Annotated in this window: 124 protein-coding genes, 4 tRNA genes, 1 other RNA gene, 1 riboswitch and 1 other annotated feature (1 of these 131 running past the window's edge); of the genes, 113 read left to right on the plus strand and 16 right to left on the minus strand. The window is 44.8% G+C overall.

Annotation, left to right across the window (positions count from 1 at the left end; all coding sequences use genetic code 11):
- The 10 genes from MCG46_RS04665 to MCG46_RS04710 all read left to right on the plus strand — a co-directional run.
- On the plus strand, positions 1-1586 hold the 3' portion of the coding sequence (locus MCG46_RS04665; RefSeq protein WP_154237541.1) for a Na/Pi cotransporter family protein. It extends 73 nt beyond the left edge of the window; 1586 of the gene's 1659 nt are visible here — the last part of the coding sequence; the start codon falls outside the window, past its left edge; its stop codon occupies positions 1584-1586.
- A 175-nt stretch (positions 1587-1761) separates the two neighbouring features.
- Complete coding sequence (locus MCG46_RS04670; RefSeq protein WP_020224741.1) at positions 1762-2739, plus strand: D-2-hydroxyacid dehydrogenase; 978 nt, start codon at positions 1762-1764, stop codon at positions 2737-2739.
- Positions 2740-2786: 47 nt separating this feature from the next.
- Positions 2787-3163, plus strand: a transfer-messenger RNA (tmRNA) gene (gene ssrA, locus MCG46_RS04675).
- A 178-nt stretch (positions 3164-3341) separates the two neighbouring features.
- On the plus strand, positions 3342-3854 hold the full coding sequence (locus MCG46_RS04680; RefSeq protein WP_240278095.1) for a GntR family transcriptional regulator: 513 nt from the start codon (positions 3342-3344) through the stop codon (positions 3852-3854).
- The gene (locus MCG46_RS04685; RefSeq protein WP_020224739.1) at positions 3851-4573 is read left to right on the plus strand and encodes a GntR family transcriptional regulator; all 723 of its coding nucleotides are present in this window, start codon (positions 3851-3853) and stop codon (positions 4571-4573) included. Before MCG46_RS04680 ends, MCG46_RS04685 begins: the two co-directional genes overlap by 4 nt.
- A gap of 131 nt (positions 4574-4704) precedes the next feature.
- A complete protein-coding gene (locus tag MCG46_RS04690) occupies positions 4705-5475 on the plus strand; it encodes a PTS mannose/fructose/sorbose/N-acetylgalactosamine transporter subunit IIC (protein WP_240278097.1) in 771 nt (256 codons plus the stop codon).
- Positions 5476-6312, plus strand: coding sequence for a PTS system mannose/fructose/sorbose family transporter subunit IID (locus MCG46_RS04695; protein ID WP_240278099.1), 837 nt, complete (start codon positions 5476-5478; stop codon positions 6310-6312).
- Between the two features lie 12 nt (positions 6313-6324).
- Positions 6325-6807 carry a PTS system mannose/fructose/N-acetylgalactosamine-transporter subunit IIB gene (locus tag MCG46_RS04700; protein WP_240278101.1) on the plus strand — a complete coding sequence of 161 codons (483 nt, stop codon included), beginning with the start codon at positions 6325-6327 and terminating at the stop codon, positions 6805-6807.
- A 20-nt stretch (positions 6808-6827) separates the two neighbouring features.
- On the plus strand, positions 6828-7916 hold the full coding sequence (locus tag MCG46_RS04705; RefSeq protein WP_240278103.1) for an SIS domain-containing protein: 1089 nt from the start codon (positions 6828-6830) through the stop codon (positions 7914-7916).
- A gap of 11 nt (positions 7917-7927) precedes the next feature.
- The gene (locus tag MCG46_RS04710) at positions 7928-8362 is read left to right on the plus strand and encodes a PTS sugar transporter subunit IIA (protein ID WP_240278105.1); all 435 of its coding nucleotides are present in this window, start codon (positions 7928-7930) and stop codon (positions 8360-8362) included.
- A 161-nt stretch (positions 8363-8523) separates the two neighbouring features.
- Here MCG46_RS04710 and MCG46_RS04715 read toward each other — a convergent pair whose 3' ends face one another.
- Positions 8524-9387, minus strand: coding sequence for an FRG domain-containing protein (locus MCG46_RS04715; protein WP_240278107.1), 864 nt, complete (start codon positions 9385-9387; stop codon positions 8524-8526).
- A 336-nt stretch (positions 9388-9723) separates the two neighbouring features.
- Here MCG46_RS04715 and MCG46_RS04720 point away from each other — a divergent pair.
- The 8 genes from MCG46_RS04720 (at position 9724) to MCG46_RS04755 (ending at position 15154) form a co-directional block, all read left to right on the plus strand.
- Positions 9724-9800 (plus strand) — tRNA-Arg (locus MCG46_RS04720).
- 189 nt (positions 9801-9989) lie between these two features.
- Complete coding sequence (locus tag MCG46_RS04725; protein WP_240278109.1) at positions 9990-11198, plus strand: class I SAM-dependent rRNA methyltransferase; 1209 nt, start codon at positions 9990-9992, stop codon at positions 11196-11198.
- Positions 11199-11275: 77 nt separating this feature from the next.
- Positions 11276-11533: a DUF3781 domain-containing protein gene (locus MCG46_RS04730; RefSeq protein ID WP_040451885.1), complete on the plus strand. Its 258-nt coding sequence runs from the start codon at positions 11276-11278 to the stop codon at positions 11531-11533.
- Between the two features lie 308 nt (positions 11534-11841).
- Entirely contained in the window at positions 11842-12438 is a 597-nt protein-coding gene (locus MCG46_RS04735) for a DUF6434 domain-containing protein (protein WP_240278111.1), read from the plus strand.
- Entirely contained in the window at positions 12428-12895 is a 468-nt protein-coding gene (locus tag MCG46_RS04740) for a hypothetical protein (protein ID WP_240278113.1), read from the plus strand. The genes MCG46_RS04735 and MCG46_RS04740 overlap by 11 nt, the downstream gene beginning before the upstream one ends.
- 216 nt (positions 12896-13111) lie before the next feature.
- Positions 13112-13942: an HAD family hydrolase gene (locus MCG46_RS04745; RefSeq protein WP_240278115.1), complete on the plus strand. Its 831-nt coding sequence runs from the start codon at positions 13112-13114 to the stop codon at positions 13940-13942.
- Positions 13943-14244: 302 nt separating this feature from the next.
- A tRNA-Ala gene (locus tag MCG46_RS04750) sits at positions 14245-14320 on the plus strand.
- Positions 14321-14557: 237 nt separating this feature from the next.
- Positions 14558-15154, plus strand: coding sequence for an O-methyltransferase (locus tag MCG46_RS04755; RefSeq protein ID WP_240278117.1), 597 nt, complete (start codon positions 14558-14560; stop codon positions 15152-15154).
- A gap of 262 nt (positions 15155-15416) precedes the next feature.
- Here MCG46_RS04755 and MCG46_RS04760 read toward each other — a convergent pair whose 3' ends face one another.
- From MCG46_RS04760 to MCG46_RS04785, 6 genes are all read right to left on the minus strand, one after another.
- Positions 15417-16184, minus strand: a complete 768-nt coding sequence (locus MCG46_RS04760) for a Cof-type HAD-IIB family hydrolase (protein ID WP_240278119.1) — start codon at positions 16182-16184, stop codon at positions 15417-15419.
- Between the two features lie 168 nt (positions 16185-16352).
- The gene (locus MCG46_RS04765) at positions 16353-17987 is read right to left on the minus strand and encodes a peptide ABC transporter substrate-binding protein (RefSeq protein ID WP_240278121.1); all 1635 of its coding nucleotides are present in this window, start codon (positions 17985-17987) and stop codon (positions 16353-16355) included.
- 76 nt (positions 17988-18063) lie between these two features.
- A riboswitch (Lysine riboswitch) is annotated at positions 18064-18234 on the minus strand.
- Positions 18235-18347: 113 nt separating this feature from the next.
- Positions 18348-18650 (minus strand): hypothetical protein, encoded by a 303-nt coding sequence (locus tag MCG46_RS04770; protein ID WP_240278123.1) that lies wholly within the window; start codon positions 18648-18650, stop codon positions 18348-18350.
- Positions 18651-18721: 71 nt separating this feature from the next.
- Positions 18722-19786 carry a site-specific integrase gene (locus tag MCG46_RS04775; protein WP_240278125.1) on the minus strand — a complete coding sequence of 355 codons (1065 nt, stop codon included), beginning with the start codon at positions 19784-19786 and terminating at the stop codon, positions 18722-18724.
- A gap of 132 nt (positions 19787-19918) precedes the next feature.
- Positions 19919-20692, minus strand: a complete 774-nt coding sequence (locus MCG46_RS04780) for a hypothetical protein (protein WP_240278127.1) — start codon at positions 20690-20692, stop codon at positions 19919-19921.
- Entirely contained in the window at positions 20689-21405 is a 717-nt protein-coding gene (locus tag MCG46_RS04785; RefSeq protein WP_240278128.1) for an XRE family transcriptional regulator, read from the minus strand. The genes MCG46_RS04780 and MCG46_RS04785 overlap by 4 nt, the downstream gene beginning before the upstream one ends.
- Positions 21406-21553: 148 nt before the next feature.
- On the opposite strand from MCG46_RS04785, the gene MCG46_RS04790 reads away from it, so the two are divergent.
- Positions 21554-21787, plus strand: coding sequence for a helix-turn-helix domain-containing protein (locus MCG46_RS04790; RefSeq protein ID WP_240278130.1), 234 nt, complete (start codon positions 21554-21556; stop codon positions 21785-21787).
- A gap of 166 nt (positions 21788-21953) precedes the next feature.
- Here the strand turns inward: MCG46_RS04790 and MCG46_RS04795 are convergent, their stop codons facing one another.
- Positions 21954-22295, minus strand: coding sequence for a hypothetical protein (locus tag MCG46_RS04795; RefSeq protein ID WP_240278132.1), 342 nt, complete (start codon positions 22293-22295; stop codon positions 21954-21956).
- Between the two features lie 118 nt (positions 22296-22413).
- Here MCG46_RS04795 and MCG46_RS04800 point away from each other — a divergent pair, with 118 nt between their 5' ends.
- From MCG46_RS04800 to MCG46_RS05050, 52 genes are all read left to right on the plus strand, one after another.
- Positions 22414-22917, plus strand: coding sequence for a hypothetical protein (locus MCG46_RS04800; protein ID WP_240278134.1), 504 nt, complete (start codon positions 22414-22416; stop codon positions 22915-22917).
- Between the two features lie 18 nt (positions 22918-22935).
- Positions 22936-23208 (plus strand): hypothetical protein, encoded by a 273-nt coding sequence (locus MCG46_RS04805; RefSeq protein WP_240278135.1) that lies wholly within the window; start codon positions 22936-22938, stop codon positions 23206-23208.
- Positions 23209-23274: 66 nt separating this feature from the next.
- Positions 23275-23559: a hypothetical protein gene (locus MCG46_RS04810; protein WP_240278136.1), complete on the plus strand. Its 285-nt coding sequence runs from the start codon at positions 23275-23277 to the stop codon at positions 23557-23559.
- Between the two features lie 94 nt (positions 23560-23653).
- Positions 23654-24073 carry a glucosaminidase domain-containing protein gene (locus MCG46_RS04815; protein ID WP_240278137.1) on the plus strand — a complete coding sequence of 140 codons (420 nt, stop codon included), beginning with the start codon at positions 23654-23656 and terminating at the stop codon, positions 24071-24073.
- 3 nt (positions 24074-24076) lie between these two features.
- Entirely contained in the window at positions 24077-24322 is a 246-nt protein-coding gene (locus MCG46_RS04820; protein WP_240278138.1) for a hypothetical protein, read from the plus strand.
- Complete coding sequence (locus MCG46_RS04825; protein ID WP_240278146.1) at positions 24315-24509, plus strand: hypothetical protein; 195 nt, start codon at positions 24315-24317, stop codon at positions 24507-24509. The genes MCG46_RS04820 and MCG46_RS04825 overlap by 8 nt, the downstream gene beginning before the upstream one ends.
- The gene (locus MCG46_RS04830; RefSeq protein WP_240278148.1) at positions 24506-24742 is read left to right on the plus strand and encodes a hypothetical protein; all 237 of its coding nucleotides are present in this window, start codon (positions 24506-24508) and stop codon (positions 24740-24742) included. Before MCG46_RS04825 ends, MCG46_RS04830 begins: the two co-directional genes overlap by 4 nt.
- A 12-nt stretch (positions 24743-24754) precedes the next feature.
- Positions 24755-25147, plus strand: a complete 393-nt coding sequence (locus MCG46_RS04835) for a hypothetical protein (RefSeq protein ID WP_240278150.1) — start codon at positions 24755-24757, stop codon at positions 25145-25147.
- A complete protein-coding gene (locus MCG46_RS04840) occupies positions 25147-26301 on the plus strand; it encodes a DUF2800 domain-containing protein (RefSeq protein WP_240278152.1) in 1155 nt (384 codons plus the stop codon). Before MCG46_RS04835 ends, MCG46_RS04840 begins: the two co-directional genes overlap by 1 nt.
- Positions 26302-26305: 4 nt before the next feature.
- Complete coding sequence (locus MCG46_RS04845) at positions 26306-26872, plus strand: DUF2815 family protein (RefSeq protein WP_240278154.1); 567 nt, start codon at positions 26306-26308, stop codon at positions 26870-26872.
- Positions 26873-26883: 11 nt separating this feature from the next.
- Positions 26884-28815, plus strand: coding sequence for a DNA polymerase (locus MCG46_RS04850; RefSeq protein ID WP_240278156.1), 1932 nt, complete (start codon positions 26884-26886; stop codon positions 28813-28815).
- Between the two features lie 13 nt (positions 28816-28828).
- Positions 28829-29407, plus strand: a complete 579-nt coding sequence (locus MCG46_RS04855) for a hypothetical protein (protein ID WP_240278158.1) — start codon at positions 28829-28831, stop codon at positions 29405-29407.
- Positions 29401-31785, plus strand: coding sequence for a virulence-associated E family protein (locus MCG46_RS04860; protein WP_240278160.1), 2385 nt, complete (start codon positions 29401-29403; stop codon positions 31783-31785). Before MCG46_RS04855 ends, MCG46_RS04860 begins: the two co-directional genes overlap by 7 nt.
- 282 nt (positions 31786-32067) lie before the next feature.
- Entirely contained in the window at positions 32068-32409 is a 342-nt protein-coding gene (locus MCG46_RS04865; RefSeq protein WP_240278162.1) for a VRR-NUC domain-containing protein, read from the plus strand.
- Positions 32399-33775, plus strand: coding sequence for a DEAD/DEAH box helicase (locus tag MCG46_RS04870; protein WP_240278164.1), 1377 nt, complete (start codon positions 32399-32401; stop codon positions 33773-33775). The genes MCG46_RS04865 and MCG46_RS04870 overlap by 11 nt, the downstream gene beginning before the upstream one ends.
- Positions 33776-33777: 2 nt before the next feature.
- Positions 33778-34005 (plus strand): hypothetical protein, encoded by a 228-nt coding sequence (locus MCG46_RS04875; RefSeq protein WP_240278165.1) that lies wholly within the window; start codon positions 33778-33780, stop codon positions 34003-34005.
- A gap of 70 nt (positions 34006-34075) precedes the next feature.
- Positions 34076-34279: a hypothetical protein gene (locus MCG46_RS04880; RefSeq protein WP_240278166.1), complete on the plus strand. Its 204-nt coding sequence runs from the start codon at positions 34076-34078 to the stop codon at positions 34277-34279.
- Positions 34280-34297: 18 nt separating this feature from the next.
- A complete protein-coding gene (locus MCG46_RS04885) occupies positions 34298-34726 on the plus strand; it encodes a sigma factor-like helix-turn-helix DNA-binding protein (protein WP_240278167.1) in 429 nt (142 codons plus the stop codon).
- Positions 34727-35189: 463 nt separating this feature from the next.
- On the plus strand, positions 35190-35900 hold the full coding sequence (gene terS, locus MCG46_RS04890; protein ID WP_240278168.1) for a phage terminase small subunit: 711 nt from the start codon (positions 35190-35192) through the stop codon (positions 35898-35900).
- The gene (locus MCG46_RS04895; RefSeq protein WP_240278169.1) at positions 35857-37209 is read left to right on the plus strand and encodes a PBSX family phage terminase large subunit; all 1353 of its coding nucleotides are present in this window, start codon (positions 35857-35859) and stop codon (positions 37207-37209) included. The genes terS and MCG46_RS04895 overlap by 44 nt, the downstream gene beginning before the upstream one ends.
- Before the next feature lie 4 nt (positions 37210-37213).
- Positions 37214-38593 (plus strand): phage portal protein, encoded by a 1380-nt coding sequence (locus tag MCG46_RS04900; protein WP_240278170.1) that lies wholly within the window; start codon positions 37214-37216, stop codon positions 38591-38593.
- A 3-nt stretch (positions 38594-38596) separates the two neighbouring features.
- A complete protein-coding gene (locus MCG46_RS04905) occupies positions 38597-39727 on the plus strand; it encodes a phage minor capsid protein (protein WP_240278172.1) in 1131 nt (376 codons plus the stop codon).
- Positions 39724-40443, plus strand: coding sequence for a hypothetical protein (locus MCG46_RS04910; protein WP_240278174.1), 720 nt, complete (start codon positions 39724-39726; stop codon positions 40441-40443). The genes MCG46_RS04905 and MCG46_RS04910 overlap by 4 nt, the downstream gene beginning before the upstream one ends.
- A 216-nt stretch (positions 40444-40659) precedes the next feature.
- The gene (locus MCG46_RS04915; RefSeq protein ID WP_240278175.1) at positions 40660-41082 is read left to right on the plus strand and encodes an HD domain-containing protein; all 423 of its coding nucleotides are present in this window, start codon (positions 40660-40662) and stop codon (positions 41080-41082) included.
- 283 nt (positions 41083-41365) lie between these two features.
- Entirely contained in the window at positions 41366-41875 is a 510-nt protein-coding gene (locus MCG46_RS04920) for a phage scaffolding protein (RefSeq protein WP_240278178.1), read from the plus strand.
- 15 nt (positions 41876-41890) lie between these two features.
- A complete protein-coding gene (locus MCG46_RS04925) occupies positions 41891-42988 on the plus strand; it encodes a P22 phage major capsid protein family protein (RefSeq protein WP_240278180.1) in 1098 nt (365 codons plus the stop codon).
- A gap of 4 nt (positions 42989-42992) precedes the next feature.
- Positions 42993-43391, plus strand: coding sequence for a hypothetical protein (locus MCG46_RS04930; RefSeq protein ID WP_240278182.1), 399 nt, complete (start codon positions 42993-42995; stop codon positions 43389-43391).
- Complete coding sequence (locus MCG46_RS19430) at positions 43388-43510, plus strand: hypothetical protein (RefSeq protein ID WP_275890952.1); 123 nt, start codon at positions 43388-43390, stop codon at positions 43508-43510. Before MCG46_RS04930 ends, MCG46_RS19430 begins: the two co-directional genes overlap by 4 nt.
- An 11-nt stretch (positions 43511-43521) precedes the next feature.
- Entirely contained in the window at positions 43522-43842 is a 321-nt protein-coding gene (locus tag MCG46_RS04935; RefSeq protein ID WP_240278184.1) for a DUF6751 family protein, read from the plus strand.
- 3 nt (positions 43843-43845) lie between these two features.
- Complete coding sequence (locus MCG46_RS04940; RefSeq protein ID WP_240278189.1) at positions 43846-44307, plus strand: minor capsid protein; 462 nt, start codon at positions 43846-43848, stop codon at positions 44305-44307.
- Positions 44304-44732, plus strand: a complete 429-nt coding sequence (locus tag MCG46_RS04945; protein WP_240278190.1) for a hypothetical protein — start codon at positions 44304-44306, stop codon at positions 44730-44732. Before MCG46_RS04940 ends, MCG46_RS04945 begins: the two co-directional genes overlap by 4 nt.
- Positions 44733-44740: 8 nt before the next feature.
- On the plus strand, positions 44741-45217 hold the full coding sequence (locus tag MCG46_RS04950; protein WP_240278193.1) for a phage tail tube protein: 477 nt from the start codon (positions 44741-44743) through the stop codon (positions 45215-45217).
- A 370-nt stretch (positions 45218-45587) separates the two neighbouring features.
- Positions 45588-45821, plus strand: a complete 234-nt coding sequence (locus MCG46_RS04955) for a hypothetical protein (protein ID WP_240278195.1) — start codon at positions 45588-45590, stop codon at positions 45819-45821.
- A gap of 61 nt (positions 45822-45882) precedes the next feature.
- The gene (locus tag MCG46_RS04960; RefSeq protein WP_240278197.1) at positions 45883-46350 is read left to right on the plus strand and encodes a hypothetical protein; all 468 of its coding nucleotides are present in this window, start codon (positions 45883-45885) and stop codon (positions 46348-46350) included.
- Positions 46350-46943, plus strand: coding sequence for a Gp15 family bacteriophage protein (locus MCG46_RS04965; RefSeq protein WP_240278199.1), 594 nt, complete (start codon positions 46350-46352; stop codon positions 46941-46943). Before MCG46_RS04960 ends, MCG46_RS04965 begins: the two co-directional genes overlap by 1 nt.
- Positions 46944-49310 (plus strand): phage tail protein, encoded by a 2367-nt coding sequence (locus tag MCG46_RS04970; RefSeq protein ID WP_240278200.1) that lies wholly within the window; start codon positions 46944-46946, stop codon positions 49308-49310.
- 3 nt (positions 49311-49313) lie between these two features.
- Positions 49314-49706 (plus strand): hypothetical protein, encoded by a 393-nt coding sequence (locus MCG46_RS04975; protein ID WP_240278203.1) that lies wholly within the window; start codon positions 49314-49316, stop codon positions 49704-49706.
- Positions 49703-51454 (plus strand): hypothetical protein, encoded by a 1752-nt coding sequence (locus MCG46_RS04980; RefSeq protein WP_240278204.1) that lies wholly within the window; start codon positions 49703-49705, stop codon positions 51452-51454. Before MCG46_RS04975 ends, MCG46_RS04980 begins: the two co-directional genes overlap by 4 nt.
- On the plus strand, positions 51454-51849 hold the full coding sequence (locus MCG46_RS04985; protein WP_240278206.1) for a hypothetical protein: 396 nt from the start codon (positions 51454-51456) through the stop codon (positions 51847-51849). Before MCG46_RS04980 ends, MCG46_RS04985 begins: the two co-directional genes overlap by 1 nt.
- Positions 51849-52370: a hypothetical protein gene (locus MCG46_RS04990; RefSeq protein WP_240278208.1), complete on the plus strand. Its 522-nt coding sequence runs from the start codon at positions 51849-51851 to the stop codon at positions 52368-52370. The genes MCG46_RS04985 and MCG46_RS04990 overlap by 1 nt, the downstream gene beginning before the upstream one ends.
- The gene (locus tag MCG46_RS04995) at positions 52367-52672 is read left to right on the plus strand and encodes a hypothetical protein (protein ID WP_240278210.1); all 306 of its coding nucleotides are present in this window, start codon (positions 52367-52369) and stop codon (positions 52670-52672) included. The genes MCG46_RS04990 and MCG46_RS04995 overlap by 4 nt, the downstream gene beginning before the upstream one ends.
- The gene (locus tag MCG46_RS05000) at positions 52672-52884 is read left to right on the plus strand and encodes a hypothetical protein (RefSeq protein ID WP_240278211.1); all 213 of its coding nucleotides are present in this window, start codon (positions 52672-52674) and stop codon (positions 52882-52884) included. The genes MCG46_RS04995 and MCG46_RS05000 overlap by 1 nt, the downstream gene beginning before the upstream one ends.
- Entirely contained in the window at positions 52885-53457 is a 573-nt protein-coding gene (locus MCG46_RS05005) for a hypothetical protein (RefSeq protein ID WP_240278215.1), read from the plus strand.
- A gap of 665 nt (positions 53458-54122) precedes the next feature.
- Positions 54123-54728 carry a hypothetical protein gene (locus tag MCG46_RS05010; RefSeq protein ID WP_240278216.1) on the plus strand — a complete coding sequence of 202 codons (606 nt, stop codon included), beginning with the start codon at positions 54123-54125 and terminating at the stop codon, positions 54726-54728.
- A gap of 5 nt (positions 54729-54733) precedes the next feature.
- Positions 54734-55153 (plus strand): hypothetical protein, encoded by a 420-nt coding sequence (locus MCG46_RS05015; protein WP_240278218.1) that lies wholly within the window; start codon positions 54734-54736, stop codon positions 55151-55153.
- Between the two features lie 61 nt (positions 55154-55214).
- Positions 55215-55622 carry a hypothetical protein gene (locus tag MCG46_RS05020; protein WP_240278221.1) on the plus strand — a complete coding sequence of 136 codons (408 nt, stop codon included), beginning with the start codon at positions 55215-55217 and terminating at the stop codon, positions 55620-55622.
- Between the two features lies 1 nt (position 55623).
- Positions 55624-55995, plus strand: a complete 372-nt coding sequence (locus MCG46_RS05025) for a hypothetical protein (protein ID WP_240278223.1) — start codon at positions 55624-55626, stop codon at positions 55993-55995.
- A 63-nt stretch (positions 55996-56058) separates the two neighbouring features.
- A complete protein-coding gene (locus MCG46_RS05030) occupies positions 56059-56442 on the plus strand; it encodes a hypothetical protein (RefSeq protein WP_240278225.1) in 384 nt (127 codons plus the stop codon).
- 14 nt (positions 56443-56456) lie between these two features.
- On the plus strand, positions 56457-57881 hold the full coding sequence (locus MCG46_RS05035) for a C40 family peptidase (protein ID WP_240278227.1): 1425 nt from the start codon (positions 56457-56459) through the stop codon (positions 57879-57881).
- A 12-nt stretch (positions 57882-57893) separates the two neighbouring features.
- Entirely contained in the window at positions 57894-58190 is a 297-nt protein-coding gene (locus tag MCG46_RS05040; protein WP_240278229.1) for a hypothetical protein, read from the plus strand.
- 14 nt (positions 58191-58204) lie between these two features.
- Positions 58205-58462 (plus strand): phage holin family protein, encoded by a 258-nt coding sequence (locus MCG46_RS05045; RefSeq protein ID WP_240278232.1) that lies wholly within the window; start codon positions 58205-58207, stop codon positions 58460-58462.
- Between the two features lie 6 nt (positions 58463-58468).
- Positions 58469-58786, plus strand: coding sequence for a hypothetical protein (locus MCG46_RS05050; RefSeq protein WP_240278234.1), 318 nt, complete (start codon positions 58469-58471; stop codon positions 58784-58786).
- Positions 58787-58917: 131 nt separating this feature from the next.
- On the opposite strand, the gene MCG46_RS05055 is transcribed toward MCG46_RS05050, so the two are convergent.
- Both MCG46_RS05055 and MCG46_RS05060 read right to left on the minus strand, forming a co-directional pair.
- A tRNA-Gly gene (locus MCG46_RS05055) sits at positions 58918-58991 on the minus strand.
- Positions 58992-58998: 7 nt separating this feature from the next.
- Positions 58999-59072 (minus strand) — tRNA-Gly (locus MCG46_RS05060).
- A 305-nt stretch (positions 59073-59377) separates the two neighbouring features.
- On the opposite strand from MCG46_RS05060, the gene MCG46_RS05065 reads away from it, so the two are divergent.
- The 8 genes from MCG46_RS05065 to MCG46_RS05100 are packed head-to-tail and all read left to right on the plus strand — an operon-like array spanning position 59378 to position 67401.
- Positions 59378-59557, plus strand: coding sequence for a hypothetical protein (locus tag MCG46_RS05065; protein WP_020224722.1), 180 nt, complete (start codon positions 59378-59380; stop codon positions 59555-59557).
- A 60-nt stretch (positions 59558-59617) separates the two neighbouring features.
- Positions 59618-60019 carry a DUF5411 family protein gene (locus tag MCG46_RS05070; protein WP_020224721.1) on the plus strand — a complete coding sequence of 134 codons (402 nt, stop codon included), beginning with the start codon at positions 59618-59620 and terminating at the stop codon, positions 60017-60019.
- Positions 60016-60816 (plus strand): RcpC/CpaB family pilus assembly protein, encoded by an 801-nt coding sequence (locus MCG46_RS05075; RefSeq protein WP_240278236.1) that lies wholly within the window; start codon positions 60016-60018, stop codon positions 60814-60816. Before MCG46_RS05070 ends, MCG46_RS05075 begins: the two co-directional genes overlap by 4 nt.
- Positions 60809-61864: a CpaF/VirB11 family protein gene (locus tag MCG46_RS05080; protein ID WP_154237554.1), complete on the plus strand. Its 1056-nt coding sequence runs from the start codon at positions 60809-60811 to the stop codon at positions 61862-61864. Before MCG46_RS05075 ends, MCG46_RS05080 begins: the two co-directional genes overlap by 8 nt.
- Complete coding sequence (locus MCG46_RS05085; protein WP_240278238.1) at positions 61852-62733, plus strand: hypothetical protein; 882 nt, start codon at positions 61852-61854, stop codon at positions 62731-62733. Before MCG46_RS05080 ends, MCG46_RS05085 begins: the two co-directional genes overlap by 13 nt.
- Positions 62734-62743: 10 nt before the next feature.
- Entirely contained in the window at positions 62744-63511 is a 768-nt protein-coding gene (locus MCG46_RS05090) for a hypothetical protein (RefSeq protein ID WP_240278241.1), read from the plus strand.
- Between the two features lie 18 nt (positions 63512-63529).
- Positions 63530-63874: a hypothetical protein gene (locus MCG46_RS05095; protein ID WP_020224716.1), complete on the plus strand. Its 345-nt coding sequence runs from the start codon at positions 63530-63532 to the stop codon at positions 63872-63874.
- On the plus strand, positions 63871-67401 hold the full coding sequence (locus MCG46_RS05100) for a hypothetical protein (protein ID WP_240278243.1): 3531 nt from the start codon (positions 63871-63873) through the stop codon (positions 67399-67401). The genes MCG46_RS05095 and MCG46_RS05100 overlap by 4 nt, the downstream gene beginning before the upstream one ends.
- A gap of 71 nt (positions 67402-67472) precedes the next feature.
- On the opposite strand, the gene MCG46_RS05105 is transcribed toward MCG46_RS05100, so the two are convergent.
- Together MCG46_RS05105 and MCG46_RS05110 are read right to left on the minus strand one after the other, a co-directional pair.
- Positions 67473-67997 (minus strand): hypothetical protein, encoded by a 525-nt coding sequence (locus MCG46_RS05105; protein ID WP_240278245.1) that lies wholly within the window; start codon positions 67995-67997, stop codon positions 67473-67475.
- Between the two features lie 89 nt (positions 67998-68086).
- Positions 68087-69145: a branched-chain amino acid aminotransferase gene (locus MCG46_RS05110; protein WP_240278247.1), complete on the minus strand. Its 1059-nt coding sequence runs from the start codon at positions 69143-69145 to the stop codon at positions 68087-68089.
- Positions 69146-69430: 285 nt separating this feature from the next.
- Positions 69431-69638: a binding site (T-box leader), on the plus strand.
- A gap of 117 nt (positions 69639-69755) precedes the next feature.
- Between MCG46_RS05110 and MCG46_RS05115 the strand changes: the two genes are divergently transcribed.
- The 11 genes from MCG46_RS05115 to MCG46_RS05165 all read left to right on the plus strand — a co-directional run bounded on the left by MCG46_RS05115 (position 69756) and on the right by MCG46_RS05165 (position 82044).
- Entirely contained in the window at positions 69756-71396 is a 1641-nt protein-coding gene (locus MCG46_RS05115) for a peptide ABC transporter substrate-binding protein (protein WP_240278248.1), read from the plus strand.
- A gap of 299 nt (positions 71397-71695) precedes the next feature.
- Positions 71696-73342, plus strand: coding sequence for a peptide ABC transporter substrate-binding protein (locus tag MCG46_RS05120; RefSeq protein WP_240278250.1), 1647 nt, complete (start codon positions 71696-71698; stop codon positions 73340-73342).
- 208 nt (positions 73343-73550) lie between these two features.
- Positions 73551-74474: an ABC transporter permease gene (locus MCG46_RS05125; protein WP_020224709.1), complete on the plus strand. Its 924-nt coding sequence runs from the start codon at positions 73551-73553 to the stop codon at positions 74472-74474.
- A 13-nt stretch (positions 74475-74487) separates the two neighbouring features.
- Positions 74488-75414 carry an ABC transporter permease gene (locus tag MCG46_RS05130; RefSeq protein ID WP_020224708.1) on the plus strand — a complete coding sequence of 309 codons (927 nt, stop codon included), beginning with the start codon at positions 74488-74490 and terminating at the stop codon, positions 75412-75414.
- A gap of 13 nt (positions 75415-75427) precedes the next feature.
- The gene (locus MCG46_RS05135; RefSeq protein ID WP_154237561.1) at positions 75428-76435 is read left to right on the plus strand and encodes an ABC transporter ATP-binding protein; all 1008 of its coding nucleotides are present in this window, start codon (positions 75428-75430) and stop codon (positions 76433-76435) included.
- Positions 76432-77421 (plus strand): ABC transporter ATP-binding protein, encoded by a 990-nt coding sequence (locus MCG46_RS05140; protein ID WP_154237562.1) that lies wholly within the window; start codon positions 76432-76434, stop codon positions 77419-77421. The genes MCG46_RS05135 and MCG46_RS05140 overlap by 4 nt, the downstream gene beginning before the upstream one ends.
- A gap of 115 nt (positions 77422-77536) precedes the next feature.
- Positions 77537-78367: a YwqG family protein gene (locus MCG46_RS05145; RefSeq protein WP_240278252.1), complete on the plus strand. Its 831-nt coding sequence runs from the start codon at positions 77537-77539 to the stop codon at positions 78365-78367.
- A gap of 197 nt (positions 78368-78564) precedes the next feature.
- Positions 78565-78885: a PTS fructose transporter subunit IIB gene (locus tag MCG46_RS05150; RefSeq protein WP_240278254.1), complete on the plus strand. Its 321-nt coding sequence runs from the start codon at positions 78565-78567 to the stop codon at positions 78883-78885.
- A 2-nt stretch (positions 78886-78887) separates the two neighbouring features.
- The gene (locus tag MCG46_RS05155) at positions 78888-79985 is read left to right on the plus strand and encodes a PTS transporter subunit EIIC (RefSeq protein ID WP_240278256.1); all 1098 of its coding nucleotides are present in this window, start codon (positions 78888-78890) and stop codon (positions 79983-79985) included.
- Position 79986: 1 nt separating this feature from the next.
- Positions 79987-80952, plus strand: coding sequence for a hypothetical protein (locus tag MCG46_RS05160; protein WP_240278258.1), 966 nt, complete (start codon positions 79987-79989; stop codon positions 80950-80952).
- A 15-nt stretch (positions 80953-80967) separates the two neighbouring features.
- Positions 80968-82044: an SIS domain-containing protein gene (locus MCG46_RS05165; protein ID WP_240278259.1), complete on the plus strand. Its 1077-nt coding sequence runs from the start codon at positions 80968-80970 to the stop codon at positions 82042-82044.
- Positions 82045-82419: 375 nt separating this feature from the next.
- On the opposite strand, the gene MCG46_RS05170 is transcribed toward MCG46_RS05165, so the two are convergent.
- Positions 82420-84318: a BglG family transcription antiterminator gene (locus tag MCG46_RS05170; RefSeq protein ID WP_240278260.1), complete on the minus strand. Its 1899-nt coding sequence runs from the start codon at positions 84316-84318 to the stop codon at positions 82420-82422.
- Between the two features lie 18 nt (positions 84319-84336).
- Positions 84337-84783, minus strand: coding sequence for a PTS sugar transporter subunit IIA (locus MCG46_RS05175; protein WP_240278261.1), 447 nt, complete (start codon positions 84781-84783; stop codon positions 84337-84339).
- Between the two features lie 268 nt (positions 84784-85051).
- Between MCG46_RS05175 and MCG46_RS05180 the strand changes: the two genes are divergently transcribed.
- The 15 genes from MCG46_RS05180 to MCG46_RS19610 all read left to right on the plus strand — a co-directional run bounded on the left by MCG46_RS05180 (position 85052) and on the right by MCG46_RS19610 (position 101965).
- Positions 85052-85690 (plus strand): hypothetical protein, encoded by a 639-nt coding sequence (locus MCG46_RS05180; protein ID WP_240278262.1) that lies wholly within the window; start codon positions 85052-85054, stop codon positions 85688-85690.
- A gap of 136 nt (positions 85691-85826) precedes the next feature.
- On the plus strand, positions 85827-86513 hold the full coding sequence (locus tag MCG46_RS05185; RefSeq protein ID WP_240278265.1) for a peptidoglycan-binding domain-containing protein: 687 nt from the start codon (positions 85827-85829) through the stop codon (positions 86511-86513).
- A 361-nt stretch (positions 86514-86874) separates the two neighbouring features.
- Positions 86875-87705 (plus strand): ABC transporter permease, encoded by an 831-nt coding sequence (locus MCG46_RS05190; RefSeq protein WP_020224696.1) that lies wholly within the window; start codon positions 86875-86877, stop codon positions 87703-87705.
- Positions 87705-88487, plus strand: coding sequence for an ABC transporter permease (locus MCG46_RS05195; RefSeq protein ID WP_240278266.1), 783 nt, complete (start codon positions 87705-87707; stop codon positions 88485-88487). The genes MCG46_RS05190 and MCG46_RS05195 overlap by 1 nt, the downstream gene beginning before the upstream one ends.
- 11 nt (positions 88488-88498) lie before the next feature.
- The gene (locus MCG46_RS05200) at positions 88499-89536 is read left to right on the plus strand and encodes an ABC transporter ATP-binding protein (RefSeq protein ID WP_020224694.1); all 1038 of its coding nucleotides are present in this window, start codon (positions 88499-88501) and stop codon (positions 89534-89536) included.
- Between the two features lie 168 nt (positions 89537-89704).
- On the plus strand, positions 89705-90763 hold the full coding sequence (locus MCG46_RS05205; protein ID WP_240278269.1) for an ABC transporter substrate-binding protein: 1059 nt from the start codon (positions 89705-89707) through the stop codon (positions 90761-90763).
- Positions 90764-90863: 100 nt separating this feature from the next.
- Complete coding sequence (locus tag MCG46_RS05210) at positions 90864-92582, plus strand: adenine deaminase C-terminal domain-containing protein (protein ID WP_240278271.1); 1719 nt, start codon at positions 90864-90866, stop codon at positions 92580-92582.
- On the plus strand, positions 92579-93892 hold the full coding sequence (locus MCG46_RS05215; RefSeq protein WP_240278273.1) for an amidohydrolase: 1314 nt from the start codon (positions 92579-92581) through the stop codon (positions 93890-93892). The genes MCG46_RS05210 and MCG46_RS05215 overlap by 4 nt, the downstream gene beginning before the upstream one ends.
- A 209-nt stretch (positions 93893-94101) precedes the next feature.
- Positions 94102-96261, plus strand: a complete 2160-nt coding sequence (cas3, locus tag MCG46_RS05220; RefSeq protein ID WP_240278275.1) for a CRISPR-associated helicase Cas3' — start codon at positions 94102-94104, stop codon at positions 96259-96261.
- A 44-nt stretch (positions 96262-96305) separates the two neighbouring features.
- Positions 96306-96965 (plus strand): type I-C CRISPR-associated protein Cas5c, encoded by a 660-nt coding sequence (gene cas5c / locus MCG46_RS05225; protein ID WP_240278277.1) that lies wholly within the window; start codon positions 96306-96308, stop codon positions 96963-96965.
- On the plus strand, positions 96962-98746 hold the full coding sequence (gene cas8c, locus MCG46_RS05230) for a type I-C CRISPR-associated protein Cas8c/Csd1 (protein WP_240278279.1): 1785 nt from the start codon (positions 96962-96964) through the stop codon (positions 98744-98746). Before cas5c ends, cas8c begins: the two co-directional genes overlap by 4 nt.
- The gene (gene cas7c, locus MCG46_RS05235) at positions 98739-99629 is read left to right on the plus strand and encodes a type I-C CRISPR-associated protein Cas7/Csd2 (RefSeq protein WP_240278281.1); all 891 of its coding nucleotides are present in this window, start codon (positions 98739-98741) and stop codon (positions 99627-99629) included. The genes cas8c and cas7c overlap by 8 nt, the downstream gene beginning before the upstream one ends.
- 356 nt (positions 99630-99985) lie before the next feature.
- The gene (locus tag MCG46_RS05240; RefSeq protein ID WP_240278283.1) at positions 99986-101308 is read left to right on the plus strand and encodes an AAA family ATPase; all 1323 of its coding nucleotides are present in this window, start codon (positions 99986-99988) and stop codon (positions 101306-101308) included.
- 4 nt (positions 101309-101312) lie between these two features.
- A complete protein-coding gene (locus tag MCG46_RS05245) occupies positions 101313-101612 on the plus strand; it encodes an RloB family protein (RefSeq protein WP_240278284.1) in 300 nt (99 codons plus the stop codon).
- A gap of 29 nt (positions 101613-101641) precedes the next feature.
- Positions 101642-101965, plus strand: a complete 324-nt coding sequence (locus MCG46_RS19610) for a hypothetical protein (protein WP_430622657.1) — start codon at positions 101642-101644, stop codon at positions 101963-101965.
- Positions 101966-102139: 174 nt separating this feature from the next.
- Here the strand turns inward: MCG46_RS19610 and MCG46_RS05250 are convergent, their stop codons facing one another.
- Entirely contained in the window at positions 102140-102967 is an 828-nt protein-coding gene (locus tag MCG46_RS05250) for a VanW family protein (protein ID WP_240278287.1), read from the minus strand.
- Positions 102968-103167: 200 nt separating this feature from the next.
- Between MCG46_RS05250 and MCG46_RS05255 the strand changes: the two genes are divergently transcribed.
- The 6 genes from MCG46_RS05255 (at position 103168) to MCG46_RS05280 (ending at position 110794) form a co-directional block, all read left to right on the plus strand.
- On the plus strand, positions 103168-104547 hold the full coding sequence (locus MCG46_RS05255) for an aminopeptidase (RefSeq protein ID WP_240278288.1): 1380 nt from the start codon (positions 103168-103170) through the stop codon (positions 104545-104547).
- Between the two features lie 283 nt (positions 104548-104830).
- On the plus strand, positions 104831-106036 hold the full coding sequence (locus MCG46_RS05260; RefSeq protein WP_240278297.1) for a WYL domain-containing protein: 1206 nt from the start codon (positions 104831-104833) through the stop codon (positions 106034-106036).
- 49 nt (positions 106037-106085) lie between these two features.
- The gene (locus MCG46_RS05265; RefSeq protein ID WP_240278299.1) at positions 106086-106934 is read left to right on the plus strand and encodes a hypothetical protein; all 849 of its coding nucleotides are present in this window, start codon (positions 106086-106088) and stop codon (positions 106932-106934) included.
- A gap of 315 nt (positions 106935-107249) precedes the next feature.
- Entirely contained in the window at positions 107250-108740 is a 1491-nt protein-coding gene (locus MCG46_RS05270; protein ID WP_240278301.1) for a DUF2828 family protein, read from the plus strand.
- 52 nt (positions 108741-108792) lie between these two features.
- Positions 108793-110034: an RtcB family protein gene (locus MCG46_RS05275; RefSeq protein ID WP_240278303.1), complete on the plus strand. Its 1242-nt coding sequence runs from the start codon at positions 108793-108795 to the stop codon at positions 110032-110034.
- Position 110035: 1 nt separating this feature from the next.
- Entirely contained in the window at positions 110036-110794 is a 759-nt protein-coding gene (locus MCG46_RS05280) for a nucleotidyltransferase domain-containing protein (protein WP_240278305.1), read from the plus strand.
- A gap of 128 nt (positions 110795-110922) precedes the next feature.
- Here MCG46_RS05280 and MCG46_RS05285 read toward each other — a convergent pair whose 3' ends face one another.
- Positions 110923-112284 carry an alanine/glycine:cation symporter family protein gene (locus MCG46_RS05285; protein ID WP_240278307.1) on the minus strand — a complete coding sequence of 454 codons (1362 nt, stop codon included), beginning with the start codon at positions 112282-112284 and terminating at the stop codon, positions 110923-110925.
- 207 nt (positions 112285-112491) lie between these two features.
- On the opposite strand from MCG46_RS05285, the gene MCG46_RS05290 reads away from it, so the two are divergent.
- On the plus strand, positions 112492-113607 hold the full coding sequence (locus tag MCG46_RS05290; RefSeq protein WP_240278309.1) for an alkaline phosphatase family protein: 1116 nt from the start codon (positions 112492-112494) through the stop codon (positions 113605-113607).
- On the plus strand, positions 113604-114398 hold the full coding sequence (locus MCG46_RS05295) for a nucleoside phosphorylase (protein WP_240278311.1): 795 nt from the start codon (positions 113604-113606) through the stop codon (positions 114396-114398). Before MCG46_RS05290 ends, MCG46_RS05295 begins: the two co-directional genes overlap by 4 nt.
- Positions 114399-114448: the final 50 nt, after the last annotated feature.

Below are 114448 nucleotides of genomic sequence, written 5' to 3' on the forward strand. Positions count from 1 at the left end.
TGGGGGATGGATTGAAAAGTCTGGCAGGGGATAAGCTGCGGGATTACATTGATAAATATACATCCAAACCGCTGATGGCGATTTTGATCGGGGCTTTAGTTACGATCATGATCCAGTCTAGTTCGGCAACGACCGCGATTACGATTGGTTTGGTCCGAGCCGGCTTAATGCGGCTGGAACAGGCGGCCGGGATCGTAATGGGGGCTAACATCGGAACGACGGTCACCGCTTTTTTAATCGGTTTGAAAGTGGAGCAGTTTGCGTTGTTCTTTGTATTTGCGGGCGGTGTGGTGATTTCTTTTGCCAAGCGGAAAAAGAGCCGGACGATCGGCGAAATTGTGATGGGCTTCGGCTTGTTGTTCTATGGACTGCGGATTATGGGTGATTCGTTATCCATGCTTAAGGATATGCCGGAATTCATTGCTTTTGCCGAGATGATGGGCCGTCAGCCAATCCTGGCCTTGTTGGCCGGTACGGTGCTGACCGCTTTGATTCAGGGTTCAGCGGCAACGATCGGCGTGGTTCAGAAGCTGGTGGAAGCGGGGGCGATGTCGCTGTCGGCAGCATTGCCGTTTGTTTTCGGCTCCAATATCGGCACGACGATTACCGGGGTGTTCGCAGCAATTGGCGGCAGCTTGGCAGCCAAACGAACGGCTGGTTTACATACGCTGTTTAATGTGATTGGGACGCTGATCGGCATGCTCCTTCTGCAGCCCTACATTCTGCTGATTACAGAATTATCAAAACTGCTGAACATTGCGCCGATGATGCAGATCGCGGTCGCGCATATCTTGTTCAATGTCGGAGCGACGATTCTGTTCTTCCCATTCTTAAAACAGATGTGCCAGCTTGTTAAAAAACTGATTCCTGGACAGGAACCGGAGCGGCTGGATATCAAAATTGATGATCTGGATGAGAATATTATTCATGAGCTGCCTGCTTCAGCACTGGAGCTTGTCCACAAATCTATATTTAAGATGGTTGATGTTGTCAGCAAGACGGTACGGGAAGCCCAGCAATACTTTATCAAAGGTACGGACGAGGAAGACCATGAGATGATTCTGCAGTCTGAGGCGCTGATCAATAGTTTTGATACCAAGATTACGCAGTATCTGATGCAGATCTCAAAGGAAAACTTGTCAGACAGGGAAGTGGCCGATCTGAATCTCAACCTGCAGGTGATTAAGAATTTGGAACGCATCGGTGACTTGACGGTGAATCTTGTCGAGTTCTTTGAGATGGTCAATGAGGATCAGTCCGCGTTTTCCGCCGGCGCAAAAGAGGAAGTCATGCAGATGTTTGATCTGTTCGATCATATGCTGGCCCAGTCGGTAAAAGTCTATGAATCGCAGGATTACACGCTGTATTCGGCCCTGCTGGAAGATGAAAACTATATGGATTTGCTAGAGTATAAAGCTCGCCAGAATCATTTTGAACGGATGAGCCGGCAGGAGTGCAGCTCGGCCGTAGCCGGTTCGGTATTCTGCGATATTCTGGGGAATCTGGAACGAATGGCGGATCATACCTGCAACATCGCCCGCTGTGCGGTGGAATCAACAGGAATGGAAACACCGGAAAAGCATTGATGGACCTGGATGTTTTTTGCCCGTGGACAAAGCGCCCAGATCGATTTGTAAAAAGGGAATCAAGCTGGCGGAACAGAGGATCAGCATACAGCCGGAAAACAACTCAATCATGAAGTCTGGTGATTGACGCATAAGGCAGGCTCAGGTACAATGAAGCCAGAAAGAAGGAATTTGCATGGAACAAATTAAAGTATGCTGGCTGATTCCGACGGAGCCTTCACTGCGCGCCTCCATACAGGCGGCGTGTCCGCAGGCGCAGATCGATTTCTGTGAACGGGCTGAGCTCAATGAACAGCGGATTGCGGAAGCGGAAGTCGTGATCGGAAATCTGCCGAAACGCTGGCTGAGCGAGGCGAAGGCGCTGCGCTGGCTGCATTTGGAAAGTGCCGGGGCTGAACAGTATGCTCAGGAAGAGAAATTAGCTCAGGATGTCCTGCTGACCAATTCGACGGGAGCTTATGGACCAGCCATCGCCGAACATATGCTGGCCGGGGTGCTGTCGGTTTATAAGAAGCTGAATCTTTATCGTGAAAATCAAAAACTGCGGGTATGGAAAAATGAGGGCAAGGTTCGTTCGCTGAAAGGTTCCTCTGTCCTGATTGTGGGCTTGGGCGATATTGGCCGGGAATTTGGCTGGCGGATGAAAGCTTTGGGATGCACGGTGACCGGTGTAAAACGAACACCGGGGGCTTGTCCTGATTTTGTCGATCGGCTGGTGCTGATGGATCAGATTGAGGAGGAACTGCCGCAGGCGGACATCGTCGCTCTGTGCTTGCCAAGTACGCCGGAAACCCGACACTTCTTTGATCAGCGCCGGCTGGCTTTAACTCGCAGGGATTGTGTGCTTGTCAATGTGGGCCGCGGGATTACGGTGGATACTTCTGCTTTGTGCGCCCTGCTGGATCAAGGACATTTCGGCGGTCTGGTTCTCGATGTCGTAGATCCGGAACCGCTGCCGATGAACAATCCTCTGTGGGGGATCGATCGGGTGATTTTGACGCCGCATGTTTCCGGCAATTACAATCAGCAGAGTACTTATGATACGGTGATTGCGATGGCTCTGGAAAACCTTCAGCGTTATCTCAAACAGAAACCGCTGAAGTATTGTGTGGATCGAAAGAGCGGCTACCGCATCTCCAATAACAAAGAATAATTTGACGCAAACCGGATTATGCTATATACTGTTATAGCATAACAACTGGGGTTGTCATGGTTTCGACAGGTCTAAGTTGGATTCAGACTGCAGTGGGGCGGCTGCCTAACAGCCAACAAAAAATAACTGGAAAATCTTTTTTAGCTAATCTGTTCGGTGGAAACCGTCAGGTTGCTTTCGCTGCTTAATTACTCAACAACGAGTTTGCAGCTGCTGTCAATGATTCTTTCTTCAGGTTGTTGAACAGTATCAGAAATGAAGGATAAGGAAATTTGGAGTCTGGACGGATTTCTCGACAATTCACAGACAAACTCAGAGTGTTTTGTCCGTTAACAACTCTGTTTTATAAGCAAACGGAATAAACTGTAGATGTCTGAATGGGGACTATTCCTGGACCGGGGTTCGATTCCCCGCAGCTCCACCAAAAGTCGAACAGCCGAGCGCTTGCGTTCGGTTTTTTTGTGGCTGTTGGGCAGGGGACAGATCCCCACCGATGAGGATCAAAGATAAAAAAATACGCGGCAATATCGCATAAACTGACAGCTTGAGCTTATTTTTCAGAAGTGGTATACTATACTAAACCACTAGAAAACGGTGAACTTATGAATGATGAAGTCTATGTAACACGTCAGCTGGACCAATTTGAATCAATCACTCAGGCTTTGGAAGCCCGAGGTTTTCATTATGCGTATCCGATTCTGAACCAGTCAGTCATGGAAGCCAATAAGCTGATCAGCGAACAGCTTCAGATTCCGATCGCCACCCGCGTTTTCAGCTATCGCAAGCTGCGAATCGTAGAGGATAAACCACGGTCAATCGAACAGGTCTATATCGAATATGAAAAAGTCCGCGGGATTGAGACTCTTTCTCTGGAAAACCAATCGCTTTACCGTGTGCTGCGCCTGCAGTTTGGCTATGATATCCGCCGCAACGAAGAGGAAATCAGAATTGTGCATGCCAGTGAAGAAGAGGCACGGCTGCTGCATGTGGAAGAGGATGCGGAAATCCTGATGAGCACGGGACTGACGTATTTGGATTCTGTCAAACCCTTTGAATATTTTCAGATCGTGGCCATTCCAAGCTTCTTTAAATTCAGGAGTGTGACGACGGTATGAGTACGGAAAAAGCGGTCTATGTGCAGCTGATGGAAAATATTTTGGAGAAGATCCGGACCGGTGAGTATCGCGTCGGTGAGAAAATTATGTCAGAACGGCAGATGGCGCAGCAATATGGCATCAATCGCCTGACTGTACGCAACGCGATCAAAAAGCTGGTCGAGGAAGGGACACTGGTGTCGATCCAAGGCAAGGGAACCTTTGTCAGCCGCCTGCCGAAAAATGAAAAAAAAGTGGTTTTCGGCGACAATGAGAATGTGAGCCTAAGTCAAAGTCTGGTTCAAAGCGGCTTTCAGTCCAGCCGAACAGTGCTTTCGTTTAAGAAAATTGAAAATCAGGGGGAAACGCGGGATTATTTTCCTGACAGTCCGCAGTTGTATGAGCTGATCCGGCTGTCGCGGATCGATGGTCAGCCGTATGCTTTACAGATCTGTTATTTCCCCGCATCCCTATTTAAGCAGCCGGAACGGTTTAATTTCGGGGAGGGCTCATTATACACATACATGGAACTGCAGGGACATATGCCGAAGACGATCATTTCCGACATGGAGGTTCAGGAGGTTCCGGCGGCTTATCGGCAGGTGATGGAAGCCGGACCGAAGAAGCTGATCTTCGCTTACGAATATTTTGGTTTTGACGAACAGCATCGCCTGGTAGAGTTTACGAAGGCTTATTACATGCCTGAATTTACATCTTTCAAATACGTAACAAAGAAATAGTGTGAATTTCACACTTTTTTTATTGCAATCTCATGCGTGAAGGTGTATAAAATAATTAAGTGGTATAGTGACTATACCAGATGAATAAACTGGTATAGTTACAACAGTCTTGTGAGAAGGAGGAAAATGATATGTCTGCATTGCAAGCTGCTTTGATCGGCGTTGTCGCAGCCTTGTCCGTCTTAGAAGGCGGATGGCTGGGAGAATGCAAACTTCGCGAACCAGTTGTGACTGGTTTTCTGGTTGGTTTGATTTTGGGGAATGTCAAGGAAGGCTTAATTATCGGTGCACAGCTGGAACTGATCTGGATGGGGACAGCTTCGATAGGCCCGACTGCAGGTTTGAGCATTGGCACCGGCGGTACGATCGGAACTGCGATTGCCTTGTCAACGGGATCGGGAATTGAAGTTGCGATGGCTTTTGGCGTACCTGTTTCAATTTTGATGCAATTTCTGCAGACGCTGGTGGATACGGCTTATTCCGGACCCATGCATACCGTCGATAAACTGATCGATGAAGGCGGTAAGGATAAGCAGATTATCTGGATTCACTGGCTTTGCGGTATTCTGACATTCCTGATCTATCTTAGTCTGACCTTTGTCGCTTTATACTTCGGAAATGAAGCGATCAACGTTATTGTCAACAACCTCCCGGCGTGGATGACCAATGGTCTGAACGCAGTGGCGAAGGTATTGCCGGCCTTGGGCTTTGCTTTGCTGATGAATTTGTTATTGGAACAGGATTTGGTTCCTTATCTGATTATTGGCTTCGCCCTGACTGCCTGGTTAGGCATGTCGATGATCGGCGTAGCGGCTGTTTCTGTCGCGCTGGCCTGGATCATCTATCTGCTTAAACGCGACCAGCTGAATACAGCTAACCCATCAGAAGAGGAGGAACTGTAAATGAGTATGCCAATCACGACGCAGGACAATGCGCGCAAGCTGTCTAAAAAAGAATTCAATCAAATCTACTGGCGTTCCTTCACACTGTTGGGTTCCTTCAATTATGAACGCATGGAAGGTCTGGGTTTTCTGTATGCGATGATGCCGAGCTTAAGGCGGATTTGGAAGGATGATCCGGAAGGCTATAAAGCCGCGCTGCACCGGCATATTGCGGCCTTCAACATGACCGTTGCTCCATCCCCGTTTGTTATGGGCATCGCAGTGGCCATGGAAGAGCTGGCCCATGACGATGAAAACTTTGATGTAGAGTCCATCAATGCTGTCAAGGTTTCCCTGATGGGACCTCTGTCGGGGATCGGGGATACCTTCTTCTGGGGAATCTTCAAAGTCATCGCCTGTTCCTTAGGCGTCAGCTTCGCCAGTCAGGGCAGTGTTCTCGGTCCGATCGTGCTGCTTTTAGCCTTTAATATTCCGAACTTCCTAACCCGGTATTACTGCCTGAAAATCGGTTATAACAATGGCAGCAAACTGTTGGAAAACTTACAGCAGTCCGGCAAGATGCAGCTGTTTACCTATTGCGCCGGAATCGTTGGGGTTGCGGCTATCGGCTGTATGATCGCCGCCTGGATCGGTTTGGAATGTCCGATTGCATTCTCGATTGCCGGCAGTGAAGTCGTCGTTCAGCAATATCTTGATGAGATCTGCCCGCAGCTGCTTTCGCTGGGCGCAACGTTATTGATCTATCGATTGTTAAAAAAGAAAATCAGCATCATGAAACTGATTCTGATCATCGTCGCTGTTTCCTTTGTCTGCGGTGTGTTCGGAATCTTGGCGTAGGAGGATAGAAGTATGGCGATTGTTGAAGTCAGAATTGATGACCGGCTGATTCATGGGCAGGTCTGCGGTTATTGGGTGCCGCATCATAGTGTGGAAAAGATCGTTGTGATCGACGATAAGATCGCAAAAGATGAAATGCGGAAAACGGCGCTGAAATTCGGCTGTCCGGCAAAGGTCAAGCTGTCGATTCTGGATGCGCTGACGGCTTCAGATAAGCTGAAGCGCAATCTGGATAAGGGCAGCCGGGTGATGCTTTTAGCGGCAGGTCCTGAACCTTTGTTAAAAATGGTGGAGGACGGTTATCAAATTGAACAGATTACCGTCGGCAACCTGTCTGGGAAGCCGGGCTATCAACATGTAAAAAAGACGTTGTATCTGTCGGACGCGGACGTTGATAACTTTAAGCGGCTGGCCGATCATGGCGTCAAGCTTAAGGTCCAGATGGTGCCGGATGATGTGCCGGAGGATCTGGCTGAAATTGTTCGCAAACTGTAGAAAGGACATCTGAAGAAATTATGGAAAAACCAACAGTATTAGGCTATATGAAAGATCAGCCGCGGGCGCTGCGGGAAACCTTCCGCCGCCGTGCGGAATTCGTTGATCCTTTCCGGAAGTTGTTTGAGCAGCTGCCGATCAAAAAAGTCCTGTTTTTTGGTTCCGGAACTTCCTATAACGCCTCGCAGATCGCGGCTTATGAATTCAAACAGCTCTGCGGACTGGAGGCTCAGGGACATTATCCAACGGTATTTGCGCACTATGAAAAGGCGGATTGGACCGGGCTGTTAAAAAAAGAAGAAATTCTGTTTGTCGGCATCAGCCAGTCAGGGACCTCGATTTCTACCATTGAAGTGATGGAAAAGGCCCGCAGTGAAGGCTATCCTACTGTGGCACTGACAGAAAATCTGGATAGTGAGATTACTCACCATGTTGATCATGTTATCCATCTGCTGTGCGGCAAGGAAGAAACACCGCCGGAAACCCGCGGGTACACGGTAACACTGCTGCAGTTGTATTTGTGGGCGCTCAGCGCGGCAGAGGTGCGCGGCAAGCTGACAGAAAAGGAAGTTGAACAGGCCCTGGCGGAAACGGAAGCTTTCCTGAATCAGTTTGATCAGGTCATTGCGGAGAGTGAAGTCTGGTATGACCGCAATGCGACAACGATTGTCAACAGTGACCGTATCTATGTGCTGGGCTATGGCATTGATTATGGATCAGCGTTGGAAGGTATGTTAAAAATCGGCGAAATGCTGAGGCTGCCGACGATCGGTTATGAAATCGAAGAGTATTCGCATGGACCGACGATGGCAATCTCCCCGAAACAGACGATTCTGATGTTGGGATCGGATGAAGCGGAATGGAACCGCTGTCTGCAGTTCCGCGATGCTTTCCGCCGGTATACGGAGCGTGTCCACCTGATTACCGCGAAAGAAGCTCCGGCCGATCATCGGGATTTGGTATTCAGTGTGAAGGCCAATAAATACTTGGCTCCGATCATGCTGACGGTTCCTTTCCAGTTTGTTGCCGCCAAAGGTGCTAAGGACACCAACATTGATACCAATGAAAATCCGTTTAAGGAAGAACTGGCGCATCTGCCGGAAGCGTAAGGCAGATTGAGATGAGTACAGGAATTCTAGTGATGGGTCATGGTCATTTCGCAAGTGGGATAACCTCGGCACTGGAGCTGATCATGGGCCGACAAACAGACTATGAAGCCGTCGATTTTCCAGCGGATTCAGATAAGGTTGAACTTAGCCTACGGATGGAGCAGGCGCTGAAACGGCTGAAGGGAAATGATCAGATCCTCATTCTTACGGATCTGTTCAGCGGTACACCGTTCAATGTTGCCATGGAAAAGGTGACGGAACAGCCTGCGCTGAAATTGTATTACGGATTAAATCTGGGCATGTTAATGGAGCTTATCTCCCGACGGATGTTTCAGGCAGACGAATCGTTAACCGAGGGCTTAGCGGAAGTTGGTCAGCAGCAGGTCGGCTTATTTGATCCCCATTCTATGGAAGCTTACACAGAAGCCGGCGAAGACGAATTATAAGTCAGTACAGGGTTGTTCTCCAGCGGTAGAATAGTTTTCCTGCAGCGTGGATCCAGCCAATAAAGAAAGCGGATATTGAAGATGAAATAAAAGGAAAAAAAACATCGCGGACCGATTCATTGGAATCAGGTTATTGCGATGTTTTTTGATAGCGCTTCTCTTTATTTAGAAACGCTCTGATCCTGCAGGGCTTGAGAAACGATTGAATCGCAGAGGTTCTGCAAATCAGGGAACAGACGCTGTTTATTGTAACCCATGTTATCCAGAAAGCCGAGTGTTTCCAACCGTTCTCTGGCAGTCAGCTCAATTTGAATGCAGCTGGCCGTACCGCGGATTTCCCGAACTGAGTCTTCCGCTTCAATCGAAGAAGGAATGGAAAACAGACCAGCCTGGGCGATCAGGCGGGAATTGCTGGAGCTGCCGTTATAGATAATTAAGCCTTTGGGATTAGGGGTGTTGGATACGATATTCAGCTTATTCAGCGCGGCATTTCGTTCCTGAACTACAGTGAGAAATCGACTTTTGTCACGAATGAGGTCAAGAAAATCGGCATAGTCTTCTACGAATTCGTTGGAAATCGGATTCCATTTGCTTTGATTGTAGCTGCGATGAATGACAATCTGTTCCTTTAGGGGGAGAACAAACAACTCATAATACCCTTCCTCCGGCTGTTTGTTTTCAGCCAGCGCAAAGTATAGTGCTGTAAAGGGGTTATAAGTCCAGTCGATCAAGCGTGTTGGGATGCCGTAATGCTGAGCGCAGGCAACGTAATCCAGAGTTTCCATCGTGCCGGATAACAGATTGGAAGCTTGCTGACGAAACTGATGAAGCAGGGCGAATTCCTGTTCTTTTAAATTGATAAGAGTTTGCGTTGAGCGGTCATATTTGCGGCAGATGGAAGGCTTCAGCTCAGCTCTGCGGCTGATACCGCGAAAAATATACTGATCACTGCGGGTAAGCCGGATCAGATCATTGATTAGGGATTTGCTGCTGGTGTATTTCTCTTTAATCTGGGATTCACTCATAAATAAACCTCCGCAATTGGAAAAGCAGGATTCTGACTCTGTCTTTATCATAAATCGAGGAGAGATGACTGACAAGGAAAAGCGTTCAGAAATATGAAAATTGAACTTGCGCAATTCTTGAGTCCTTGCGGATCATGATTTCAGAATGGTTCTTTTTAACTTAAGCGCAAACTGAAAACAGAATCTTCTCCAGAGAGCAAATTTTTTTGGGATGTTTAAGTGCGGTGCGAGCGGTGAATTGTGGAAAGGCTAAGTGCAAACCTGCGGGAAAACGCTGCCTGCGCCCCAATAAACGCTTGACGAAATGCGCTTCCCATTGTAAAATAATAACGTTACGTGCCCATGGCGCAATTGGATAGCGCATTTGATTCCGATTCAAAAGGTTGCAGGTTCGAGTCCTGTTGGGCGCACCATTTTTTTTAAATAAATTTGGATGTTGAACCTGAAGTGAGTCATACTCGCTGTAAAGGAATCAAAAAATCCAAATTTTTTTGTTTGTTTTTTTCTATGAAGAATGGAATGAAACAAAGCGGTTGAGAATAGAAGTTTCTTACAAGCAGTAAAGATCGGTTATTCTGGCAGAAAGAAGATGAGGTTAAAAGATGAAACGGAATTATGCAAAAGTGATTATTACTGAAGAGGGCGAAAAATGGCTGGATAAAGGTCAGATGTGGATGTACCGCAATAACCTGGTCCGAATTGAAGGGCAGCCTGAAAATGGCGATCCTGTGGATATTGAAACCGAAAATAAGCGGTATCTGGGAACGGGTTTTTATTCGGAGTGCAGCCATATTGTAGTACGGCTCATCACTAAAAATCCGCACATTTGTATTGATCGGGAATTTTTTAAACAACGAATTCAGTTTGCTTATGATTTCAGAAAAACGGTGGAAGCTGAGAATTTAACCAATTGTCGTTTAATTTTTGGAGAAGCAGATCAGCTGCCGGGATTAACCGTAGATCGCTACAATGAGATCCTAGTCACTCAGATCAGCACCTTTGGCATGGAAAAGCTTAAGGCGATGATTTACGAGCTGCTGTTGGAAATTCTGCGTGAAGATGGGCAAAACATTCAAGGAATTTATGAACGGAATGACATTCAGGTTCGGTTAAAGGAAGGGCTGCCGATGGAAAAAGGATTTTGGGGCGGGATTTTCCTGCCGACGACCACGGTCATTGATGAAAATGGACTGAAGCTGAATGTTGACATTGAAAATGGTCAAAAGACCGGATATTTTTTGGATCAGAAATCCAACCGTGTTCTGCTGCGTCAGATGGCGCATGGTAAACGGGTACTTGACTGTTTCAGTCATACCGGGGGCTTTGCCTTAAATGCTGCTTATGGGAATGCGCAAACCGTGGTGGCTGTCGATGTATCACAGACAGCTCTGGATCAAGGCAAAGCGAATGCTGTACTTAATCATCTGGAAGAGAGAATACAGTTCGTCCAGGCGGATGTTTTTGCTTATCTGGATCAATGTGAAGCCGGGCAGTATGATATCATCGTCCTTGATCCACCCGCCTTTACGAAATCCCGCAAGACCATTCACCAAGCGTATAACGGTTATAAACGGATTAATTATCAGGCAATGAAACTGCTGCGAAATGGCGGATATTTGATCACATGCAGCTGTTCCCGATTCATGGAGATTGATCTTTTTGAAAAGATGCTGCGAGAAGCCGCCTGTGAAGCCAATGTCGTTTTGAAACAAGTTTCCGTTACGCAGCAAAATCATGATCATCCGATTCTGTGGACGATGGAAGAAACATCTTATCTTAAGTTCTATATATTTCAAATCATTCCAGCGTAATCGAATGGGAAAAAGAACAATTGTACTAAAATGGAACGTCTTAAGGATATCAAAATAGGAGGAGAAGAATCGTGAAAATGGATGTCAATGAGCTATTGAAGAATCTGGATCGCCTGCATACTACAGAGCTTGGGAATGAACGAATTCGCCGCAATTGCCAAATTCAGGATCAGGATGTTGTAGCTTGGTGCCGGACTAATATCGAGTCGGTGCAGGCCACGATCACACGGAAAGGGAAGAACTGGTATGCGGCAGCTGCAGGCTGTTTGATCACGATTAATGCTTCCAGCTATACGATTATTACAGCCCATCGTTTGAAAGAAAAGAAGAATTGAAAAATCCAGCCGTCTTTGCTTGTAGGACTTCGTTTTATTCGTTATAATGTTAACAAAGTAAGAATAAAAGAGAAAGTGGGGATTATCGTAATATGGGCTTAACGGAGTTTTTGATATCGTTTGCAGCAGTGATCCAAATAATTTTAAAGTATGCCTTGGATATCGTTGTCATTGTTCTGTTAATTATGATTTATCGTATTTTAAAAAAGAAATTGGGATAAAACCTGCTGACAGACATCCTGGCATGGTTATCAAATCTTGGCAGGATGATTTTTTTTAGTGCCTGTATGTAAAGGGAAAGAGATGAAATGAAGATGGAAAGACCAGCTTTGACACGATCGTTAGATGTAGAAACGTTCAGAAGTTTTTATTATTTGAAAGATGAATTAGTCCAATTTTGCCGTGATCATGGCTTGCCGGCAACCGGCGGTAAACTCGAAATAACTGAAAGAATTGCTCATTTCCTGGAAGGAAAACCGCTTCCTGCTCTGACCACGAGTAAGTCCGCTGCAAAGAAAAATTTCGAAGAATTGACTGAAACTACGCTGATTGAATCGCCATTTGTCTGCTCAGAAAAGCACCGAGCATTTTTTAAATCGAAGATCGGTTCGTCATTCTCATTTAATGTTGCGTTTCAAAAATGGCTGAAAACCCATTCAGGACAGACTTATGGCGACGCCCTTCAGGCGTATGCACAGATCCTGATTGAGAAAAAAACAAAGAAGACCGCGATTGATCAACAATTTGAGTATAACACTTATATTCGAGATTTTTTTGCGGATAATTCCGGCCGAACTCTGAAGGAAGCTATTTGCTGCTGGAAATGGAAGAAGGAACAGCCTGGACTTCATCGTTATGAAAAGCAGGATCTTATAGCGTTGGAGGAAATTCAAAATGAGTTCTGAGTCAGAAAACATAAAATTGGAGGCCGCACTGAAGGAAGTAACTTCAGCTGTCCGAAGGTGTGAAAAAATTAAGCCGAAGTTTGCCGAAGGAACTTCACAGCATAGTTTATTAAAGAATCGAATTCAGGCTTTGAGGATTGCGGAGTATCTGATGGAGCGGAAGTTGTATGGGGAACCGGCCGCTTCAAGCGAAAAGGAAGCGGCTTGTAGAGATTTTCTGCAAATCAAGACATCGGACAGGCCTATCTGTGAGGAATTAGAAAAGACCTTGGCGCCTATCCGATCCATTCAGCATAAATGCCAAGCTGGACAGAAAAAGCATGAGGTCAGCACAAAGATCTATCAGCAATTACAGAAACAGATCGATGCAATGATTCTGGCTGAAGATTTGATTCTAAATGAATGTTTTGGCATGAAATCTGCGCCATCAGTGAAAGAAGAACACCGCATGGAATAAGCTGCGGATGCGGACAGTCTGAGCTTATTTGGAAAGTTGAGGATCAGATTTGTCACAGGATCCGAAATTTTATAAAAGACAAGGGTCAGTTATGTGACCTTGAATTAGAAAAAAGACAGGAATTAACATGAAAGATGTCATTCCTGTACATTTTTCATAAAATTCTGCTAGAATGTTAAAGAAGTTGTTTTTTTATGAGAGTTAGGGGGGCATTGAATGATACAGGATTTTCATCTGGTGATTTGTGACATCGACAGCACCTTGATTACTTCGAATCGAATTTTAACAGAACATGCGATGGATGTCATTCGCCGATTTCATGCCCATGGTGTTTATTTTGGAATTGCCTCGGGACGTTCCATTGATCAGCAGCTGCATAAGCAGGCGAGAGATTGGGGCTTTGATTTTGATTTTGAAGTGCTGATTGGGATGAATGGATCTGAATTGTGGGATGGGATTCATCAGAAGCGTTTTGATTATTATAAGCTGAAAAAAGAATGGATTCGGGAAATCTTGGAATTGATGGCTCCGTTTAACTTGAATCCGTTTATGTACGTAAAAGATAAAATGATGTGTCTGCGCGTGGATGAGGCTACAGAGCGTTCATCTAAGAAAAATCGCACTGATATTCTTGTTGTTGATGATCTTTCTGAGTTTTATGCAGAAGAAAATGCAAAGATTATGTTTCGGACGACTGAGGAAGAAATGGAAGGCATCGAGGATTATGTTAGGCAGCACCCTTCTCCTCATTTCAAGGCATTTAAAACTCAGACGACCATGTTGGAATTCACAGATCAGCGTGTTTCTAAAGCTGTGGCATTGAAAGCCTTCTGTGAAATGAACAAGCTGCCGTTAGAACAAGTAATTTCATTTGGCGATATGAGTAATGACAACGAAATGTTGGAATGCAGCGGCTGGGGCGTATGTATGGCCAATGGCAGTGAAGATACGAAAGCCATTGCGGATGATATAACCGAATTGACAAATGATGAAGACGGTTTTGCGGAATATATGGAAAAGCATTTTTTAAAGCCTCGCGGCTGGTGAGGAAACCCGCCAACAAGGACAGGAAAAATAGGGTGAGAGTCGAGCGTGGAAGGTATCGAGTAATAAAAATATTTGTGAACGCTTATGGTACGTCGAAGTTGAAATAAAAAAATAAAGCTTATCGGTTTTAAGACTTTAAGTTTATAAGATTAGAGCTTTGGTTTCACAGAAAAGTATTTAAACTGGAATCGGTGTTCGTGGAAAACCGCAAAAAGTGGGAGTAATAAAATTCGCTGGATCGTATTCTTTTTATGATTAGGACTTGAAATCTTTCTTTCAATTTGTTAATATTTATAAGCAATGGGGTTGTAGCTCACCTGGGAGAGCGCTACACTGGCAGTGTAGAGGTAGTCGGTTCGAGCCCGATCAGCTCCACCATTTGAAAAAATAAGGATATCCGCTGATCGGGAAACCGTGATTACGGATACTTTTTTTTATGAATAGACCAACATTACCCTTTTATAATACCGGCTGGCAGATCTATGAATTTGACGATTGTTCTAATCAGGCGTATTCTTAAAGAAAAGATAAGAATACAGGAGGCAGGTTATGCAAGCAAAATGGACCGAGAATGATTTGTTTCTTTTCCAGCATCTGATTCAGGAGGATGCCGATTTGGAAAATGCTTTAGAACAAAGTCATAAGAATCAGTTTCCGGAACATGAAGTGTCAAAAACTCAAGGAATGCTTTTATCTATTCTGATTAGAATGAGTAAGTCAAAACGAGTTTTGGAATTAGGGATGCTTGCGGGATACAGCACAATCTGGATGGCGAAGGCGATTCCTGATGATGGAGTTGTTGTCAGTTTGGAGAGCGAACTGGATAAATACGAATTAGCTTCTAAGAATATTCTCTGTGCAGGTTTGCAGGATCGTGTAGATTTGATTTGTGGGCCGGCTGTACAATCCTTGCAGAAACTAATTGATGCCGAAGCCGAGCCCTTTGATTTCATCTTTATTGATGCGGATAAGCCGAATAATCCACTTTATTTACGGTTGTGCCTGCAGTTGAGCCATCCGGGTACTGTTATTTTTGGAGATAATGTTATCCGCGACGGAGAACTTTGCAATACAGAAAACAAAGATCCGAAAGTGATGGGAGTCAGACAATACATTCAGGATTTAGGGGTGTCTGAACATTTAGATTCCACAGCTATCCAAACGGTAGGCATCAAGGGCTATGATGGATTTGCCCTGACATTCGTCAAGTAAGAAATAATATAGGAATAAGAAATTAGAAAGTTTGCAAGCAGTGTCAGATTTCTAGTGTTTTAGGATACGGTTAACCTGCAGATCGAGTGGTTCATGAAAAAACTCTTCCTTAAAATCTGATCAAAAAAGCAGATCAGTCGGGAAGAGTTTTCTTCATGTTGATTTAAGTGTTTTCGATGAATTCGGGCAGAAATAACCTTGACCAGAGAATCAGATCAAGCGAACCTTTAATTCTATTCCCCCTCGGCAGCATGGCTGGTTTTTAGTCAGAAATCAAAAGATGATTGACAATCCAATCCGCAACCCCATCTTTATCATTGGAAAGGGCAAGATCGTCGGCATAGGTTTTTAAATCATCCGAGGCATTATCCATCACAACTGCCCAGCCGGCAGCTTTAAGAATATCCAGATCGTTGTAATCATCGCCAAAAGCGATGACTTCAGATAAGGAAACGTCCAAATGGCGGCACAGGTCATGAAGTCCGGTCAGTTTGGAAACTTTATTGTTTAAAATCGCAAAATAATTCGGATCCTTGGCATTGTCAACCAGTTTGCAATGATAAGCTTCAAGGTCTAATTTTCGCATTAATTCTGGATGCTGACTGACAACTGAAATTTTGGCAATTTCAAAGGGTTCAATGGCAGCATAATCAGTATACTCATGGACATGATCACCGGTAACTAAACTACGGTTATTGGTCAGAATAACATCCGGATATGTGACGTTAACATAAGTGTCAGGCAGAGCTAATAATAGACGGATTAATCGTTCAGCGTTATCCGGATCTACACCGTATTCACTGAGAGTCTGATTGTGATATATTGTTTTCGCTCCATTTAATGAAATAATGCCATCTGCCTCAATCGCTTCCATATATTCTTGGGCCCGCGACAAAGCTCGGCCAGTTGCAATGATGACTTTGTGGTCGGTCTTTGTTTTCAGCTGGTGGAATACATCCTGCGTTGCCGTAGAAATTGTTTTGTCTGTATGAAGCAGAGTTTGATCGAGATCGATCGCCAATACTTTCATGAGTATTTCCTCCCTTTGGATTCCATGTTCATTATAACATTAAAAGTGGATAAAGAAGGCTAAGATCAATTTAAAGACGATGAAAAAAAACGCTTAAAAGAAAAACAAAGAAAAAGCTGAAAGCATTACGATGAATAACTCTTTCAGCCTTTTTTAGAATAAGCTTGTTTATGCAGTCTCTGATTGAACTGTACAGTGACCGTAGAATGGTGTTAGGCCCCACATTTCAACGCCTTGGATAGCCGTACTCTTCAGCGCCGGCGTGTTGTAATTGAACAATGGAATTAAATAAACATTTTCTTCAATCAGATAGCGTTCCGCTGCATGCAGGGCATTCATGTATTCTGCATGATCAGCAAGATAGCCGGCTTCATCGACCATCTTGTCATAAACTGGATCATCAACGGAAGCGATGATCTGCTGACCAGTTGTCCACAGATTGAGGAACTGCGAAGGGTCATCGCCGGCACTGTAGCCATAGCGTGATGTTTCAAAATCACCATTGTCAACCTGATTGTAGAAGACACCGGATTCAACAACCTGCAGTTCGCAGTCGATGCCGATACTCCCCCACATCTGCTGCAGAATTTGCGCTACATCAGCATGCAACTGGCTCTGCGAATATTTGTAAACAATTTTTAGCGGGTTGTTTTCATCATATCCAGCCTTGGCTAATAATGCCTTAGCTTCTTCAAGGTTGTATTCCAGATATTTTTCTCTTGCGTCCTGTTCCAAACGGAAGTCGTCTTCTGCCCCGGCTAAGCCCACAGGGACATAGCCATGCAATACACGATAGTACTCTTCACTGCCAACCGCGCTGACCAGGGCTTCCTTATCAATACTCAGAGCTAAAGCTCGGCGAACATCAACATTTTTCAGATAATCAGGACCAGTAGATCCAGAATTCAGGGCAATGAAGTAACTGGAAATTTGCGGAATCTGCCAGATTTCATCTGCATTTGGATAACCCTCAGCAATCGTTGCGGTAATGTTGAGCGCCATATCAATTTCCTTGTTTTTAAAGGCCAGGGACTGAGCGTCTGAATCAGACATCACTAAGAATGTAATGCGCGGCATGGTGATGCTTTCAGCATTATAGTAGTTCTCATTCTTAACCACAACGGCTTTTTCATTTTCGTTGCATTCTTCCAAAGTATATGGACCGACTGTTGGATAACCTGGCTTAAAGGCCCATAACGATTCATGTGCATCAGCAACATCCGAACGCAGCGGACGCCAGACATAGTTGGTCAGCATTTGTGGGAACCAGGCACAGGGTTTGATCAAAGTAAGAATCAGCGTCTGATCATCCGGTGTGCTGACACCTTCAATTTCAATCTGCGTCGGATCCAGATCCATATTGCTGGCAATTTCTTCAGCCCCTGCCAAATAGGTCATCGGATAGTAAATGGACCAGGAATTGTCTGCACCATAGGTTAAGTTACGCAGAATTCCATATTTGAAATCGCCAGAAGTCAGCGGCTCACCATCACTCCAGACAACACCCTCCCGTAAGGTGAAGGTATAGGTCAAGCCGTCTTCAGATACGGTGTAATCTTGACATAAATCGTAGACGATATTGTTGTCATCATCTTGATGAAACAACCCGGCTGTCAGATGCCGCAGAACATAGTCATTGACAGTTTCTTGGGTCAATCCCGGATCTAAGGTCGTGATTTGCCCCCCGATGGCGACGATCAGACCATCTTTTGGATCATGGTTTCCCTGTGCTGAGTTTTGTGTAGAACAGGCTGTGGTAAGCAGCAGCATAACGGCACACAGAAGGGTAAGAACTTTCTTCATCATTTTTTCCTCCTCAGAAATGAATCTGACAAACAAAAACCGCGTACTATTACATACGCGGTAAATTCACCGTTATCTATGCAATAGCGCCTCTTCATTGAATGAAGGAGTGCTGCGGGTATTCCCTGCAGCCCCATAATCAACTTTTGCCAAAGCTGATTATTCGGCGGTGGTTGCCTTTCGGGAAAGATTATCGCCTGCCGGCTCCTTCTCTCTACTCATCTGCACCGCTACCTCTACATGTTTTTGTTGTATGTTATAAGTCTATCTGTTATTTGAGAAATGTCAAGAGTTTTAAGAAAATTTCCATGCAACAAAAATGAAAGTTTCCATTTTCAATGAAAAACAATGCATTTCTTTTCAGAGCTGGCTTGGTTTGAGGGAAAAAGCCTGTGCGGAAACACTGAATAAGGGGGCTGATGCTGAAACATTAATTTCTGGAAATGGCTGATAAGAAGCTGATAAATAAAAAAATTCTGCAATAAGGACTTCATCAACAACGACAGAGTAAGGACAGAAATGCCGACGGATATGTTCGTCGCTTTTCGTCTTTTTTTCGTCTTTTTTAATAAGAGCAATAAAAAAGCCCTTTGTTAAGGGCTTAAATCGCAATGGAGCAGATGAGCGGAAACGTTTGATCGTGATTTTTGAGTTTTGAATCATCGGAAAGCCCTTTGTTTAAAGGCTTTTTGATACTTTCCGTAAATATAGATTTTGAAAAATCATGCCACGGATCATGCCACAGATTCTTTTAATTCTTCTAATTTATCCACTAATTCGTCGGCGTTTTTTTCTAATAGGTGAGTGTAAACTTTTAATGTCATATTGATGTCACTGTGGCCGAGTCTTTTGGATACCGCAACGATATTAACGTCATTATTGATCAGAATTGTAGCATGGCTATGGCGGAGATCGTGGATGCGGATTTTTTTGAGCGAGTGTCCATCAGCATTGGCTGCAGCAATGGCATTATCAAAGGCACGCTGTATTGTAGTAATTCCTAATGGTTCAAAATCCCCGAATAAATAGGGCCCATCTTTAGACATGAGCGGTTTCAATATCTCAAGGGTATATTTATCCAGCTTGATCTTTCGCACGCTAGACGCTGTCTTAGGAGCTCTCATACCCTGTTTGTTATGCTTAATGGTTTTGTCGATCGTTACCCATCCATTTTTGATATCTGATTTTAAGACTGCCTTACCTTCTGATCGGCGGCAGCCGGTGTAAAATAGAAAGGTGAAGTAAGCGCGAATGGTATAATTTTTGACGTAAGATGCAAAGAGATTGAATTCTTCAATTGTCCAGGTCTGCATCTCTTTTTTGTCTGCGGCAGTCGCACGGAAGGGCTCAATGATTTTTGCGAAATCTGGTGTGTCGTAATATTTATATCCGAAAGTAGACACGGAACGCACAAAGGAAATGACATTGTTTTTTGTGCGGGTGGCTAACTTTTTTTCTGCGAGCTCGTTTCTCCACTTTAAAACGTCTTTCGGCTTAATCTGGTTCAATGGCATATCCATAAAAGCAGATGCGTAAGTTTTTGATAGATGTCGCTTGCTTCGTTTTGTTTCTTCGTTGGCAGATGTTCTGCTTTTCAAATATTCCTCCATCATAATCCCAAAGGTAGCCGAGGACTGAACTTCCTGATTGTTTGCACGGATTTCTGCTTCCCATGCTTGAGCTTCTCTTTTCAGCTCGAATCCTCGCTTTTTCTTTGTGATTAGCTTGCCAGTGAGTGGATCGCGCAGCTGCACCTGTGCAAACCAAGTACCGCGCTCTTTATCTTTGTGAACGCTCATTGTTTTTGCCCTCCTATTTTGATATAATGAGCGCATAGTAAAGGGCATGACGGGCTAAGTCATTTTTACTATGCTGAGCGGTGTTACCAGCACCAGCTCTATATTTCTCGGAGTTACCAGCTCCGGGATTTTTTATTTTGGTCTAATAGATTCAACTAAAAACTCGCATTTATATGATCTATACTCTGGAGTGTCTTCTTCTATTTTAGTATTTATTATAAATGAAACAATATATGAATCATCTTGCTTATGGCCATATATACTTTCATAATGCAGAGAAAAAGTTAAATTAAAAGATTTTGGGATATCTGTCATTAAGCAAGGGGGTATATTTTCAAATGCTTGTATTTTATAGAACATATAGGATGATAAAGACGTAATAGGTATATCCAATGTTGATCTTGCAGGAATGTCAGGAATATTTAATCCCTTCTTAAAAATTGGATCAGAGAATACATTGTTCTGAAACCCAAAGTCTATACCAGATATTTGAACCTTTATAGCAGTAAAATTACTAACATTAGAAATCTTGATTTTTGCACAATAAGGAATATGTCCGATAGCGGATGACATGTAATTTCTCAATATATTAATTCTAATAGGCGACATAGAAATTGGAACTGCGTTAGGGATAATATTCTCAATCTCAAGAGTTAAGATAGGTTTGTATTCCAATTTCATTTTTATGTCACGCTCATCCTCTTGCTTTTTTATAGTCCACCAGACACCATAGATGGCTAAAAAACCACCAATTATTGATCCACCATATCCAACTATAGCAATTCCTATATTTATAGGTATGATTCCTGGAATTAAAGGACAATCCCATAAAAAGATTATAGGAACTATTAATACTAGGAATAATGCTTCTAGACAAAAAGTTTTATTTTCTTTAATAAATCTCATTTCATTACACCGATAACTTTTCCGACGCAGCGGAAGTCACTATATTCTGATGGGATGATATCTGAATATTTTTTATTGTGCGAAATCAATCGATCTTCTCCAAATTCCTTAACATAAGACTGACCGTCGATAACGAAAATCCCAATTTCACTAATATTTACACAATCTGTATGCTGTACAAGTAGTTTATCTCCGTCGGAAAATGTAGGCTCCATTGAATCACCATCAACATTTATCACGTAATCTGATTTACGGTTTTTAGGTGTGTCAGGAAGCATGATTTCTGACGCGTCCATTCCGTCAATCAGGTACTCACCGTACCCTGCCGATGCACCTTGAGAATAGTAGACTCTTGGAATATAAGCCATAGGTTCCTCGGCAATTTCAGCCTCATAGTTGCATCGCTCATATTCTATATCTAGCACAGAGCTAACTACTTTCTTTCCGTACCTATCGAGTGTACGGAGTTTTTTTATGTGTTCCTGCTCTGAGATAGACAACGAAATTTGTTTATTGCTTTCCCAGCCTAATAAATAATTGGCATCTACATCCAGCAGATCACATAATTCAAAAAGTGTATCTGCATCGGGTTTGTTATCACCGCGTTCCCAGTTTGAAACTACATTCTTACTTTTGCCAATTAAAGTAGCAAGTTCCTCTTGCTTAAATCCTTTTTTTATTCGAGCTTCTTTTAAATTGCTTGCCAGTGACACAAAATCACCTCCTAATTGGATAATATCACAAAAATAACTGGATTGAAATATTTTAATCACAAAAATTCTGTATTTTTCATTGACTGAACAGAATATCTGTGTTAATGTTTTTGTGTACAGAAAAACTGTACTAGAAAGGAAAGATATTATGAAAGTCTGTGATAGATTAAAGTTGTATATCGACAAAAGTGGGTTAAAACAAAAGGTTATTGCAGAGAAATCTGGTTTCTCAGAGAACCAAATGAGCCAAATGCTAAATGATAAAAGAAGTATAAGCGCAGATGAACTAGAAATTATCTGTAATGCTATGGGGACTTCACCTAATGAAATCTACAACATGCGTCCTGATGAATTCGCTTCAAATGAAAAGAGGCTAGCATAAAGGAGGGGGAAAATGAAAAAATGGAAAAAAAAGTTCTTTAGTGAAATTAGTTTGTTTTGGAAAAATTTTGTCTCTTTGCTTTTTACAGATTATCAGTTTCAGATAAGCTTTAGCCTTAGCTTTATTTCGTTAATCTTTTCATTGATCGTGCTAATCTTCATATTTATTAAAAAAATGTAAAATACAGCGATATTGCTGAGATAAGCATGGCAATGATCGAAATAATAACGGGGATCCAAAATTTTATCCACTCATTTCTTTTATTTGAAAAGTAATCTTTTCCAAAGCTAGTAAGGCCGTAAACTGGATTTGTTCCAACGAACTGATTTCCAATAGTCACTGCATTAGTAAATTGTTTGTAACAAAGTTTAATATCAACAAGGTAATCCAATTCGGCGTGAAGTTGATCTTCTTTAAGATTCAAAGCATCCGCAATTTCTTGAGATGACTTTGACTCATCTTTTAGTTGTTTGATAAGTTGTTTCATTAATTTTTTCTCATGATTCATAACTACACCTCTTGATTTAATTATATCAAGAAAATCTGATACAGTCGTCCTTAATGTAACACCAAATGATTTATTCAAGGCTGATTGATTTTTTGGAAGAAAGGTTGTGAAGACATAGATGGAGGAATACATACTTTATCCTAAATTTGTAAAAAGGACATCGTCTATTGATCATCTACTTGCAAATAATGAGGTAGAAGCTACGAATGAAGAACTCTGTATGAAAGAATCGCCTTATTATTACGATCTGAAAATTCCATCTGTTCGACGTGAAGATCTTTTAGAAATTCACGGAATTTTAAATAGTAGTTACTGTTCTGTCCATGACGGACTGGTGAGAATCTATTTACGAAAGCGGTTTTTTACGAAACAAACTGTTTTTGTTCATTTTTTAAAAAGTAGCAAAAGAATGACCGAGAGAAGAAAGGAGGGTGGGAAGATGGATGAACTAAAAAAACTTGCCGTACCACTGCAAGAATGGCTGGCAAGTAATTATGATCCAATGTGCTGCATTGTGGTGCAGGCTGATCGAGTTGAAGTGCTTAGAGCTGAAATGTCAATCCCAGAAGAAAATGAAGTAGAAATTTACGAACGTTGGATTAACGAGCCGTTTAGAAAGTGAGGTGAGAAAGTGACCCGCATGGAAATACTCTCCCAGTATTATGTAACGCAAACAGACATCCAGAAGCTCCTGCAGATGACTCATAAGAAAGCCAAAAAGATCTATGAGAAGGTTAGTGAAATGGAGAATCAGGAGCTGGGAGAGTTTCGAGCGCACGACAACAAGGTTGCGCTGAAAAAAGTGCTGAAATGCCTGAAGATTGACTACAACTTCCTAGTTCGGCAATGCCAGCTGGAAGAACAAAAAAAGGAACCCTCGGCGAGCTTGGCGGCAACCGAGAGTTCGAGATGATCGCATTGGTTTGAGATCATCTCTATTTTATCACAGGCCATCGAGCTTGTGAAGGAAGGAGAAATAATGCTTAAAGAAGAACTAGAATCGTTGATCGGTCAACCGGTTACTGGCGATCAGTATAATCTGATAAATCATGTTTATATGTGGCACCCTGCAGATTTAGAGAAGCAGGATGTCGCAAATCTCTGGGGAATTGGCAAGCTTGAAATATTTAAAGAGCTGGAGCCAGCTGCAGACAAAGCATGCGAGATAAAAATGAAGATTGGGGAATTAAAACGACTGATAGGAGTTGCAGAATCAGATTACGATTCCTTCAAAGCGAGGTACATGAATAATGCGCAAGATTAGACGCCCTGCTCTGGTCATCCTAACGGCTGCGGTGACAGCCGGCGTGACGCTCAATTTGCCATCAGCTGAGGCCGAGGCACCCGCACTCCAGCCGGTGACAGTGGTCGAGCTTTATCAGCCTGATGAGCCAGCTTATACATCCGATATGGACGTTAGCTGGCATGAGTGGCAGCCGATCGGTAAGGCAGCCGGGGTGGTCCCAGTCGCACTCTTGGATCTGGCAGAGGAGTACAACATCAACCCGGTCTATGCGGCTGCGGTGTTTGTGCTAGAGACAGACTGGGGCAGCTCATCGGCGTGGCTCAATAATCACAATCCAGCCGGCATCCGGTGCGGTGATCGATACTGCAAATACGGCACGGCCACGGATGGCCTGCGGCGCATGATGGAGATCATGGCTGACTACTACACAAACGGCCTGACTACGGTAGCGCAACAGCGATCGCTGTGGTCTGAGACTGAGGATACAGAGCAAATTGTCCAGCTGATGATCCAGCTGGCGGAAGGGAAATAAAAAATGAATGCAATTATGCGTCAACTGTACAGCATGTGGAGCCTGGAACATATGAATCGTGATGAAGCATATGATCAAGCTTGGGAAAAGTACGAAAAGTTATTGGATACCTATTTCAAGGATGAATCGCCAAAAACCAAGTTAAGCGATGGGACTACAGAGATAGCTGCAGTTATAGAGAAAATAGCTTTTGAAGCTGGCTTGAGAATGGGTATCAACCTGATGGCAGAAGGAGATAACAATGGATAAACTCATCATCGTCAAAACAAAGAAGAAACAAAGCAGCACGGCCTGGAAGCCAGTGCTGGTGCCACCGGAGACTTATGAGCGGATCAACAGTCTCGCTGAGGAGGTCAACATGGTCAAGGGTGATTTGGTAACCCGGATGATTGACTACGCGTTGGAACATCTCGAGATTCAGGAGGAGCAAGTATGACCAATATCTTATCGGCGCTGCATGAGACCTATCTCTATGGTGGAGGCTGCCAGATGGATAGCGAACACCTGTCCGAACTTATGGAAAAGATTGATGATCTGCAAGATACCATCGAGGATCTGTCTCTAAATAATGCAGATCTGATTGATCACAACATTAGACTGCAAAAAGAAAATGACGAGCTGAGATCGCAGATCGATCACTTACAAAAGCAGCTCGATTACGAGAAATAGGAGGAATGGAAGATGGAAGTAAAAGTAACACTCGAAGCCGGTCAGTCGCTGATTGACCTGGTCAACACACTGCTGCAGGGCTTATCTCGGCAGACAATCACGTCCGTACCAACTGAAAAGAAGACAAAAAAGCAGCCTAAGCCAGAGCCGGCTTCGGCCCCGGAACCGATAGCAGAACCAGAGCTGGAAACCACAGAGGCGCCTGCAGAACAATGGACAACCAATGAAGAGCTGGTCGAGATTGACTATACCAAACTGAGAGCCGTGATCAGATCGCTAGCGGCGCAAAAGCGTGCTGGAGGTAAAGATCCAAACACGCTGATTAGAAAATACGGTGGCGAAAAGTTGTCGGGTGTTAAGGATATCGATCTTCCTGCTCTTAAAAGAGATCTTGAGGCGTTGTAATGTCCGCGGTAATCAATCACATAGCACGGGCACACGCTGTCCTTAGCGCGTCAGCGGCAGATCGGTGGATGCACTGTCCACCCTCGGCCAGACTCGCAGAGCAGTATCCACAGACTTCCAGCAGTTACGCTGCAGAGGGTACTCGGGCGCATGAAATTGCCGAGCAGTGTCTGCGGGCGTTTAAAGACGGACAGCCAGAGCCCATTTATGAGGGCGATGACTTGCGGATCCGTGGAGAGCTGCAGGCTTATATAGACGGGATTATCGAGACCTACAACGCTGAGCTGGCGATCCACCCAGACACGACCCTGATCCTGGAATCTAAGGTAGATTTTAGCCAATATGTGCCGGATGGATTTGGTACAGCCGACGTGATCATTATGGCAGGCAGCCGGATGTACGTTATTGATCTGAAGTTTGGCCAGGGTGTTGAGGTTAACGCTCAAGGCAATCCACAGCTTCGACTATACGGCTTGGGTGCCTATCATCTCTACGAGGATCTGTACGACATCACCCATATCATGCTCGAGATTCGACAGCCACGCAAAGACCATTACAGCTGTGATTTTATGACAGTGGAGGATCTGATCCAGTGGGGCAACGAGGTCGTTAAACCGACAGCTGATATCGCGTATGAGGGCAAGGGTGAGTTTGCATGTGGCGATTGGTGTAGATTCTGCCCAGTCAAAAACTGCAAGCACCGAGCGGCAGTCAATCAAAAACTGATCGAGGATCATCCAGATCCTGCGGCGCTCAACAAAAAAGAGCTCGGCGTAATTCTGCAGCAGCTTGGCCAGGTTAAGTCTTGGATGGATACACTCACCAGCTACGCCACGGATCAAATATTGAGCGGTGAGCAGATCCCAGGCTGGAAGCTCGTTGAAGGTCGCAGCATACGCAAATATGTCGACGAGGACAAGGTGGTTAATAAATTACGGGCAGAAGACTATGCAGACGCAATTATCTTTGAAAAGAAACTGCTTGGGATTACTGCCATGGAAAAAGCACTTGGCAAGAAAGTATTTAATGAACTGATCGGCGATCTGGTCGTTAAGCCAGCCGGTGCACCAACGTTGGCTCCGGAGTCAGACAAACGTAAAGAGTATAACTGGCAACAACGACTAATTGATGAAATGGAAATTGAGGAGGAATAAAACCATGTCAGCAAAAGAAAAAAAAGCTACAGTAACAATTGGACCAGTGAGATTAAGTTATGAACATATCTGGGAGCCGTTCGCCTTCAAAGAAGGAGATGAACCGAAATACTCAGCTTCTTTGATTATAAAAAAGAGTGATAAAGAAAATCTAGCAAAGGTTAAGGAGGCGATGGAGGCAGCTATTCTAAAAGGGATCAATTCGTGCTACAGTGGGGGAAAACGTCCGAAAAAATTAGAGTTAGCATTACGCGATGGCGATGTTGATAGGGATGAAGACGAAGCTTATGCTGGCGCTATGTATATCAACGCTAAATCATCAGTTAAGTACAGACCTTTTGTGGTCGATAAACGCAAGGCTCCTATATCTGATGAAGAAAAAGTTTATTCGGGGTGTTATGTGCAGGCGAGTGTTACTTTTTACCCATATGAAAATAGCGGAAATACAGGTGTTGGCTGTTCCCTAAATGGAATTATGAAGTGGGAAGATGGAGAAAAGCTAGCAAATTCAATATCAGCCGATGAGGCCTTTGCAGATATCGAAGTAGATGACGATGACCTCTTTGACTAGAGGTGATCACCATGCGTCAGCTGTCTATCGACATTGAGACCTACAGCAGTATTGACATCAAACTGGGCGTTTACAGATATGTAGACGCCCCTGATTTTCAAATATTATTGTTCGCTTATGCGTTCGATGATGGCCCTGTCGAGCTGATCGATCTGGCATGCGGTGAGGAGTTGCCGGCGGAGGTCTTGCAGGCTCTAACGGATAAGACAGTTCTCAAAAAAGCGTATAACGCACAATTTGAGCGAGTGTGCATCGGTAAGTACCTGGGCATGCAGCTCGATGTAAAGCAGTGGTGGTGTACGATGGCTCACGCCGCCCAGCTGGGTCTGCCTGGCCGCCTGGGCGATGTCGCTGCGTTGCTTAAGCTAGAGCAGCAAAAGGACAAAGCTGGCACGCTGCTGATCAACTATTTTAGTAAGCCATGCAAGCCGACTAAGGCTAATGGAGAGCGGACTCGCAACTACCCCTGTCACGACATGGATAAATGGGATTTGTTTCGTAAGTATTGCAAGCAAGACGTAGAGACGGAGCGTGCGATCGGCAAATACCTAGAGCAGTTCCCGCCACTACAAAATGAGCTGCTTATTTATCGTGAGGATCAGCGGATCAATGATCGTGGGATCCGGATCGATATGGATCTGGTTGATGCCGTGCTGGAGTATAACGACGCTCACGCCTCTGATTTGCTAGATCAATCGGCGGAGATCACCGGTCTTGCCAATGCCAACAGTCGAGATCAGCTGCTGTCCTGGATCCAAGCGCAGGGAGTCGATATCCCGGATATCCGTAAGGAGACTCTGGAGGCATTGCTGGAGACTGAGATCCTGGATCCTGTGCGTACCGTGATCAGCAATCGTTTAGAGACTGGCAAGGCATCCGTCAAAAAGTATCAAATGTTAAAAGACGCCACAGCTGCTGATGGACGAATCCATGGCACGCTGCAGTATTACGGTGCTAACCGTACCGGCAGATGGGCCGGCAGGTTGGTACAAGTGCAGAATCTGACTAAAAACTATTTACCAGAGATCGATGCCATTCGTACTTTGGTTAAGCGTAAAGACTTTGACACGCTGGAGATGCTCTACCCTTCCATGTCTGACATTTTTTCTCAACTTGTCCGTACAACCTTTACCGCCAAAGAGGGTTATACCTTTGCGATCGCGGATTACAGCGCAATCGAGGCGAGGGTGATCGCTTGGTTGGCGGGGGAGGACTGGGTCTGCGAGGTATTTAAGCATGATGGTGACATCTATAAGCAGACGGCCTCTAAGATGTTTGGGATCCCGATTAATCAGATTGACAAGCCATTACGGCAGCGTGGCAAGGTATCTACTTTAGCGCTTGGCTATCAAGGTGGTACTGGTGCGCTGATCGCAATGGGCGCTCTCAAGATGGGTGTACCTGAGGAGGATTTGCCTAAGCTGGTCAAAGCCTGGCGCAAAGCCAATCCTCATATTGTGCGGCTTTGGCATGACGTGGATGACAGAGTACGGGTCTGTTTGAAAAATCGTTCTGAGTTTAATCTGCACCACGGTGTCCACTTTAAGTTTGAAAAAGGATACCTGTTTATCCAACTGCCTTCCGGTCGCCGGCTCACTTACCTGCAGCCGCGTGTGACTGATGAGGGTAAGATCCAGTATCAGGGCATGGAGCAAGGCAAGCGTGTTTGGGGTGTTAAAGATACATACGGTGGTAAATTGGTCGAAAACATTGTCCAGGCGATCGCGCGGGACTGTCTGGCGGAGGCCATGCTCAAAGTGGCAGCTGCCGGGTACGAGATTTGTTTTCATATCCACGATGAATTGATCGTCGAGGTACCTAAGCAAGACGCCGATCAGCACCTGGCTGTGATCCGCAAGTTGATGGGATCGCAGCTTGCCTGGGCGCCTGATCTCTACCTGACAGCTGCAGGATATACGTCAGATTACTACTTAAAGGATTGAGGAGGGATAAAAAGTGAAGAGCAAAGAGATGCTACATTTTGGTGTAGACCTTGGTTGGTTACTTAATTTTTACCTGACGCGCCAGTATGAAAAAAGGACCAAGGAAGGTAAAGATCAGATATATAAGTCTGTTTATATCTACCCGCTGTGGAATTTGATTCAAGAAATGGACAGCGAACAATTGAAGTCCAGCCTTGATAAATATTTTGAGGAAGAACTATCTATCTCGAGCGGCGAAGTAAACCTTACACCAGAAATTTTAGAATTATGGGCAGTCTGGCAGATGAATAAGTTTGAAAGTAGAGATATAGAAATCAAAGATGTTGAATACAAAAAAGCCTTAATTAGGAGCTCAGGATCTTATGTTCATGACAAAAAAACTGGAGAATATGTTGCCTGCGAATTCGGCGACCATGCAAATGCAGTAAGACAGATTATATGTCAGGTATTTGAAGTTATAGACCCATTCGATGCGCCAAGCCGCTGGCCAGAATTCGATGAATATATCAAGTCAAACTTAGAATTGAAGGGAGCATATTTTTCTAAAAATCATTACCTCATGGGGCGAGGGAGAAGTGATCCGCGATGTTGAAAATAGCAACCGGCGCAAGCCGAAAAGCAAAAAAGTGGAAAAATATCGAGATCAGCTGGAGTGGCCTCTGTGCCAAATTGTCAGAGACTTATCGCACACGGGAGACGATGGCGGAGTACGCCAAGCTCAAAAAGCCTGGTCAAGACGAGATCAAAGACGTCGGCGGGTTTGTCGGCGGATGGCTCGCACAGGGGCAGCGTAAGAGCGATACCGTAATCTGTCGCACTGTCCTTACTCTTGACGTGGATAACGCGCTGCCGAGCTTTTGGGATGATCTGACACTGCTTAATGACTATGCCTGCTGCATCTACTCGACGCATAAGCATAAGCCTGAGTCACCACGAGTTCGGCTGATCATCCCGCTGGCCCGGGAGGTCAGCGCCGAGGAGTACGAGGCGATCGCTCGTTGGGTGGCCAAGGAGCTTGGCATCGATCAGTTTGATGATACGACCTATCAGGCAAGCCGACTGATGTACTGGCCAAGCACCAGCAAGGATGGAGAGTTTATCTTTAACCAGCAGGATGGTCCTTATTTGGATCCTGATGCCGTCTTAGCCAATTATCCAGACTGGTACGACGTGAGCTTTTGGCCGCAGTCGTCCAGAGTCACGGAGATCGTCCACAAGCAGGCCAAGCGCCAAGGAGATCCTCTGACTAAGGAGGGATTGATAGGTGCCTTTTGCCGCACATACAGCATAGATGCGGCTATTGAGACATTTTTAAATGATGTCTACTTGCCATGCAGCATCCCCAATCGGTACACCTATGCCGGTGGGTCTACGGCAGCGGGGCTGGTGTTGTATGATGACAAGTTTGCCTACAGCAATCACGGTACAGATCCGGCATCAGGCAAGCTGTGCAATGCGTTTGACCTGGTAAGGATCCACAAGTTTGGCGAGTTGGACGATGACGCTAAGGTGGACACGCCAGCCAATAAGTTACCATCTTATGTGGCGATGACAGACTTCGCCGCTGCAGATCCTGAGACGCGCAAGACACTGCAGGAGGATCGCCTGGCGGAGGCTGCCATTGACTTTGCGGATATCGCTGATCTGGATTCAGAGGATAAGGACTGGGTCAAGGAGTTGGATGTTGACCGTAAAGGCAATATCCTGCCGACCAGTGATAACTTTTTAAGGATCATGCGTAAAGATAAGCTATTAGCCAATCTGGGTGGCTATAACGAGTTTAACCATCGGCCAGAGGTGTCTGGCTCCTTACCCTGGACAAAAGAACGTGACAGCAAGTCCTGGACGGATACAGACGACGCCGGGCTGCGGCATTACATCGAGACCGTCTATAAGATCACTGGCGCCGGTAAATGCGCGGATGCGCTAGCATTAGTCCATGAGGCCAATAAATTCCATCCAGTCCGAGATTATCTTGATCCATTGGAGTGGGATGGTATCCCGCGACTGGATACACTGTTTATTGATTATCTGGGCGCTGAGGACTGTGAGTACATCCGCCAAGTTACGCGCAAGGCGTTTACCGCAGCGGTGGCACGGATCTATCAGCCAGGCTGTAAGTTTGATTACATGGCTACCCTAAACGGGATCCAGGGCATCGGTAAATCAACTCTGATCAAAAAGATGGGTGATCCGTGGTACAGTGACACGATTACCACGGTCAGCGGCAAAGAGGCTTACGAGGCATTGCAGGGCGTTTGGCTGCTGGAGATGTCCGAGCTAACAGCAACACGTAAAGCCGATGTTGAGGCGGTAAAGCAGTTTATTAGCAAGCAGGAGGATACCTACCGGATGGCCTATGCTAAGAGGACAGTCAGTTATCCCCGGCAGTGCGTATTCTTCGGGACAACTAATGACACCGAGTTCCTACGAGATCGTACTGGTAACCGCAGATTCTGGGTCATTGAGGTGGGCAAGTATCCGCGGTCAAAGAGTGTATTTGATGACCTCGATCGAGATGAGGTTGCGCAAATATGGGCGGAAGCTAAGCACCGGTATCGACAAAAAGAAGAGCTATACCTGAGTGGAGATATAGAAAAAGAAGCGCTGAAAAGGCAGCAAGAACACACAGAGTCTAATGCCAAGACTGGGTTGATTGAGGAATATTTGGAGAAGTTGCTTCCTGAAAACTGGGCGCAAATGGATCTATACCAGCGACGTAATTTCTTAAAGGGCGATGAGTTTACGAGTCCCGGAGAAGGCAAGGTACTGCGTCAGCGTGTCTGTGCGTTAGAGATCTGGTGTGAGCTGTTCGATGGTGATCTTAAAGGGCTGACCAATTCTCAATCGCGTGAAATCAACGATATCCTGAGAGGTGTTCAGGGGTGGCAACCCATCGGTAAATTGGTTAAGTTCGGCAAACTATATGGACCCCAAAGAGGATTCACGAGAGTTAAAAGCGAGGGGTAACAAACTGGGTAATCAAGGTAACAATTATTAAATCTGTTACCGCGTAAAGGTAACAAAAGTAACAGAATTTTAATGGCTGTTACCCCTAACTGTTACCGAAAAAAAGACTTATACAAAAGGGTAAAACAGTAAAAGGTAACAAAGGTAACAATTATTATCCTATGTAGATATATATGATAATTAGGAGTACACATATACACCTGGGTACACCTAATACGCATATACCTACGCGCGTGCGCGCGTGTTACCTGTTACCTTTTGGCAAAAAGGAGGATGATGAGCATGGCGACGGACATCGCCAGAAGAAACAGTAAGCCACATGCTACACCTGAAAGGCAGGTTGAAGAGTATTTAGTCAAGCGGGTGAAAAGTTTAGGCGGGATCGCAAGAAAACTCACTTGTCCGGATGCGTCGGGCATGCCGGACAGGATGGTAATACTGAAAGGTCAGATCTGCTTCGTAGAGCTTAAACGACCTAAAGGTGGCCGGCTGAGTGACACGCAGAAGTGGCGAATTCAGGAATTGAAGCAGCAGGAGATGAAAACCTATGTCCTCAAAAACAAAGAAGAGATCGACCAGCTAATCGAATGTTTGAAAAGACGGGAGCTTCCTGATGAGATATAAGCCACATCAATATCAGGCCATCGCCGAGCAGTACGCATTAGATCATCCCCGGTGTGGCTTGTTTTTGGACATGGGGCTGGGTAAGACGGTGATCACACTGACAGTAATCGATAAACTGATATACGACTATTTCGAGGTTACCAAAGGCCGCGTCTTGGTCATCGCGCCGCTACGAGTAGCTGAGGATACGTGGAGTCGGGAGTCCAGTAAGTGGGATCATCTGCAGCATCTGCGTATAAGCAAAGTGCTTGGCTCCGCAAAACGACGATTGGAAGCACTCAGCACTCCGGCAGACCTTTACATCATCAACCGGGATAACGTTGTCTGGCTGATCCAGATATTCGGTAATCAATGGCCGTTTGACATGGTGGTCGTGGATGAGCTGAGCAGCTTCAAGAATCCAAAATCGCAAAGATTCAAAGCCCTAAAAAAGCTGTCGCCGTTGTTTAAGCGCTTTGTCGGCTTAACTGGTACGCCGGCGCCGCGGAATCTGATGGATCTGTGGTCAGAACTTTACCTGATCGATCGCGGCGAGCGATTAGGCAAAACGATGAGGGCTTATCAGCAGCGATACTTTGTCCCAGGTCGGCGCAACGGTTACGTCGTCTATGACTACATCCCTATCGACGGCGCTGAGCGGCAAATCTATGATCGGATCAGCGACGTCTGCATGAGTATGACGGCCGCTGACTGGCTGCAGCTGCCAGATCGTATCGATCTGACCCGAGAGATCCAGCTGCCGACGTCCGTGATGGCCGCCTACAGGCGCTTTGAACGTGAAAAATACCTTGAACTCATGGATGGTGATAATCCGCTCTTAGCGGCCAATGCGGGCGTCTTGGCGGGCAAGCTGACGCAGTTCAGTAACGGTGCAGTTTACTTGGAAGATCACAGCTGGCAGCCGATCCACGATTGCAAGCTGGATGAGTTGGAGCAGCTGATCGAGGAGGCTAATGGCCAGTCGGTTATGGTATTCTACAACTTCAAGCATGATTTTCAGAGGTTGATAGATCGCTTTGCAGCTTATGAGCCGCGAATGATAAAAAACGCTGACGATATCGCGGATTGGAATGCTGGCAAGATCCAATTGCTGCTTGCTCATCCAGCGAGTATGGGGCACGGGCTCAACCTGCAGGATGGCGGCCATATCGTTATCTGGTTCGGCCTTACATGGGACTTGGAGATCTACCAGCAGGCTAATGCCCGGCTGCATCGGCAGGGCCAGCAGCAGTCTGTACGGATCTATCACATTATTTGCAAAGGTACCGTTGATGAGGACATCCTGCGACGGCTGCAGACTAAGGATGCAAACCAACAAGCCCTGATTGATGCGGTCAAGGCGCGTGTGGAGAGATTGGAGGAGTGACTATGCAGGAGACTTACTTTGTCTTGGAGGTGCAGAACTTCCACGAAAACTACAAAATCCAGCTGACCAAGGCTGGATGGGACGGGTTAACTAAGCAAGAGCGGACGCGGTTGATCAAGATGGCTGGTGGCAGGATCCGGGATGCCAAAGGATGGATCCACGGTAAGCAGGATCTTAGCACATATCATCAAGCCGTTAAACGTATGGCGGCGCTTAGGGGGTCAAAATGATCCCCGCGCTGCTCGCCGTCGCATTTGTGGTGATTGTGTTGTTGTTGGATCGGATGGGAGATGATCGGTGATGCGCAACCTGGATAAGTATGCCGCGGCCTTGTGTAAGCAGTTTAGCCGAGAAAATCCGTGTGTCCTAAATGCGCATAACGACTGTGAGGAATGTGCTTTATTAGGTATCTGCTCTAATCCTGATAAGCTGATGGCGTTTATGATGCAGCCAGCTGATGAGGATGATCAGCAGCTCCTGCGAGATCCACAAGGGACAGAGTAGACGACTGGAGGGATAGCGGTGGATGAGAGGATCAAACGGACAAAAGATAAGCTGCGAGTGTACGGATCATACTCAAGAGATATCCATAAAGTTTGGCTACAGCTTGAGCGGATCAATGGTGCGATGTTTTGGCATCAAGACTGGCCTGAGCAGGCAGCTAAAGAGCTAGGCATAAAAGGCACAGACAACAAGCACCCACCAGGTCAGCAGCTCTGCGTGCAAAAGACTGCCCTTGAAGCACAGTTAAAGCAGTTAAGAGCTGCAAGGTCTGCTTTAGGACTGGACGCTTGGCTTGACAGTTTAAGCCAGGATGACCGGCAGATCATCAGGTTAGTGTACGAGGATGAGATGACACAGCAAGAGGTGGCTCCAAGAGTTAATTTAACAAGATCGGGTGTCAGAAATAGAATCGACACAATTTGTAAAAAAAGGACCGCGGGCCGTTGACTTTTGTGGTACTATACGCGTGTAAGATGCCAGTGGGTATCTGGGATCAGCACAAGAATTGTTGACCTGGTTAATTATGTATGGGATTATTATAAGGGGTCGTAGTTTACGAGTGAGAACGCAGAGTATAACTAAATAAAAGCATTAATGCTGCGAGACAGACTAAGCAATGCTAATCGTGAGCGTATTAATGGAGTTATATCTGAGGCGACGGTTGAAATCCGTCCGCCCTGTCAATTTAATATTTTGAGCAGCCTCACTAAAAGGTTGCTTTTTCTTTGGCTTTCAGCCGGTTTTTCTCCTTCCTGGCTGGATGCGGCAGGCATATAAAAAACCTCTTGTTTAATCTCCCTTTCCCCCTTGACACATAGCCTGCAAACTCACAGCCCTGCGTAACGCCTTGCGGGGTTTTAATTTACACAATGACGCATTGACATAAAAAAATGAAAGGAGGTGCCACGATGTGCCGAAGAAACCCGATCCACGTATAGAGATAGCGAAGGAACTGTATCTGCAGGGCATGAAGCTGGTTGAGATTGCAAGTCAACTAGAACTCCCTGAAGGTACAGTTCGGCGCTGGAAATGTACGCACAAGTGGGATAACGAGCGTTCGGATAAAAATCAAGCGAACGTTCGGAAAAAACGAGGCGGACAGCCTGGCAATCACAATGCAACGGGACCGCCAGGAAATCAAAATGCAAGAAAGCATGGCCTCTTTGCAAGATATGTGCAGCCAGACATCAGAGAGATCATGGAAGACGTTAAAAAGAAGGATAAAATGGAATTGCTGATGGAAGCGATTGAGTTTTGGTACTCAAAGATTATCAAAGCTCAGCAGATTATGTATGTCGAAGATCATAAGGCAATGACAAGAGAAGTTGTTGTTGAAGGAGCTGAATCAACTGCCTATGATATTCAATACGCGTGGGACAAACAGGCTACAGAGATCAAAGCCCTATCCCGTGCATTTTCAGAACTTCGCGGTTTACTCAAAACTTATGATGAGCTGTCAAAAAGTGAGCAAGCAAAAGAAGAACGGGAGCAGCGCATTCAGCTTATTAAGGCACAGGTTAAAAAGATTCAAGAAGATCCTGAGAATAGTAAATCCGGCAGCAAGGTGGTGATCGTCAATGACCTCGACCAAGTCGAATCAGAAGATCGTCAAGCTGAGTAATGTCATCATCCCTAAGTATTATTCCACCTTCAACGACACGAGCTATGTTCACAAGATTTTTACATCAGGACGTGCCGGTACGAAGTCGAGCCGTGGCGCCTTGCGGGCGGTTTATAAGATTGTATCCGACGGTGACTGCGCTGTAGTCATCATCCGCAAGTTTCACAACAAGTTGCGTAAGACAGTTTACAAAGAAGTCCTGCGGGCGATCCGGCGGTTGGAATTGGATAAATCCGATTTTAAGATCACAGCCAGTCCTATGGAGATCAAATATCTGCCTAATGGTAATACGATTTACTTTACTGGATCTGATTCGATCGATGATACCAAGGGTATGATCGATGAAGAAAAGCCGATCAAGCTGGTCGAGGTGGATGAAGTGACGGAATTCTTCGATAAGGGAGAAGGCGAAGATGAACTGATGAATATTGAAGCTACCTTTGTGCGAGGCAATGATGATGAGTTTTGCATGGAGTATTACTTCAATCCGCCGAAGAATCAGAAAGCACCAGTGATGGTCTGGCTGGATAAGATGAAGCAGCGCAGCGATGCAATCCACATTCATACTGATTACCGAGATGTGCCGGTAAAATGGCTCGGTCAGAAGCTGATCGACTCCGCACTCGAATTACTAAAGAATGATGAGAAGATGTACCGCTGGCTGTGGCTAGGAGAATGTACAGGTCTGGATGATGTTATTTACTACATGTTTAATCCGGATAAGCACGTCGCGGATGCAACGGCAACGCAGCTGCAGCACATTACAATTTCGGGGATTGGCGTGGACTACGGCCAAATGAATGCCACAACCTTTCAGGCTTTTGGATTGGACTATGTTGATCGCTGTGTTCGGGGATTGGGCGAGTATTATCACTCTGGTCGGGATTCTGGGCAGCAGCGCAGCCCCAGCGAGTATGCGAAAGATTTCAAAGACTTCAAGGCGAAGATTGAGGATAAGCTGGGAAAGCCGATAACCTTCGTTTTTATCGATCCCTCGGCGAAAGGATTGGCAGAGGAAATAAAACGAGTATGCCCAGAAGTTGTGATCAAAAATCCGGACAATACCGTGAACCTAGGCATTGACCGAGTAAAGAAGCTGCTGAGTTATCTGCGGCTTTTTATTTGCACTGAGCAACGGTACCTCAATGATGAGATGTATCTGTATATGTGGGATATGGACAGTGTTGATAGAGGTGTCGAGAAGCCAATTAAGACCAACGATCACTGTCAGGACGCGCTGCGCTATTTCGTAATGGGAGTTTGGCAGTATATCCGGCAGATGCTGCCGATGATTACAGAGGAGGATTGAACTCATGACAAACGATGTCATTGACGGTTTTTTAGAAAAATTAGGATACCCGGTTGCCATGTCTGGAAAGCATCGACAGCTAATGAAGGAATGGCATGAGTGGTACCGGGGGAAGGTCGATTCATTCCACAATTACACGGTTTACAACGGTTTTGAGAATGTGGACTGTGAGAAGCTGACATTGGGCATGGCCAAGCGATCCGCAGAAGACTGGGCGGATCTGCTGCTGAATGAAAAGGTTGAAATCATGACAGGGGCACAAGAAGAATTGAATACGATCTTAGAAGCGAACAATTTTCGCGATCGTGCTAATCAGCTGATCGAGTTGGCGTTTGCGTTGGGTACCGGCGCTTTTGTCGCTTATGCCTCTCCGTCTCGGACCGATCGACCAGTAACGATCAATTACATCAACGGTTTAATGATCCGACCACTTAAGATCGAAAATGGCGAGATTGTGGACTGTGCTTTTGCCAGTCAGCTGAATCAGGATGAGTATTACATCTCACTGCATACCCGCCAGCCGGACGGATCATATCGTATCGAGAATATCGTGTTCAGCGAGAAGTCAGGACAGTATTCAGTGAAGAATCTTCCGGGTGGTGTAAAACCAATTGTAAAGAGTCCAGTAAAATTGTTCTGGATTGTGAAACCGAACTTGGTCAACAACATTGAATTGGATGAAGCGATGGGTCTGTCCGTCTACGCCAATGCTGTGGATGAAATGAAAGATGTTGATACGAAGTATGACAGCTATGAAAATGAATTTGTCCTGGGTAGAAAACGGATTTTCGTACGAGGGGATACAGTCCAGGTCAATATCGGACCTGACGGCAAACCTCGCCCAGCCTTTGATACAAAGGACACTGTTTTCTATGCCATTCCGATGGAAGATAAAGAGGCTAAACCGATTCAGGAAACCGATTCAAAGCTGCGAGTTGAGGAGCATGACCGCGGGCTGCAGACGGCGCTGAACCTTTTTGGTGATAAGGTTGGCTTCGGTGCGGATCACTATGTTTTTCGAGATGGTAAGGTCTATACCAACGAGGCCCAAGTCATCAGTACCAATTCCAAGATGTACCGACGTCTTAAAAAGCATGAGCTGCAGCTTGAACCGGCGTTGATCGGTTTAGCGCAATCGGTCCTTTATCTGCTTACGGGAAAGCCATATACCGCTGACGTGTCTGTCAACTTTGATGACTCCATCATTGAGGATACAGCAGAGAAGAAGCGGCAGGCGCTGCTCGAATTCAATGCCGGATTGATTGATGCAGTCGAGTATTTTAAACTAACACGCAATATGGATCAGTCCGCTGCGGAGAAATTTGTGCAGGAAATTGAAGCACGGAAGCCGGAAGTTGAGGAAGAACCGGGACCCGAGGAATAAACCATGCTGACGGATGAGGAAATCAACTACCTGAATCGCGAGATCCTCGCGATCTATCAGGACATGGAGCTGGATCTGATCATTGATATCGCTCGACGGTTTGACACCTACGAAAAGATCGGCGGGTCTTTGGAATGGCATCTGAAAAAACTGGATGAGTTGGGATCTTTAAACCGGGAAACGATGAAGATCATCGCTCAGTATTCAACACGATCAGAAAAAGCGATCCGGAAAATGCTCAAAGAAGCTTCCTTTGCGAACTTCGACAAAAGAACACTAAACAAAGCGGGGATTGATCTAGAAACGATGATGCAAAGTCCGGCAATGGCTGCGACTTTTGAACACAGTTATCAGGAGCTTAAAGAGAGTTTTAAGATGATTCAGACGGCAGCCCAGGAGAGCGTCCGGCAATCCTACATGACCATCCTCAATACGGCTTATTTAGAGACCGCCAGCGGCGTTTACAGCTATAGTCAGTCGATCAGCCGATCAATCCAGAAAATGGCGGATAAGGGAATCTACGGAGCTACCTATAAGCGAATAAATCCGCTTACAGGTGAAGAAAAGATCATTCATTACTCGATTGAAGCTGCAGTGCGTAGGGATACGCTGACGGCAGTCCATCAGACGGCAAACCGGGCAGTTCTGGCAGCCGCAGAGGATAACGGTGTCAACGTTTTAGAGATTTCCAGTCATCTTGGAGCCAGGGTAAGTGATACGAACCCAATCGCCAATCATGCAGGCTGGCAGGGAAAGGTTTACCTAATTGAAGGAAACAGTGAGGAGTATCCGAACTTTGCGGAAACAACGGGTTACGGAGATATTCAAGGCTTCGCGGGTGTGAATTGTCGACATCGTGCTTTCCTTTTTTGGCCAGGGATTTCTAAGCCTGGACAAGCGCAAATTGATCTGCAGGAGAATCGAGAACGTCGGGAACTGCTGGATCAGCAGCGAGCGATGGAGCGAACCATCCGGCAATACAAGCGGCGCCGTGCAGCTGCAGAACAGTGCAATGATCTGGAAGGCTTTAAAAAAGCAACTTTGAAAGTGAAAGAAAAGCAGAAGCAACTCATCGAGTTCTGTGATGAACACAATCTGCAGCGGGAATTTGAAAGGGAGCAAATCGCATCATGAAGAAATACGATGAAGCAGAAGGAGTCTGGCGGACAGTTGGGGGTCGCCGGATTTTTATTAAGAATGGCCAGAGCTTATCTGAAGCCATGATTGAAAGCGGCAAATTTGCCAAGAAAGATAAATCATCATCGGCATTAGAACAGGGATATGAGACGGCGAGAGCTATGGAGCCTACTATCACTGCTGACTTGTCAGAAATTGTTGAAGAAAGTGGTGGAGAACTAACCGGTCTGGAATTCCGTTTAAAGACGAAAGAAAGTCTTGAACGTAAAGTTTTATCCGACATGAAACTTACAGGGTTATCCAAAGAAGAGACACTGAATTATCTTTATGATGTAGTTCGTTACACTTCTTTATTTAACAGCGATTCTCTAGTTCCGGGATATCAAAGGATTGTTGAGAAACTCAGAGAAAAAGGCTATAATATACTTAGGGTCAAGAATACCATGGGGAAAGAATCCGCAAGCTATTGGGGCATTAATACCGTGGTTGAAAATCCTAAAGGATATAGGTTTGAGCTGCAGTTTCACACACCGCAAAGTTTCCAAGTTAAGCAGGAATTGAATCATTCTCTATATGAGGAGCAAAGAAGTTCTAACGTCTCTAGACAAAGATTTAAGGAGCTAGAAGAACAAATGCTATCAAACAACAGGATGATTAAAGTTCCGACAAATGTTTCAGATATTAAAAGTTTTGATAAATTAAAGAAAGGGTGATTGTAGTGATAAAATACATGTACGAAAACGCTCTTGATGATATCAATACTACCAGAATCTTAATCAGAAGAGTCGATGGAGGTTTTTTTGAGAGATGGGACCATCAGAAAAAAGACTGGATTAAGGATAACGATTTGGCGCGAATAAATATAGGTGAAATGTTTGTCGATGACTGCACCGAAGAAGAGGCGAATCAGATTATTGAGAGGTTTATGCATGAGCATGATGCTTGAGCTTGCCTTGAAGGTTGCAACAGAGGCGCATAAAGGTCAAAAGGATAAAGGCGGACGAGATTATATCAATCATCCTCTGACCGTAGCATCTATGTGTGAATCAGATGAAGAAAAGATTGTGGCTTTGCTTCATGACGTAATTGAAGATACGGATGTAACTCTCGAAGATCTAAAAAAATACGGTTTCAGTAGTAAAATTTTAGAGGCAATCGATTGCATTACGAAGCAACCTGGAGTTTCCTATGATGAATACCTTAGGAAGATAAAAAATAACGAATTGGCAAGAAAAGTTAAAATTGCTGATATGACGCATAATTCTGATATTTCAAGGATTCTGGATCCAACAAGCAAGGATTATGCAAGAGTTGAAAAGTATAAAGAGAAGATACAATATTTGATGAATTAAGCACGGTCAATGTATCGTGCTTTTTCTATGCCATGACAAAAAAGAATAGGTTGAGACTCTCCGCCAATGAGGGGCAGACAACCTCAACCTATTCATTTATAGTTTAGCAAAAAGCAGTAAAAAGGCAATGTTTTATGATGATTACATGATTGCGCATCATGTTTTCTATGTCCTGGACATGACAAAAAACTGTCCTTTTCTCGTGTCCCGACAACGATAGGATCGGGTAACCAGTTTGATCACACGCGGACGCGACCGCGACACCAAGCGAAGGAGGAAGAACATGGCGAAGAAAAAGAAAAGCTTTCGGGAATTTTTGAAAGGGTTAGAGTTAGAAGACGACACCGTGGATACCATCATGGCTGAGTTCGGCGCTCAGACTACTGTGAATCTCGAAAGAATCACCGAACTGGAAGGACAGATCAGCGGAAGTGCGGACCTGCAGACGAAGCTGACGGCCTTGCAGACCCAATACGACAACGATACCAAAGCTCTTAAATTAGCAAACACAAAGAACAGTGCGGTTTTCCGCAAATTCGCAGGATTAGGCAAAGCGGCAGATCTACTGATGGCCAAAGTGGATCTGGATAAGATCATCGTGGACAACGACGGAAAGATCACCGGCGGTCTGGATGATCAGTATGAATCGCTTACCAATGAGTATAAGGACATCCTTGGCAGCGGATCAGGCTCCGGGGACGGCGGACTGCCGAATGGTACGACACCGCCGGCTGGTAAAAATCCGGAAGAAATGACGATGGAAGAGTACATTGCGTATCGAAGCAAACTTTAAAGGAGGGCTATTTGCATGCCAAATACATTTTTAACACCTCAGATCATCGCGCGGGAAGCGTTGATGGTGCTGGAAAACAACCTGGTTATGGCGAACCTTGTTCACCGTGACTATTCCGACGAATTTGTAAAAGTAGGCGATACTGTCACCGCGCGGAAGCCGGCAAAATTCGTTTCTCACAACTTCACTGGCGCAGTCATCGTGCAGGATGCCGTCGAAGATGGGGTACCAGTAAAACTGGATCGTCACCGTGACGTGACCTTTGCCGTGACCTCGACACAGATGACATTGGACATCAAGAATTTCAGCGAGCAGCTGATCACTCCTGCCATGTCTGCCATCGCACAGTCCGTGGATGAAGACCTGCTGAATGAAGTGGCTAACATCAAGAATGTTGTTCAAGGCACAACGAAACCGACAAATTTGGAAGACATCGCAATGATCAGTAAAAAGCTGGACATCAACAAAGTGCCGATGCAGCAGCGTCGCTTGGTCTTAAATCCGGAACACAAGTACCGCTATGCCTTAACTGATAACCTGTCTAAAGTCGCATATGCCGGCACTGGTGAAACGTTGCGGAATGCGGAGCTGGGCAGAATCTACACGCTGGACACCTACATGGATCAGAACGCACCATATTCAATGGCAGAAACACCGGGTTCAGCGACTGCGCTGAAAGTCACAGGCTCTAAAGATGCAAAGACTGTGTCTTTGTCTGGGATTACCGCAGCGACCGCAACGATCAAAAAGGGCGACGGATTTATTTTAGACGGCCGCATGTATCGCGCGACCGAGGATAAGACAGCAGCCGCTGGCGCAATTGAGTCTTTATCGGTTGACATGCCGTTACTGAAAGAATATACGGCTGCAGATGCCTACATCGTGAATAAAGTTCACTCGTTGGCGTTCCACCGCAATGCGATCGCGATGGTTAGCCGGCCTCTGGCTCTGCCGCTGGGCAATAAAAATGCGGCGATCGTTTCACACAATGGTTTGGGCGTCCGCGTCGTCTATGGATATGATATCACGACTAAAACGGATACCATTTCGCTGGATATTCTGTACGGCATCAAGACGCTGGACGAGACAATGGCTGTCAAGCTGATCGGCTGATCCTATGCTGAAAAGCTATGCGACATTCAGCGATTACGTCACAAACTTTCTAGGCACTTTCATCAAGGATGAAGAAAGCTTTGATCGGTATTGCGTTCAGGCAAGTCAGGCTATCCGCAAGCGTACCTTCGGGCGGTCTGACTTACCGCAGTACCAAAGTCTGGACGAACTTGTGATGTGCGCTTGCGCTCTTTGTGATCTGCTTTGTAAAGAAGCAGCAGAAGCAACGGCTTCGGGAAAACGAATCACCGCAGAAACCGTGGGGGATCACTCACAGAGCTATCAGCTGCAGTCAAAGCAAGATCGTAATGAGGAGCAGGAAAGAATGATTCAGACTTGGTTGGGAATGACTGGCATGTTGTATGCAGGAATTGGAACTGTGGAATATGGAGGCAAATTGTGAAAGTAGAAAAGAACAATAAAGTCATTGTGATCAATGATAAACTGAAGGACCGATATTTAAAAGATCTCGGATATACCGAGGTCAAAGAACCCAAGAAAGAAACACAGAAACAGAACTGAGGTGATGACCGATGTTTCCTCACACAATAACTGTTTATCGGCATCAAGACGATGACAGTTATTCGCGGACGGTGATCCACGGTGTTTACTGGTATGGATCCCGGTCGCGGACAAAATCGAATAAAGGGGTGGATCAGGATGCCGCGGTGACGGTGATCATCCCTTTTCTTGACGCTGACGTCCAGCCAGGTGACCTGATTGTAAAGAGTGAATGGAAAACGGTCCGAAGTAAAGCTGAACTGGAAGACGTCAAAGAGTGGATCACCGCAGAGTCAGTATCGGAACACGATGTTGGCAGCGAACTTGACGGGATCACCGTGAAGGGGAGCTGACTGATGGCACAGATTTATTTTGACATTGATATCCATCTGGCTGGAACGGAGGCTTTGCTGCGGGGATTAAATCTGGAACAAGGCGGAAAAGCTCAAAAGTTTTTTACTTCTGAGATCATCCGGCTATCAGATAAGTATGTGCCTTTTCGCACTGGTGTTTTGAAGAACAGCGTTCATCCTGAGCCGGATTACAGTGCGATTCTCTATACAACACCTTATGCCAGATATCACTGGTTCGGCAAGCTAATGGTGGATCCCATTACCGGTAAGGGATCCTTTTTTGACGCGCAGGAAGGTCTACACTGGTCAAGACCCAACACGCAGAAGGTTCTCACCGATCGGGATATGCAATACCAGGGAGCACCCCTGCGCGGACCTTTTTGGACAGAGCGGATGTGGGAAACGGAAGGCGATCAGATCCTGGAATCAACCCGCTTATTTATTGAAAGGAATGCAAATCTATGACGATAATTAAAGCGATTCGAACCTACTTATCTGAATGTCCTATGCTTTTAAACTTGGGAAGTCGGGTGAAAATCGATTTTCTGCAGGAAAAAGGAAAGTCAGTATCCATCGAACCCCTGCCCGTGAATCCGATTGTCAGTAACTATATCGGAGGCGGAGGAGAAAGGCAGTACGCTTTTGCTGTAGCCATAAAGTTCCCGTATTCCGACGAAGCGGCAATGAATGTAGAAAACAGCAGCTTTTTTGAAGAGTTCGCGGATTGGCTGGAAGAACAGAGCGATCTGGATCACCTGCCGGATCTAGGCGAAGGAAGACAAGCGACAAAGATTGAGGTAACCAGCAATGGTTATCTTTTTGGAATTACGCAAGATATGAAATACGGCCGGTACCAAATTCAGTGTCGGCTGCTCTATGAAATAGAATAGGAGAGAGTATGGATAAGATCAAACGAGTAAAATTAGCTCATTTCTTAAACACCGGTACAACAGCTGCACCGGCGTGGTCAAGAATGAACAAAGGCATCACTGAATTGACGACATCATTTAATCCAGAGGTGACCACGGAAAAGTATATCGGTGACGACAATGCGTCAAACAGTATTGATTCTTACGCCCCAAATACGCCGATCAGCATGACAGCCTTTAAAGGCGATCCGATTTTTGAGTTTGTGGATAACATTCGGAAGACACGAGCGACGGGTGAAGACTGCCGGGCACAGTTGCTGAATGTAAATATCTATGAAGAAGAAACTGGAAAGTATTACGCTGAAAAACAGGATGTTCTGATTCAGATCGATTCTTTCGGCGGCGAGGGAAATGTCGTGATTGAGTATACGATGCTCTATGATGGTGACCCAATCCAAGGCACAGCAACAATCACAAATGGCAATGTAACATTTACAGAGGCATAGGAGAAAACCCTATGCCTTTAAATTGATATGGATGATGGTATTTGGCGGACGGTTGGGGGTCGCCGGATTTTTATTAAGAATGGACAAAGTCTTGAAGATGCAATGTATGAAAGTGGGAAGTTCAATGAGATAATTCGAAGAAGTAAGCACAAGCAATTAAAATTACCAAAAATAGAGTATGCAGTGCTAGTAAGTGAAATAAACACGTATTATGGAAAAAATGAGAGCCGTCCAGTTTTGGGAAAATGCGTAGGCGATTATTTTTATATGTTTGACAACCTGGGATTTAACAACTACAATGTTTTTAAGAAGTTAAAGATTAGCGGTAATGAAAAGCGTATAAAACACATTATGGAGGAAATGAATTCTGATGATTGAAGAAAAGGATATGACTGATTCTGAGATTATTCTTGTAAAAAATTTAAAAAAAATTTGCAATGAATTTGATTTCATTTTCGGTGTAAGTCTGATGTGCAAAGGTCCGGACGCATCTACCGCCATGCTGCAATATCTGAACAGACATCCAGAAGCTGCTAGTTCGGACATTATTGATTATGCTAGTCGGTTATGTGATAAGTATAATCCAGATTTAATTGTCGAATAAATAAACATAAGCACGGTCAATGTATCGTGCTTTTTATGTGTGATCGAGAAAGGAAAATCAAATGAATCAAGTACGAATTTCAAGAAAACAGGAAGATCTTTATCGGATCAATATTTGCGATGACGGGACAGAGATTGTCTTCGACTTGGCTGATATTGGATTGCCTTTTAAATGCAACAAAGCCTTTCAGGAGGTAGAAAAGAACAAGCAAGTCGCGATCGGAAAGATCAAAGCCCTTGAAAATCAGAAAAATGTCAAAGAAAATGGAACTCTCTTTGGCACAGTGGAACGTCAGATTCTCAGCACCTACAAAGAGATGTTTGAGCACAATCGTCAGATTATGGATGATTTCTTTGGCTGCCCTGGCGCGATGCAGAAGCTGTTTGGTGATGCTAATTACATGGATATGTACGACGATCTATTTGAGCAGTTTGAGCCGCACTTTGAAGCAATGCAGCTGAATACGGAAACAATCAAAGAACGTCTGAAAAAGAAATATCAGAAGAAGCAAAATGATGTGTTGTCCTGATGGAATATCCAAAGTACATCGAAGTAGACGGCCAGCGCTTGGAGCTGGATACGGATTATCGAACCGCGCTTAAATGTTTTGAAGTGATTGAGGATCCAGACATTGACGACGTTGAGCGATCGCTGGCTGTGATTTATCTGCTGCTAAATGATATCCCTAAAGTGGATCTGAATAAAGTTATGGAGCTGTTGCTAAAATATCTGAGCTGCGGAAAAGCCAAAGACGAGGCCGCAGGAACACAGAAAGATATGGATTTGAAAGCTGATGAGAATTACATCATCGCGTCGTTTGCTTCTGACTATAAGATTGACCTATCAAGCGTGGAATCCATGCACTGGTGGCACTTTATCACACTGCTGGATGGCTTATCTGGGGATTGCGTGTTGAATCGTGTTCGAGAGATCAGAACCTGTGATCTGAAAGATTACAAGGGCAAGGCTAGAGAAAGAATGGCAAAAGCAAAAACACAGTTAGCTTTGCCTGTAAAAATGACAGCGGAAGATCAGAAAGCGCTCGATAAGTTTGATGCGCTTTTTTTGTCCTCAGAAAACAGATTGGATGATGGAGATACCCTCTTAGACGGAGGTGAGTAAATGGCAGAAACGGTAAATTCCATCCGCATCAATACCCGGTTGAAGACGGATGGGATCGCAAGGGACCGGAAAGAGATCGAACGACAACTAAAGGAATTAGCAAAGGATGCCGAATCGGTCAAAATCGGGAAAGAGATTGATGAACAGAACGCCGCAATCGAGAAGTCTGCAGCCAGAGTGAAGAAGCTGCAGGAAGCTTATGAAGAAGCAGAAAAAAGTGCTCGCAAAATGAGCGAAGAAGCAATGAAGCAAACTCTGAATGATCCGAAAGCTATTGACCAGAGTGATCGTGCAGCGCAAGCAGCAATGAATGCATTGCCGGCGTCTGCAAGTGTTGAAGATCGTGATCGTGCTGCTCAAGACGCTGCAAATGAGGCGATGCGGCAAGCAAATCAAGCTCGTCTGGAAGGAACTAAGGAATACCAGAAGCAGATTGAAAAGCTTGATCAGATCAACAGTAAACTGCAGCAGGAAGATCAGCTGCAGGCAGAAGCGGCATCTAAGATCAGTAACAAAAATATAGAGCTGGAAGGGGCTCTACAGCGAGAGAATGCCATGAGCAATTCACTCGATAACGAATTGACGAAGCTGGATCAGAAGGATCAGAAACTGCGCAGCCAAGCTGCAAAACAAGCTGAAGTAGCACAGCAAACAAAGGAAACACAGAAGGCTGCAGAGAAGCATAACAACTCTTTAAAAAGAGGGATTAAGCGGATCGCAAAACTAAGCCTTGGTGTACTAGGGGTACGAATGGCCTACAGTGCAGTCAGAAAAATCGTGTCTTCTGTGACTGACGATAACGAAAAACTGAAAAATACGATAGACGCCATCTGGGCTGGCTTAGGCAGCGCTTTTGAACCGATTATCAATGGATTGATCAGCGGATTTGCCACAGTATTGAATTATGCTTTTGCAATCATTAAAGCCTTGACTGGCATTAACCTGATCTCAAAAGCAAACGCCAAACTGGCAAAGAAAAAGAAGGATGGTGGATCCTCTGGCAGCAAGCTCGCCTCATTTGATAGCTCGGAAGTTTTAAACAAAAGTTCAGGATCTGGATCAGATCCAACGGACACCTATCTAAAAGAAATTGATCTGGGGAAACAGCTCACGGCGATTGTTGAGCGCTTAAAGAAGCTGTGGGATGGGGTTGTAAAGATTGTGACCAATATCGGGAAAGCGTGGAAGAAAGCCTGGGACTACGCGGGTAACGGTCAGCGGATTGTAACTTCTCTGTCCAATATGCTGGAGCGAATGTTCGAGTGTTTGGAACACATTGTGGAATCTACGGTGGAATGGTCAGAGTCGATTAACTTCATTCCGTTGGTTTCCAGTTTGGCAGGCTTACTGGAATCCATTGAACCTCTGTTCAGTAAACTCATGGAATCCTTTGAATGGTTCTGGGATGAGATCATTCTTCCGCTGTCCAGCTTTGTGATTGAGGATGGGTTGCCTGCGTTTTTTGATTTGCTGTCTGCAGCTTTAGATTTGTTTAATAGTGTATGCGAAACAACCCGACCGGTGGCAGAATGGCTCTGGGATAATTTGCTCGGCCCGATTGCCTCCTGGACTGGCGGAACGATCGTAGAAGTTATGGGCTGGCTAACCGAGGCTTTGCAGGAACTGTCTGCGTGGTTTGATGAAAATGGTATAGGAATCACCGAAGCGCTCATTGGTTTTGGAGAACAGGTTTCTCGCCTTTGGTTCGAGTTTATTCAACCGGTTTTAGAATTGGTGAAGATTGGAGTTCAGCTTGCGATTGCTTTCTTAAAAGGTTTGCTCGAAGGCTTTCTGGGGAGTGTCAGCAATATTATTGATGATATAACTTTAGTGCTTGAAGGCATTATCAACTTTATTACTGGCATTTTCACAGGGAATTGGGAACAAGCTTGGATTGGCGTACAACAGATCTTTGCCGGTATCTGGAACGGTATTTTAGACATCGTTCAGGGGGTCATTGACGGTATTGTTACCGGAATTAATGCTGTAATTGACGCAATCAATAGCATATCGGTGGACATTCCGGATTGGGTACCTTTCGTCGGTGGTTCCCATTTTGGCATGAACCTAGGACATATTACGGGTTTTGACGTGACTCAATTCAAATGGATTCCGAAGCTGGCTCAGGGCGCGGTATTGCCACCTAACAAGCCATTTATGGCCATGCTGGGCGATCAGACCCGTGGGCGAAACTTGGAAGCACCGGAAGATCTGATCCGTCAGATCATAAGAGAAGAATCCGGATCACAAGGAACAACGATTGTGATCAAAGCTGACGGTGACTTGGGAGCGTTGATTCGATTGCTGAAACTGAATATCGACGAAGAAGATCAGCGTGTGGGAACGAAGTTGGTACTGGAGGGATAAGCGATGAGCGATACATTTGACAATGGTCTTTATATTGATGGTATTTATTATCGTGTCCCGATCCTTTCCTGTAAACGCAATGCTGACTTTCTTTGGAAATATGCTGATCGGACTGAAGATGGGGAGCATGCCGGTGAGCTGCTAGGAATTTATTTCAATTACACTTTATCCTTCGGCCAGATTGTGGATATGTACGAATACAACAGACTGTATCAGAAACTAACAGAAAAGCGGGAATACCACACCGTGGTGATGCCTGGAGCTTCAGGGTCCATGTTTACATACCAAGCCTACTTTTCTAAAGTTTCAGATGAAGTGAAGAAAAGCAAAGCAGGAAAGAATATCTTTATGAAATTGAAAGTGGAATTTGTCAGCAAGTTCCCGACGATCTCATGAGCAGGCGGACATCAACACGGGCGGTCATCAATCTGTTTGATACGACGGCCAAGCAGGATGGTGCTTATACTGTAAATGATATTCTTTCTTTTTGCGATATCCAAAGGTTGGATGAAGAGGATATTGAAACAGTCAAGTTCGGCACTTTGGAAGAGGGCGGATTCTTGCTTGATGGCAGTTGCCAGATCATGGATGAAACTGTGCAGGCAGAAGATTTTGGATATTGGTCTGCGATGATGTCAGATGAAAATGGTGTTTTTAACATAACTCCTAAGATTGAGCGTCAATTTAGTGAGAATCATTCTGCCGCGGGTTTAACACTGAACTTTGATAGACAATATCCTTTGCCAAAGCAGGTGTGTGTTACATTCAAAAATAGTGTCGGGGAACTGCTTGGATTAGAAGTGTTTAATGTAGATCGATACTCCTATTTCTGCAATTTAAAAGTGGACGAGTTCCGTTACATGAGCCTGGAATTTTTGCAGACAGAGAGTTATCAATACGCTAGGCTGAACGGGATTGATTATGGCCGGAAGTTGGAATACTCCCAAGATGCGGAAAAGAATTTGTCCAAAGCAACTTTGCTTGAAGAATTGAACATAACGTCGTCAGAGGTCAGTGTGAACACGTCTTCTGTGACGGTTATTGATCCGGATGAAACGTTCAATATCGACAATCCTCAGGGCTACTACACATTGCTGCAGCAACGCCAGAAGCTAGAGTTATTTGAAACGATCAACGGGACTGAATATCAAATGGCCACCCATTACATCAAAACATGGGAGACGACCTCAGGGGTAATTTCCACTTTCTCCTGCCAGGACATTCTTGGCGTGATGGATGGTACTACCTTTAAAGGTGGCGTTTATGAGGCTGTTCCCGCGGGTGAGATTATAGATGAGATCATGGCTTCGTTTGGTTGGACGGATTATTATGTAGATCCTGAGATCGCAGAAATGACTCTGCAAGGCATCATCAAGCCATGCAGTCATCGAGCAGCGCTGCAGCAGGTGTTATTTGTGTGCTGCGGGGTTATTGATACTTCGCGGATTACCGGCATTAACATGTACCGAGCTTCCCACACTACACAAACGATCATCCTCGCGGATCGGAAGTTTATGTCACCGGCTCACAGTATCAAGCAGATGGATCTGGTTACGGATGTGGAGGTAACAGCGCATAAATACATTAAAAGCTCTGAACTCAAGGAAGCCTATAAGGCTACTTTAGACCCTGGTATTTATGAGGTGGCGTTGAAGTCACCTTTTACCGATTACACTGCAATAAACTGCACGATCCTTGAATCGGATTATTTCCGACTTAAGCTGCAGGTCAATGCGGCCGCCGAGGTTAAAGTCCAGGGTTATCCGTATGAGGATAGCTCCACAGTCTATCGCAAATCAATGAACGAACTGCCAGCGGGCGCTTTCAGAAATACAAAGCAAGTCACCGATGCTACATTGGTGTCAGCTTCCAATGCAATTCAGGTTGCTGAGCATCTTTATGAGTATTATCAATACCGCCTCAGCCATGAGATGAAAATTATTTGTGAGGACGAGAAAGTGGGTAATTTTGCTGCTGTAAAAACAAAGCAAAATATGGTTGCAGTTGTCCTTGGATCGATGTCGCTGGATTTGACCGGCGGCTTTTTAGCATCATGTAAAGGAATTGGTTATGCACTTAAAATTGGTGATTACGATTACGCAGGCAATGAACTCAAAGCTGGCGATGAGATTGGAGTGATGTAATGGCTTGGATTAATCCTGTTTTTGACAGAACGGAAACAGATGTACGGGATAAAACATCAAAGGGATTTTTAAAGTACGATGATCTGAATCGCATCGAACAGAATTTATCCCACTTAGCAGCAAAACTTGAGGTGAACTATACAGCGAAGGATTGGAGCAGCCGGCCTTTGATTTTTAAAGGAGACCTTATAAAAATATTGGATGGGCTGTCTACAATAAGAAACCACTGGCCAATACCCAATCTACCTGAAAATCCTCAATATCCGATTAACACCTATGAGAAAGTAAATCAGATCGAAAAAATTGAAAACTTGATCGGCAATAACATTACAGCCTCGAACGAATCGCAAATGCGCTGCGGAGAAATGTTTGCCGGAGAAAGCGGGGTGATCTAATGAGCTATGTAAAAAAGACTTGGAAAAACAGACAATCGGAATATCCGACACGAAGAAAGCTCGTCGCAACAGGGACAGCAAATGAATATGACGTTGTGCGAGCTGAGGGGGCAGTATCCCAGGAAGGCGATCCTTTTAGTGCGACAACGATGAATGATCTGGAAAGCCGCGTTGCGGAAGGATTTAGCTACAGTACAATGGACAAAAGCACGGAGATCATCGTCCCCTCAACTGCAACATGGACGCAGTTGACAGCTGATAATATCAGTACCTTGGATCCTCAGTACAAAGCGGGACCAGATCCTAGCCTCAAGTATCCTTGGTACACGGACATATCTTTTAGCTGTGCAGAGGATGACATCATAGAGCCGTACTGGGATGCAGATACCGCTGAGCTTGGCTGCCTTGGACTCTGTGTTAAGGTCACAGCAAACAAGTTGCGGATCTATTGCAATGCTAATATGACAGGTACCCAGCTGCGGGCATATCAATATGTCCGGCGTAAGAGGAATGCAGCATGAGGCAGGGCAATACTTATTCCCTGGCCATTGAGTTACAGGATGAGGCTGGATTTGCAATAGATATCGACCTAGTTGACAGAGTTGAATTTGTTTTTGGTCCAGTGAGAAAAACGTACCCCGAAGACGCTAAATTTGATCGCGATCTTGGTCAATTTATTGTTGCGCTGACGCAGCTGGATACTTTTAAACTTGATCATGTGGTTGCCTGTCAGGCCAGAATCAAGTTTAAAGATGAGTCGGTTACTGGGACAGCAATTACTCGTGAGGCTGTCTATGAATCAATTTCAAAGGAGGTGCTGTGATGGCTAGAATGGCTATCAAAAAACAGGAGAAAGTGATCGTTATGAAAATGGATCCTTACAGCGGCGGTGGAATAGGAACAAAAGATTATGAGACGCTTTACAATAAACCGTGTATCTCCGGCGTCGAACTTGCCGGAGATAAAAATTTTGAAGAGCTAGGGATGGAACGAATGACAAATACAGATATTTTTAATCTGATTGGAGGGAAATAAATGCCTAAGTATATTGATGAAAATGGTCTGCTTTATTATGACAGTCTCGTAAAAGGAAAGATCAATAACGCGGTCGCCAATAAAGTGGACAAAGAGTCTGGCAAATCTTTATCATCGAACGATTACACGGATGAGGATAAAACAAAGCTTGGCGGGATTGCAGCTGGAGCTCAAGTTAATAAGATCGAATCGATCAAAGTTAATGGCGTTGTACAAGAAATCAAAACTAAAGAGATCAACATTACTGTGCCAACGGATAACGCGGACCTTTCTAACGGTGCCGGATATCAAAAGGCCGCTGAGGTACAAGCGGCGATCAACCAGGCCCTGAGTGGGATCACCGGGATTGACTTTCAAATCGTGTCCGCGCTGCCAGCGACAGGCGTCAAGGGTACGATCTATTTGATGGCACACAGTCACGGAACAGGGGATAGCTATGATGAGTATATCTGGCTGCCGACATCCAGCAAATTTGAAAAAATCGGCAACACGGATATTGACCTGTCGGGATATCTCAAAAAGACAGATATGGTTGCAATCACTAATGCTGAAATTGACACGATCACCGCTTAGCAAGGCGGTGATTTTACGTGGCAAATAACTATTTAGATAAGACTGGATTGATTTATCTTTGGGGGAAAATTAAAGCAGCTCTCGCAGTTAAGTCCAATACAGATCATACGCATAACTATGCTGGCAGCAGTTCTGCGGGTGGAGCTGCCAACTCGGCGGTTAAGCTGCAGACGGCTCGCACGATCGATGGGGTTGACTTTAATGGTACATCAGCGATCATGCATTACGGTACGTGCGGTACCGCAGCGGCAACAGCAGCTAAGGTGGTAGCCTGCACGGGATTTAAGCTAGTCACTGGTGCGCGGATCATCGTCAAGTTTACGATAACCAATACCGCATCCAATCCATCGCTCGATGTCAATAGCAGTGGTGCAAAAGCAATCCAATACCGCGGATCTGCGATCAGCGCTGGCTATCTTGCGGCGAATCGCACCTTGGAATTTGTTTATGATGGCTCTGCTTATCAATTGGTAGGAGATCTGGACACCAATACAGTGTACACTCACCCATCAACCGCGGGCAATAAACACATTCCTGCAGGCGGCTCATCCGGGCAGATACTGCGATGGTCCGCAGATGGTACTGCTATCTGGGGTGCTGATAACAACACAACGTATACTGCGTTTAAAGCAGCGTCTGCCTCAGTCGCAGGTGGATCCGGACTTGTGCCTGCACCAGCGGCAGGTAAACAGGCTAGCTTTTTACGAGGCGACGGACAATGGATAGTGCCAACCAATACGACTTACGCTGTAATGACAGGTGCGACAGCATCGGCGGCTGGTAAGGCAGGGTTAGTGCCAGCTCCTGCGGCGTCAAAACAGACCAGCTTTTTGCGGGGAGATGGGTCTTGGGTAGTGCCTCCAGACACTAACACTTGGCGTGGTATCGTTAATAACTTGACCAGCGACAGCACGACAGACTCGCTAGCTGCAGCACAGGGCAAGGAGCTTAAGCGACTTGTGGATAATGCAGGTGCCAAACTCATTGATGGCTTTACCATTGCGGCAACCGCAACATGGACACAGCTGACTACAGCCAATATAGCCAGTCTGGATCCAGATTACCAAGCGGTGGATCCTGGATTGAGTTACCCGTGGTATACCGACGTGACTTACACCTGCGGTGCGGATGACATCATTGAGCCGATGTGGCCGGCAAATACAGAGGGCATTGGGCCGTATATCAAAGTCACAGCCAACAAGCTGCGGATCTATGCGGATTCAAATAAAAACGGAACTGCCTTAACGGCGTTCCGATGCAAGAAAGGATGAGGAAAATGGGATTTAGTAGAAATATATTACCAATTGGTGGGAAAAATCCTTTAAAAACAGAACCAATTGATTGCGCGGTTACAGGTAACAATACTAACAAAATCACAGTAAGTTATCCGGCAGGATATTATCAGTTCAAAGTGTCTTTTGGATATACTCAATATGACCGATCTAATGAATCGTTTTACTACAGAGATAGTAACGGAGTAGATCATTCTATGTTTTGGATGGCCGCAGGAGACACAGGAGAAAGTCCATCGTTTAGCTTAGCCGATTTTGTTATTGACTTAACGCTATGGGAAACACCTGAAGCAATTAAAAAGAAAACATCATTTACACTTATTTGCAAACCAAATAATCGTAATCCTCATTTTTATTCCTTCAAAGCTGTAGGACTCAGAAGAGTCGGGGGGGGGGGGGCTTAAAACCCCTTTATTTAAAGGCGTTTCAACACTTTTCCAAACTCTCGAAAAGAGGTGGAATCTAATGGGATTCTGCCGAAATATTTTGCCAGTGGGAAGCAAGTCTCCGTTTCCGGGATATGAATTAAAAACAGGCGCTTTATTCAATGGTGGCTTTCAGACTTTTACATGGGATAAGAGTAAGTATATACCGTTGATTATTCACATTAATTGTTCAGGTGGTGGTAACTATTACACAGCTAGACGCGCTTACTTTAACCTTAATAACATATCTAAGACGATACTTTATTTAGAGGATATTGATCCAGGTTCATGCAAAGGCTCGACAGAATCTGACATTTGTACATTAACGTTTGCTAATTTTGAAAAAATGAAAGACATAAATACATGTTCCTTTTCTCAATCAGGTGGGGGTAGCGGATTCAGCTTGACTGCTACATGTACTATGTGGCTTGAAAAGGTGGGAGCTTGATATGAATTTTAGCAAAAACATTTTAACTAACTCAAATCAAGCGAGAACTATTTGGAAGAATCCAGCGCCCAATAGTAACTATGGAGCGCAGACCATCTCTTACGATTTTAGTCACACCGACTTTCAAAAATCGGAAGTTATATTGAAATTTAAGAAATCGGTCAAAGATACGGCAACGTATGAAATAAGACTTAACGAAGGTTTTAATGAAGTATGTGTAGGCAGCTCATCGTACTTTTTCTGGCGTAAATACACTTTGTCCAAAACCGGTCTTGTTGTAGATACAGGGGGATATACAAGCACGTATCCGGAGATTAAATCTGACAATTCTTGTGCTATCCCTGTTGAGTTAAAAATTCGGGGGGGGGGGTAAGAAATCTCCTTTATTTAAGGGCTTTTTCTTGCCTCAAAACCACTTTGAAAAGAGGTGCGGATAATGCCTAACTTTAGCCGTAATATCCTTAACGCTGGCGGTAAGTGCAAAGTAAACGTCAAATCTGTTGTTGCAAGCGCAAATACACAGCAAAGATCATCCATTATGGACTTGGGCGAACCAAAAAATATTTTGGCAATCGTGAATATTTACGAATGGTATTGGGGATCTGGCGGAGCATATGGAACGTGCAACATCAGAACGGAAGTATCTAATGATCAAACAAACTGGATCAATGTATTTGGAACCGCATCCTATCAGCATAGAGATGGTACGTATCAGCAAACTACAAAAGTAAATATCGGTAAATACCGATATGTAAGGGTCACAGGATGGAGTGATCGTGAAGCCTACCGCTCGGAGGCGGTCGCGATTTATGAAGAGTAGTTAGGAGGGATAACATGGACTACACATCACCTGCTGACCTCTGCCGGTGGGCGGAGCAGCAGCTCAGTCGTAAGACCATCTACAAGCTCGGCGGGATCGGGCGATATGACTCATCCAGTCGCCGGGTGTTTGATTGTGTGGGGCTGATCAAGTGCTTTTTATGGCATGACTACGGCCCAGGCAACACGAGCTACTATGGTAAAACAGCACCGGATATCAACGCAGATCAGATGTACTCCAAGGCAACGGTCAAGGGTCCGATCAGTACGATCCCGGAGATCCCAGGTCTGCTTGTTTGGCAGCCTGGGCACATTGGGATCTACATCGGCAACGGCCAGGTCATCGAGGCCACAGCTAAGCGATGGGGATCCATCGGCGGTTGCGTTGTCAAGTCACAATTTATCAACAAGTCTGCGGCAATGTACCGCGGAACATGGACACACTGGCTCAGGTGTCCTTTTTTAATGTATCCAGAGGAGGGATCTAAAATGTATTTAAAACCAGGATATCAAAGCCTTGCCTGGCAAGGTCAGACGATCCATGTTTACAAGCGCAGGGATGATCAGGATATTGGTCTGCTGCAACTACCAGGGCAAGTAACCAAAACGATTGATAAAATCGACGATGACCACATTCATTACTGCAAGGTTAACTGGCCGTTTTTTAACAATCATCCTGATACTAAAGAGTATGGTATCACTTATGGACGTAATCAGGGGTTTACTCGGGATGATCGACCAGCTCAAAAAGAATACCACAGCTTAATTATTACTAAAGATGGCCGATGGCTTAAGGGCGATTTTGAAAGCTGGGAATATCCAAAAGATGAGATCAAACTCGGCACTATGTATGCAGTTTGCTTACTGCATGAAGGGAAAGACGAAACGGACATTTCATCTGCCTGTGGAAACGTAAAATACACCGTTACGAATACTCAAACCATTCTAATGGGCAACAAAGATGAGGTTGTTTTTGCAGTTGTATCGGGTAAGCTCAACGGGGTTGCTTGCCGGCAGTTTGCCAAAGCGTATGGGATGACTGAGTGCTATCTGGGGGATAGTGGAGGCAGCTCTCAAATGATTGTTGACGGTGCTAAAAAGGTGTATACAGGCAGACCTTTAACAGCGGCGCTGACGTTTTACAAAACAGAGCAGCCGGTTCCTGAACCAGAACCAACGCCTGATCCTGAGCCAGAACCTAAGCCTGAGGTTATTGAAACGATGGTCTTTGAATGCACCAAAGCGAGCACATCTAAAGGATATCCAATGCGTAAGACAGCGCCGTCTGGAGAAATTGCTAAATATCTTAAAGTTGGAGATCGGGTCAAAGTAGTGGATATCCAAAATAAAGGCAAAAACCAATATACGTCGGCCGCTGAACCGTGGTGTCAGACAGAGGATGGATTATGGTTTGCATTTGACAAAGGTTATTTTAAGTAGGAGGAAACGAACATGAAAAAAGTATTTATCAGCCAACCGATGCGAGGTAAAACCGAAACTGAAATCCTTGCAGAGCGAAATCGAATCATCGAAGAAATCCAGAATCTGATCGGAGATCACGAAGTCCTAGATACCTATTTTGATGATTTCGGGGAGTGCTCAAAACCATTGCAATACCTAGCTAAGTCGCTTTGGATGCTTGCGGATGCCGACTGCGCTTATTTTGCGTCAGGATGGCATGGTGCCCGGGGATGCCGGATTGAGCACGATAGTGCCGTAGCTTATGAAATTGAAGTCCTGAAGGACTAGAGGAGGAATAAAACATGGAAATCACAGAAATCATTACTCAGTTTTTAATGCCGCTGGTGCTGGCCGCCTGCTATGCGATCGGTGCTGCTCTTAAGTATACAGAGCGTTACCCAGACAAGCTTATCCCGGCCACGATGCTGTTCATCGGCGCAGTGCTTGCGCCGCTAGCAACCGGTGACTGGTCAGCGCAGACCATCATGACTGGCGCGATCTCCGGCTGGGCATCAACCGGTCTTAATCAGACGATTAAGCAGCTATCAAGCAAGGAGTAATCACTGATGGAGGGACTTACCATCAGCGTGGCGGATATCTTATGGATCGCCGCGGCACTCACTACTCTGGCAGCCGCGTGGAAAGTATTAAAAAACAACCCGATCGCAAAGCACGATAAACGTATCGAAAAAAATGAAAAGCGTTTGAATGACCATGATGAGCGGTTTGCGAGGGATCTTGCTCGCCTACAGGATGCCGAAGCTGCTGACAAGATCATGTGCAAGTGTCTGTTGACTCTGATCGATCACGAGATCACCGGCAATGGCACCGAAAGAATGAAGCAGATCAGGACGGAGCTGCAGCAGTACCTCATTGATAAATAGCAAATACCCCACTCTCCAATGTCGGAGGGTGGGGGTTTTTATTTTGCCCATATATATAATAAGGTTAGAAATATCATGCCACAGTCATGCCATGAAATAAAAAAGCCCTCGGTTGAGGGCTTAAATCGTCATGGAGCAGATGAGCGGAATTGAACCGCCGTGTCGACCTTGGCAAGGTCGCGTTCTACCATTGAACTACATCTGCACAGCAATGGAGCGGGTGAGGAGAATCGAACTCCCGTAGCAACCTTGGGAAGGTTGTGTTCTGCCATTGAACTACACCCGCATACTGATTTCTAAGTGCTTATTTATTATAGCATAATTTAAAAAAAATGAAGTCCTGAATTTGAAAAAAACAAAAAAATTTATGACCTAGGTCCAAAAATGAAGATCTTTGCTTTTGTGAAAATGAGCTCAAATATTTTGCGGTGAATGATCAAAACTGAGAAAAAGAACCGTTTTTCTGAAAAAATATGACTTTTTTCATAACATCATGAGAAAATGAGTAAAAAATTAAATTTTTTTTGATTTTCTGCGGGGCTTTTTTCAAATTCCCGCAATATTAGTAATGTAAGCGAAAGGAGAGTGTTTATGAAAGAGATATTTCAAGAGTATGGAGGATTGATCATTGCAGTAATTCTGATCGGCCTATTGATTGCTTACATCACTATGGCAGATAACGGATTTGCGGCACAGCTGACCAGCGGCATTAGTAAGACCGTCGGAAATTTGCTGGATTTAGGCCAGCATTACACCCCGTCGATCTCGTAACCCTAAGAAGGAAAGCCGTCGTGCTTTCCTTCTTTTCACTAAAAAGAAGGAGGAACACCAATGAGTCAATCCATCAAAATTTATGGGCTGATTTTCTTAGCCTGTATCTGTCTGTTATTATTTCTCGACTTTGACCGCAAGCTGATCATGGAAGATTCGTTGTTTGAAAGTGTACGGACAACGCAGCTGTCCGTGCTGGATGATGCACTTAATCGCGGCGATTTGATCGTCAATCAGCACCTGTCCATTAATAAAAACCGGGTTATGCGGTTATGGAATGAAAAGATTGCGGAAAATCACAGTACCCTTGGTCAGCTGGAAGTCCGGTATGTGGATATCCATGAGAATCCTGCTGCGATCGCAGTATCGGTTTGTGAATCAGGAAAAACGGCGATGAAATCAGAGATGACGTCGCAATATGACAACGTAGTTATTGTTGAAAGAAATGAGGCAGCAAAATGAAAAAACTGAAAATTTCCGGCAGTTTCTGTCAGCGGTACCGCTTGCTTCTGACCTTGATTCTAACCTTGCTGGTGGGGTTGTGCGGTTATAAGGTTTATGAAATGACGGTGCAGGCGGCAATCGATCCGATTTTAGTTCCGGTGGCTGCCCGCTATCTTAAGTCAGGAACTGTAATTCAAAAAGCAGATATTCAAGTGATCGAAGTACCTCGTCCTATTGTTTTAGATGGTGTAGAAAAGGATCCTGACAGATTAATCGGCCAGGCGGTGGATACCTATAATGCTGTTGCTGAAGGTTCCCTGTTCTATCAGGAACTGCTGATTCCCAAAGAAGATCTGCATGATGTGTCAGCATTTCCGCTTTTGGAAAACGAGGCAGCGGTAACGATTGACGCTGATATTAAAACTTCTTACGCCAATTCAATTCTGCCGGGACATCAGATTGATCTGTATTTTCAAGGCTATGCAACACAGGCCGACGAATCCGAAAAGCGGGTGCTGTACGGACAGCTTGTTTCACAGGCGCGGGTGATTGCCGTTCGCGACAGCACCGGCAAAAATATTGACGCTCAGTCTGAGAAAGCGACAAGCGTTATCGTTGTCGCTCTATCCTATGAAGATGCCGATTTGGTGCAGCGGGCAAAGTTTTTCGGCACAGTCCTGCCGATGGTGACCTATGGCTCATTGAACCCTGAAAGTCAGTCCGAGGACTTCTATGACATTGTAAAAATGCGTGAACTGCTGTATCAGAAAACCATAGATGTCAGTCTGATTAAAGAGGAACCTAAAGATGAATGATGCGCGGATTTTCGACAAAATCGATTTTGGCGTGCTCAGTGATCTGCTTGTTCAGGAGGATATCCGCGACATCAACTGCCTGAATCATAATGAGATTTGGGTTACATCGAATCATCATGGACATTATCGATTAATGGACCGTTCTATTCCTGAAACAGAAATCAATCGGATTGCCAATCAAGTTGCGAATAAAATGGAAAAAGAATTCAATCCCGGCAGTCCCTGTCTGGAAGGCGATATTCATGATGAAGAACTGGATCTGCGCGTCAGCGCTATTCATGAAGAACTTTCGGTCAGCGGGGTGACGCTGGCTTTGCGTAAAGTATCCCGGGCCAGTATTCTCAGTGAGGATTATCTTGTGGAAAGCGGCTTTATCACCAGATCCGCACTGCAGTTTTTAATCCGCTGCATCCGATACCGCTGCAATATGATTTTTGTCGGGGAAACAGGAAGTGGAAAAACCGAGTTCCTGAAATTTCTGGCAACTTATATTCCCGTGGATCAGCGGATTGTAACCATTGAAGACTCCTTGGAATTCAATATTAAGGAAATTCATCCAGAGGCCTCGTGCAGTGCATTCCGAGTTCGGCCGGGCTTTGATTACTCTGCGATTATTGCGATGGCTTTGAGGCAGAATGTGAATTGGATCTTACTGCAGGAAGCTCGGGGTAAAGAAGTTGATGATCTTTTAGATGCCATGTCAACCGGTCATACCGTTTTGACGACGATGCATACCCGTGGGGCAGACACGGTAACGACGCGCATTAAACAAATGATGAAAAATGACGCAGAATCGATGAGCTCGCTGGAAATGCGTGTTTATTCTTTGGTTGATCTGGTCATACATCTGAAAAAGGAAACAGGAAAGAATGGAATCGTGCGCAGCGTTGATGAAATTATCGAATATCTCTACGATCCGAAAACCCGTCAGTGTACGCAGCACGTCCTTTACCGTGCCCGAACAGGCCGGCTTAATCGTTGTTCGCCTGACCTGCAGCGGCGCTTAGCGATGACGGAGACAAAGGAGAAGAAAACATGCGCGGAATGAGGCTGTTGTTTCTGGGACTGGGTTTTTGTTACAGTATCGCTGTTTTTAAACTTAACCGTAAAGACTGGCAGCAGTTTTTAGATACCCGTGTAATGCGGAAATTAAAAGAAATCTCCTATGTTGGCTTAATCCGCAGGATTGAAATTCTGGGCGGTCATTATCCGATTGGACAATATCTGAGTCAGGCAGCCGTATTGGGAAGCTTATGCGGCCTGTTATGTTATGCAACAACCGATCATTTTATTTATTCAGTTATCATTGCCTCTTTGACGATCTTCTTTCTGCCTTCCTTCTTTTATATGAATCTGAAGCGGCTGGCTCAGGAAAAAGAAGAAAAAGAAATGCTGACCTATGTATCAACGGCAATTCTTTACATCCGCGAAGATAAAAATAGTTTGCGGATCTTAAAAGATTGCTCAGCATTAGTGGAAGCACCGTTAAAACGGGATCTTGAAATTTGTGTAAATCAGATTGAAGATAATTCAGATTTTGCGGAAGCATTGGATAATTTGGAAAAGAAATATGAATATTCACAGGTCCGTAATCTTCATTTGTTGCTAAAAGGCAAGAAGATTGAAGGTGGAAGAAATGAACAACTGGTTGATTATCTGTTTGACAATACGGAGGAAAGCGAACTGCTGATCAATGATTACCGTCAGAAAAAAGCTGCAGGCCGATCTGTATTCTATTTTATGTTGGTTCTCAATCTGTTAGCTGCATTGGTGATGAAAAAGATGTTTCATTCTTCCATGTATGTCAATCTGGCTACAGAGGCATTCCGGTTCTGCATCTTTCTGTTTTATCTGCTGAATGCAGCGACGTTGTTTCTGTATGAATATGGATGCAGCCGCAACGACAAATTGGAATAGAGGTGAATTTATGGGTTTGATGTTAGCGCTGATGCAGCTGAGCGCATTGAGCATGTGGGGGTTATGGTGTTACGAAGCGGAATCCTTTGCAGCGGAAACCGCGTCAATGCTGGATCACTGGATGGAATCAGATTATGCATTTTACTGTGAGAAAACAGGAAAAGGACAACCCCACTCCCGTATGCTGAAACGGATTTTGAACGCCTTTACAGCCGGACTGCTCGTTCTGGCAGTGAAAAAAGGCCAATTGGATACGTTTTCCTTGGTTACTGCTGTTTTTGCTGCAGCTGCGGTCTATATCGGTGATCGTCTGCGGTTAAAAATGATCTATATTCAGCTATTAGGCAAGGCAAAAAAAGAATTTCCATATTATTTGAATCATCTGGCGATCTTAATTCAAAACAATCCGGTACCCAATGCGATTGAGAAATCAATTCGGCAGGCACCGGCGATCTTTCAGGAAGATCTGCGGATTTTAGTGCAGGAAATTCATACGCAGGGATCCAATCTTAAACCTTATTTGAAGTTTGCCCAGCGGTTTTCGCAGATTGATGATATTGGCCGGATTATGCGGACTTTGTTCAGTCTGTCAATCACATCAGAAAACCGAGAACTGATTTTAACTGCATTTTCCAAGATAGCCAACGAAAAAATTCAGGGTGCGCGGCGGTTAGAACTGCAGCGGCGTATCGAAAAACAAAATATGGTTCCCTACATTTTGTTTTTATGGCTGGGATTTGTGATTTTGAATATGATTGCTTCAATTCGATTTTTTTAGAAAGAAGAGGGAAAAAGCATGGGTAAGGGCGTGGAAATCTTCGGTGGCTTGTTCGTATTTACTTTTTGTGTTTTGTTGATCCCGCAGATGCTTGCATTTGCCGTGGGATACAAAACAATTAACGAACTGACAAGCTCACTGGTGGAAATCATTGAGGTTCATGATGGATTAACGGAGCCGGCGAAACAGGAAATGGAAGTTTGGAAACAGAAAGTTCCCGAAGTCATGATTGAAACAGAAAGACTGATGCAGCTTGATCGATGCAGCTATAAAGTAACCGGAAAACTGCAGATTGAAATTGCGCTGATTGGCTTGAAAACAGAGCTGAAAGCTTCAAAAACAACGAAGCGGGTGATCTATTGAAAAAGCGAAGAATAATCATTCCCTTAATCTTGATCCATCTGTTATTTAGTCTGATGCCGGTCCAGGCTGATTGTACAGTGATGCTGTTTTATTCCGTTAAGGATTGGGTGGCGCATCAGGATTTCTGGGATAGTGAGTTTACATCAGATCAGCAGATGGTGATCAATTCGCAGCAGATCACCGCTCAATTCAACGCATTAGGAACGTTCTCCAATCCCCGACGAACGGATTGGGAGGTGCTGGCAGGATTAAAAACGTTAACCGTCAGCGGAATTGAGAATCCGGATGATCCGAACTTCATTGCGGCTTTTTTCGGTAAGCCGATCCACATCCTTGACTTACAGATGGAAGTTCAAGGTTGGAATGAAAATGGCGAAGAGCTGGAAAAAACAGTCTGGATAAATGCTGAAATGAATTGGGTTAATGGCAGAGCTGAGCTGACTTCAGGTGAACGGATACTGAGCACAAAGGAAAAGCGCATAACCATGAACCTGCAGGAGCGCGAGATTCGCAATCTATATGTTGTATTTAATGAAAGCGGACCGCAATGTCATTATCAGTTGAGTTATTTCCAGATTCCGCAATATGAGGTGAAGGAACATATTCGATGGACACCGGAGAAAATAGAGAATACAGATATCCGTCAGGTTACGGTGTGCCTGGACGGCGGCACTTTTAATCCGGACGGCACGCAGGGAATATGGAAAAAGGAAAGTGCGGGTGTTTTCACACCGTCAACTTCATTGCTTGTCCAACAGGAAGCGGAAATTCAGAATCAATCTGATTTTTATGATTATGGCCGCGGCGGTTCAATTCCGGCTTATGCCAATCCGGATGTCGTAAAGGGTCTGGACAGCTATGCTAATCTGATTCAGGGGTGGTACACGGAAGAACAAGGCGGCGGTTTTCGCTACCGTTATTATTCTTACGGCAGCAAGGGCAAAGCCTGGCCGTGGATAGAAACCAAGCCTGGCTGGGGTATACAGTACACAGCGAATCCAATCTACTGGACACAGAATGGGAATCTGCCTCATCAGATTTGGTCAAGTGATGATGCTGGATGGTGCCAGCACACGACAGGAAGCCGCAGCACGCCGTGTTATAAGTACGAAGGACACAGTACCAATGCTCGTCTGAATTCTTATGATGTAACAGTCGCTACTTATAAGAACTTATATGATCCGAAAGAGCATTGGATTGCAGAAGCGCGGTATACACTGATCGACACGCTTACACAGCAAAAAACAGATTTGGGAAGGATGGATGGTTCACCGTTTGCCTATACACTGGATCAATCCGGCCGCTGGCAGATCGAAGCGTGGCTGCAGGACGAAGCTGGGAACACAGCAACGGTAACATCCGATCACTTTTTAATTGATAATATTGCGCCTGAAGTGCAATTTAATCCATCTGGTGATGAAACATGGAAGCGTCAGCCGATCGTGATCAGTACAAAAATCTTGGACAAACATTCCGGCGTGAAACGCTGGCGATGGGCGGTCTCGGTCGATGGTGGAATGCATTTTGGACGATATGGTGAATGGCAGGAAACACCATCGGCCTCTCTAACATTAAATCAAAATGGTTTAAATGTAATTAAAGTGGAAGCTGAAGATCAAGCTGGCAATCGCAGTGTCACAATTTCGGATAGTTATAAGATCGATCAGCTGCCGCCTGTGAGTGAAAGAAGCTGGATTGAAGATGAAACAGGCAAAATTCTGGCTGATGGAAATCAGGTGTTCACCAATTGGATAAATGGTTCGGCACAACTTTCCGTGCATACAGGAAAAGTAGAGGATCGTCCTGCCAATTTTAACAGCGGAGTGCATTCAGTAGTCGCAAAAACTTCGCAAGATAAGATCAATTTGATCCCTCAGAATGGAATGTGGTCGGCACCCTTAAGCAATGATAAAGAAGGCCGTCAGACCTTGACGTTGACAGCTTGTGATCATGCTGAAAATTGTGCTGATATTGCTGATCTGGAATGGCGTGCAGATCTGCGTGGCCCGCAGATTGATTGGACACTGACGCCAAACGATTGGACCAATACGGATGTACTTATTCAGATCCAGGCTAAGGATGAGCTGAGCGGTGTCGAAAGTCTTGATGTTGTGCAGAAAGTTGTTCAGGGAGAAAAAGCTCAGTTTACGGTGAAGGAAAATGGTAAATATCAGGTTTCTGCCCAGGATTATGCGGGCAATATCACGACTGTTGAGGTGCCGGTCGGAAACATTGACAGGCTGCCGCCATGGGCAGTGTTTGATCCAGTAGAAGCGGAAACGGATGATAATGAAATTGAAGTGTCAGTTACTCCTCAGGATGATTTAAGCGGTGTTAAACGCTGGCGGTACAGGATTACTTATGATGAAGGGCAGTCCTTTATCAGAACGTCCCCTTGGTTTGAAGATGAAACCGAACAGAAAGTCATTTTAACGATGGCCGGACAATGCCAGATTGTTGTTGAAATTGAAGATCGAGCAGGCAATGAGGGAACCTCGATTTCCGGATACTATCAGCTTCATGAAGGTGACGCCTCTGCAGGACAGTTGTTTGTTCCGGCTGCTCATCCCGGGCAAGTTGAAAACGCTATGCTGCATGTTATCTGCGCCGGGTGCAATCCGCAGAAGCAACAGACAGTAACGGTTTGGCTGCAGGATGAAGTGATCTTTGAACAACAGCTGCCAGCCTTGCCGGAGCAAACGGTCAGAATTCCGTTTGAATTGGAGTCTGAAACAGCGCAAATGCGGGCCCGGGTCGACTATGAACTGGATAAAGACCCAGATAATAATGAGCTGCAGCTGAACATCGCCATGATCTCCCGACAGTTTAAACAAACCTCGGAAGAACAGCTGGAATTTAATGGCCCTGTCATGTTTACTGTTACGCAGGGAGAAGACCCAAGCGTGGCTAATGAAACGTTAACTTTAATCAGTCCCTATCCAGAAGGCAGCTACTTTGCTGGAGAAGGTATTGAAGCCGCCATTCAGTATCATTATGTCAACGAATGCGCATCCATTTCAGACTGGGCCTGTATTGCGGATACAAAACTGATCAATGCAGAAACATCAGCAGTTTTTGATCAAGGGGCTTTGCCTGTGAGAGAAAAATACGCTGTTGAAAATCATTACGAGGTACCGCTGCAAAGGCTTGGCGACAGCTTTATTTTGCCAATGATGTGGGCTACTCAATATGAAGGAAAGATTAATAATGAGCCTGTATTTGAGAATCTTGATGAGGATGATCAAATACTGGAGGCCGGACATCGCTGGTATACAGATCCTTTGCAGGATCCGAAAGAGTTGACCTATATGCTTCAGGGGCAAAATCTGGCGGTGAATGAGTTTTCATTCAGGCTGCTGCGAACAGCTATGATTGACAGTCGGCTAAAAGATCAATACCGGATAAAATTCGCTGATCCGCAGGACGCACTGACCTTTGATACTCCGCTGTGGCAGCCATACTTAGAATGGTTTGCCCAATTGGCAGGCAAAGAGCCGCTGGCCACTGGACTACCGAAACGAAATTAAAATCTGTTATTAAATGCAAAGCTGTTCACAACGTCGGTTGCAAACAAAATAAAAGCGAGCCCAGCTCGCTTTTAATAGCGTTTAATAATCTTAATGGTAACTGAACATTTTCTGTAGGAACCTGTTTCGTCATTGCATCCAGTGGGCTGAGTTCTCTCAATACATTCTTTATGCTTTTGAAAGACAATCGTTCTTGGATGGCAAGCAGCATCACAGTCATCCAAATTGGCATCGTCATCACAGTCACAATCACAGTCACAATCGCAGTCACAGCCGCAATCACAGTCACAGCCGCTGCCGCCAGTTTCGCCAGTTTCTCCGCCAGTTTCTCCCCCGGTACATCCTCCGGTTTCACTCCCGGTACATCCTCCGGTTTCACTCCCGGTACATCCGCAGTTCCATCCGCAGCCCTGATTTCCACCGCAGTTGCCATTGTCACAGCGGCATCCATCGTCACAGTCATCTTCGCAGCAATGATAAACAACCTCATTTTCTGCCTGTATCTGATCTTCCGGCGTATCCCAGCCATCATCGTCAAACAGAATACGCGGCTGGCGTTCCTTTCGCTGCTGTACTTTGATGTCAAGTTGATCCATAGGCTAATCCTCCCTTACTCTAATAACAGTGTATTCGGGGTTCGACAAGAAGTTACAAAATAATTAGAGAATAAAAAAGGATGGACGGATTAAACAATTTCGTGGGTCCAGCCGTAAGAATCGGGAATCCGGCCCCATTGGATGCCTGTCAGCGTATCATAAAGCCACTGGGTCAGCGGTCCGATTTTCTCGTTGTGGATTCGGATTGTCTCACCCTTGTAATGAAGTTGACCAATAGGAGAGATGACTGCCGCAGTGCCAGTTCCAAATGCTTCTTCAAGTTGTCCAGTCCGTCCGGCTTCCATCAATTCATCGATGGTCAGCGGCCGTTCTTTAACGGAAAGACCATGTTCACGCATCAGATGCAGAATTGAATCCCGGGTAATCCCCGGGAGAATAGTTCCATCTAACGGCGCTGTGATCAGCTGTCCTTTAATTTTGAACATTGCGTTCATTGTTCCGACTTCTTCAACATATTTCCGTTCTTTTCCATCCAGCCATAAGACCTGAGAAAAACCACAACGCGCGGCTTGAGCTTGAGCGATAATGCTGGCGGCATAGTTGCCACCGCATTTAACCGCGCCTGTACCGCCGGGAGTTGCTCGTATATATTCATCTTCAACATAGATGCGGACCGGATTCAATCCATCAGCATAATAGGCACCGACGGGCGAGAGAAGAATCATAAATTTGTATTTGCTGGAAGGATGGACACCAACAGCGGCTTCTGTCGCAAAAACAAATGGCCGGATGTATAACGACGATGGGGCAATCGGAACCCAATCTCGTTCCACTCGAAGCAAAGCTTCAAGGCATTCCAAAAATAAAGCTTCCGGAATTTCCGGCATGCATAAACGTTGATTGGATTGGATTAACCGGCGGGCATTCATTTCTGGGCGAAATAATAAAATCCGTCCGTCTTCCGTGCGGTAAGCCTTTAGTCCTTCAAAGGTTTCCTGGGCGTAGTGCAGCACCAGCGAAGCTGGATCCAGCATCAGCGGTCCGTAGGGACGAATTTGAGCATCATGCCAGCCTAGCTGTTCATCATAATCCATCTCGAACATGTAGTCTGTGAAAATTTTGCCGAAACCAAAATCAGACTCGGGTTTGGGTTTAAGCTGAGCGGCGGGGATAAAATGAATATGCATCGCAATCATCCTTTCTGTATGAAATAATGAGAAAATAATAAACCAAAGCTGAAAAAAGTCAACGGATTTTTCATTAGATGAAAATTGTTTCTTTTGAGATCGAACAGATCAGGTGTGTAGTGGCTTGAAATATTTTTTGCACTGTTCTTCTATTGTTGCCATTAAATCAAAGAACCACTGGAAATTCTTGTTTCATTTCATTGATGGATGAAAGAATTTACAAGAACTGAAAAGTTTTTAATTTGCGCTTGACAAGAGAGAGATGACGCTGTAAACTGGGGTTAATCAAAATCTGTGAACAGAAGAGTAGTTGTGGATAAGGTCTGAAGCGAGCGAACAAGGGTGAAAGGTTCGCGGCCAAACCATAATGAAGCGCATCTGGGAGATGGAATTCTGAATAAAATAGGAATTCACGTGTTTCCGCGTTAAGGATTGAGGGGGTTGGCTCTTGCAGTCAGCAACTAGAATGGTACCGCGATCAATCGTTTCTAGATATTTGGAAACGATTTTTTTGTTATCAAGGACCGTCTATTGCTTCTGTTATCAGCATACCCTACGCTGGCGGGAGTTATTCTTCCGCGGGTTATACCAGTAAAGGAAGGGAAAGAAAATGAAAAAGCTAGGAATTATCCTCTGTGCGGCTATGCTTGTGTTAGTCAGCGCATGCTCTGGCGGCAACAGCAATTCCGGTACAACGATCGGAACCGATCCGCAGAATCTGAAGGTTGCGATGGGCGGACAGATTACAACACTGGATCCAGGGTTGAGTACGGAAACCGTCAACAACTACATTCTTCGGCATACAACGGCCGGACTGTTTCGTCAGGATGAGGACAACAACATCGTTAATGATCTGTGCGAAAGTTATTCTGTTTCAGATGATGGTCTGACTTATACTTTCAAAATCAGAGAAGGCGTCATATGGAGTGACGATCAGCCGCTGACTTCCAAGGATTTTGAATACGCGATTCTTCGGAATCTGACCTACGGCGCAGAAAATTCATGGGCAGTTTATTATCCGAGTTCCTATTTAAAAGGCGCGGAGGAGATTTTGGCCGACGATACGTTTGATCCGGAAAACAACACTATTGAAGGTATTGAAACACCAGATGATCAGACTTTGATCCTGAATTTGAAGAAGCCTTGCGCTTGGTTCCCGCAGATGCTGACCAACAATGTCTGGAAGCCGCTGCGTGCTGATTTCGCTGATCAGCATGAATCAGTATGGGCTCTGAAGCCAGGCTATCCGTCAGTTGGACCTTACCTTTTAGAAGAATGCAATGAAAATGAAAAAGCAATCATTGTTAAAAACGATAAGTATTATGATGCCGATTCGGTCATCATGCCTAAGATCACGTTCTTGGTTATGAGTGATACGGATGCGCAGGCGTTGGCGTTTAAAAACAGCGAGATAGATATTGCGCTCAATATTACGCCGACTTTGGCTGAAAATTATTCCAATCAAAGCGAAATTTGGAATAAGCCGGATGTTTCCAATTACTTCCTGGCAATCAATTCCGGTTCTACAGGTCCGGAAACAATGCAGAATGTCGATGTCCGTCGTGCTTTAGCGTTGGCGATTGATAAAGAAGCGCTGGTGACTGCCGTCGGCAGCAGTGAATATTACAAAGTTCTCAATGGCTATATTCCGGAAGGATTAGCGGGAGCTGAAGGTGATTTCCGTCTGGAAGAAGATGCGAAGGAAAAATATCTGGAATATGATCCGGAAGAAGCGAAGGCCCTGCTGGCAAAAGCCGGTTATGATGAAAACAATCCGCTGAAAATTGTTTACAAATATTCACAGACTCAGCTGCATGCCGACGTAGCTCAGATTTTGCAGCAGATGTGGGATAAAATTGGCATTGACTGCGAACTGACAGTCGTCGAGTCCGGCGTCTTCTATGATCAGATCGACAATGGTGACTTTGAAATCTGCCGATACGGCTACAGTGCTGGCGATGATCCATCACAGTATTTAAGCTTGTGGACAACTGGCCAGCAGGTCGTTGCCGCTGTGGATGATCCGGCATATGACAAGATGGTGGATGAAGCGGGATATCTTGTTGATCATGCAGAATACATGAATGCCCTGCATGCTGCTGAACGCTATCTGGTGGAAGAAATGGTCTATGTTATTCCGCTGTTCAACTACAATACACCTTGCCTGTTAAAGTCCAACATAAAGAATGTTCAGATGTGGGGACTCAATCCATACTACGGCGGTGTCAGCGTCGAAGCAGCGGCTGAGTAATCTTCAAGGAGTAAGGGTGGTTCACTCCATCCTTCTTCTTTTTAAAATGAAAATCTGCTTGCGAATAGGACTGACAGCAAATCAGAAAAATTCTTGCTTCCAGCAAAGGGAAAAGCCGGAATTCAATCTGGAAATGAATTTAATAAATATCAGACTGCAATGATTAAGGAAGATGCGAAATAATGAAAATTCTGAAAATGTTTTCATGAAAACTTTATAAATATTTCATGAAAGTGTTGACATTTGATTCCTGGGGTGTAAAATTAAAAACAATCCAGAAAGAGAATGGGGGATTCTATATGAAAAAGTGGATCGCATTAGTTTGTTCCTGCATGCTTCTTTTCGCAGGCTGTACGACCAAGCAAGAGGGAACGGCCGGCTCCGGTCAGCCGGCAACCGATGATTCAGTGAAAGCAAACGAACTGACCGTAGCGGTTGGAGCTCAGTTTACGACATTGGATCCGGCACTGAATTCCGAACTCATCAACGGGTATGTTATGCAGCATACTTACAGTACTTTATTTACTAAGGATGAAGATAACAATCTGATTCCAGATCTGGCAGAAAGCTGTGAAATCAGTGAAGATGGCCTGACTTATACGGTAAAACTGAAGGAAGGCATTGAATGGAGCGATGGTGTTCCATTAACGGCTGAACATTTCCGTTACGGGATTGTCCGAGCTTTAACCTATGGCGCAGAAAATGCGTGGTCAATTTACAATCTGGTTACGTACTTGGATGGCGCAGCGGCGTATGAAAGCGATGATACTCAGGATGCAGAAACTCTGCAGATTCCTGGTGTTCAGGCAGTGGATGATACTACCTTGGTCTTCCAGCTGATCAAGCCGTGTGCATTCTTCAAGGCCTTGTTGAATTCCTATGCGTTCATGCCGGTTCGTGCCGACTTCGCACCGCAGCATGATTCCACGTGGTCTTTCACACCGGGCTATCCGAGCGTGGGTCCTTACACTCTGGAAGAATGCAATGAGAATGATAAGATTATTGTTGCAAAGAATGAAAACTACTACCGTGCCAATGAGATTACCCTGGACAAAATTACCTTCCAGGTTATGACAGATATGGATGCTCAGGCTCTGGCATTTAAGAACAATGATATTGATATCGCTCTGCGTGTGAATTCCACATTACCTTTAACCTATGAAAACAAAGATGAATTGTGGAAAGTTGAGAGTCCTTCAAATTACTTCTTAGTTGTTAACAGCGGTCCAACAGGTCCGGAATGGATGCAGGATGTCCGTGTTCGCCGTGCACTGGCACTGGCGATTGATAAAGAAGCTTTGGTCACAGCAGTCGGCGATCCTTCTTATTATGTACCGTTAGACGGTTATGTCCCGAATGGATTAAAGGGGTCAGAGAAAGATTTCCGTACCGAAAGTGATGAAAAAGAAAAATTCCTGGAATATGATCCGGAAGAAGCTAAAAATCTGTTGAAGGAAGCAGGTTATGATGAATCCAATCCGCTGAAGATTACGTATAAGTATTCTCAGACCACACTGCATGCGGACGTTGCGGCAGTTCTGCAGGGAATGTGGAAGTCGATCGGCGTAGAGTGTGATTTGGAAGTAGTCGAATCCGGCGTTTATTACAATCAGATTTTCAATGGTGACTTTGAAATTGCCCGTTATGGCTACACTGCCAGTGATGACCCATCCCAGTTTCTGACATTGTGGACAACAACGCAGCAGCAGACACCAGCGGTGGATGATCCGGAATATGACAAAATGATGGATGCGGCGACTTACATTGTTGATTATAACGAGTACATGGAAGCACTGCATAACATTGAACACTATCTGGTTCAGGAGAATGTCTATGTAATCCCGCTGTTCAATTACGGCGATCCGATGCTGAAGAAAACATACGTTCAGAATACGACGCATGTCGGCGCTACGCCGTTCTATGGTTATTGCACGATCGAAAAGTAATGACTTTTTAGAGGTCTGGCTGTCCAGACCTCTTCCCCTGTCGGGGAAGCGATTGAAAAATCTTGATGGAAAATGTTTCAGAAAACTTTATGAAACAAATTGACAAGAGGTCTAAAAAAAGATAGAATAAAACCATTACAAAAACTTTGGATTCAGTCTGTCCGGTCATGATTGAATCGACAGTTTTTGCAGGAAAGGGGGCTTTTTAATGTTTAAATATGTATTAAAACGGATCGGCGTCGGAATATTGACGTTGTTCATTCTGGCTACCGTTACCTTTTTTTTGATGAAGATTATACCAGGTTCACCCTTTGCCGGTGAAAATACGAAAATCCCGGCTTCGGTTCAGGAAAAGTTGATGGCGAAGTACAATCTGGACAAGCCGGTATTGGAACAGTATGTAATTTATATGAAAAATGCTGTTCGCGGGGACTTTGGCGTATCCACACAGCGCAAAGGCCGAAGCGTCAATGATATCATTGCGATCGGGATGCCGGTTACAGCCAAGCTGGGCTTTGTTTCCTTCGTTATTGCGATGGTTGTCGGAATCACGCTGGGAACGATTGCGGCATTTACCAAACACAAATGGGTCGACAATCTTGTTATTGCGATTGCGACGGCCGGTGTCAGTATTCCAGGCTTTCTCTTGGCGCTGCTGCTCATGATTGTGTTTGGCGTCTGGCTGCATATCTTCCCGATTGTCGGTTTGTCAAGCTGGAAACATTATGTGCTGCCGGCAGTTTCTCTGGCACTTTCGCCGATTGCGATGATTGCTCGTCTGACGCGGTCGAGCATGATGGAAGTTATGCGTCAGGATTATATGGTCTTAGCCCGTTCAAAGGGTTCCTCACAGTTAAAGGTTATCGTAAAGCATGGCTTGAAAAATGCAATGATTCCGGTCATCACTTATGCCGGACCGTTGATTGCGACGTTAATGACAGGGTCCTTTGTTATTGAAAGTCTGTTCTCAGTTCCGGGCATCGGGGCTGAATATGTCACCAGTATCTCCAATCGTGACTACACGATGATTATGGGGCTGACGATCTTCTTTGGCGCCTTCATTATCATTGCCAATATTATTACCGATATATTAAACGCTGTCGTTGATCCGCGGATCAAGCTGGACAGCTAGAAAGGAGCTGGCGATGGAAGAAAAAGAACTGATGCTGGATGACAGCCTGTTTGAACCGCTGGACAGCAGTGAGAAAAACAATGAATTTATTGCCGTTGAAAGCAAAACCTATCTCCAGGACGCCTGGCGGCGTTTTAAGAAAAATAAGCTGGCTCTGTTCGGGCTCATCTTTCTGATTTTAATCACCTTGGCAGCGATCATCATTCCGATGGTTTCTCCATTTACCTACGACGGTCAGGATCTGGCCAACCGCAACGCTTTGCCGAATATGGTGCATTTGATGGGTACGGATAAATTAGGCCGGGATATTATGGTGCGGGTTATGTATGGCGCGCGCATCTCTTTGACAATTGGCTTTGTCGCTGCCTTTTTGAACCTGATCATCGGCGTCATCTATGGCGGAATCAGCGGCTTTGTCGGCGGGAAGGTGGATATGGTCATGATGCGGATTGTCGACTGTATCTATGCAATTCCCTCGATGCTCTATGTCATCCTGATTATGATGATTTTCGGGTCAAATATGTTCTCTGTTTTATTGGGAATATCGATTTCCTCCTGGGTTGGCATGGCCCGGCAGGTCCGTTCGCAGATTCAGACGCTGAAACAGCAGGAATTTTCCATGGCGGCATTTGTAATCGGCGCCAGTAAGAAACGAATCCTGTTTAAGCATCTGATTATCAACTGTATGGGACCGATTATTGTTTCTGCGACGCTGATGGTGCCTAACGCAATCTTTACAGAAGCGTTCCTGAGCTTTATTGGTATTGGCATCAGTGCTCCTCAGGCCAGTTGGGGTACTTTAGCTTCTGAAGCGCGCGGCTTGGTTCAGAGTTATCCAATTCAGATTATCTGGCCGGTTGCGGCGATCTGTCTGACCATGCTGTCACTGAACTTCATTGGTGATGGATTCGGCGAAGCCCTGGACCCGAAGAAGAGATAAGGAGGAGAAAACCATGAATGAACTGTTAAAAGTTGATCATCTGACCGTGGATTTCTCCACAGATCAGGGCACGGTTCACGCTGTGCGTGATGTTTCCTTCTGCGTTTATCCGCAAGAGGTACTGGGCATCGTCGGCGAATCCGGCTCCGGCAAAAGCCAGACGATGTATTCCGTCATGGGCTTGCTGGCGGACAACGGTAAGATTACGGCGGAAGATATCCTGTTTGACGGTAAGAAAATCCATGAATCTGCGTTTAAAAATCATTCGGAATATGAAAAGACGATGCAGCATATTCGCGGCAACGACATGGCGATGATTTTCCAGGATCCGATGACGTTTTTGAATCCAGTTCTGAAAATCGGAACGCAGCTGATTGAACCGCTGCAGAATCACACCAAGATGTCAAAAAAGGAATGTGAACAAAAGGCAATTGAGCTGATGCGTCAGGTCGGTATTCCTTCACCGGAAAAGCGGATGAATCAGTATCCTTATGAATTTTCCGGCGGAATGCGGCAGCGCATCATTATTGCGATGGCGCTTGCCTGCAATCCAAAACTGATCATTGCCGATGAACCGACCACGGCCTTGGACGTCACGATCCAGGCCCAGGTGCTGGAGCTGATTCAGGACATGAAGGAAAAGCTCGGTTCTTCTGTCATTATGATTACGCACGATCTTGGTGTTGTTGCCAGCCTGTGCAATCGGATTGCGATTATGTACGGCGGAAAGATTGTTGAGATCGGAACTGATAAAGAAATTTTCTATGAACCTAAGCATCCCTATACGCAGGGCTTACTGAACTGCATTAATAATCCGGAGGATGATGATAAAGATCTCCAGCCGATTCCGGGTTCTCCGCCGGATTTGTTAAATCCGCCGAAGGGCTGTCCGTTTGTCGACCGCTGCGAGAAAGCGATGAAGATCTGTAAGCAACAGATGCCGTCGGCCACCGCTTTTTCCAAGACGCATGAATGTGCCTGCTGGCTCAATGAATTGAAAAAAAGGGAGGGTAAAAAATGAATAACACTGAAGTCATTTTAAAAGTTACCAACCTGAAAACACATTTTGATGTCACAAAAGGCATGTTTGCCAAGAAGCAGATCGTCAAAGCCGTAGACGGCGTCAGCTTTGAAATTCATAAAGGTGAAACCTTTGGATTAGTGGGTGAATCTGGATGCGGCAAGTCTACGCTGGGACGGACCATCGTTAAATTATATGAACCCACTGAAGGTACGATTGAATACAAGGGACAGGATATTACCAAACTGAAAGGCAAAGAACTGAAAGAGTTCCGCAAATCAGTTCAGATGATTTTCCAGGATCCATATGCATCCCTGAACCCACGAATGACAGTCGGAGAAATTATTCGGGAACCGATGGATATCCACAATATATACAACAGCGCAAAAGAACGCGAAGACCGGGTCGTGGAGCTGTTAAAAATTGTTGGTCTAAAACCAGATCATATCCGTCGTTATCCCCATGAGTTTTCCGGCGGTCAGCGGCAGCGTATTTCCATTGCCAGAACCTTGGCTTTGAATCCGGATTTCATCATCTGTGATGAACCGATTTCCGCATTGGACGTTTCCATTCAGGCACAGATTATCAATCTGTTGAAAAATATCCAAAAAGAAATGGGCATTTCTTACCTGTTTGTCGCGCATGATTTAAGCATGGTTAAGCACATTTCTGATCGGATTGGTGTTATGTATCTGGGCAACATGGTTGAGATTGGGGAAAGCAGCGATCTGTACCACAATCCAATGCATCCATATACGAAGGCACTGTTGTCCGCTGTGCCGATTCCGGATCCGGAAATTGGCAAATCCAAGAAGCGAATCGTACTGCAGGGGGAACTGCCAAGCCCGCTGGATCCGCCGTCCGGATGTGCTTTCCGCACCCGTTGTCCCTATGCAACGGAAGAATGTGCAAAAGCGAAACCGCAGCCATCCATGATCAATGGCCGGCAGGTTTCCTGTTTCCAGTTTCAGGCAGGCATTAAATAAAAATCAGAATTCACACGGGATTTCGCAAGAGGTTCCGTGTTTTTCTTTTTTGTCAGTTACAGAAATAGGCAGAAATGAAGAAAAAGAGTACAATAAGGAAAAGGAGAAGATTATAATGGAAAAACAAGCGTGGATTGATTATTTAAAAAGCCTGGAAAAAAATGCGATTACTGCGACAGCCTCACGTCAGCTGAAACCACCGACACAGATTCACACAAAGGTCGGCGGCATTCCGGATCTGCCACCTGATTTTGAATGGCCTTACTTTGAAAATTTAAGGAAGTGGCCTACTTCTTCCCGCCATCCGCTATCCTTTATAGCACAGATCAGACTGGATGAATTGATTCCTTACGATATAGAGCATCTTCTGCCAAGCCGTGGTATTTTGTATTTCTTTTTTGATCTGGAAACTTATGAGGATCAAGAATTATGGGATAAAAATGTATTTTATTACGATGGTGATCTGGCGTTATTGAAACCCCATCCGCTGCCGGAAGGAATATCCGATGAGGGAAGATTTCCTGAATTCACGTTAAATTATCAAACCTTGCGGGATCATCCAAGCTGCCAGGAATATTGTAAATATTATGACAGGGAACAGAAGTATGAAAAATGGGATGAAAGCTATGAGGTTGATGCAGAAGAAGCCGGCTATGTGGCTCGTTCTATTTGTGATGATCGTGTTTTTAAACTGTTAGGTTATGGGGATATCATCCAAAATGAGGTGCTCAGCAGTGCTGTTTATCAATATCAAAGTTTGTGTTCTGAGTCTCAGGAAGAAAGTCAGCCGCTGGATTGGATTAACTTATTCCAGACAGGCTTTTTGATCAGTTCTGACTGTCAGGAGTATTGGGGAGATGGTGGGAGTCTTTATTTCTACATTCGCAAACAAGATCTCAAGAATAAAAACTTTCATCATGTTTGTGTTATGCACGAATGCGGCTAAGTTAAGATCAATACAAAGATAAATCTGCCGACAATAATTTGTCGGCTTTTTTTATACAAGCAGCAGACTTTGTACATAATTTGACCCGGATTGAGGATAAAAAATGGGCTCAGATTCTGTCCGAAAAGTAGCATGGATAGGCAATGAAGTATAAGGAAAACGCATTTACAATGAAAGTAAAGAAAGGAGGAGCCGTTATGAAAAAGAAAATTGTGGGATTATGCGCCTGTCCGGCAGGCATTGCCCATACCTACATCGTTGCTGACAAATTGGAAGGGGAAGCCAGACGGTTAGGTTACGAAGCAAAAGTTGAAACACAAGGCTTTGCCGGAATCGAAAATGAATTGACCCAACAAGATCTGGACGAAGCGTGCCTCATCATTTTAGCCAATGACATTGCCATCAGTGGTGAGGAGCGATTTGAAGGTTATGAAACAAAAACGGTTCATTCCAGCATGCACGAAATACTCCATCATGCTCAAGAAGTTATCGAACGCTATTTTGAAGAGGAGGGATAATTATGAGCAAAACAAAGTGGCAACAAGGCTTTAACACATTCCAAAAACATCTGATGACCGGAATTGGCTACATGATTCCAGTTATTGTTGCTCCGGGAATTGTGATGGGTGTTGCTCAGGTCGCAGCATCAATGTTAGGCTTGGACATCAAATCCGCGGAAGCGCTAGTCAGCATGGATGCCCTAACTCGTTGTCTGGCCTGGATGCAGCAAGTGGCAGGACCCCAGTGCCGGGATCTAATGTATCCAGTACTGGCAGCCTATATTTCTTACTCGATAGCCAATCGAACTGGCCTGATTGTCGGCTTCTTTGGCGGCTTACTCTCCGTCCTGTCCGGCGCCGGTTTCTTTGGGGCAGTGATTACCGGCTTTCTCGGCGGCTATCTGATGAATTTCTTAAAGAAACAAATAAAGGTCAGCCGAACCTATTTACCGGTTATGAATATGGTCGTTTATCCATTAATCGGAACCCTGGCAATTTTCCTGGCTGCTTATTTTATCATCAATCCGCTGGGAAATTGGATTACTCAAAGCATCGTGTCATTAATTAATGTTATTGGTAATCTGGGAGGCGTGGCGATTAGTTTTATCTTGGCGGCAGGCAATTCCTTTGATATCGGCGGACCGGTTTCTAAAGGTTTTATGGCCATTACACTGCAGCTGGCTGATGCTGGATTTTCGAAAAGTCCTTTGTCCATCGGTTCTGTAGTTCCAGCAATAGGATTTGGATTTGCGACTTTGCTGGATAAGTTTGTTTTGCGCAAACACTTGTTTACAGAAGATTTGCAGGCCAGCGGAACACCAGCCTTAATATTAGGTTTGCTGTGTGTTGCCGAAGGAGGTCTGCCCTTGCTGCTGTCGGATCTGCTGTTTATGATCCCCATTAATTGCTTGGGCGGAGGACTCGCTGCGGCCAGTGCCTACCTGTTTGGAGTGCACATGCCGAAAACTGTACCTGGAGGCATTCTTGGCGTACCCCTGATGGAGAAACCCTTGCTTTATATTCTTTCCATTCTGATCGGTGCTTTGACGGTTGCAGCATTGATTTTATTACGGAGAATGCGTCTGGCTAAAAAATTTCAAATTGAGAAGGAGGCTTAAAATGACACAAAAACGATTCTTATCCGCGACCCCCAGCGAGCTTACCGCGATGACTCCAGTTGAGCTGTTAAGTGCAATCCGGATGTCTGAAGGCCGGATCATTCGCGCCGCAGCCCGGATCCGCGGTGCAAATATGATTGATCATGTAACGAATGCAGAATTAGCAGCTGCTTTTGGTGCAGATATTGTAAATATTGATACTTTCGATCCTTTTAACCCTTATATTCCAGGGTGGCCAAGCAAAGATCCGGCTCTGGATGAAGTGACAGAGCAAACAGTTCAAATTCCGTTGGGACGAGGATATACATTTCAGGAAATCAGCGAGATTGTGGGGCGACCGCTGTCTATTCTCATGTTTGCATGCAATCCTGAGGATAGGCAGCGAACAGAGCAGGTCTATGGCAAAGGGATTGTTGCGACAGTCGATAGAATGATTGAAGCCCGTCGTTTAGGCGTTAAACATATTTGTGTATCGGGTTGGGCACGCCTTGAATCTTTTGTCGAATTGTTTACCGCCGTCCGCAAGGAACTTGGCGATGATTTGATTCTTCAGTTCAATCGTCCTCACGGGCCCGGTATTTTGAATCAAAAAGCCGGATTTAAGGAGTTGATCACAGAAGCTGAGATTGTCGCTTTTATTCAGGCCGGCGTGAACATTGTTGGGATTCCAGCTCCCGGTTCGCTGCCAGGATGGGATTTGACGCGATGCAAACACTTCGTTGACTTGATTCATGAATACGGTGCATTGGCTTCGCTGGGGGTCCATACATCACAAGAAGGTTCTTTTCCTCAGACTGTGGAACAAATCGCCCTCTATGCGAAAATGGCCGGAGCGGACATTCACGATTTAGGAGATTCCGGCTATAACGAACAGATTCCAGATCCGCTGAATATTTTCCATTATTCAATGGCGATCCGTGGCCGCCGGCATACATATCGCAGAATGGCCATGTCGAACAGACGATAGGAGGAATAGAAGACAATGCTTCCATTAATACAATGGATTGAACGCGTTCCGGAAAAAGGACGCTTATTAATCAAAACCCGCAAGCAAAATCTGCAGCCTTTGTTGGATTACCTCAAAGATCAATTGGAAACCATCAATGAACTTGTTTATGTAGGTTCTGGAAGTTCTTTTAATTCCGTGATGAGTGCTAAAGGATGGATAGAACAAATCACGCGATTGAAGGTCAGCGTTATGACTCCGAATGAATATCTGTATGATCGCACAGTTCGCAATCCTAAAGCACTGACAATTTTTCCTTCCCAATCCGGGACTTCGGTGACGACCCGGAAAGCACTCCAGTTTGCTCAGCAGCAAGGTTTGCTGAATGTCGCTGTAACACAGAATCCTCAGCAGTACATGTCACAAGAATGCGGTGTTCATGTGGACATGATGTGTGTCGATGAAGAGTATAAGATGCGGACAGTGGGTTATGTTTCAGGAATTCTGATTCAGCTTTTGATCGCAGTGGAAATCGGCTTGAAAAAAGGAACGATTACGCCGGAACAAGAAGAAAAGTGGATCAGTCAGATGGAAGCGGCTTTGGCAAGCTGGCCGGAAATCGAAGAAAAAACAAAGACTTGGTTTAAAAACAATCAAAGTCAGCTTTTAGGCTCATCCATGTTTGCGGTATATGGAATTGATGGTTTATGGGGTGTTGCCTTGGAAGGGGCACTGAAATTGATTGAAATCGGGAAGACAATGGCCTTAGGCTATGAATTGGAAGAAGGAATGCATGGACCGACTCTAGGTTTTCATCCCCAGCTCTGTGTGTTGGTGATGAATGACGGCGGTCGGGAAACGGAGCGTGCCCGCGGTCTGGCTCGATTTGTGAAATGTGAATTCGGCAATGGTTTTCTGATTGGCGCCAATCCGGTGGATGAGACCGATCTGGCATGGACGCCTCAATCGGAGTTTCCAGCCTTGGAATTTCCTTGTGTCTTTCAAGTGCTGAGCTGGTGTTTGGCGCAAGCAAAGGATGTCGATCTAACGCTGCCAATTGCCCAAAACGAAAAGCCTTATTTCCAAACGCATCAATATACGGAGAAGCTTTAATCTGAATCTGAATGATTGAATTATGGAACGGAGGGAGATTTGCAGGCGCTTTTCATGTTCTTGAAGCCGTGAACAATGAGTCTTCAGGTTAAAAGTAAATACAAAAAAATCAAGAAACTAAGCATAAGTGCTGAAATCAGATACGGCAGCGCTTATGTTTTTTTTCAGGATATCCAGGTCATGGCAGAGAAAAAGACTGGGATTCAAAGTGGAATTGAAGATCTTTCTTTCAATCAGAATCATACAGTCTTTTCTAGGATTTCGTTTATGTGTCTGTTTAAGACTTTTACAGAATTTACAGCTCGGTCTCGATCGTTTTTTCTTTTCGATTCTATCGAAAGCTTGCAGCGGATAATGGATGATCGATTTTTAAGTTTAGAGTTCTGTTTCAATACTTTCAAATAAAATGCGCAGGAAATCATCAGCCTGTGTTTGTTGAATTAATCGCTGAACCTTATCGGAGTCTTGGATTAAGCGGTAAATCATGGGAAACACACATTTATTTTTCTTAACTGCAGGATTAATGATTCCTACAAAAACTAACTGAACATGAGCAGTCCCCCAAGCCACAGGTTCTTTTAAGATACCCACTGCTAGCATGGTGTCAATCGGAACTGACAGAAAACAATGCGGAATCGCAACTTTTTCTGTGATCTCAGTTGAAGACATGGCTTCCCGTTCTTTGATGGCGGTGGCAAAGGCTTCGCTGATCAATCCGGTCACCACCATAGAATCTGTTAAGTGATTCAAGGCTTCATCTTTGTTATTTCCAGGAATATCCGGGAAAAACAATTCACGGCGAAATAAAGAACGCAAATATTGCAGGGATGTATAATTGTTAATCATAAATTCGACTTTTTGAATATCGCTGGCTGTGACCATTGGGCTGATCAGAACTGCCGGAAGCTGAATTTCCGTCATGGACAGCGGAACGGTTGTGATAATGAAATCAGCGCTCAGAGTTGGAGAATCAAGCAGCTCATAGGAGGCAAGCACGGCCTGGATAGCTAATTGTGGGATGTTTCGGCTTAAGCGCAGCCGAATGAGTTCAGAAGTCCCCATTCCACTGCCGCAGACAATAATTGTCCGGCATAAAATTGTCGGCCGCTCTTTTTCTAAGGCTGCTGCAAAATGCAGAGCAATGTAGCCAAGATCATCGTCATTGATTGCCAGCTGATGCTTCTCTTTCAGCATTTCACAGCCAATTAAAGAATAATTATAAGCTTCAACATACTGAGATTTGATCAATGAAATCAGCGGATTGGGTAAAGTTGCTTTCAGATAATAGCGGGAAAACGAGGCGTATAAATGGGTCATCAACGCTTTTTTTAAGGTTTCATCACTACGGAAATCAACCTTGCAGAGATTCAAAATATTATTCAGCATATCCTCTACCAACTCTTTCAGCCAAACCGCAGAATCCAATACCTCTGACTGAAGGGCCTGAGTGCGATTGCCGATAATTGAGGCAAAGTATAAGCGTTCTTCATCACGGATGAGGACTTGATCGCAAAAAAGGTTCAGAATCGCAGAAGCGGCACGCTGAACTGTTGGCTGAAGAGTTTCGCTTAAGTGCGGAATAGAAAGATGGATCAGCGCACCGTTGTGAATTCGGCACAGACTCACCATTAAATATTTGAGACAGTAATGCACAAGATCTTCTTCAGGAGGAATACCTTCTTCCTTCAGTATTTGACAGATTTGACTTGTTGACTGGCTGAGCGAAAACGGCATGCTTGCTAATAATTCAGGTTCTGCAGAAAGAAAGGAGGCTGTAACAAACAGCGTTTTTACCATAAAATTGCGAATGTCAATTTCGTTTCCTGCGATGTAATACCCATAATAAGGTCGATTGGCTAACTGAATTCCGTTTTCCTTCAGCGTTGCTTTTACTTCAATCATTAATTTGTTGAGTGTTGAGCGAGAGATATAAAGTTGGTCAATCATTTCGTTCTGAGATAAAGTTGAATGAACTAACAGGTTTTTTAAAATCTCGAATTGCAGCTCACCACTGTTTTCAGAGAATTCAAAAACTTTTGTTTTTTCCCGCAGAAAAGCCTCAAAAAGAAGGGCATCGTGGACTTCCAGATGGTAGCCAGTCTTATCAGAAAGGATACAGGCGCCGTGCTCTTCCATCAGCGGGCTCAGTTCGGCGATGTAACGTTTACAGGTGCGGGGAGACAGTTTGAGCTGCTGAGCCAGCATACCGCTGGTCAGCGGATGGTGCTGTTGGTTCAGCAGCTTGATCAGCTGAAACATTTTTCCGTTCAGCATGGAGCTCACCTCCTTGCATTACAGCTGAATATCGTTGAATAAAGTACAGATGTCGCTTACTTTGTCAAGCGAGCGAAGCTGGCCGACAAAAGTTTCATCGATCAATTTGCGCGCAAGCTGGGATAATAATTTAATGTGAGTATTCTCAGCATTGGATAGGGGAACAGCCAAGACGAGAACCAAATCAACTTGTTCATCAGGACTCCAACAGATCGGCTGCTCCAGATGGACAAAGAAGACAGAAGGCCGGCGAATGGCTTCCAATCGACAATGAGGAATAGCGATTCCATCGCCGACACCGGTGGAAAATTCAGCTTCGCGAACCCATAATCCGTGGAGAAAGATTTCAGCATTTTCTATAATTTGTGCTTCTGCCGCCCATTGACTGGCTGCTTGAAACAGGGATTCTTTGGTCGTGAGCGAACAGTGCAGATGAATATAATCAGGTTTGATAATTTCATTCATAATGATTACTCCTTATGAATGTATTGTAATAACAAGGAAGGAGAACCTCATTCTCTACTTTTACGCTGCAGGGTGACAGAAAAAAGGAAGCCTGATTTTGAATAACAAGGGTAGTATAACAAAGATCATCCTCGTTTAAGCGATGGCAATAATTGGAAAAAAGAATAAGGTTCAGTCAGTTCGGAACTTGATTCGAAAAATTGACCTGTTTTTAGCGGCTTTTAATGTATAATTAAAGACAACAAGAGCGGTGCGAAGGGGGCATTCAATGCGGCATCCATTTTATGAATATTTGTCCCGGAAAGGGTGGACGTATAATCAGTTAGAAACATTGTGGGCACATAATCGAAGACAGAACCTCTGGGCTCTTATTATGATTAGCCTTGGCGGCGTTATGTTTTGGTATTCCCATCATGATGTAAAGCCGGAGCTGCCGCAAGTGATCCATTTTCCGAATCATTACGTGGCTGAGGAAACGGTGGAAAAAAAAGATCGCTGGCAGGATGCTCGCGGCGATCAGCGCTATCAATGCATTCTCAGCGGCCATTTGACAGAAACGGATCAATGGGTAAATTGGGAGGTGACAGTGATTGAATTTCAGGAAGACAGCGATCCTCTCTTAGGCTATCTGCGGGAGATGGGAATGATCATTAACCAAGCTCAGTTTCAGGCAAATCAAGCGGATTCTTATCTTGATCAGCGACCCGGATTGGAAATGTTGGATGCCGGTCAATGGAATTGTGACCGAGCTTATTTGGATACCAGTGAGCAGAGGCGGAGTAGCGTCTATCTGCTTTCAGAAAACCGGGTCATCGTTTTTCGATTTACTCCGTCGATGGAATTGTCAGCGGAGCTCATGAAGCAGCTCAGCGCTGTTTTCACAAGAACGGACTTGTTTAAATCCTGAGTTTGTGAACGGAATGGATTTCATGGGAGGTCATCGAACTGATTTATGTGTTTTTTAATTTCTTAATTCAGAAATCCGGCGTTTATCCACGCCGTTTTTGTTTTCCTGCATAGACATGAATGAGGAGGTGAGATCAATGGCGAAAATACTGATTTATGATCCGGATACCAATCAGATTTATGTCGAGTGGCGAGAGGAAAGTGATCCGATGCCGTATTCTTATGGCCGAACCTTATTGGTCAGGGAATTTCGCGGTTCCAGCCGGTCTACGGTTTTCTGGACCACGACGACCGCGATGGAAGCCTGGAACGCAACCCGCCGGACGTATGGAGCGGCGATTCCAGTCGGCTATGCGTTTAAGCGAATTTGGGAAGGTGGTCACGGTCTGCAGTCACAGCATTATGTCGGCGTATCCTTTGACGTTGGGCAGCGGCTGTCCCAATCCCAGCGCAATCAGATCTGGCGGACAGCGAACAACCTCGGCGTGTGGGGATATGTCGAACCTCTGTCCATGACGCCGACCTGGGTTCATTTCGACCGCCGTTATGCACGCGGTGCCTGCGGTGGAACTTCGGGATTCCCAACGCTGCGTGAAGGCGCTGTCGGCTGCTATACCCTAGTGCTGCAGGATGCGCTGAATGCTTTAGGGTATTCCACGCGCTGGCTGGATGGAAAATTCGGCAATGCAACCCGAACAGCGCTGATTCAATATCAGCGCGACAACGGCTTAGGCGCCGATGGCGTTGCCGGATGCAATACGTGGAAAAGAATTGCGGCGGAAGTCGTCGGCATCGGACGCACTCCGACGGTGATCGATCCATAAGAAAAGCTTCAAGGCAGGCATCTGCCTGTCTTACATCGAAAAAGAAGCAGAAAACAAGAATGAGAGAGGGGAGAAATTCCAAACTATTAATGTGGAAAAATACGGTAATCCCGCTCAATGAAGGCGTTTTCTTGCGAAAAGAACGAAAAAAAAACAAATGAAAGTTAATTTTCAACTTTGCAAAAAACATTTCTATGCTATAATCATTGAGTCTTATCGTATATCTTCACAGGGAACAGCGTGAAGAGTTTCTACCCAATGGCTATATATTGGACTACGATAGAACTCCAGGGGTAATTTTTGCCTGTGACTTCTATCGGACCGATAGAAGTTTTTTATTTGAAATCAGGAAGGGGAACTCATGAAAAAACAGTCAACAATCCTGCTGATCGCGCCGATCACGATCCTGCTTGTGGTCGTGCTGATCCTTCCGCTTCTGGCGGTGCTGCTGCCGACCGTATGGGAAGGCGGTGCGGTGACGCTAAGCCGCTATCTTTCCTTTTTCCAGGATCCGTATTACATCAAAATCTTTGTCCGGACCCTGCGGATTGCCTTGATCTGCACGCTGGTCTGCATGATCCTGGGAATTCCGACGGCGTATTTTATTTCCCGTGTTTCTAAAAAATGGCGTGGGATTCTGATGTCCATCGCGCTGTTTCCGATGCTGACCAACTCCGTGATCCGGGCGTTTGCCTGGATCAACATCCTGGGCAAGAACGGAATCGTCAATCAGATTCTGACTGCTCTGCATGTAGTAGATCAGCCGCTGTCGATGCTGTACACTGAATTCTCGGTTCTGATCGGAACGATTTATCTGTTTCTGCCTTTGATGATCATCACGCTGGTCGGGGTCATGGAGAATATCGACAACGATATGATGGAAGCAGCGGAAAGCTTAGGCGCCAGCCGGCTGCTTTCCTTTGTCAAGGTGATTCTGCCGATGTCGATTCCCGGCATCATCACTGGCTCAGTGCTAGTCTTCACCGGTGCCATGACAGCCTACACGACGCCGCAGTTATTGGGCGGGCCAAAAAATATGCTGCTGTCGACACTGATCTATCAGCGGGCCATGACGCTCAACGACTGGACCGGTGCCAGCGTGGTTGCGTTAGTCATGATCGTCACGACGCTGATTGTCATGAAGGGGCTGAATTTTGTTGCCGATCGTCTGGATAAGCGGGGTGAAAACTGATGCGTAAAAATAAATTTCTGACATTCTATGCCTGTCTTGTCTTCGGCTTTCTGTTTCTGCCGCTGGCGATCATTGCCGTAACGGCATTCAACACGGCGCCGACGATCAGTTTTCCGATCTCCGGCTTCACGCTGAAATGGTTTGCCAACGTCTTTGCGACGAAATCCTTTCTCAGTGGATTTCAGCTCAGCTTCATGCTGGCGATTGTTGCCACGTTGATCGCGCTGTTAGTCGGTGTGCCGGCAGCCTATGCGCTCAGCCGCAACAGTGTTAAAGGAAAAAAGCTGTTAAAGAGCTTCTTTCTCTCACCGACGATCATTCCGGGGATCGTTGTCGGCTATTCGCTGTATCAGTTCATTGTTCTGAAGATGAAGCTGCCAGTTATGCAGGGGCTTTTGATCGGTCACTTCCTGGTCGTCTTGCCGTATGTTATTCGAGTCGTCGGTTCAGCTTTGGAGCAGTTTGATTTCTCGATTGAGGAAATGGCCTGGACGCTGGGCTGCGGAAAGGTCAAGGCTTTCTTCAAAGTTGTGCTGCCGAATATTTCTTCGGGCATTGTTGCAGCGTTTATGCTGGCATTTATCAATTCTTTCAACAACATTCCGGTTTCAATGTTCCTGAGCGGTCCAGGCGTACGGACACTGCCGACAGCCTTGATGAATTACATTGAATATTTCTATGATCCGACCGTATCGGCAGTCAGCGTCTTGTTGATGGCGGCTACGATTGTCATCATGTTTATGGTTGAGAAGACACTGGGCATCGGGGCCCTGACGAAGTAGGAGGAAAAGGCATGTCAAAGGTAACCTTAAATGATATCAACGTCAGCTATGACGGTAAAACTCAGATCCTCAAGGGCCTGAATTTAGAGATCGGCGAAGGCGAACTGGTTTCTCTGCTGGGGCCTTCCGGGTGTGGGAAAACAACGACACTGCGGGTCATCGCCGGGTTCATCATTCCCAGCAGCGGTCAGCTGCTTGTCGATACCGAGGAAATGACAAAAGTTCCAGTGCACAAACGGAATTTCGGACTGGTCTTTCAGAGCTATGCTCTGTTTCCGCATCTGAGTGTTTATGAGAACGTTGCGTTCGGCTTAAAGCTGCGCAAAATGGATAAAAATGAAATGGACCGTAAGATCAAGGAAATTCTTGAAGTCTGTGATCTGACAGAATATGCCCAGCGCTTTCCGAAACAGCTTTCCGGCGGTCAGCGCCAGCGGGTAGCTCTGGCACGTGCGTTAGTCATCGAACCACGCCTGCTGCTGTTGGATGAACCCTTGTCCAATTTGGATGCCAAACTGCGTTTGAACATGCGGGTTGAAATCAAGCGGCTGCAGAAAAAGCTGGGGATCACCACGGTGTTCGTTACGCATGATCAGGAAGAATGTTTCTCGATTTCTGATAAAGTCGCCGTCATGAATGGCGGGGTGATCGAGCAGTTTGGGACGCCGGAAGAAATTTATTCCCGGCCGAAAACAGAATTTGTCGCCCGGTTTATTGGCTTTGAGAATTTCATCAAACTGCGCAGAAAAGCAGCGCAGACGTATGTGGCTGAAGATGGATCGGTCTTTGCCGTGGAGAAGGATGGCGGACAGGAAGAATGTCTGGGAACGATCCGTCCGGACGATATTCAGATCGTCAGCTCCAATGATACGGGCAGCAATACAATTTTGGCTAAGGTCGAAGTCCGCACTTATCTGGGCAAAAGTTACCAGTATGAGCTGAGCACGCCGATTGGCCGATTGGTTGTCAACGACGGTTCCGGCAACCTGGTCAATGCCGGTGAAACGATGCGGATCATGCTGCCAAGCACGAAGATCGTTTTGGTCTGAGAATCAGATGGATGCTGATTCGGACAGGAAGTTGGTTGATTTTGAAAACTGGTTTTTAGCTTCTGAGAAACGGCCGCAGGGAGAACGAAATTTCCAGGGAAATTTCAGCGGCAGTACCATTCTCAGAATTAAAATAAAACAAGCTGAACATTTTAAGGAGGAAAGAAAATGAAAAAGCTGATGATTTCGCTCTGCGCTCTGGCCATGGTTGCGGCTGTGAGCGGCTGTTCCAGCAAACCGGCAGGGGATGGCAAGACAGAAGGCCAGCGCACGCTGACCGTTTCCACCTGGGGTTTAAGTGAAGACGTGCTCGTTGAAGATGTGTACGGCCCGTTTGAAGAACTGTGCAACTGCAAGGTAATTCTGGAAACTGACACAACTGCCAATCGTTATACCAAGCTGTCCACCAATCCGGATTCAACGGTCGATGTCATTGAACTGTCTCAGGCAGCCGCCGCTAACGGCTATGTTGCCGACCTGTTTGAAAAGATTGACACAACACAGATTCCAAATCTGGAAAACATCATCGACGGAGCGAAAGCCACGGTTGCCCAAGGATATGGCCCGGCCTATACGCTCAACAGTATCGGCATTATCTATGATAAGGAAGCGGTCGGCTTTGAAATCACAAGCTGGTCGGATCTGTGGAAACCAGAACTGGCAGGAAAGCTGTCGATTCCGGAACTGTCCACAACCTTTGGCCCGGCCATGGTCTATCTGGCTTCGGATTACAAGGGTGTTGACATTACATCCGATGACGGTGCTGCGGCTTTTGAAGCGCTGAATGAACTGAAACCGAACATTGTCAGAACCTATTCCAAGTCCAGCGATCTGGCCAATATGTTTGCGGCTGGTGAAATTGCGGTTGCGGTCGTCGGCGACTTCGGCGTTCCAGTGATTCAGAATGCCGCACCAAGCACAGAGTTTGTCGTTCCTGCGGATTACACCTATGCGAACTTCAATACAATTGATATCAACAAGAATTCCAAGAACAAGGATTTAGCGTATATGTATATCAACTGGCGGATTTCCCAGGAGCTGCAGTCCGTTACAGCTGTGACGCTGAACGAAGGCCCGGTAAACAAGAATGTCGAACTGACACCGGAACAGGCCGCCAACATGACCTATGGCGAAGTTGCGGAACGGGCAAAATCGATTGACTATTCGTTTGTTAATCCGCTGATGGCGCAGTGGACGGACCAGTGGAACCGTACGATCAACAACTAACTGAAATGAAGCTTTCCTAAAAAAGGGAAGGACAATGACAAGGCAGGGTCCGTTCGGGTCCTGCCCTGTTTCAAATTTAAGACGAAAGGAGAAACCGCCTATGAATACAATCAGAATTCGCAACGCCCGTGTTTACAACAGCTATACGCAGTCCTTTGAAGAAAAAAGTGTCCTGATCCGCGGCGAGCAGTTCGCCCAGCTGCAGGAAACTGAGGAGGAAATGCGCCAGAAAGTCGATCAGGAGATTGACGCTCAAGGCCGTTGGATGATTCCCGGACTCATCGATATTCACATGCATGTTGAAAGTTCGATGACGATTCCGACCGAATTCTCCCGTCAGGCTCTGTCCTTTGGGGTGACGACGGTGGTCGCCGATCCGCATGAAATAGCCAACGTATTTGGCTTAAAGGGGATTGAGGCGTTTATGGACAGCGAACCGGTCATGGATATTTTTTACGGCATTCCGTCCTCCGTTCCCTCAACAAATCCGGATTGCGAAACCACCGGCGGTGTGATCGGGCTGGAAGAAGTGGAAAAGCTTTTAGATCATCCGCAGATCCGCTGCCTGGGAGAAGTCATGAACTTTAAGGAACTGGTCAGTGAGGACGAAACTTTGATCAAACAGATCATCGCGCTGTGCCGGAAAAAACGGCCGCTTCTGCCGCTGGAAGGACATTGTCCGAAGATCAGCGGTGCGGATCTGGCCAAGTTTATCGCTTCCGGAGTCAATGCCGATCACACGCAGCAAACCCCGGAAAGCATCGTCGAGAAAATTACTAATGGCATGTTTTTGGAAATGCAGGGCAAGTCGATCAATCCGGATACGATCCGCACTTTGGTGGATCATCAGTTCTACGAATATTTCAGTCTTGTGACAGATGATGTTATGCCGGATCACTTTCTGCATGGACATCTCAATCAGGTTCTGCTTTCTGCGGTGAAATGTGGTCTGCCGATGGAAAAAGCCATTTACTGCAGCACCTTCACTTCTGCCCGGCGAATGCATCTGGATGACCGCGGCGTGATTGCCCCGGGAAAACTGGCTGATTTTGTCCTGCTGGACAGCCTCGAGGACTGGGAGGTTCATCAGGTTTATAAAAACGGCGTTCTGGTCAGCGAGCCGAAAACCGGCTTTGCGGCTGCGGAGAAACCAGTTTCCTTTCCGCAGGAATTTTATCAATCACTGCAGCATCGCCCTTTAACGGCGGAGGATTTTGTCATCCGGGTCGCTTCTGAAACACAATCTGTTTTAGTGCATGGGATTGAAATTAATCCCCAGGCGACGTTTACCCGTCTGATCCGGATGCAGCTACCGGTCAAGAATGGCGTAGTGCAGTGGCAGGACAGCGGTCTGGCATTGATCGCCTGCATTGAACGTTACGGCAAAGGCGGTTCTATCGCGTTGGCCTTTACGCAAGGCGGAATTCATAAGCAGGGGGCGGTGGCTTCCTCATGGGCGCATGATCATCATAATCTGATGGTAATGGGCTCCAATGTTCAGGATATGGTGTGTGCTGCCAATCATCTGCTTGCGATTCAAGGTGGTTATTGCGTCTGTGTCAATGAAAAAATCCAGGCGTGTGCCTCTTTGAACGTTGGCGGCATTGTTTCCGATCAGCCGCTGGCACAGCTGGCATCGCAGGTGGAAGCAGTGCGGACAGCGATGGAAGAGCAGCTGGGATATGTTCATCATAATGCGGTCATGTCCTTTGCGACCTTGTCCTTACCAGTATCACCGGAAATTAAATTGACGGATAAAGGCTTGCTGATCGGCAAGACGCTGGAATTTATCCCTTTGATTATTGAGGAACAGGCATGAGAACCCGGATTGAAAATGTGACGCTGATCACTACTGACGAAGCCAATCATCTTTATCCTCAAGGTTGCCTGGTCATCGAGGATGATACGATTCTAGCCCTGAACGATTTCGATCTGGAAGTGGATGAAGTGATCGACGGCAAGCAGGGATTGCTTCTTCCGGGAATGGTCAATACGCATTGTCATCTGGGCATGATTCCTTTCCGGTCGTTGGGGGATGATTGTCCGGATCGGCTGCGGCGGTTTTTGTTTCCGCTCGAAAATGCAGCGATGACACGGGAGCTGGCTCAGGCTTCAGCTCGTTATGCCGCGGCGGAAATGATGCTGGGCGGCGTGACGACGGTGTTTGATATGTATTATTTTGAGGATGCGCTGGCCGAGGCGATGAGTGAGATGAACATGCGTGCGGTTCTGGCGGAAACGATTGTGGATTTTGCTAACTGCGACAGCGGCGAACCGTACGGCGGACTGGCGATCAGCGAACAGTTCATTGCCCGATGGAAAAACCGCCATCCTTTGATCACGCCGGCGATCGGTCCGCATGCGACCAATACCAACAGCGCGGAAGCTTTAAAACAAGCGCAGGCTATTGCTGAGCGGTACGATGTGCTGCTTTCCCTGCATGCGGCAGAGATGGATTATGAAATGGAAATGTTCCGCAAAGAGAAAAATCAGACGCCGATCGAATATCTGGAATCGATTGGTTTGCTGAGTCCGCATTTGGTGGCCGCACATTGCATTCATGTCCATGATCATGATCTGAAACTGATGGCTCAGCATGGCTGTCGGATTGCGCATTGTATTGGTTCCAATACGAAGGCCGGCAAGGGTGTTGCACCATTAAAAAAGATGATAGAACAGGGGATACCGGTGGGATTGGGGAGCGACGGGGCTTCCAGCGGGAATACGCTGGATCTGTTTTCCCAGCTGCCGCTTGTCGGCAAAGCGCACAAAACGGCCAATCATGACCGGTCGCTGTTTCCGGCAAAAGAGATTCTGCCGCTGGCGACCCTTGGCGGTGCCCGCGTACTGAATTTAGAGAATCAGATCGGTTCCTTGACTCCAGGCAAGAAAGCGGATTTGGTATTGGTGGAAACCCAATCGGTCAATATGTTTCCGATCTATGATCCGTTTTCCGCTTTGGTTTACAGCGCTAACGCGTCCAATGTGGATTCGGTATGGGTCAATGGCGTTCAGACGGTCAAGCATAAACAATTAGTTAAGCATGACTTGCGTGCTTTGCGCGCGGATCTGGAAGCGAAGATGCAAGTGTTCAAGGCCGAGGCGCAGCGGCGCAGTGAGGATCTGTAGTCCTTATTTGCAGGAATTGCATAATAAAATATTTCAGCAAAAATCAAGAAGATGTGTGGTTGATCAAAAAATTACTGATGATCAATACACATTTTTTCTTTTTCTAAGATGGTAAATTTTTTGTACAGTTAACCTGCTATAATAAAGATGCATAGAAAAAGTAGTGATAATGATCTAACAAGATGAATAGATAGGAGGAAACAGCCAATATGTATTATGCCCATATCAGTGAAGACAAGAAACACATGCAAACACTACGAGATCATTTGCAGGGAACAGCCGTATTAGCCGCTCAGTTCGCCAGTACTTTTGATTGTGCGCAATGGGGCTATACGGCAGGATTGCTTCATGATATTGGAAAGTACTCAGTGTCATTTCAAGATCATTTATTCAATAAAAGAACAAAAGTAGATCATTCATCAGCTGGCGCTCAAGAGTTAATGAAAAAGAATTATTATTTAGCAGCTTATTGCGTTGCAGGTCACCATGCTGGACTTGCTGATGGTGGCACTCTGGCTGATAATGCAGGAACAAAAACATTGATGGGGCGAAAGAAAAAGTGCGTGGAGAGTTACTCAGATTTTCAGAAGGAGATATCCATTCCTGAACTTGCCAACCCGCCTCTTAAACATACAGGTCAAGCAGGATTTATGATGGCCTTCTTCGTTAGAATGTTGTTCTCTTGTTTAGTGGATGCTGATTATTTAGATACTGAACGATTTATGAAAGGAGACTTGATAAAAAGAGATAAGGGTGATGACATCACAGTGCTCTGGAATCGGCTTTATGCTCATATCCAGCCTTGGCTGAAAAATAAAGATTTGACTACAGTTAATGGAAGGAGAACGCAAATCCTGCAGGATTGTTTACAAATGGGAAAATTAGATCCTGGTCTTTATACGCTCACCGTACCAACTGGCGGAGGTAAAACAGTCTCTTCTCTTGTATTTGCTTTTGTGCAGGCAGTTACTCATTATCTTAATCGTGTTATTTATGTCAATCCTTATACAACGATCATTGAACAGAATGCTGAAGTCTTTAAAGCGATTTTGGGGAGAGATAATGTTCTAGAGGATCATTATAATGTTAGCTGTGATGATCCTGATGAATTAAAGAAAATTCAGCTTGCTGCAGAAAACTGGGATAAACCGGTGGTTGTAACAACAAATGTACAATTCTTTGAATCCTTGTTTTCAAATAAGCCTTCTCGTTGTAGAAAACTTCACAATATAGCGAACAGCGTTATTATTTTTGATGAAATACAGAAAATACCGGTACAGTATATTAAACCTTGTATCCGTGTGATTCAGGAATTAATCTGTAATTACCATTGTTCGGTTGTGCTTTGTACGGCTACACAGCCCGCATTGGAAGGTTTTTTACCTGATTCTTTAAGGGCAATAGAGATTTGTCAAAATCGGCAAGATCAATATGATTTCTTCAGCCGAACAGTCTTTGAACAACGAGGTGAAGTTTCATTGAATCAACTAGCAAAAGAAATTAGTGAACAGAAACAAGCTTTATGCATTTTAAATACACGGCGAAGTGCTCAGGAAATATATATAAAAATGAGAAATCAAGAAGGGACTTTCCATTTGTCAACCTGGATGGTTCCGGAACACAGAAGAAAAATTCTTAATCAAGTACGAAAACGATTGAAAGAAAATAAGCCTTGTCGATTGGTGGCAACCAGTTTAGTGGAGGCAGGAGTTGATTTGGATTTTCAAACTGTCTATCGAGAATTGGCAGGATTAGATTCCATCATTCAAGCTGCCGGCCGCTGTAATCGTGAAGGAAAACGAAAACGTGAAGAATGTCACACCGTGATATTTACCCTTGATAGTGTTTCGGTTATACATCTCCCTCAGAGTTTAAAACTGCCGATCAGCATTGCAGAGCAAATCCAGGAAAACTTTTCAGATATTTCTTCTTTGGAAGCAATTCAGGCTTATTTCAAACGACTTTATAAACATGTAGGAAATGGAACGGATATTAAAAATATTGTCAATGCTTTTGAAAATGAAGCACAATCTCAGATGTTTCCGTTTGCTACAGTGGCAAGTCAGTTTCATCTGATTGAAGAAAAAACCGAAACGATTTTAATAGATTGGGGTGACAAAATAGGAAAATTAATCCAGAGATTGACAGCTGGGGAATATTCTATTCCATTGATTCGTGAGGCAGGACAATATTGTGTGAATGTGTACGAAAAAGATTTTAATGCATTGAACCAGGCAGGACTTTTGAAAGAAATTATCCCGGGACTGTATCTGTTATCAACGAAAGAAGGTTATTCTGATGACATCGGTCTGATGATAGAAAAAGAAAGCGGTGAAGCTGTATGGCATAAAATTTATAGATGTTTTTGATTTAGATGAGAGTCAGCAAAATGCAAGTAGAGAGGAGTGATGAAATGGATTTTGGAGTGCGAGTACGGGTTTGGGGTGATTATGCCTTGTTTTCCAGACCAGAGATGAAAGTAGAGCGGTGTAGTTATGATGTAATGACACCTTCTGCTGCCAGAGGAATTTTAGAGGCTATTTATTGGCACCCAGGATTAAAATGGAGAATTGATAAAATCTATGTTAGAAAACCAATTCAATTTACCAGTGTGAGAAGAAACGAAGTCAAAGATAAAATTTCAGGAACAAAAGCTCTCGGTGCGATGAAGGGGTCCTCGGATCCGATTTATATTTGCACAAAAGAGAGCATTGTTCAGCGAGCGTCGCTATTGCTTACCGATGTCGATTATGTTATTGAAGGTCATTTTGAGATGACTGAACGGGCCAACAACAGCGATAATCCTGGTAAGTTTATAGATATTTTCAAGCGACGCTTACGGCGTGGTCAATGCTATCATATGCCTTATTTTGGATGCAGGGAATTTCCGGCAAACTTTGCTCCATTTGAGGAAGAACAAATATCTACAGCCTATCCGAATGAAATAAAAGATTTAGGTTATATGCTTTATGATCTGAATTATGCGAATCCGGATGGAATAGAGCCACTGTTTTTCAGAGCTGTTTTAAAAAATGGCATTCTGGACGTTAGAAACTGCGAGGTGGTTCGGTGATTTTACAGGCCTTGATTAATCATTATGAAGTACTGAAAAAGCAAAAACGAATTACGAGTCCTGGATGGTCTGCAGAAAAAGTCTCTTTTGCACTTGAACTATCTCAGGAAGGTGAATTGAAACGTGTTATTCCGTTAAAGCAATTTGTATTAAGAGGGAAAAAAGCAGATTGGGTACCCCAACTATTAATAGTTCCACAGCACAATCCACGTGCTTCTCAAGTTCGTGCAAATTTTCTCTGTGACAATTCACGATATATTCTCGGAATTGGTCTTAAGGAAAAATCTGACAGAACAAAAGAATGCTTTCAAAAATCTAGAGAAGAACATCATAAGATTTTGGATGGTATTGACTCTTCTGCGGCTAGAGCAGTATTGAAGTATTTTGATACCTGGCAGTTGGAAGGGGTTGAGGAACATCCAGCTTTAAAAGAAAACCTGAAAGAAATAGCATCAGGAGCTAATTTTATTTTTGAAGTCGATGGCTGTTATGTTCATGAAGATGAGAAAATTCAACATGCATGGGAAGAATCATATACGCAAAAAGGGAATGATGAACAGGGAATCTGTATGGTAACAGGACAACGAACGGATATCGCAAGAATTCACAATTTGATTAAAGGAGTTCGTGGTGCACAACCCAGTGGTGCGGCATTGGTCTCCTTTAATGCACAAGCTTTTGAATCTTATGGAAAAGAACAAAGTTTTAATGCACCAATTGGCAATTATGCGATGTATGCATATACAACAACTTTGAATTATCTCCTTGCTGATAATGAACATAAAACATTACTGGGAGATACAACCATCGTTTATTGGGCTGAAAATGGTGAGAAAAAATATCAGGATACCTTTTCTTTCATTACTGAACCTACAATTTCAAATCAAAAACTAGTAAATGGTGTATTCAAGAATTTAGAAGTAGGAAAAATTGTGGATGTTGATGACGTTTTAAAAAATCTGGATATGAATCAAAAGTTCTATATTTTAGGAATAGCTCCCAATGCCGCAAGAATTGCGGTACGGTTCTTTTATCAAGACAGCTTTGGAAATATTCTGCATCACATCAAAGCTCATTATGATCGCATGGCAATTGTCAAACCGGCTTCAGATTCATTTGAATATCTTGGCCTTTGGCGAATGTTTCAAGAAATAGTAAATAAGAAAATACAGGATAAAAAGTCTTTGTCCAGTCTTCCAGGAACAACATATAAGGCTATTTTATCTGACGGGCGTTATCCAACAGCTTTGTTTATGCGGGTATTAGAACGAATTAAGGCTGATCAAGATGATAGTGAGAAGGGAATTTATAAGATCAGCCGTGGCCGAGCAGCAATGATTAAAGCATATTTATTAAAGAATACACAGATTGATAAGGAGGAGATACAAGTGGCTTTAAACGTAAATAGCACTAATGTAGCCTATATGCTGGGAAGGGAATTTGCCATATTGGAAGCAATCCAACAAGCAGCTAATCCTGACATCAAAGCGACAATCAAAGATCGATATTTCAATTCTGCCTGTGCAACACCAGCATCGATCTTCCCCATTCTATTTAAATTAAAGAATAGCCATATCCGAAAATTAAAAGAACCAGAAAAAATTTTCTATGAAAAAATGTTGGAAGAACTGCAGGGTAAACTTGTGGTAACAGATGATCAAAAAACGGCTTGTCCTAAACAACTTTCCTTAGAAGAACAAGGTATGTTTATTTTGGGGTATTATCATCAGACGCAGAAACACTATGAAAAGAAAAATAAGGAGGAACAAAAAAATGTCTGAAGTGATCAAGAATAGAATTGAATTTATCATCTTGTTTGATGTGGAAAATGGTAATCCCAATGGAGATCCTGATGCTGGAAATTTGCCTCGGATTGATCCAGAAAGTGGATATGGAATTGTAACAGATGTTTGTTTAAAACGAAAAATAAGAAACTATGTGGAAACTGTTAAGGAAGAAGCTGTAGGATATAAAATTTATATTAAGCAGGATGTGCCTCTCAATTCGAGCGATAAGCTTGCCTACGAATACTATGGAATTGATCGGAAAGAGATCAAAAAAGTTAAAAAAGAAAATCCGGAGATTGATGTAAAAATCCGTGACTTTATGTGCCGTGAATTTTTTGACATTCGAACATTTGGCGCTGTAATGACAACCTTTGTTACGGATAATTTGAATTGCGGCCAAGTTCGTGGACCGGTACAGATTGGATTTGCAAGAAGCGTTGATCCGATCATTAGCCAGGAATTATCGATTACTCGAATTGCAATTACAAAGGAAGAGGATGCAGCAAACAAACGAACGGAAATGGGTCGTAAGAATATTGTGCCATATGCGCTGTATCGTGCAGAAGGGTATATTTCAGCTAATTTAGCACGTAAAACGACGAAATTTTCAGAGGAAGATCTTGAACTGCTTTGGGAAGCGATTATCAACATGTTTGAACATGATCATTCTGCAGCAAGAGGGAAAATGGTCGTTCGCGAGCTGATTATCTTCACTCACAGTAAGGAACTTGGAGATTGTCCTTCATATCAACTTTTTGATGCAGTTGATGTTAGGAAGAAAGAAGATGTTGAATATCCAAGGAAATATACGGATTACTCGATTGAGATTCACGAGGACCAGATTCCGAGTACAATTAAGGTGACAAGAAAGATTTAAGAATTTGGAAAGTTTAATTTCTTGATGCTCTTGAAGACATGTTTGATTTCATACAAACTATATAGATACTAGAATACATAAAATGCTTAAAATGGAAAATTTATTCTCCATTTTAAGCATTTGTTTTCATTTTTATAATTTTTGCTTTAGCAACTTGTAATCAAAAGAAATAAATGCCTTGTAGAGATGTTTATCTTTGTTGACACAACAGATGTACTGAAAGTTCGAGTTCTTACTTAGTTTAAATCCATTTTGCAAAAAAAATGCAAAATATGAATAAATAATTGGCGTTTTATCATATTATTACTATAGTTAGGATGTAGAATTTCAATTATATTGCAAAATGGAGGTATACTATGTTATTAAAATTCAAGACTGCCAATTATAAATCATTTAAAGAAGAATTGGTGTTTTCACTCATCCCCGCACCTAAGCAAAAAGGTTTGGATTATAGTATATTGGAAGAAAACATTGGAAAGAAGAAGGTTAAAGGACTTTGTTCAGCAGTTATTTATGGACCTAATGCATCCGGAAAAACCAATCTTATTGGGGCAATGGATACTTTTAAATCGATCATAATGCGTGGAAATCTACGCAACGAGAGCGGTAAAAGTACTCCTAATGCTGCAGCTAACGCCTTAGAGTTAATTCCGAATAGTACAGCAGAAGAAAATGAGCCTGTACGTTTCTTTATTAAATTTACAGCATCAGGCTTGCTTGTAGAATATGGATTTTCAGCGGATTTAGGAAAATTTTTAGAAGTGGATCATGCTCGAAAGGTTTTATCTGAAACACTTAAGATTAACGAAACGATCGTGTTTTTAAGAGGGACAAGTCTGGAATTCGGATCTTTAGAGTCAATCAGTGAATTTCTAGTAAATGCTTTTGAGCAAAATGCTGAAAGTGCGATGACATTGGCTAAAAACAATTTGAATGATGAAGAACTGTTTTTAATGAATGGTTTCAAAACAATGTTCAGTTCTAAGTTGGTTAAACTGATTCATGATTGGATAGATAATCAATTTATGGTGATCTATAGAGCTGATTCTATGCAACTCATCAGGAAGTTCAGTGATCCTAAAAAGAAATCCATTTATATTGAAAAGACACTCAATGAAGCAGCAGCTTATTTTGGAATTAATTCCAATGTCCTCGGATACATGGTAGAGGGAGAAGCGGATGAAGCAAAGCTTTGCTCTATATTCGAGGCATCTAATAATGGAGCAGTCATTCCTGCGGAGTTATTTGAATCTTATGGAACGATTCGTTTTGTGAATATGTTTCCTTTAGTGGTGAATGCCTTGTTGAATGGCGGTACTTTGATCGTAGATGAATTTGATGCTTCGATTCATCCAATGGCGTTGATGAGTATCATTAATCTCTTTCATAATGATGAGATTAATATTTACCATGCACAGTTAGTATTTAACACGCATAATCCCATTTTTTTGAATGCAAATCTTTATCGACGAGATGAAATAAAGTTTGTAGAGCGGAATGATATAACGCATTTCAGTATCCATTATGCACTTTCTGATTTTGGTACTGCAGGCAGCTCCGGGGTACGTAAAAATGAGGATTATATGAAAAACTATTTTGTGGATCGCTATGGAGCTATTAAAAACATTGATTTTACAACAATTTTTGAGGATTTATTATCTAAAAGAAAAGAGGTGTAATCTAATGCGTAAAGAAAATCGGACCTACTATTTTTCAGTTGAGGGAGAAACGGAAAAATGGTATTTTGATTGGCTTCAAGAGACAATCAACAAGGATCCGCATACAAGATATACAGTTAAACTCAATAGCAAAAAAATAGATCCGATAGCGTTTGTCAAACGGATGACAATTCTTGAAAGGACAACAACTACACATATTTTTGATCGAGAAAGCGAAGAAGCCAGACATGTACAGCATTTTAAGTACATATTAGATCAAATGCAAAAAGCACAGAATTCAGGAAAAATATTAAATATCTATTAGGATACAGTAATTATACTTTTGAACTTTGGATGATTTTGCATAAAACGGATTGTAATAGCTTTCTGGATCATCGCAAGAATTATCTTAGACTACTAAATCGAGCTTATGGCGTAAACTTTGAGGATTTAGCTCATTACAAACAGGAGAATAATTTCAAACGGATGATACTCAATTCATTAACGATAAACGATGTTCAGGCCGCAATACGTCGTTCCGAGGCTATTATGCAGCGCAATAGGGAGAAAGGTTATAAAATGCAAAACTATGAAGGATATAATTTCTACAGGGAAAATCCTTCTCTTTCCATTTGGGAGTCTGTTAAACGTATATTATCCGACTGTCAATTGATATAGTTAAAGAGAGGGAATAAATCAAAATGAAAAAGGGTGTACGGAAGAACCGAACATCTTTTCTCTGGTGATGCGGATAGAAGCAATCAGTATTTCTTAGTTCCTTCCATATTAGAAATAGCTTGTGTAGTTGATGTTGGACTAAAAATTATAGAAAGGAGCGTGTACATTGAATCGTCATTGTCGAAACAACGTTGGGTCAATATACTGCGGATCATACATCACTTTGGCATGATTGGTAATCAGCTCACGATCAAAAGCAACAAGACCGCTGTCTTTGTTAATCGCCTTAAGACGTACAATATTGTGACGGTAAGCGCCGTCTGCTTCCCAACTAAACCAGCTGTCCTGTTCGTAGACATGAAATTTCAGCGGCTGAGGATGATCCGCCCGCAGTTCCCCGCGCAGATAACGATCATCCGTTGTAATGATGAGCTGAAAGGTATCCAAGGTGTTGTTTGTCACACGGTAATCTAAGTAATTGTAAACAATGGAGGTTCCTGTGCCGAAAGGTACCTGCCGTCCGAAATCTGGGAATAAATCAATCCGACCATGATGGTGATGCTCTGTGATTGTCAAGGAACTGTGCAGAATCATCCAATGAATCAAATTGGTCATTTGGCACATCCCGCCACCAATGCCGCTGGACGGATGATTGCCGGAGATAGTCAAACCTTCCTGATAGCCTTTTTCTGTTGTACACTCGCCAACCAAATGCCAGAATGAGAATGTTTCGTTAGGCCTAATCAGGATCTTATTGAGTTTGGGGGCAGCCAGCGCCAGATTTACAGCCTTGTTTTCCTGCAGCTGCTGATCAACATCACCTAACTTGCGGCGAATTAGTGAATTATGTCGGTTGATTACATGGGGAAGCAAGGAATCACTGTAAGTTTCGGCAAACTGAGTATGATGAAGGCGGTCTTGAAAGTTCCGTTTGAAGATTTCCTTCTTTCGTGACAGCTGATAGGCGCGCGGCCCCAACTGATATAAATGAATTCGCTGCATCGGTTTATCCCTTTCTTAACGGATCGGCACACCTGCTCCTTACTCAGCAATCAACGTTAGCTGGAAGGCTGAGGCTCCTTGGTTTGTTCTTTTCTATATCGTAGCAATTATGTTGACAAATGTCAATGAAAGAAAAACAGGTTTTCTGCTTGTGTCCTGCCAGAGTTTGTTTATAATAATACACAGGAGGATTTTACTTGATGAAAACAGTATGGAGTAAAACGCTGGGGGCAGAACGTGAAGCGTTATTTGCCTTCAATGAAGCGTATAAGCATTTTATTTCGGTCTGCAAGACGGAACGGGAATGCGTGAAAGAAACCGTTCGGCTGGCGGAAGAAAACGGTTACCGCAATCTGAATGTGGTGCTGGCAGCGAAAGAAAAAATTCAGGCCGGCGACAAGTTTTATGCGGTGAACAAAGATAAGGACATCGCGTTGTTTGTAATCGGCAGTGAACCGCTGGAAGCAGGCATGAATATCGTTGGAGCGCATATTGACTCTCCACGCCTGGATCTGAAGCAGCACCCGATTTATGAAGATCAGGGATTGACCTTGTTGGATACCCATTATTATGGCGGAATTAAGAAATATCAGTGGGTTGCTCATCCGATGGCTCTGCACGGCGTTGTCTTTAAGAAAGATGGCACGCGGATTGATCTGAACATTGGGGAAGATGATAACGATCCGGTTGTCGGCATCAGTGATCTGTTGGTCCACTTGTCTGGGGATCAGATGCAGAAGACCGGCGCAAAGGTCGTCGAAGGGGAAGATCTAAATGTTTTGGTTGGAAGCATTCCGGCTGAATCGGACAAGGAAGAAAAAGAGCCCGTTAAAAAAGCGATCTTGGCTCTGTTAAAAGAAAAATACAACATTGAAGAGGATGATTTCCTTTCCGCTGAGATCGAAGTTGTTCCGGCCGGCAAGGCTCGTGATTATGGCTTAGACCGCAGTCTGGTTCTGGGCTATGGACACGATGACCGGGTTTGTGCATATACTTCAGCATTGGCGACGTTCGCGATGGAAAATCCACAGCGTACCAGCGTCTGCCTGCTGGTGGATAAAGAAGAAGTGGGAAGCAATGGCGCCAGCGGCATGCATTCGCATTTCTTTGAGAACACCGTTGCGGAAATACTCAACGCGATGGGCGATTACAGCGAATTAAAAGTTCGCCGTGCTTTGCAGAACAGTAAAATGCTGAGCAGCGATGTCAGCGCGGGTTATGATCCGAACTATCCATCCGTGAATGAAATGAAAAATACAGCATTTTTGGGAAAAGGTATTGTTTTCAACAAGTATACCGGCTCCCGCGGCAAGAGCGGATGCAATGATGCCAATCCGGAATTCATCGCCGAGCTGCGCCGGATTATGGAGGAAGAGAATGTGATGTTCCAGACTGCTGAACTGGGACGTGTTGATCAGGGCGGCGGCGGAACCATCGCGTACATTTTGGCCAACTACAACATGGAAGTCATTGACGCCGGGATTGCAGTGCAGAATATGCATGCGCCATGGGAAGTGGTTTCCAAGGCTGACGTGTATGAAGCTTACCGTGCCTACATTGCATTCTTGAAAAAAGCATAATCGGATTTATTGCCGATCCTCAATTCCAAAAACATAAACTAAAGAAAAGGTCATCATTAGAATGAACAAAGCTAAGGATGGCCTTTTTTGATTTGTAAGCACAATGTATTCCTGTTCTGTTTTCTTTGTGTGATAATAGTTGAAGGATAGGGCATAACGAATGCCAACCGTCTTATCACTTACTTTAGAAATTCAGTATTGATGGATAAAGGCAGAAAAAAGAGGTGACCAGTCTATGGCTTATAGTGAATTGGTGAAAAATTTCAGCAGAATAAGGGATTATATGCGAGAGTTTTACGTTTACGGATTTAAAAGCAGAAATGAATTTACCAAGAAAAGTGGACGCTCTTATGATGACGAAAAACGGCGTTTAGAAAGCTGGCTCAATGATTATATGCAATTTAGACAGACCGCGGAGGGGAAAAATGTCTTTCTCTCGATTGATACACGGGTTACAAAACATAATCCACTTTACAAAGCGTGGAAAACCAAGAGCTTTACTGAGGGGGATATCACACTTCATTTTATCCTGATGGATATTCTCAATTCTGCGGATCATCCGTTATCGTTTAATTCGATCAGGGAACAGATTGATGAATATCTATTGGACTTCGAAGAGCCTAGATTTTTCGATGAATCCACAGTGCGCAAAAAGCTCAATGAATACATTCGGGAAGGAATTGTGGTTGGCGAAATGTGCGGCAAGAAGAAAGTATATCATGCAGCGGATCCAGCTCCGTTGCTGGATGCCGATGCGGTTCATTTCTTTTCAGAAGTTGCGCCTTGTGGAGTAATGGGTTCTTTTCTTTTAGACAAATTGGAAAATCATGAAGATCACTTGGCTTTTAAGCATCACTATATCACCGACACAATGGACAGTGAAATCCTCTGTGATATATTTAGCGCCATTCATGGGAAAAACGCAATGATGTTGAAAATGATGAATCGGCATAAAGCGCAACTCAGTGAGAACACGGTGATCCCGTTAAAAGTGATGATCAGCGTGCAAAATGGACGTCAATATCTTATGGCCTATTCCTTCCGATTTCGACGCATTTCAGCCTACCGAATCGACAATATTGTTGCGGTGCAGATCAATGAGGTCAGTGATCGTTTCGATGAACTGCGAGCAAAGCTGGAAGGCATGCTTCCCCATATTTGGGGAGTCAGTACGCAAGGCGGATCGAACATTCGAATGGAACATGTTGAATTTACTATTCGCTATACAGAGCAGGAGCAGCATATACCAAGACGGCTTGAAAGAGAGAAGCGCTGCGGCACCGTCGAACAGCTGGACTCGCATTCCAGCCGATTCAGCGCGGATGTTTATGATGTCAGTGAATTGATCCCTTGGATCCGAACCTTTCTTTGCCGTATTACGGAATTCAGCTTTTCTAATAAAACATTAGAAAAGCAGTTTAAAGAGGATCTTGAAGAGATGTATAAGCTTTATGGCTTAGAAGAGGAGGAGAACCATGCTTTTCAATGAACTATACAGCGCCTATTACAATACGGTTGCAGCTCTGCTGAAGCAAGCCATGGATCATCCACTTTCCGATTCAGAGTTGAGCGAAATCATCCATCAACATGCGTTTGAAGAGAGTGAGCTTTATATTCGTCCGGCATTGAAAGATCAGCGGTGGCAGCTGATTCAGACAGAGGGGACAACCTGCCTCAAGAAAGTCCCGTCCATGCCGCTTACAACGTTACAGAAACAATGGTTAAAGGCGATCGGCATGGATGTGCGAATGCGTCTGTTTACTGAGGATACTTTTGATTTTCCTGATGTTGAGCCCTTGTTTATGCCTGATGATATTTTGATCTTTGATCAATATTCTGATGGCGATGATTATCAAAGTGAAACGTATATCAAAAATTTTCGAATTCTCTTACAGGCGATTCGTACACATACGCCATTAAGTATTGTGCAGGAAAACAAACATGGACAAAAACTGACCGTTTTAATTCAGCCAGATTATTTAGAATACTCACAAAAAGATGATAAGTTTAGGCTGATTGGCGCAGGAAGCTACTTGGGGAATACAATTAACTTAGCGAGGATTATCAGCTGTCAACCGATCAAGGAGAATCCCCCGACGGATTTAAGAAAAAGAAATCCGTTAAAGCTGAGGAGTGTAATCTTTGAACTTGTCGATCAAAGAAATGCTTTGGAAAGAGTGTTAATGCATTTTGCTCATTTCAAGAAACGGGTTCAAAAAATAGATGTGAATCACTATGAGGTTACTTTATTCTACGATAAGGAGGATGAAACAGAGATTGTGATTCGGATTCTTTCCTTTGGACCTTTGCTCAAAGTGAGAGCACCCGCTCATTTTGTGAATTTGATAAAACAAAGATTAATCGATCAGAGAAGCTGCGGAATTTGAAAGTTCGCAGCTTTTTTTCCATGATTAAAAGACATTGCATTGTTACAATAGAGTTGTAATTAGAACGGACATCGTCGTGATCAAAGTGATCGTTGGAGGATGAATGATCTGATTTAACGAAAGACGCTTACCGCAAAGATACAATTAAAATGAAAAAAGAATCGGATATGGGATTCTTAGTAAGTTCAGCGTCTTGTCTGTAAAAGGCACCTGCAGCAATTTCAATGGCAAAAGAAAGCATTTCAATTTCTTTACAGGTTCGATTCCGAAGAGGTGCCTTGTTTAATCATAAAATGAAAAGGGAGAGTGATGATCATGTTGGCAACATTGAAGGAAGAAACAAATAAGACGGTGACAGAAAATGGCGCGGCGGCTTATGCTACGACAGGCTCAGATTGTCTGGATTTGTTTGCGGTTTTGGGAGCATTGCGGCGCGAGTCGGAAAAGATAAAGATTGCTTATTTTGTCCGTGCTTATACGGAAAATCCGGATTTGGCCATGAAGATCCTCTTTTTTGCCCGAGATATCCGTGGTGGATTAGGGGAAAGAAGCTTGTTTCGTACGCTTCTCTTTTGGCTCGCTGTGAATGAGCCGGACTCCGTTATAAAGAATATTCCGTATGTCGCAGAAGTTGGACGTTATGATGATTTGTTAATTTTGATGGAAACCCCTTGTGAGAAAGCGATGCTCGCTTATCTGCATTGTCAGTGGGAGAAAGATATCGTTGCTTTACAAAGAAATGGAAAAGTTTCCTTGTTGGGGAAATGGCTACCTTCGATCAATGCCTCTAATCCTCAGACAGTTTGCGATGCCAAACGCATCGCCAAAGCATTTCACCTATCTCAGGCAGAATATCGCAAGACCGTGGTTGCTTTACGTCGACAAATCAACATTCTTGAGAATTATCTGCGTGAAAAAGATTATACGTTTGACTATGCAAAGCAGCCTTCTCAGGCGATGTATAAATATCGCCAAGCATTTTTACGGAATGACGCTGAACGCTATCACAATTTTGTGGAAAGGGTTATGGCAGGTCAAGTTCGGATGCATGCCGATAACCTCGCTCCTTATCAATTGGTTGAACCTTATCTGAGTAGCGATTGGCAAAGCAATAAAAGCAACTTCATGAAGCCGATGACACCGGAAGAGAAACGTGTTCTTAATGCTGCCTGGGCAAGCTTGCCGGATTATAGTAATGAGGAAAATATTTTGCCGGTGATTGATACCTCGGGTTCGATGTACTGGTCGGGGAAGCCGCTTGCGGCCGCCGTGGCACTGTCTTTAGGGTTATATATCGCAGAACATAATCAGGGTTTGTTTCACAATCATCTTTTAACATTCTCCAACCGACCGCACTTTATCGAGATCCAAGGAAAAACGTTTGCGGACAGACTGCGCTATGTTACCTCGTTGAATGAGGTTGCCAATACAAATTTAGAAGCAGTATTCAACCTGATTCTAAAAACGGCAGTGAAGCATCAGCTCCCTCAGGAGGAACTGCCTTCCAAATTAGTGCTGATTTCCGATATGGAATTTGATTGTTGCATTGAAAAACCATCTATGCCTAACTTTGAAAATGCAAAAATGAAGTATGCTGTAGCCGGATATCAGCTGCCCGGCATTGTTTTTTGGAATGTTGCTTCACGTCATCGTCACCAGCCGCTAAAGATGAATGAACAGGGTGCAATCTTGGTTTCCGGCGCAGTCCCTAAAATCTTTTCCATGATTGCTGGGGGTACTTTCTCCCCTTACCAATGGATGATGGAGGTTCTGGAGAATGAGCGTTATTCTCGAATTGTAGCTTAAAAATAACAGGCGAAGATCACCGTGATCAGCAGCTTGAAAAGGAGGAAAGAAGATGTTTGAAATTAAAGGAAAAGTGAATACAGCGATTTGTTATGCCAAGGTCGTCGAGTCGGGGGCCATTGATCAGATTCGCAGAATGTGTGACTATGCTTTAACACAGGATAGTCAAATAAGAATTATGCCGGATGTCCATGAAGGCAAAGGCTGCACGATTGGAACGACCATGACGGTTTTAGATAAGGTATGTCCGAATATCGTCGGCGTGGATATCGGCTGTGGGATGTATACCGTAAAGCTGAAGGAAAAAGAACTAGATTTTGAAAAAATTGATGAAGTCTGCCATCGCATTCCTTCCGGCATGAATGTCTGGGAAGGTCGGAAGGAACATTTTGATTTGACGCAGCTTCGGTGTTATCGTTCACTAAGAGATACCCGTCGTTTAGAGCGTTCGCTGGGAACACTCGGCGGAGGAAATCATTTCATTGAAATTGATCGTGCAACAGAGGGGAGCTATTTTCTCATCATTCATTCTGGAAGCCGAAATCTTGGAAAGCAAGTTGCGGAATTCTATCAGCAGTTGGCCGTGGATCTGCATATGGGAAAAGAGGGTTACTACAAGCAACGGGAAGAGATCATTAGAACCTATAAGGAATTGGGGAAAAGATCGGAAATCCAGTCAGCCTTAAAAGCATTGAAAGATTCGTATGAAACTCAGTCCTTGCTTGTTCCGGAAGATCTCTGTTGGCTGTATGGTTCGTTTCTGGACGATTATCTGCATGATGTTGAAATCTGTCAGATCTTTGCCCGCCGTAACCGTGAACGAATGGCAGAAATTTTTCTCGATCAGACGGGAATGACCAATTTGGAAGCCTTTCATACGATTCATAATTATATTGATACACAGGAAATGATTTTGCGCAAAGGGGCAATTGCAGCTCACCATGCGGAAAAAGTGCTGATTCCCATCAATATGCGCGATGGATCCATTCTTGCTCTAGGAAAAGGCAATGCAGAATGGAATTATTCCGCACCCCATGGAGCGGGGCGCATCATGTCTCGTGCTCAAGCAAGAGCATCACTGGATCTAAAAGATTATGAAGCATCCATGCAAGGAATTTATACAACGTCGGTCAATAAAAAAACGATTGATGAAGCGCCGATGGCTTACAAATCATTGGAGGATATTTTGGATGTGGTACGAGAATCCGTGGAAGTTATTGATATCATGAAGCCGGTTTATAACTTTAAAGCATCCGATGAACAGCCAACCTGGAAAAAGCAGAAGGAGGGATAAGATGAAAAAGCAAATCATAACTAAGCTGCATAACTTAGAAGCAAAAGAAAATATCAAAATCTTACTTGCTGTAGAATCTGGAAGCCGAGCTTGGGGCTTTGCTTCACCAGACAGTGATTATGACGTTCGATTCATTTATGTTCGCCCGCAAGAAGAATATTTAAAGCTTGAAAAAAGACGCGATGTCATTGAGTTGCCGATCGAGGAAGAGCTGGATATCAATGGATGGGATCTTCAGAAAACGTTAAGGCTTCTGCATAAGTCAAATCCTACGTTATGGGAATGGGCTTATTCACCGATTATTTATCTGGAAACTGACTTTTTAGAAACCTGCCAAAATGAAATGAACGCTTACTTCTCAGTAAAACGAAGTCTGTATCATTATCTCAGCATGGCAGAAAAAAATTATCGTGAATATCTAAGGAAAGACGATGTCAGAATGAAGAAGTATTTTTATGTCTTAAGACCGGTTCTTGCTTGCCGCTGGCTTCTTAACCGAAAAACCCCACCACCCGTCTTATTTACAGAACTATTGGCAGCCGAGCTTCCCACCACGCTTGAGACTGAGATTTATTCCCTTTTAGAATTAAAACAGCATTCACCAGAAGTTAAGATTATTCCACGAATTGACAAACTCAATGCTTATCTGGATATCTCCGTTGCTGAAATAAAAAAGGAATTACAGAGGATGGATGAATCTCCGGTGGCCGATTGGAAAGAACTGAATGCCTGGTTTCTTCGGGAATTGGATAAGAATTAAGTTATAAAGGCAAAAAAAGTGAGCGCTTTTTGCTTCTTAATTAAAATGGAGGAAGGGCTCAAATTTAACACTTCAAATAAAAAAATCGGAGTGCGGTATCCATTCAGGAAACAGCATTTCCGATTTTTTTATTCCATCTCTGGATCAACTTCATCCAGATGTCCTTCATCCAGATAATAACGAGTATCTTTGGCGATGACGCGGGTCAGAAGCAGCACGGCAATTAAATTGGGGATCGCCATGAGTCCATTCAATGTGTCGGCAATCGTCCACACCAGATCCAGCTGCATCGTACAACCTAAATACAGCACGATAATCCACAGAAAGCGGTAAGGTTTAAGCACCTTTTTGCCAAACAGATACTCCATGCACCGTTCGCCGTAATAACTCCAGCCTAAAATGGTCGAATAGGCAAACGTCAGAATCCCAAAGATCAATAACGGCGTACCGACGACAGGAATCTGTGCGAAACACAAGGTTGTCAGCGTGCCTCCTTCCAGACCGACCGTGGAAATGGCCGGATTGGCCAGGATGCTGGAAACCAGCACTAGTCCGGTGATCAGACAAACGACGACCGTATCCCAGAACGTCCCGGTCGAAGCGATCAGGGCCTGACGCACCGGATTGCGGGATTGTGCGGCAGCGGCGACAATCGGAGCGGAGCCCATCCCGGATTCATTGGAAAACAAGCCGCGTGCGCAGCCATAACGGCAGGCCGTCATGATCGTACTGCCGATAAATCCCCCAGCCATAGCCCGCGGTGTAAAGGCTGCCTGAACAATCAGCTCAATTGCGGGAATCAAATAGGCCCGATTGTAGAATAAGATATAAAAGCAGCCCAGGGTATAAAATAAAGACATGAACGGCACGAGTTTTTCACAGACATTGGCAATGGACTTCACGCCGCCGAAGATGACCAGAAACGTAATGACGGCCAGCACCACCCCAACAACCGGCGCGGAAAAACCAAAGTTGGTCACCAGCGCGTCCGCAATCGCATTGGACTGCACGCTGCAGCCAATTCCGAACGCCGCCAGTCCTGTCAGCAGCGCAAATACCACACCCAGCTTAGGATGACCGATCTTTTCCAGCACGACCATTGCCCCGCCCAGATAAGTTCCATCTTCGGTTTTGCGCCGATATTTGACGGCGATCAAGCTTTCCGCATATTTAGTCGCGATTCCGAATAAGCCTGTCAGCCAAGTCCATAACACAGCTCCCGGTCCGCCGGAAACGATTGCGGTCGCAACACCGATGATGTTGCCGGTTCCGATGGTGGAAGCCAGTGCTGTGGTCAGCGCCGCAAACGGACTGATGTCGCCTTCAGTTTTATCCGGGGTGACCGACAGCTTGATTCCTTTAAAAATCCAGCGCTGCACACCACGGGTCCGAAGGGTCATCCAGCAATGCGTCCCTAAAAGCAGAATGATCAGCGGCGGTCCCCACAGTACCTCGTTGAACTGACTGAAAATTTCATTGAATAATTCCATAATTAAAATCCCTCACCGGTATATTTTACCTCGGCCCGTTTCAATCGCAAAGTAAAATTTGATTTTAACCTGTATTTTTGTGTTAAAACCTTTGTTCTTTAACAGAAAATTGAGTAAAATGGAAACTAAAGATCACAGTTTTCCACCCGCTTTGCCGGATTGTGGAAAGAAGGTTTAGCTTAAACCTAGAAACGGAGGCGTATCGCTATGAATTTGATCCAACCTGATTATCAAACAGGAATTCTGGGGGTTATCAATGCCTGGCGTCAGTGTCTGGGGCTGCAGGTGCATCATCCTGCCGATCCGCAGCTGAGTGCCTGGCTGAACGATCATGCATGGGATCAGATCGTTGTTTTATTGATCGACGGCATGGGCTCGCGCCTGATGGAAACGATGCTGGATGAGGAAAGCTTTCTGCGCCGGCATCAGCTGAAAGAAGTCACAACGGTATATCCGTCGACCACTTCGGCGGCGACCACCAGCGTATTAAGCGGAAAATCACCCGCGGAAAATGGCTGGATTGGCTGGCATCAGTATTTTAAAGAACTGGACGATTCGCTGATCCTGTTCATGAACCGCAGCTACTATGGAACGCATTCCTATCCTGACTATTCCTATACGCATATCCCATTTCTGAATCAGAAGGAGGAATTGCATCAGCTTGGAAAAACCGCGCTGGAACTGTATCCGGCATTTCGTGAGGGCGGAGCGCACAGCTTTGATAAGCTGTGCTGTCAGATCGCTATGCACAGTCAAGCGCAGGATGCCCAGTTTATCTATGCTTATTGGGATCATTTTGATTCATTGATGCATGCGAAAGGACCTTCGGATCCGCAATGCAGGGAAGAATTAAAGCAGATCGATCAGCACTGCCGTCAGCTGGCAGCCCAGCTGAATCCCCGGGCCGGTTTGATTATTCTTGCCGATCATGGTCAAATTGACGTGGACAACATAAATTTAAAAGACGATCCGGAATTATTGGACTGTCTGCGGTTTGGGCCAACCGTCGAACCGAGGGGAACCGCGTTCTTTGTTAAACCCGGCCAACAGGACTCGTTTGTCCGTCAATTCGAAGCGAAATACGGAGATCGGTTTGTGCTGAAACCTTCTGCGCAATGGTTGGAAGAAGGGCTGTTTGGTCCAGGGCAGCCGCATCCGCGGACCTTGGAATTTCTCGGCGATTACTTTGCGGTGGCGATTGCAGGTAGCTGCATCGGCTTGTGGGAAAATGGGAAACCGCCGTTTAAGGGGCAGCATGCGGGATTGTGTGCCGAGGAAATGATGATTCCGGTCATCGTGGTATCCAACGAGGACAGTAAATGAAGGCCTGGTTTGATCCGACGGATGTCAGTCGGTCTGTCATCACCGCACAACGGCATGTGACAAGCCGTCATGGCTCGGCGGTACCGATCGCTTTGCCGTCGGTGGGCGTCCTGTTTGAAATGGGGCGGGCGCTGGATCAGCTGACTCAGGACTTCACAACGGAAGTGATTGCCGATCGGCTGCCTTGTTTTCTGGATAACCCGCCCTGTCTGCGCCTGAAAGATCATCCTCAGGTCTGCTTTACCAAAGGCGGCTATGGTGCGCCAGCGGCGGTAGATACGTTGGAAACACTCTTGGCACTGGGTGTAAAAAACGTGATTATCGCAGGCTTATGCGGTGTTTTTGATCCGCGGGTACAGGTCGGCGATGTTGTGATTCCGACGCAGATTTACAGTGAGGAAGGGACATCCCGTCATTACGCTCTCGATGCAACGTGGGCTTTTGCCCATCCTGAGCTTTGTGCTAAACTGCGGGAAACGATGCGAAAAACCTTGAAAGTCAAAGCTTTCAATACGGTCACCACGGATGCGGTGTACCGTCAAACCCTGAATAAAGAAGCATATTGGCGCTCGCTGGGTTGTGTCGGCGTGGATATGGAAGCCTCTGCCCTGCTGCAGGTTTGTGCCTGTTATCATGTTCCGGCAGCCGCAGCTTTGTTAGCCTCAGACGGCCATCCCTTATCGGAAAGTGAAGGCGACTGGGATTGGGGCAGCGTCGATTTTGCCGCTGTTCGCAGGCAATATATTCATCAGATCGTTGAAGTCAGCGTTCAACTGGCGCAGATGGATTAAAATTTTAACTTCAATATCAAGCTTCGTCACTTTTGAATAAAAGTGATGAA

The organism is Holdemania massiliensis (assembly GCF_022440805.1).
GTDB lineage: Bacteria > Bacillota_I > Bacilli_A > Erysipelotrichales > Erysipelotrichaceae > Holdemania > Holdemania massiliensis_A.

Excerpts from the sequence above, each read along its gene's own strand:
- MCG46_RS04795 (WP_240278132.1), bottom strand. The coding sequence starts at position 22,295 with ATGAATCATGAGAAAAAATTAATGAAACAACTTATCAAACAACTAAAA.
- MCG46_RS04985 (WP_240278206.1), top strand. The coding sequence starts at position 51,454 with ATGGCTTGGATTAATCCTGTTTTTGACAGAACGGAAACAGATGTACGG.
- MCG46_RS05275 (WP_240278303.1), top strand. The coding sequence starts at position 108,793 with ATGTTTGAAATTAAAGGAAAAGTGAATACAGCGATTTGTTATGCCAAG.
- MCG46_RS05090 (WP_240278241.1), top strand. The coding sequence starts at position 62,744 with ATGGGTTTGATGTTAGCGCTGATGCAGCTGAGCGCATTGAGCATGTGG.
- MCG46_RS04905 (WP_240278172.1), top strand. The coding sequence starts at position 38,597 with ATGCTGACGGATGAGGAAATCAACTACCTGAATCGCGAGATCCTCGCG.
- MCG46_RS05155 (WP_240278256.1), top strand. The coding sequence starts at position 78,888 with ATGAGCAAAACAAAGTGGCAACAAGGCTTTAACACATTCCAAAAACAT.
- cas3 (WP_240278275.1), top strand. The coding sequence starts at position 94,102 with ATGTATTATGCCCATATCAGTGAAGACAAGAAACACATGCAAACACTA.
- cas5c (WP_240278277.1), top strand. The coding sequence starts at position 96,306 with ATGGATTTTGGAGTGCGAGTACGGGTTTGGGGTGATTATGCCTTGTTT.
- MCG46_RS05240 (WP_240278283.1), top strand. The coding sequence starts at position 99,986 with ATGTTATTAAAATTCAAGACTGCCAATTATAAATCATTTAAAGAAGAA.
- MCG46_RS04800 (WP_240278134.1), top strand. The coding sequence starts at position 22,414 with ATGGAGGAATACATACTTTATCCTAAATTTGTAAAAAGGACATCGTCT.
- MCG46_RS05195 (WP_240278266.1), top strand. The coding sequence starts at position 87,705 with ATGCGTAAAAATAAATTTCTGACATTCTATGCCTGTCTTGTCTTCGGC.
- MCG46_RS05180 (WP_240278262.1), top strand. The coding sequence starts at position 85,052 with ATGCGGCATCCATTTTATGAATATTTGTCCCGGAAAGGGTGGACGTAT.
- MCG46_RS05000 (WP_240278211.1), top strand. The coding sequence starts at position 52,672 with ATGGCTAGAATGGCTATCAAAAAACAGGAGAAAGTGATCGTTATGAAA.
- MCG46_RS05115 (WP_240278248.1), top strand. The coding sequence starts at position 69,756 with ATGAAAAAGCTAGGAATTATCCTCTGTGCGGCTATGCTTGTGTTAGTC.
- MCG46_RS04875 (WP_240278165.1), top strand. The coding sequence starts at position 33,778 with ATGCAGGAGACTTACTTTGTCTTGGAGGTGCAGAACTTCCACGAAAAC.
- MCG46_RS05260 (WP_240278297.1), top strand. The coding sequence starts at position 104,831 with ATGCGAGAGTTTTACGTTTACGGATTTAAAAGCAGAAATGAATTTACC.
- MCG46_RS04975 (WP_240278203.1), top strand. The coding sequence starts at position 49,314 with ATGAGCGATACATTTGACAATGGTCTTTATATTGATGGTATTTATTAT.
- MCG46_RS04965 (WP_240278199.1), top strand. The coding sequence starts at position 46,350 with ATGGAATATCCAAAGTACATCGAAGTAGACGGCCAGCGCTTGGAGCTG.
- MCG46_RS04820 (WP_240278138.1), top strand. The coding sequence starts at position 24,077 with ATGAATGCAATTATGCGTCAACTGTACAGCATGTGGAGCCTGGAACAT.
- MCG46_RS04695 (WP_240278099.1), top strand. The coding sequence starts at position 5,476 with ATGAGTATGCCAATCACGACGCAGGACAATGCGCGCAAGCTGTCTAAA.
- MCG46_RS04765 (WP_240278121.1), bottom strand. The coding sequence starts at position 17,987 with ATGAAGAAAGTTCTTACCCTTCTGTGTGCCGTTATGCTGCTGCTTACC.
- MCG46_RS05040 (WP_240278229.1), top strand. The coding sequence starts at position 57,894 with ATGAAAAAAGTATTTATCAGCCAACCGATGCGAGGTAAAACCGAAACT.
- MCG46_RS04930 (WP_240278182.1), top strand. The coding sequence starts at position 42,993 with ATGCTGAAAAGCTATGCGACATTCAGCGATTACGTCACAAACTTTCTA.
- MCG46_RS04995 (WP_240278210.1), top strand. The coding sequence starts at position 52,367 with ATGAGGCAGGGCAATACTTATTCCCTGGCCATTGAGTTACAGGATGAG.
- MCG46_RS04690 (WP_240278097.1), top strand. The coding sequence starts at position 4,705 with ATGTCTGCATTGCAAGCTGCTTTGATCGGCGTTGTCGCAGCCTTGTCC.
- MCG46_RS05285 (WP_240278307.1), bottom strand. The coding sequence starts at position 112,284 with ATGGAATTATTCAATGAAATTTTCAGTCAGTTCAACGAGGTACTGTGG.
- MCG46_RS05005 (WP_240278215.1), top strand. The coding sequence starts at position 52,885 with ATGCCTAAGTATATTGATGAAAATGGTCTGCTTTATTATGACAGTCTC.
- MCG46_RS04740 (WP_240278113.1), top strand. The coding sequence starts at position 12,428 with ATGAGTTCTGAGTCAGAAAACATAAAATTGGAGGCCGCACTGAAGGAA.
- MCG46_RS05175 (WP_240278261.1), bottom strand. The coding sequence starts at position 84,783 with ATGAATGAAATTATCAAACCTGATTATATTCATCTGCACTGTTCGCTC.
- MCG46_RS04900 (WP_240278170.1), top strand. The coding sequence starts at position 37,214 with ATGACAAACGATGTCATTGACGGTTTTTTAGAAAAATTAGGATACCCG.
- MCG46_RS05065 (WP_020224722.1), top strand. The coding sequence starts at position 59,378 with ATGAAAGAGATATTTCAAGAGTATGGAGGATTGATCATTGCAGTAATT.
- MCG46_RS05270 (WP_240278301.1), top strand. The coding sequence starts at position 107,250 with ATGTTGGCAACATTGAAGGAAGAAACAAATAAGACGGTGACAGAAAAT.
- MCG46_RS05080 (WP_154237554.1), top strand. The coding sequence starts at position 60,809 with ATGAATGATGCGCGGATTTTCGACAAAATCGATTTTGGCGTGCTCAGT.
- MCG46_RS05265 (WP_240278299.1), top strand. The coding sequence starts at position 106,086 with ATGGATCATCCACTTTCCGATTCAGAGTTGAGCGAAATCATCCATCAA.
- MCG46_RS04915 (WP_240278175.1), top strand. The coding sequence starts at position 40,660 with ATGAGCATGATGCTTGAGCTTGCCTTGAAGGTTGCAACAGAGGCGCAT.
- MCG46_RS05255 (WP_240278288.1), top strand. The coding sequence starts at position 103,168 with ATGAAAACAGTATGGAGTAAAACGCTGGGGGCAGAACGTGAAGCGTTA.
- MCG46_RS05135 (WP_154237561.1), top strand. The coding sequence starts at position 75,428 with ATGAATGAACTGTTAAAAGTTGATCATCTGACCGTGGATTTCTCCACA.
- MCG46_RS04710 (WP_240278105.1), top strand. The coding sequence starts at position 7,928 with ATGAGTACAGGAATTCTAGTGATGGGTCATGGTCATTTCGCAAGTGGG.
- MCG46_RS05110 (WP_240278247.1), bottom strand. The coding sequence starts at position 69,145 with ATGCATATTCATTTTATCCCCGCCGCTCAGCTTAAACCCAAACCCGAG.
- MCG46_RS04780 (WP_240278127.1), bottom strand. The coding sequence starts at position 20,692 with ATGAGATTTATTAAAGAAAATAAAACTTTTTGTCTAGAAGCATTATTC.
- MCG46_RS05070 (WP_020224721.1), top strand. The coding sequence starts at position 59,618 with ATGAGTCAATCCATCAAAATTTATGGGCTGATTTTCTTAGCCTGTATC.
- MCG46_RS04790 (WP_240278130.1), top strand. The coding sequence starts at position 21,554 with ATGAAAGTCTGTGATAGATTAAAGTTGTATATCGACAAAAGTGGGTTA.
- MCG46_RS04685 (WP_020224739.1), top strand. The coding sequence starts at position 3,851 with ATGAGTACGGAAAAAGCGGTCTATGTGCAGCTGATGGAAAATATTTTG.
- MCG46_RS04715 (WP_240278107.1), bottom strand. The coding sequence starts at position 9,387 with ATGAGTGAATCCCAGATTAAAGAGAAATACACCAGCAGCAAATCCCTA.
- MCG46_RS05145 (WP_240278252.1), top strand. The coding sequence starts at position 77,537 with ATGGAAAAACAAGCGTGGATTGATTATTTAAAAAGCCTGGAAAAAAAT.
- MCG46_RS05150 (WP_240278254.1), top strand. The coding sequence starts at position 78,565 with ATGAAAAAGAAAATTGTGGGATTATGCGCCTGTCCGGCAGGCATTGCC.
- MCG46_RS04705 (WP_240278103.1), top strand. The coding sequence starts at position 6,828 with ATGGAAAAACCAACAGTATTAGGCTATATGAAAGATCAGCCGCGGGCG.
- MCG46_RS04760 (WP_240278119.1), bottom strand. The coding sequence starts at position 16,184 with ATGAAAGTATTGGCGATCGATCTCGATCAAACTCTGCTTCATACAGAC.
- MCG46_RS04880 (WP_240278166.1), top strand. The coding sequence starts at position 34,076 with ATGCGCAACCTGGATAAGTATGCCGCGGCCTTGTGTAAGCAGTTTAGC.
- MCG46_RS05295 (WP_240278311.1), top strand. The coding sequence starts at position 113,604 with ATGAAGGCCTGGTTTGATCCGACGGATGTCAGTCGGTCTGTCATCACC.
- MCG46_RS05290 (WP_240278309.1), top strand. The coding sequence starts at position 112,492 with ATGAATTTGATCCAACCTGATTATCAAACAGGAATTCTGGGGGTTATC.
- MCG46_RS05120 (WP_240278250.1), top strand. The coding sequence starts at position 71,696 with ATGAAAAAGTGGATCGCATTAGTTTGTTCCTGCATGCTTCTTTTCGCA.
- MCG46_RS04730 (WP_040451885.1), top strand. The coding sequence starts at position 11,276 with ATGGATGTCAATGAGCTATTGAAGAATCTGGATCGCCTGCATACTACA.
- MCG46_RS05280 (WP_240278305.1), top strand. The coding sequence starts at position 110,036 with ATGAAAAAGCAAATCATAACTAAGCTGCATAACTTAGAAGCAAAAGAA.
- MCG46_RS05020 (WP_240278221.1), top strand. The coding sequence starts at position 55,215 with ATGGGATTCTGCCGAAATATTTTGCCAGTGGGAAGCAAGTCTCCGTTT.
- MCG46_RS05140 (WP_154237562.1), top strand. The coding sequence starts at position 76,432 with ATGAATAACACTGAAGTCATTTTAAAAGTTACCAACCTGAAAACACAT.
- MCG46_RS05050 (WP_240278234.1), top strand. The coding sequence starts at position 58,469 with ATGGAGGGACTTACCATCAGCGTGGCGGATATCTTATGGATCGCCGCG.
- MCG46_RS04980 (WP_240278204.1), top strand. The coding sequence starts at position 49,703 with ATGAGCAGGCGGACATCAACACGGGCGGTCATCAATCTGTTTGATACG.
- MCG46_RS04865 (WP_240278162.1), top strand. The coding sequence starts at position 32,068 with ATGGCGACGGACATCGCCAGAAGAAACAGTAAGCCACATGCTACACCT.
- MCG46_RS04770 (WP_240278123.1), bottom strand. The coding sequence starts at position 18,650 with ATGATTCAAAACTCAAAAATCACGATCAAACGTTTCCGCTCATCTGCT.
- MCG46_RS04725 (WP_240278109.1), top strand. The coding sequence starts at position 9,990 with ATGAAACGGAATTATGCAAAAGTGATTATTACTGAAGAGGGCGAAAAA.
- MCG46_RS04680 (WP_240278095.1), top strand. The coding sequence starts at position 3,342 with ATGAATGATGAAGTCTATGTAACACGTCAGCTGGACCAATTTGAATCA.
- MCG46_RS05095 (WP_020224716.1), top strand. The coding sequence starts at position 63,530 with ATGGGTAAGGGCGTGGAAATCTTCGGTGGCTTGTTCGTATTTACTTTT.
- MCG46_RS04700 (WP_240278101.1), top strand. The coding sequence starts at position 6,325 with ATGGCGATTGTTGAAGTCAGAATTGATGACCGGCTGATTCATGGGCAG.
- MCG46_RS04845 (WP_240278154.1), top strand. The coding sequence starts at position 26,306 with ATGTCAGCAAAAGAAAAAAAAGCTACAGTAACAATTGGACCAGTGAGA.
- MCG46_RS04835 (WP_240278150.1), top strand. The coding sequence starts at position 24,755 with ATGGAAGTAAAAGTAACACTCGAAGCCGGTCAGTCGCTGATTGACCTG.
- MCG46_RS05045 (WP_240278232.1), top strand. The coding sequence starts at position 58,205 with ATGGAAATCACAGAAATCATTACTCAGTTTTTAATGCCGCTGGTGCTG.
- MCG46_RS04775 (WP_240278125.1), bottom strand. The coding sequence starts at position 19,786 with ATGAGCGTTCACAAAGATAAAGAGCGCGGTACTTGGTTTGCACAGGTG.
- MCG46_RS04895 (WP_240278169.1), top strand. The coding sequence starts at position 35,857 with ATGACCTCGACCAAGTCGAATCAGAAGATCGTCAAGCTGAGTAATGTC.
- MCG46_RS05030 (WP_240278225.1), top strand. The coding sequence starts at position 56,059 with ATGCCTAACTTTAGCCGTAATATCCTTAACGCTGGCGGTAAGTGCAAA.
- MCG46_RS04670 (WP_020224741.1), top strand. The coding sequence starts at position 1,762 with ATGGAACAAATTAAAGTATGCTGGCTGATTCCGACGGAGCCTTCACTG.
- MCG46_RS04945 (WP_240278190.1), top strand. The coding sequence starts at position 44,304 with ATGACGATAATTAAAGCGATTCGAACCTACTTATCTGAATGTCCTATG.
- MCG46_RS04830 (WP_240278148.1), top strand. The coding sequence starts at position 24,506 with ATGACCAATATCTTATCGGCGCTGCATGAGACCTATCTCTATGGTGGA.
- MCG46_RS05105 (WP_240278245.1), bottom strand. The coding sequence starts at position 67,997 with ATGGATCAACTTGACATCAAAGTACAGCAGCGAAAGGAACGCCAGCCG.
- MCG46_RS05210 (WP_240278271.1), top strand. The coding sequence starts at position 90,864 with ATGAATACAATCAGAATTCGCAACGCCCGTGTTTACAACAGCTATACG.
- MCG46_RS05125 (WP_020224709.1), top strand. The coding sequence starts at position 73,551 with ATGTTTAAATATGTATTAAAACGGATCGGCGTCGGAATATTGACGTTG.
- MCG46_RS05035 (WP_240278227.1), top strand. The coding sequence starts at position 56,457 with ATGGACTACACATCACCTGCTGACCTCTGCCGGTGGGCGGAGCAGCAG.
- MCG46_RS04745 (WP_240278115.1), top strand. The coding sequence starts at position 13,112 with ATGATACAGGATTTTCATCTGGTGATTTGTGACATCGACAGCACCTTG.
- MCG46_RS04925 (WP_240278180.1), top strand. The coding sequence starts at position 41,891 with ATGCCAAATACATTTTTAACACCTCAGATCATCGCGCGGGAAGCGTTG.
- MCG46_RS04955 (WP_240278195.1), top strand. The coding sequence starts at position 45,588 with ATGATTGAAGAAAAGGATATGACTGATTCTGAGATTATTCTTGTAAAA.
- MCG46_RS04735 (WP_240278111.1), top strand. The coding sequence starts at position 11,842 with ATGAAGATGGAAAGACCAGCTTTGACACGATCGTTAGATGTAGAAACG.
- MCG46_RS04960 (WP_240278197.1), top strand. The coding sequence starts at position 45,883 with ATGAATCAAGTACGAATTTCAAGAAAACAGGAAGATCTTTATCGGATC.
- MCG46_RS05205 (WP_240278269.1), top strand. The coding sequence starts at position 89,705 with ATGAAAAAGCTGATGATTTCGCTCTGCGCTCTGGCCATGGTTGCGGCT.
- MCG46_RS04840 (WP_240278152.1), top strand. The coding sequence starts at position 25,147 with ATGTCCGCGGTAATCAATCACATAGCACGGGCACACGCTGTCCTTAGC.
- MCG46_RS05245 (WP_240278284.1), top strand. The coding sequence starts at position 101,313 with ATGCGTAAAGAAAATCGGACCTACTATTTTTCAGTTGAGGGAGAAACG.
- MCG46_RS04940 (WP_240278189.1), top strand. The coding sequence starts at position 43,846 with ATGGCACAGATTTATTTTGACATTGATATCCATCTGGCTGGAACGGAG.
- MCG46_RS04825 (WP_240278146.1), top strand. The coding sequence starts at position 24,315 with ATGGATAAACTCATCATCGTCAAAACAAAGAAGAAACAAAGCAGCACG.
- MCG46_RS04850 (WP_240278156.1), top strand. The coding sequence starts at position 26,884 with ATGCGTCAGCTGTCTATCGACATTGAGACCTACAGCAGTATTGACATC.
- MCG46_RS05250 (WP_240278287.1), bottom strand. The coding sequence starts at position 102,967 with ATGCAGCGAATTCATTTATATCAGTTGGGGCCGCGCGCCTATCAGCTG.
- MCG46_RS05170 (WP_240278260.1), bottom strand. The coding sequence starts at position 84,318 with ATGCTGAACGGAAAAATGTTTCAGCTGATCAAGCTGCTGAACCAACAG.
- MCG46_RS04870 (WP_240278164.1), top strand. The coding sequence starts at position 32,399 with ATGAGATATAAGCCACATCAATATCAGGCCATCGCCGAGCAGTACGCA.
- MCG46_RS05085 (WP_240278238.1), top strand. The coding sequence starts at position 61,852 with ATGCGCGGAATGAGGCTGTTGTTTCTGGGACTGGGTTTTTGTTACAGT.
- cas7c (WP_240278281.1), top strand. The coding sequence starts at position 98,739 with ATGTCTGAAGTGATCAAGAATAGAATTGAATTTATCATCTTGTTTGAT.
- MCG46_RS04990 (WP_240278208.1), top strand. The coding sequence starts at position 51,849 with ATGAGCTATGTAAAAAAGACTTGGAAAAACAGACAATCGGAATATCCG.
- MCG46_RS04920 (WP_240278178.1), top strand. The coding sequence starts at position 41,366 with ATGGCGAAGAAAAAGAAAAGCTTTCGGGAATTTTTGAAAGGGTTAGAG.
- MCG46_RS05075 (WP_240278236.1), top strand. The coding sequence starts at position 60,016 with ATGAAAAAACTGAAAATTTCCGGCAGTTTCTGTCAGCGGTACCGCTTG.
- MCG46_RS04810 (WP_240278136.1), top strand. The coding sequence starts at position 23,275 with ATGCTTAAAGAAGAACTAGAATCGTTGATCGGTCAACCGGTTACTGGC.
- MCG46_RS04910 (WP_240278174.1), top strand. The coding sequence starts at position 39,724 with ATGAAGAAATACGATGAAGCAGAAGGAGTCTGGCGGACAGTTGGGGGT.
- MCG46_RS05130 (WP_020224708.1), top strand. The coding sequence starts at position 74,488 with ATGGAAGAAAAAGAACTGATGCTGGATGACAGCCTGTTTGAACCGCTG.
- MCG46_RS04970 (WP_240278200.1), top strand. The coding sequence starts at position 46,944 with ATGGCAGAAACGGTAAATTCCATCCGCATCAATACCCGGTTGAAGACG.
- MCG46_RS05015 (WP_240278218.1), top strand. The coding sequence starts at position 54,734 with ATGGGATTTAGTAGAAATATATTACCAATTGGTGGGAAAAATCCTTTA.
- MCG46_RS05185 (WP_240278265.1), top strand. The coding sequence starts at position 85,827 with ATGGCGAAAATACTGATTTATGATCCGGATACCAATCAGATTTATGTC.
- MCG46_RS05200 (WP_020224694.1), top strand. The coding sequence starts at position 88,499 with ATGTCAAAGGTAACCTTAAATGATATCAACGTCAGCTATGACGGTAAA.
- MCG46_RS19610 (WP_430622657.1), top strand. The coding sequence starts at position 101,642 with ATGATTTTGCATAAAACGGATTGTAATAGCTTTCTGGATCATCGCAAG.
- MCG46_RS05190 (WP_020224696.1), top strand. The coding sequence starts at position 86,875 with ATGAAAAAACAGTCAACAATCCTGCTGATCGCGCCGATCACGATCCTG.
- MCG46_RS05160 (WP_240278258.1), top strand. The coding sequence starts at position 79,987 with ATGACACAAAAACGATTCTTATCCGCGACCCCCAGCGAGCTTACCGCG.
- MCG46_RS05215 (WP_240278273.1), top strand. The coding sequence starts at position 92,579 with ATGAGAACCCGGATTGAAAATGTGACGCTGATCACTACTGACGAAGCC.
- MCG46_RS04860 (WP_240278160.1), top strand. The coding sequence starts at position 29,401 with ATGTTGAAAATAGCAACCGGCGCAAGCCGAAAAGCAAAAAAGTGGAAA.
- MCG46_RS04805 (WP_240278135.1), top strand. The coding sequence starts at position 22,936 with ATGGAAATACTCTCCCAGTATTATGTAACGCAAACAGACATCCAGAAG.
- MCG46_RS04950 (WP_240278193.1), top strand. The coding sequence starts at position 44,741 with ATGGATAAGATCAAACGAGTAAAATTAGCTCATTTCTTAAACACCGGT.
- MCG46_RS05025 (WP_240278223.1), top strand. The coding sequence starts at position 55,624 with ATGAATTTTAGCAAAAACATTTTAACTAACTCAAATCAAGCGAGAACT.
- MCG46_RS05165 (WP_240278259.1), top strand. The coding sequence starts at position 80,968 with ATGCTTCCATTAATACAATGGATTGAACGCGTTCCGGAAAAAGGACGC.
- MCG46_RS04935 (WP_240278184.1), top strand. The coding sequence starts at position 43,522 with ATGTTTCCTCACACAATAACTGTTTATCGGCATCAAGACGATGACAGT.